The organism is Pseudomonas sp. TWP3-2 (genome assembly GCF_049897765.1).
In the GTDB taxonomy this organism is placed as follows: Bacteria; Pseudomonadota; Gammaproteobacteria; order Pseudomonadales; family Pseudomonadaceae; genus Aquipseudomonas.
In genome coordinates this window covers 569909-685251 of the sequence record NZ_JAFCWW010000001.1, presented here as the reverse complement: position 1 = coordinate 685251, position 115343 = coordinate 569909, and the positions used below count along the sequence as shown (strand labels likewise).

Annotated in this window: 99 protein-coding genes (2 of these 99 running past the window's edge); 61 read left to right on the top strand and 38 right to left on the bottom strand. The window is 60.7% G+C overall.

Translation table 11 applies throughout. The features are described from left to right. On the bottom strand, nucleotides 1–111 hold the 5' end (the start) of the coding sequence (locus ACP7EE_RS03035; RefSeq protein ID WP_426233376.1) for a LysR family transcriptional regulator. Its footprint begins 819 nt before the window's first position; the window shows 111 of its 930 coding nt (coding positions 1–111); the start codon lies at nucleotides 109–111; the stop codon falls past the left edge of the window. A 117-nt stretch (nucleotides 112–228) separates the two neighbouring features. Between ACP7EE_RS03035 and ACP7EE_RS03030 the strand changes: the two genes are divergently transcribed. The 3 genes from ACP7EE_RS03030 to ACP7EE_RS03020 all read left to right on the top strand — a co-directional run bounded on the left by ACP7EE_RS03030 (nucleotide 229) and on the right by ACP7EE_RS03020 (nucleotide 1907). After that, entirely contained in the window at nucleotides 229–522 is a 294-nt protein-coding gene (locus ACP7EE_RS03030; RefSeq protein ID WP_426233374.1) for a putative quinol monooxygenase, read from the top strand. A gap of 32 nt (nucleotides 523–554) precedes the next feature. After that, a complete protein-coding gene (locus ACP7EE_RS03025; RefSeq protein ID WP_426233372.1) occupies nucleotides 555–1568 on the top strand; it encodes a zinc-binding alcohol dehydrogenase family protein in 1014 nt (337 codons plus the stop codon). A 165-nt stretch (nucleotides 1569–1733) separates the two neighbouring features. Next, nucleotides 1734–1907, top strand: a complete 174-nt coding sequence (locus ACP7EE_RS03020; protein ID WP_426206033.1) for a hypothetical protein — start codon at nucleotides 1734–1736, stop codon at nucleotides 1905–1907. 23 nt (nucleotides 1908–1930) lie between these two features. Here the strand turns inward: ACP7EE_RS03020 and ACP7EE_RS03015 are convergent, their stop codons facing one another. Together ACP7EE_RS03015 and ACP7EE_RS03010 are read right to left on the bottom strand one after the other, a co-directional pair. Continuing rightward, nucleotides 1931–3133, bottom strand: a complete 1203-nt coding sequence (locus tag ACP7EE_RS03015; protein WP_420647140.1) for a multidrug effflux MFS transporter — start codon at nucleotides 3131–3133, stop codon at nucleotides 1931–1933. Nucleotides 3134–3232: 99 nt separating this feature from the next. Next, entirely contained in the window at nucleotides 3233–3430 is a 198-nt protein-coding gene (locus ACP7EE_RS03010; RefSeq protein ID WP_426206035.1) for a heavy-metal-associated domain-containing protein, read from the bottom strand. 146 nt (nucleotides 3431–3576) lie between these two features. Here ACP7EE_RS03010 and ACP7EE_RS03005 point away from each other — a divergent pair, with 146 nt between their 5' ends. The 3 genes from ACP7EE_RS03005 (at nucleotide 3577) to cueR (ending at nucleotide 6637) form a co-directional block, all read left to right on the top strand. Further along, nucleotides 3577–3960 carry a hypothetical protein gene (locus ACP7EE_RS03005; RefSeq protein WP_420647138.1) on the top strand — a complete coding sequence of 128 codons (384 nt, stop codon included), beginning with the start codon at nucleotides 3577–3579 and terminating at the stop codon, nucleotides 3958–3960. Between the two features lie 71 nt (nucleotides 3961–4031). Next, nucleotides 4032–6227, top strand: a complete 2196-nt coding sequence (locus ACP7EE_RS03000) for a heavy metal translocating P-type ATPase (protein WP_426233370.1) — start codon at nucleotides 4032–4034, stop codon at nucleotides 6225–6227. Further along, nucleotides 6224–6637 carry a Cu(I)-responsive transcriptional regulator gene (gene cueR / locus ACP7EE_RS02995; protein ID WP_420647136.1) on the top strand — a complete coding sequence of 138 codons (414 nt, stop codon included), beginning with the start codon at nucleotides 6224–6226 and terminating at the stop codon, nucleotides 6635–6637. Before ACP7EE_RS03000 ends, cueR begins: the two co-directional genes overlap by 4 nt. On the opposite strand, the gene ACP7EE_RS02990 is transcribed toward cueR, so the two are convergent. From ACP7EE_RS02990 to ACP7EE_RS02975, 4 genes are all read right to left on the bottom strand, one after another. Continuing rightward, complete coding sequence (locus ACP7EE_RS02990; RefSeq protein WP_426206039.1) at nucleotides 6591–7805, bottom strand: MFS transporter; 1215 nt, start codon at nucleotides 7803–7805, stop codon at nucleotides 6591–6593. The genes cueR and ACP7EE_RS02990 overlap by 47 nt on opposite strands. A 384-nt stretch (nucleotides 7806–8189) precedes the next feature. After that, nucleotides 8190–9086, bottom strand: a complete 897-nt coding sequence (locus tag ACP7EE_RS02985) for a PA4780 family RIO1-like protein kinase (protein WP_426233367.1) — start codon at nucleotides 9084–9086, stop codon at nucleotides 8190–8192. A gap of 433 nt (nucleotides 9087–9519) precedes the next feature. Then, nucleotides 9520–9819 carry a hypothetical protein gene (locus tag ACP7EE_RS02980; protein WP_426233365.1) on the bottom strand — a complete coding sequence of 100 codons (300 nt, stop codon included), beginning with the start codon at nucleotides 9817–9819 and terminating at the stop codon, nucleotides 9520–9522. A gap of 292 nt (nucleotides 9820–10111) precedes the next feature. Then, nucleotides 10112–11389 carry an acetyl-CoA C-acetyltransferase gene (locus tag ACP7EE_RS02975; protein ID WP_426233363.1) on the bottom strand — a complete coding sequence of 426 codons (1278 nt, stop codon included), beginning with the start codon at nucleotides 11387–11389 and terminating at the stop codon, nucleotides 10112–10114. A gap of 315 nt (nucleotides 11390–11704) precedes the next feature. Here ACP7EE_RS02975 and ACP7EE_RS02970 point away from each other — a divergent pair, with 315 nt between their 5' ends. The 4 genes from ACP7EE_RS02970 to ACP7EE_RS02955 all read left to right on the top strand — a co-directional run bounded on the left by ACP7EE_RS02970 (nucleotide 11705) and on the right by ACP7EE_RS02955 (nucleotide 17655). Next, nucleotides 11705–13057, top strand: coding sequence for a 3-oxoacyl-ACP reductase (locus tag ACP7EE_RS02970; RefSeq protein ID WP_426233361.1), 1353 nt, complete (start codon nucleotides 11705–11707; stop codon nucleotides 13055–13057). Between the two features lie 2 nt (nucleotides 13058–13059). Then, nucleotides 13060–13914 carry a MaoC family dehydratase gene (locus ACP7EE_RS02965; protein ID WP_426233359.1) on the top strand — a complete coding sequence of 285 codons (855 nt, stop codon included), beginning with the start codon at nucleotides 13060–13062 and terminating at the stop codon, nucleotides 13912–13914. A 305-nt stretch (nucleotides 13915–14219) separates the two neighbouring features. Beyond that, on the top strand, nucleotides 14220–15854 hold the full coding sequence (locus ACP7EE_RS02960; RefSeq protein WP_426233357.1) for a collagen-like triple helix repeat-containing protein: 1635 nt from the start codon (nucleotides 14220–14222) through the stop codon (nucleotides 15852–15854). A 133-nt stretch (nucleotides 15855–15987) separates the two neighbouring features. Then, nucleotides 15988–17655, top strand: coding sequence for a ShlB/FhaC/HecB family hemolysin secretion/activation protein (locus tag ACP7EE_RS02955; RefSeq protein WP_420647130.1), 1668 nt, complete (start codon nucleotides 15988–15990; stop codon nucleotides 17653–17655). A 119-nt stretch (nucleotides 17656–17774) separates the two neighbouring features. Here ACP7EE_RS02955 and ACP7EE_RS02950 read toward each other — a convergent pair whose 3' ends face one another. The 3 genes from ACP7EE_RS02950 to ACP7EE_RS02940 form a co-directional block, all read right to left on the bottom strand. Then, nucleotides 17775–18137, bottom strand: coding sequence for a DUF6124 family protein (locus ACP7EE_RS02950; RefSeq protein ID WP_426233355.1), 363 nt, complete (start codon nucleotides 18135–18137; stop codon nucleotides 17775–17777). A gap of 822 nt (nucleotides 18138–18959) precedes the next feature. Next, nucleotides 18960–19352: a response regulator gene (locus ACP7EE_RS02945; RefSeq protein WP_420647128.1), complete on the bottom strand. Its 393-nt coding sequence runs from the start codon at nucleotides 19350–19352 to the stop codon at nucleotides 18960–18962. An 84-nt stretch (nucleotides 19353–19436) separates the two neighbouring features. Continuing rightward, nucleotides 19437–19637 carry a Flp family type IVb pilin gene (locus tag ACP7EE_RS02940; RefSeq protein WP_420647127.1) on the bottom strand — a complete coding sequence of 67 codons (201 nt, stop codon included), beginning with the start codon at nucleotides 19635–19637 and terminating at the stop codon, nucleotides 19437–19439. A 337-nt stretch (nucleotides 19638–19974) separates the two neighbouring features. On the opposite strand from ACP7EE_RS02940, the gene cpaB reads away from it, so the two are divergent. The 8 genes from cpaB to ACP7EE_RS02900 are packed head-to-tail and all read left to right on the top strand — an operon-like array spanning nucleotide 19975 to nucleotide 27442. Next, complete coding sequence (cpaB, locus tag ACP7EE_RS02935; protein WP_426233353.1) at nucleotides 19975–20925, top strand: Flp pilus assembly protein CpaB; 951 nt, start codon at nucleotides 19975–19977, stop codon at nucleotides 20923–20925. 21 nt (nucleotides 20926–20946) lie between these two features. Then, nucleotides 20947–22221, top strand: a complete 1275-nt coding sequence (locus ACP7EE_RS02930) for a type II and III secretion system protein family protein (protein ID WP_426233351.1) — start codon at nucleotides 20947–20949, stop codon at nucleotides 22219–22221. Next, entirely contained in the window at nucleotides 22218–23408 is a 1191-nt protein-coding gene (locus tag ACP7EE_RS02925) for a pilus assembly protein (protein ID WP_426233349.1), read from the top strand. The genes ACP7EE_RS02930 and ACP7EE_RS02925 overlap by 4 nt, the downstream gene beginning before the upstream one ends. After that, nucleotides 23405–24676 carry a CpaF family protein gene (locus ACP7EE_RS02920; RefSeq protein ID WP_420647123.1) on the top strand — a complete coding sequence of 424 codons (1272 nt, stop codon included), beginning with the start codon at nucleotides 23405–23407 and terminating at the stop codon, nucleotides 24674–24676. The genes ACP7EE_RS02925 and ACP7EE_RS02920 overlap by 4 nt, the downstream gene beginning before the upstream one ends. 10 nt (nucleotides 24677–24686) lie before the next feature. Beyond that, nucleotides 24687–25571, top strand: a complete 885-nt coding sequence (locus tag ACP7EE_RS02915) for a type II secretion system F family protein (protein WP_420647122.1) — start codon at nucleotides 24687–24689, stop codon at nucleotides 25569–25571. After that, nucleotides 25568–26458 (top strand): type II secretion system F family protein, encoded by an 891-nt coding sequence (locus tag ACP7EE_RS02910; RefSeq protein ID WP_426233347.1) that lies wholly within the window; start codon nucleotides 25568–25570, stop codon nucleotides 26456–26458. The genes ACP7EE_RS02915 and ACP7EE_RS02910 overlap by 4 nt, the downstream gene beginning before the upstream one ends. 10 nt (nucleotides 26459–26468) lie before the next feature. Continuing rightward, nucleotides 26469–27158: a hypothetical protein gene (locus ACP7EE_RS02905; protein ID WP_426233345.1), complete on the top strand. Its 690-nt coding sequence runs from the start codon at nucleotides 26469–26471 to the stop codon at nucleotides 27156–27158. 11 nt (nucleotides 27159–27169) lie between these two features. Continuing rightward, complete coding sequence (locus ACP7EE_RS02900; protein ID WP_426206051.1) at nucleotides 27170–27442, top strand: DUF3613 domain-containing protein; 273 nt, start codon at nucleotides 27170–27172, stop codon at nucleotides 27440–27442. A gap of 496 nt (nucleotides 27443–27938) precedes the next feature. Here ACP7EE_RS02900 and ACP7EE_RS02895 read toward each other — a convergent pair whose 3' ends face one another. Both ACP7EE_RS02895 and ACP7EE_RS02890 read right to left on the bottom strand, forming a co-directional pair. Further along, nucleotides 27939–28733 (bottom strand): response regulator transcription factor, encoded by a 795-nt coding sequence (locus tag ACP7EE_RS02895; RefSeq protein WP_426233343.1) that lies wholly within the window; start codon nucleotides 28731–28733, stop codon nucleotides 27939–27941. A 91-nt stretch (nucleotides 28734–28824) separates the two neighbouring features. Beyond that, nucleotides 28825–29295 (bottom strand): A24 family peptidase, encoded by a 471-nt coding sequence (locus ACP7EE_RS02890; RefSeq protein ID WP_426206053.1) that lies wholly within the window; start codon nucleotides 29293–29295, stop codon nucleotides 28825–28827. Nucleotides 29296–29370: 75 nt separating this feature from the next. Between ACP7EE_RS02890 and ACP7EE_RS02885 the strand changes: the two genes are divergently transcribed. Together ACP7EE_RS02885 and ACP7EE_RS02880 are read left to right on the top strand one after the other, a co-directional pair. Beyond that, nucleotides 29371–29811: a TadE/TadG family type IV pilus assembly protein gene (locus ACP7EE_RS02885; protein ID WP_426233341.1), complete on the top strand. Its 441-nt coding sequence runs from the start codon at nucleotides 29371–29373 to the stop codon at nucleotides 29809–29811. After that, complete coding sequence (locus tag ACP7EE_RS02880) at nucleotides 29808–32573, top strand: PAS domain-containing protein (protein WP_426233339.1); 2766 nt, start codon at nucleotides 29808–29810, stop codon at nucleotides 32571–32573. The genes ACP7EE_RS02885 and ACP7EE_RS02880 overlap by 4 nt, the downstream gene beginning before the upstream one ends. Here the strand turns inward: ACP7EE_RS02880 and ACP7EE_RS02875 are convergent. The 5 genes from ACP7EE_RS02875 to ACP7EE_RS02855 all read right to left on the bottom strand — a co-directional run bounded on the left by ACP7EE_RS02875 (nucleotide 32543) and on the right by ACP7EE_RS02855 (nucleotide 36874). Beyond that, a complete protein-coding gene (locus tag ACP7EE_RS02875) occupies nucleotides 32543–34525 on the bottom strand; it encodes a pilus assembly protein TadG-related protein (protein ID WP_426233337.1) in 1983 nt (660 codons plus the stop codon). The two genes, ACP7EE_RS02880 and ACP7EE_RS02875, sit on opposite strands and share 31 nt — an antisense overlap. 73 nt (nucleotides 34526–34598) lie before the next feature. Further along, nucleotides 34599–35156 carry a DUF4136 domain-containing protein gene (locus tag ACP7EE_RS02870; protein WP_426233335.1) on the bottom strand — a complete coding sequence of 186 codons (558 nt, stop codon included), beginning with the start codon at nucleotides 35154–35156 and terminating at the stop codon, nucleotides 34599–34601. Nucleotides 35157–35183: 27 nt separating this feature from the next. Continuing rightward, nucleotides 35184–35810, bottom strand: a complete 627-nt coding sequence (locus tag ACP7EE_RS02865; RefSeq protein WP_426233333.1) for a DUF4136 domain-containing protein — start codon at nucleotides 35808–35810, stop codon at nucleotides 35184–35186. A gap of 12 nt (nucleotides 35811–35822) precedes the next feature. Continuing rightward, nucleotides 35823–36572, bottom strand: coding sequence for a methyltransferase (locus tag ACP7EE_RS02860; RefSeq protein WP_426233331.1), 750 nt, complete (start codon nucleotides 36570–36572; stop codon nucleotides 35823–35825). Then, complete coding sequence (locus tag ACP7EE_RS02855) at nucleotides 36572–36874, bottom strand: MazG-like family protein (RefSeq protein WP_007951009.1); 303 nt, start codon at nucleotides 36872–36874, stop codon at nucleotides 36572–36574. Before ACP7EE_RS02855 ends, ACP7EE_RS02860 begins: the two co-directional genes overlap by 1 nt. 179 nt (nucleotides 36875–37053) lie before the next feature. Here ACP7EE_RS02855 and ACP7EE_RS02850 point away from each other — a divergent pair, with 179 nt between their 5' ends. After that, the gene (locus ACP7EE_RS02850; protein ID WP_420647110.1) at nucleotides 37054–37347 is read left to right on the top strand and encodes a hypothetical protein; all 294 of its coding nucleotides are present in this window, start codon (nucleotides 37054–37056) and stop codon (nucleotides 37345–37347) included. Between the two features lie 240 nt (nucleotides 37348–37587). Continuing rightward, nucleotides 37588–38937 carry an MATE family efflux transporter gene (locus tag ACP7EE_RS02845; protein ID WP_426233329.1) on the top strand — a complete coding sequence of 450 codons (1350 nt, stop codon included), beginning with the start codon at nucleotides 37588–37590 and terminating at the stop codon, nucleotides 38935–38937. Here the strand turns inward: ACP7EE_RS02845 and ACP7EE_RS02840 are convergent. From ACP7EE_RS02840 to ACP7EE_RS02810, 7 genes are all read right to left on the bottom strand, one after another. Next, on the bottom strand, nucleotides 38931–39806 hold the full coding sequence (locus ACP7EE_RS02840; protein WP_426233327.1) for an alpha/beta hydrolase: 876 nt from the start codon (nucleotides 39804–39806) through the stop codon (nucleotides 38931–38933). The genes ACP7EE_RS02845 and ACP7EE_RS02840 overlap by 7 nt on opposite strands. 12 nt (nucleotides 39807–39818) lie before the next feature. Next, nucleotides 39819–40613 (bottom strand): DUF4123 domain-containing protein, encoded by a 795-nt coding sequence (locus tag ACP7EE_RS02835; RefSeq protein ID WP_426206061.1) that lies wholly within the window; start codon nucleotides 40611–40613, stop codon nucleotides 39819–39821. Continuing rightward, a complete protein-coding gene (locus ACP7EE_RS02830) occupies nucleotides 40610–41947 on the bottom strand; it encodes a type VI secretion system Vgr family protein (protein ID WP_426233325.1) in 1338 nt (445 codons plus the stop codon). The genes ACP7EE_RS02835 and ACP7EE_RS02830 overlap by 4 nt, the downstream gene beginning before the upstream one ends. 233 nt (nucleotides 41948–42180) lie before the next feature. After that, a complete protein-coding gene (gene speA, locus ACP7EE_RS02825; RefSeq protein ID WP_420647105.1) occupies nucleotides 42181–44094 on the bottom strand; it encodes an arginine decarboxylase in 1914 nt (637 codons plus the stop codon). Between the two features lie 219 nt (nucleotides 44095–44313). Next, nucleotides 44314–44685, bottom strand: coding sequence for a translation initiation factor Sui1 (locus tag ACP7EE_RS02820; protein ID WP_420647104.1), 372 nt, complete (start codon nucleotides 44683–44685; stop codon nucleotides 44314–44316). Nucleotides 44686–44859: 174 nt separating this feature from the next. After that, nucleotides 44860–45417 (bottom strand): NUDIX hydrolase, encoded by a 558-nt coding sequence (locus ACP7EE_RS02815; protein ID WP_426206063.1) that lies wholly within the window; start codon nucleotides 45415–45417, stop codon nucleotides 44860–44862. Between the two features lie 3 nt (nucleotides 45418–45420). Then, nucleotides 45421–46488, bottom strand: coding sequence for a DUF2333 family protein (locus ACP7EE_RS02810; protein WP_420647102.1), 1068 nt, complete (start codon nucleotides 46486–46488; stop codon nucleotides 45421–45423). 238 nt (nucleotides 46489–46726) lie between these two features. Between ACP7EE_RS02810 and gcbA the strand changes: the two genes are divergently transcribed. The 13 genes from gcbA (at nucleotide 46727) to ACP7EE_RS02745 (ending at nucleotide 63407) form a co-directional block, all read left to right on the top strand. Further along, the gene (gcbA, locus tag ACP7EE_RS02805; RefSeq protein ID WP_420647101.1) at nucleotides 46727–48397 is read left to right on the top strand and encodes a diguanylate cyclase GcbA; all 1671 of its coding nucleotides are present in this window, start codon (nucleotides 46727–46729) and stop codon (nucleotides 48395–48397) included. A 50-nt stretch (nucleotides 48398–48447) separates the two neighbouring features. Then, a complete protein-coding gene (locus ACP7EE_RS02800) occupies nucleotides 48448–50394 on the top strand; it encodes a methyl-accepting chemotaxis protein (protein ID WP_426233322.1) in 1947 nt (648 codons plus the stop codon). A 162-nt stretch (nucleotides 50395–50556) separates the two neighbouring features. Then, nucleotides 50557–51012, top strand: coding sequence for a type II 3-dehydroquinate dehydratase (gene aroQ / locus ACP7EE_RS02795; RefSeq protein WP_420647099.1), 456 nt, complete (start codon nucleotides 50557–50559; stop codon nucleotides 51010–51012). A gap of 24 nt (nucleotides 51013–51036) precedes the next feature. Beyond that, on the top strand, nucleotides 51037–51495 hold the full coding sequence (accB, locus tag ACP7EE_RS02790; RefSeq protein WP_420647098.1) for an acetyl-CoA carboxylase biotin carboxyl carrier protein: 459 nt from the start codon (nucleotides 51037–51039) through the stop codon (nucleotides 51493–51495). Between the two features lie 17 nt (nucleotides 51496–51512). Continuing rightward, nucleotides 51513–52871: an acetyl-CoA carboxylase biotin carboxylase subunit gene (gene accC / locus ACP7EE_RS02785; protein ID WP_420647097.1), complete on the top strand. Its 1359-nt coding sequence runs from the start codon at nucleotides 51513–51515 to the stop codon at nucleotides 52869–52871. Nucleotides 52872–53105: 234 nt separating this feature from the next. Next, nucleotides 53106–53984, top strand: coding sequence for a 50S ribosomal protein L11 methyltransferase (prmA, locus tag ACP7EE_RS02780; protein ID WP_426233320.1), 879 nt, complete (start codon nucleotides 53106–53108; stop codon nucleotides 53982–53984). A 30-nt stretch (nucleotides 53985–54014) separates the two neighbouring features. Beyond that, the gene (locus ACP7EE_RS02775) at nucleotides 54015–55274 is read left to right on the top strand and encodes a DUF3426 domain-containing protein (RefSeq protein ID WP_426233318.1); all 1260 of its coding nucleotides are present in this window, start codon (nucleotides 54015–54017) and stop codon (nucleotides 55272–55274) included. Nucleotides 55275–55459: 185 nt separating this feature from the next. Then, nucleotides 55460–56470, top strand: a complete 1011-nt coding sequence (dusB, locus tag ACP7EE_RS02770; protein WP_426206067.1) for a tRNA dihydrouridine synthase DusB — start codon at nucleotides 55460–55462, stop codon at nucleotides 56468–56470. After that, complete coding sequence (gene fis / locus ACP7EE_RS02765) at nucleotides 56467–56787, top strand: DNA-binding transcriptional regulator Fis (protein WP_007921650.1); 321 nt, start codon at nucleotides 56467–56469, stop codon at nucleotides 56785–56787. Before dusB ends, fis begins: the two co-directional genes overlap by 4 nt. An 82-nt stretch (nucleotides 56788–56869) precedes the next feature. Beyond that, a complete protein-coding gene (purH, locus tag ACP7EE_RS02760) occupies nucleotides 56870–58477 on the top strand; it encodes a bifunctional phosphoribosylaminoimidazolecarboxamide formyltransferase/IMP cyclohydrolase (RefSeq protein ID WP_426206068.1) in 1608 nt (535 codons plus the stop codon). Between the two features lie 97 nt (nucleotides 58478–58574). After that, nucleotides 58575–59870, top strand: a complete 1296-nt coding sequence (gene purD, locus ACP7EE_RS02755; RefSeq protein WP_426233316.1) for a phosphoribosylamine--glycine ligase — start codon at nucleotides 58575–58577, stop codon at nucleotides 59868–59870. A gap of 99 nt (nucleotides 59871–59969) precedes the next feature. After that, the gene (locus tag ACP7EE_RS02750; protein ID WP_426233314.1) at nucleotides 59970–62747 is read left to right on the top strand and encodes a response regulator; all 2778 of its coding nucleotides are present in this window, start codon (nucleotides 59970–59972) and stop codon (nucleotides 62745–62747) included. A gap of 63 nt (nucleotides 62748–62810) precedes the next feature. Next, the gene (locus ACP7EE_RS02745) at nucleotides 62811–63407 is read left to right on the top strand and encodes a MarC family protein (protein ID WP_420647088.1); all 597 of its coding nucleotides are present in this window, start codon (nucleotides 62811–62813) and stop codon (nucleotides 63405–63407) included. Between the two features lie 61 nt (nucleotides 63408–63468). Here the strand turns inward: ACP7EE_RS02745 and ACP7EE_RS02740 are convergent, their stop codons facing one another. The 3 genes from ACP7EE_RS02740 to ACP7EE_RS02730 form a co-directional block, all read right to left on the bottom strand. Further along, entirely contained in the window at nucleotides 63469–70593 is a 7125-nt protein-coding gene (locus ACP7EE_RS02740; RefSeq protein WP_426233312.1) for a TcdA/TcdB pore-forming domain-containing protein, read from the bottom strand. Nucleotides 70594–70769: 176 nt separating this feature from the next. Further along, complete coding sequence (locus ACP7EE_RS02735; protein ID WP_426233310.1) at nucleotides 70770–71426, bottom strand: hypothetical protein; 657 nt, start codon at nucleotides 71424–71426, stop codon at nucleotides 70770–70772. Between the two features lie 51 nt (nucleotides 71427–71477). After that, entirely contained in the window at nucleotides 71478–72290 is an 813-nt protein-coding gene (locus tag ACP7EE_RS02730) for a hypothetical protein (RefSeq protein WP_426233308.1), read from the bottom strand. A 214-nt stretch (nucleotides 72291–72504) separates the two neighbouring features. Between ACP7EE_RS02730 and ACP7EE_RS02725 the strand changes: the two genes are divergently transcribed. Further along, on the top strand, nucleotides 72505–73155 hold the full coding sequence (locus tag ACP7EE_RS02725; protein WP_426233306.1) for a hypothetical protein: 651 nt from the start codon (nucleotides 72505–72507) through the stop codon (nucleotides 73153–73155). A 137-nt stretch (nucleotides 73156–73292) separates the two neighbouring features. On the opposite strand, the gene cobJ is transcribed toward ACP7EE_RS02725, so the two are convergent. Genes cobJ through cobG form a run of 4 tightly spaced genes read right to left on the bottom strand, consistent with a single transcriptional unit; the run spans nucleotide 73293 to nucleotide 77734 of the window. Then, nucleotides 73293–74996 carry a precorrin-3B C(17)-methyltransferase gene (cobJ, locus tag ACP7EE_RS02720; RefSeq protein ID WP_426233304.1) on the bottom strand — a complete coding sequence of 568 codons (1704 nt, stop codon included), beginning with the start codon at nucleotides 74994–74996 and terminating at the stop codon, nucleotides 73293–73295. Further along, nucleotides 74996–75730, bottom strand: coding sequence for a precorrin-2 C(20)-methyltransferase (locus ACP7EE_RS02715; RefSeq protein WP_420647085.1), 735 nt, complete (start codon nucleotides 75728–75730; stop codon nucleotides 74996–74998). The genes cobJ and ACP7EE_RS02715 overlap by 1 nt, the downstream gene beginning before the upstream one ends. Further along, nucleotides 75727–76353, bottom strand: coding sequence for a precorrin-8X methylmutase (locus tag ACP7EE_RS02710; RefSeq protein ID WP_426206077.1), 627 nt, complete (start codon nucleotides 76351–76353; stop codon nucleotides 75727–75729). Before ACP7EE_RS02710 ends, ACP7EE_RS02715 begins: the two co-directional genes overlap by 4 nt. Then, on the bottom strand, nucleotides 76346–77734 hold the full coding sequence (gene cobG / locus ACP7EE_RS02705; RefSeq protein ID WP_426233301.1) for a precorrin-3B synthase: 1389 nt from the start codon (nucleotides 77732–77734) through the stop codon (nucleotides 76346–76348). Before cobG ends, ACP7EE_RS02710 begins: the two co-directional genes overlap by 8 nt. A 56-nt stretch (nucleotides 77735–77790) precedes the next feature. Between cobG and cbiE the strand changes: the two genes are divergently transcribed. The 22 genes from cbiE (at nucleotide 77791) to ureC (ending at nucleotide 99689) form a co-directional block, all read left to right on the top strand. Beyond that, complete coding sequence (gene cbiE / locus ACP7EE_RS02700; RefSeq protein ID WP_426233299.1) at nucleotides 77791–79002, top strand: precorrin-6y C5,15-methyltransferase (decarboxylating) subunit CbiE; 1212 nt, start codon at nucleotides 77791–77793, stop codon at nucleotides 79000–79002. Then, complete coding sequence (locus ACP7EE_RS02695) at nucleotides 78995–80092, top strand: cobalt-precorrin-5B (C(1))-methyltransferase (protein WP_426233297.1); 1098 nt, start codon at nucleotides 78995–78997, stop codon at nucleotides 80090–80092. Before cbiE ends, ACP7EE_RS02695 begins: the two co-directional genes overlap by 8 nt. Then, a complete protein-coding gene (locus tag ACP7EE_RS02690; RefSeq protein ID WP_426233295.1) occupies nucleotides 80089–80817 on the top strand; it encodes a cobalt-precorrin-6A reductase in 729 nt (242 codons plus the stop codon). Before ACP7EE_RS02695 ends, ACP7EE_RS02690 begins: the two co-directional genes overlap by 4 nt. 188 nt (nucleotides 80818–81005) lie before the next feature. Further along, nucleotides 81006–81308 (top strand): type II toxin-antitoxin system RelE/ParE family toxin, encoded by a 303-nt coding sequence (locus tag ACP7EE_RS02685; RefSeq protein WP_426206082.1) that lies wholly within the window; start codon nucleotides 81006–81008, stop codon nucleotides 81306–81308. Nucleotides 81309–81311: 3 nt separating this feature from the next. Then, nucleotides 81312–81602, top strand: coding sequence for an addiction module antidote protein (locus ACP7EE_RS02680; RefSeq protein ID WP_085609233.1), 291 nt, complete (start codon nucleotides 81312–81314; stop codon nucleotides 81600–81602). Between the two features lie 98 nt (nucleotides 81603–81700). After that, nucleotides 81701–82102, top strand: a complete 402-nt coding sequence (locus tag ACP7EE_RS02675; protein WP_426233293.1) for a DUF2946 domain-containing protein — start codon at nucleotides 81701–81703, stop codon at nucleotides 82100–82102. A 47-nt stretch (nucleotides 82103–82149) separates the two neighbouring features. After that, nucleotides 82150–82629, top strand: a complete 480-nt coding sequence (locus tag ACP7EE_RS02670; RefSeq protein WP_426233291.1) for a copper chaperone PCu(A)C — start codon at nucleotides 82150–82152, stop codon at nucleotides 82627–82629. A gap of 21 nt (nucleotides 82630–82650) precedes the next feature. After that, nucleotides 82651–83082: a DUF2946 domain-containing protein gene (locus ACP7EE_RS02665; protein WP_426233289.1), complete on the top strand. Its 432-nt coding sequence runs from the start codon at nucleotides 82651–82653 to the stop codon at nucleotides 83080–83082. 84 nt (nucleotides 83083–83166) lie between these two features. After that, entirely contained in the window at nucleotides 83167–85284 is a 2118-nt protein-coding gene (locus tag ACP7EE_RS02660) for a TonB-dependent copper receptor (RefSeq protein WP_426233287.1), read from the top strand. A gap of 129 nt (nucleotides 85285–85413) precedes the next feature. After that, nucleotides 85414–86793 (top strand): PepSY-associated TM helix domain-containing protein, encoded by a 1380-nt coding sequence (locus ACP7EE_RS02655; RefSeq protein ID WP_426233285.1) that lies wholly within the window; start codon nucleotides 85414–85416, stop codon nucleotides 86791–86793. Between the two features lie 151 nt (nucleotides 86794–86944). After that, a complete protein-coding gene (locus ACP7EE_RS02650) occupies nucleotides 86945–89068 on the top strand; it encodes a TonB-dependent receptor (protein WP_426233283.1) in 2124 nt (707 codons plus the stop codon). A gap of 428 nt (nucleotides 89069–89496) precedes the next feature. Then, nucleotides 89497–90762, top strand: a complete 1266-nt coding sequence (gene urtA / locus ACP7EE_RS02645; RefSeq protein ID WP_426233281.1) for an urea ABC transporter substrate-binding protein — start codon at nucleotides 89497–89499, stop codon at nucleotides 90760–90762. Nucleotides 90763–90923: 161 nt separating this feature from the next. Beyond that, nucleotides 90924–92426 carry an urea ABC transporter permease subunit UrtB gene (gene urtB / locus ACP7EE_RS02640; protein WP_426233279.1) on the top strand — a complete coding sequence of 501 codons (1503 nt, stop codon included), beginning with the start codon at nucleotides 90924–90926 and terminating at the stop codon, nucleotides 92424–92426. Next, a complete protein-coding gene (gene urtC, locus ACP7EE_RS02635) occupies nucleotides 92426–93505 on the top strand; it encodes an urea ABC transporter permease subunit UrtC (protein ID WP_420647070.1) in 1080 nt (359 codons plus the stop codon). The genes urtB and urtC overlap by 1 nt, the downstream gene beginning before the upstream one ends. Next, nucleotides 93502–94371, top strand: a complete 870-nt coding sequence (urtD, locus tag ACP7EE_RS02630; RefSeq protein ID WP_426233277.1) for an urea ABC transporter ATP-binding protein UrtD — start codon at nucleotides 93502–93504, stop codon at nucleotides 94369–94371. Before urtC ends, urtD begins: the two co-directional genes overlap by 4 nt. Before the next feature lie 155 nt (nucleotides 94372–94526). Next, on the top strand, nucleotides 94527–95225 hold the full coding sequence (gene urtE, locus ACP7EE_RS02625) for an urea ABC transporter ATP-binding subunit UrtE (protein ID WP_420647068.1): 699 nt from the start codon (nucleotides 94527–94529) through the stop codon (nucleotides 95223–95225). Between the two features lie 30 nt (nucleotides 95226–95255). Next, nucleotides 95256–96095, top strand: coding sequence for an urease accessory protein UreD (locus ACP7EE_RS02620; RefSeq protein ID WP_426233275.1), 840 nt, complete (start codon nucleotides 95256–95258; stop codon nucleotides 96093–96095). A 33-nt stretch (nucleotides 96096–96128) separates the two neighbouring features. Further along, the gene (gene ureA, locus ACP7EE_RS02615; RefSeq protein WP_008085431.1) at nucleotides 96129–96431 is read left to right on the top strand and encodes an urease subunit gamma; all 303 of its coding nucleotides are present in this window, start codon (nucleotides 96129–96131) and stop codon (nucleotides 96429–96431) included. 9 nt (nucleotides 96432–96440) lie between these two features. Beyond that, nucleotides 96441–96974 (top strand): GNAT family N-acetyltransferase, encoded by a 534-nt coding sequence (locus ACP7EE_RS02610; RefSeq protein ID WP_426206097.1) that lies wholly within the window; start codon nucleotides 96441–96443, stop codon nucleotides 96972–96974. Nucleotides 96975–96979: 5 nt separating this feature from the next. After that, entirely contained in the window at nucleotides 96980–97513 is a 534-nt protein-coding gene (locus tag ACP7EE_RS02605) for a GNAT family N-acetyltransferase (RefSeq protein ID WP_420647065.1), read from the top strand. Next, entirely contained in the window at nucleotides 97513–97818 is a 306-nt protein-coding gene (locus ACP7EE_RS02600; protein WP_277760404.1) for an urease subunit beta, read from the top strand. Before ACP7EE_RS02605 ends, ACP7EE_RS02600 begins: the two co-directional genes overlap by 1 nt. A 170-nt stretch (nucleotides 97819–97988) precedes the next feature. Then, entirely contained in the window at nucleotides 97989–99689 is a 1701-nt protein-coding gene (ureC, locus tag ACP7EE_RS02595) for an urease subunit alpha (RefSeq protein ID WP_426206099.1), read from the top strand. Between the two features lie 75 nt (nucleotides 99690–99764). Here the strand turns inward: ureC and ACP7EE_RS02590 are convergent, their stop codons facing one another. Beyond that, nucleotides 99765–106745, bottom strand: a complete 6981-nt coding sequence (locus ACP7EE_RS02590) for an NEL-type E3 ubiquitin ligase domain-containing protein (protein WP_426233272.1) — start codon at nucleotides 106743–106745, stop codon at nucleotides 99765–99767. A 177-nt stretch (nucleotides 106746–106922) separates the two neighbouring features. On the opposite strand from ACP7EE_RS02590, the gene ACP7EE_RS02585 reads away from it, so the two are divergent. Then, nucleotides 106923–108050: a sensor histidine kinase gene (locus tag ACP7EE_RS02585; RefSeq protein WP_426233270.1), complete on the top strand. Its 1128-nt coding sequence runs from the start codon at nucleotides 106923–106925 to the stop codon at nucleotides 108048–108050. Here ACP7EE_RS02585 and ACP7EE_RS02580 read toward each other — a convergent pair whose 3' ends face one another. Next, the gene (locus tag ACP7EE_RS02580; RefSeq protein WP_420647060.1) at nucleotides 108051–108356 is read right to left on the bottom strand and encodes a chaperone modulator CbpM; all 306 of its coding nucleotides are present in this window, start codon (nucleotides 108354–108356) and stop codon (nucleotides 108051–108053) included. It lies immediately after the preceding gene. Nucleotides 108357–108379: 23 nt separating this feature from the next. Next, entirely contained in the window at nucleotides 108380–109330 is a 951-nt protein-coding gene (locus ACP7EE_RS02575) for a DnaJ C-terminal domain-containing protein (protein ID WP_420647059.1), read from the bottom strand. A gap of 288 nt (nucleotides 109331–109618) precedes the next feature. On the opposite strand from ACP7EE_RS02575, the gene ACP7EE_RS02570 reads away from it, so the two are divergent. Beyond that, complete coding sequence (locus ACP7EE_RS02570; protein WP_426233266.1) at nucleotides 109619–110893, top strand: Hsp70 family protein; 1275 nt, start codon at nucleotides 109619–109621, stop codon at nucleotides 110891–110893. Nucleotides 110894–111027: 134 nt separating this feature from the next. Here the strand turns inward: ACP7EE_RS02570 and ACP7EE_RS02565 are convergent, their stop codons facing one another. The 3 genes from ACP7EE_RS02565 to ACP7EE_RS02555 all read right to left on the bottom strand — a co-directional run bounded on the left by ACP7EE_RS02565 (nucleotide 111028) and on the right by ACP7EE_RS02555 (nucleotide 113421). Continuing rightward, nucleotides 111028–112041: an AI-2E family transporter gene (locus tag ACP7EE_RS02565; protein WP_420647057.1), complete on the bottom strand. Its 1014-nt coding sequence runs from the start codon at nucleotides 112039–112041 to the stop codon at nucleotides 111028–111030. Between the two features lie 216 nt (nucleotides 112042–112257). Continuing rightward, complete coding sequence (locus ACP7EE_RS02560) at nucleotides 112258–112563, bottom strand: PsiF family protein (protein WP_426206105.1); 306 nt, start codon at nucleotides 112561–112563, stop codon at nucleotides 112258–112260. Nucleotides 112564–112626: 63 nt separating this feature from the next. Then, entirely contained in the window at nucleotides 112627–113421 is a 795-nt protein-coding gene (locus ACP7EE_RS02555) for an AraC family transcriptional regulator (protein ID WP_426233264.1), read from the bottom strand. A 96-nt stretch (nucleotides 113422–113517) separates the two neighbouring features. Between ACP7EE_RS02555 and ACP7EE_RS02550 the strand changes: the two genes are divergently transcribed. Further along, complete coding sequence (locus ACP7EE_RS02550) at nucleotides 113518–114405, top strand: DMT family transporter (RefSeq protein WP_426233262.1); 888 nt, start codon at nucleotides 113518–113520, stop codon at nucleotides 114403–114405. Between the two features lie 123 nt (nucleotides 114406–114528). Here ACP7EE_RS02550 and ACP7EE_RS02545 read toward each other — a convergent pair whose 3' ends face one another. After that, nucleotides 114529–115343 carry the 3' portion of an alpha/beta fold hydrolase gene (locus ACP7EE_RS02545; RefSeq protein WP_426233260.1) on the bottom strand. 76 nt of this gene lie beyond the right edge of the window, so the window shows 815 of its 891 coding nt (coding positions 77–891); the start codon falls outside the window, past its right edge; the stop codon is at nucleotides 114529–114531.

Here is a 115343-nt window from a genome sequence, read left to right as displayed (position 1 = left end):
GAGCGCTGCGCTGGCCACTGCGGCGGACATGTCCATCACCCGCGCCGCCGCCGACAGGCTGCCCAGATCAGCCGCCCGGACAAACAACTGCAAATCGTCAAAGCGCAGCATCTCAGCCTCGATTATCAAAATAATATTGAAAGAGACTGCTCTTTTAGCCGGTTTTATCTTGCAGAGAAATAGCCAATCATCCGTCCCAACGTCATCAACCCGTATTTGGAGCCGAGCATGTCCCAGCCATTCACCGCCATCGCCACCCTGATCGCCAAACCCGGCCAGCAGGATGCGCTCCAGCAGCACTTGCAGGCGCTGATCGAGCCGACTCGCGTCGAGGCCGGTTGCGGTCAATACGATTTGCATCAGGACCTGGCCAACCCGCTGGCGTTCTACATGATCGAACACTGGGCCAGCGACGAAGCCTTGCAAGCCCACGACGCCAGCGCGCATGTGCAGAACTTCCGCGCCAAGGCCGGCGACTTCCTTGAGCACTTCGAACTCAAGCGCCTGCGCACTATCGCCTGAATCCTTCTTCTATCAATTTTTCGGAGTCATCCATGAAAGCCATCGCCTATTTCGCCTCATTGCCGATCAGCGACGCCAAATCCCTGCAGGACATCGAACTGCCGGAGCCGGTCGCCGGCCCGCGCGACCTGTTGGTGGAAGTCAAAGCCATTTCGGTGAATCCGGTCGACACCAAGGTTCGGCAGAACGTCGCGCCTGAAGCCGGCGCGGCGAAAGTGCTGGGCTGGGACGTGGCCGGTGTGGTCAAGGCTGTCGGCAGCGAAGTGACGTTGTTCAAGGCTGGCGACAAGGTGTTCTACGCCGGCTCCATCGCCCGGGCTGGCGGCAACAGCGAACTGCACGTGGTGGATGAGCGGATCGTCGGGCATATGCCCAAGTCGCTGGGTTTCGCCGAAGCTGCCGCCCTGCCGCTGACCGCCATCACCGCGTGGGAGTTGCTGTTCGAGCGCTTGCAAATCAGCGAGGGTAAAAAGGACGAAGGCCAGAGCCTGCTGATCGTTGGCGCGGCCGGTGGGGTTGGTTCGATTCTGACCCAACTCGCCAGCCAACTGACCAGTCTGAAAGTCATCGGCACTGCATCCCGTGCGCAAACCCGCGACTGGGTCAGCGAACTCGGCGCTGACCTGGTGATCGATCACAGCCAGCCGCTGAGCGAAGAGCTGAAACGCGCCGGCATTGAGCACGTAACTCACGTCGCCAGCCTGACCCAGACCGATCAGCATCTGGATCAACTGGTCGAAGCGTTGGCCCCGCAAGGCAAACTGGCGTTGATCGACGATCCGAAGGCGCTCGACGTGAGCAAGCTCAAGCGCAAGAGCCTGTCGCTTCACTGGGAGTTCATGTACACCCGCTCACTGTTCGAAACGGCGGACATGATCCAGCAGCACAAACTGCTCAACCGAGTGGCCGAGCTGATTGACGACGGGACATTGAAAACCACGGTCGGCGAGCACTTTGGCACGATCAACGCGGCCAACCTGCGTCGCGCGCATGCGCTGCTGGAAAGCGGCACGGCCAAGGGCAAAATTGTATTAGAAGGTTTCTGACGAGTTGAAAATCGCAGCCTGCGCCCGTCACCAAAGAGTCTGGCGCGGGGCCTGCGAGATGATTGTGCCGTCAGTCCGAGAGTTGATCCTTGTCACAATTGCGATCGTATTCAGGACTACAATCCAGACCTCTGCGGTGCATCTTTTACGTTTGGGAGGTCAGCAATGAAGATCCTGATAAAAGAAATGGCAAAGTCCCAATGGCAAGTTCGCCTTGACCAGCACGCCGTGACATTCCGCAGTGAAGCCGAAGCCTTGGCCTTCACTCGCACCCTCGAAGCGCGTCTGCACGCGCCCCATCAGATTCCCGATCCCAACCAGCAGCGCGCTGCCGGCTGAGGCCAGCGGCTGAGACCAGTAGATCAGGCCTCGGCCTGCGCTTTGGCCAACGCACGCGCATTCTGCAAACGTCGGGTGAGCATCGCGACGCTCACCACCAACACGCCGCACAGGCTGATGACCATTGCCATCGGCATGGCCGTGCCGTCGTGCAACACCCCGACCAACGCCGCCGCGCCGGCCGCCACGCTGAATTGCAGGCAACCGAGCAGCGCCGAAGCGCTGCCTGCCCGAGCGCCCTGACCGTTCATCGCACAGGCCGAGGCGTTGGGCAGGATGCAGCCGAGGCTGGCGATGCAGATAAACAGCGGAATCAGCAGCGGCCACAATGCCTCGGTGTGCATCGCGCTGACTGCCAACAACGCCAGGCCTGCCGCCAGATACACCCACACCGCACGCGACAGCAGATACGCCGGGCCACGCTTGGCCAGCAGCCGCGCGTTGACCTGCGCCACCAGAATGAAACCCGCCGCGTTGGTGCCGAATAGCCAGCCAAAGTGTTCTGCAGGTACGCCGTAGAGTTTGATAAAGACGAACGGCGAGCCGGCGATGTAGGAAAACATCCCGGCAACTGCGATGCCGCCAGTCAGGGCGTGGCCCATAAAAATCGGATCCTTGATCAACCGCCCATATTGGCGCAGCGCACCGGACAATGGTTGGCGCGGCACATGCGCCGGCAGACTTTCCGGCAGGCCCAACGCCACGGCCAGTCCGGCCAGCGCGCTGAAACCGGTGAGCACGAGGAAGATCGACTGCCAGCCCGTGGTGTTGACCAGCAGACCGCCGAGCATCGGCGCGAGAATCGGCGCCAGGCCCATCACCAGCATCAACTGCGAGAAAACCTTCGCCGAACCCACTGCATCGCACTTGTCACTGACCACCGCCCGCGCAATCACCATGCCCGCGCAGCCGCCCAAGGCCTGGACGAAGCGCGCGCCGATCAGCCATTCGAGGTCCGGCGCATACGCGCAGGCCAGCGACGCGACGGTGAACAGGCCGACGCCCGTCAGCAGCGGAATGCGTCGACCAAAGCGGTCAGCCACCGGGCCGTACAACAGTTGGCCGATGGACAGGCCCAAAAAGTAAGCCGCCAGCGTCAGCTGAACGTGCTTTTCATCGGTGCCGAAGGCCAGTGCCATCGATGGAAATGCCGGCAGATAGAAGTCAATCGCCAGCGGGCCGAAGGCGCTCAAGGCACCGAGAATCAAAATCGTACGGAAGTTCATCAGGCGTCCAGGTTGGGCAGACAGTTGGGCCACAGGCCGACAGTCTAGCCGCGCGAGGACGCCTTGAACATTCCGATAGCTCGCTAACAATCAAATCAATCAGGCGAGTTTGACGTTGTAGCCTTCTTCGCTGATCGCGGCGATTACCTGCTCGGCGCTCAATGCGCTTTCGACGCCGACCTCTTTTGCCGCCAGATCGACTCGCACACTGGCGGCAGGATCGAGGCTCTGCACGGCTTGAGTGACGGCTTTGACGCAGTGACCGCAGGACATGCCTTCAACGTTGAACACTTGCATGGAATGACTCCTTGAGTGAGGTTGCCGGCAGTTTCGAGCTTGCCACGATGGCAAGGTCAAGTTCTGCAAAAAACTGCCGGGCTGGCAATCGGCGCCGCGCTCGGCCAAGCTGCGTGCATCAATGACCTAAACTCAGGAGATTCAGCATGCGCTGGTCAGCTTTCAGCCTGTTTGGCTTCCTCAGCCTGTTTGCCGCTATTCCTTCGGTGCATGCCGCCGGGGAAGATTACGGCGTGCTGATCATTTCCCGCGAACGCCTCGAAGTGGCGACCAACTGCGAGATCGGCGTGTATATCCAGGATCAACTCTCGGCGCGGCTGTTTCAGGAACAGAGCACTTCATTCAATCTGCCGCCGGGCACTGTCTCGCTGCGCCTGAAATTGCTGCCGGGACAAGTCGCCGGTTGCAATCCGGGATTGCTGGCGCCGGGCTCGCAGGAAATCAAACTGCAAGCGGGTGATGTGCAGAAGTACCGGATCGCCATGACGCAGGAAGGCATGTACCTCAAGCGTGCTGATCTCGGCTACTGAGCGTTTGATGCTTGACCTTGCCTGCATGGCAAGGTTGATCCTGTGGACATCTTCTACAGGGAGTAAGACCGATGTCCGATTCCAGCACCTTCGATCTGTCGATTGCCGGCATGACCTGCGCCTCCTGCGCCGGTCGGGTCGAACGGGCCTTGAGCAAAGTGCCGGGGGTGAAAAGTGTCAGCGTCAACCTCGCCAATGAACGGGCGCACGTTGAATTGCTCAATGAGGTCGCACCGCAGATTCTGATCGGCGCCGTGACCAAGGCTGGCTACTCGGCCAGCGAATTTGCCCTTGAACAGCCGCAAACCGGTGACCAGCAACAGCGTCTGCACCATGAACGCTGGGCGGTGATCTGCGCCATCGTCCTCGCCTTGCCGCTGGTGCTGCCGATGTTGCTCGCGCCGTTCGGCATTCACTGGATGCTCCCGGCCTGGGCGCAATTCGCCCTCGCCACTCCGGTGCAATTCATCCTCGGCGCACGGTTTTACGTGGCCGCATGGAAAGCCGTGCGCGCCGGCGCCGGCAACATGGACTTGCTGGTCGCCCTCGGCACCAGCGCCGGTTATGGCTTGAGCATTTACGAATGGGCCACCGCCGCCGGGCGCATGCCGCATCTGTATTTCGAAGCTTCGGCGGTGGTCATCGCGCTGGTGCTGCTCGGCAAATACCTCGAAAGCCGCGCCAAACGCCAGACCGCCAGCGCCATTCGCGCACTTGAAGCCTTACGGCCGGAACGAGCGATTCAAGTCATCGATGGCCGCGAGCAGGATGTCGCAATCACTGCCCTGCGTCTTGACGATCTGGTGCTGGTCAAACCCGGCGAACGCTTCCCGGTGGACGGCGAAGTTGTCGAAGGCCAGAGCCATGCCGACGAGGCGTTGATCAGCGGCGAGAGCCTGCCAGTGCCGAAACAACCCGGCGACAAAGTGACCGGTGGCGCGATCAATGGCGAAGGTCGCTTGCTGGTGCGCACGACCGCGCTCGGCGCGGAAAGCGTGCTGGCGCGGATCATCCGCCTGGTGGAAGACGCCCAAGCGGCGAAAGCACCGATCCAGAAACTGGTGGATAAAGTCAGTCAGGTCTTCGTGCCGACCGTGCTGGTGATCGCCCTCGCGACACTGATCGGCTGGTGGCTGTACGGCGCGCCCATCGAAGTGGCATTGATCAACGCCGTCGCGGTGCTGGTGATCGCTTGCCCATGCGCCCTCGGTCTGGCGACACCGACCGCGATCATGGCCGGCACTGGCGTGGCCGCGCGTTACGGGATTCTGATCAAGGATGCCGAAGCACTGGAACGCGCGCATGAAGTCAGCACGGTGGTGTTCGACAAGACCGGCACCCTGACCTCCGGCACTCCGCGCATCGCGCACTTCAGCGCTGTCGACGGTGATGAGAACACCTTGCTGCAACTGGCCGGCGCACTGCAACGCGGCAGCGAACATCCACTGGCCAAAGCCGTGCTCGATGCGTGCAGCGAACGTGAACTGCATGTGCCAGATGTCAGCGACAGCCAATCGCTGACCGGTCGCGGCATCGCCGGCACGCTCGACGGTCGGCGTCTGGCGCTGGGCAATCGGCGGATGCTCGACGAGAACGGTCTGAGCGCCGGTGCCTTGGCCGAGTCCGCCAAAGACTGGGAAACCGAGGGCCGCACACTCTCGTGGCTGATCGAACAAAGCCCCTCATCACGCGTACTCGGTTTGTTCGCCTTCGGCGACACGCTCAAACCCGGCGCCCTGCATGCTGTGCAGCAACTGGCCAAGCGCAATATCCACAGCCACCTGCTGACCGGCGATAACCGTGGCAGCGCCCGCGTCGTCGCCGAAGCACTGGGCATCACCAGCGTGCACGCCGAAGTCCTGCCGGCCGACAAAGCCGCGACCGTCGCCGAGCTGAAAAAAACCGGCGTGGTGGCGATGGTCGGCGACGGCATCAACGACGCCCCGGCACTCGCCGCTGCTGACACCGGCATCGCCATGGGCGGCGGCACTGACGTCGCCATGCACGCGGCCGGGATCACCCTGATGCGCGGCGATCCACGGCTGGTGCCGGCGGCGCTGGAGATCAGCCGCAAGACCTACGCGAAGATCCGTCAGAACCTGTTTTGGGCCTTCGTCTACAACTTGATCGGCATTCCACTGGCGGCGTTCGGCTTTCTCAACCCGGTGCTGGCCGGCGCGGCGATGGCGCTGTCGAGCGTCAGCGTGGTGAGCAATGCGCTACTGTTGAAAACCTGGAAGCCCGAGGATCTGGAGGACAAGCAATGAACATCGGCCAAGCGGCCCGCCACAGTGGCCTCAGCGCGAAGATGATTCGCTATTACGAGTCGATCGGCCTGCTCAAAGCGGCACATCGCAGCGACAGCGGCTACCGGATCTACGGCGATGACGACCTGCACACGCTGGCGTTCATCAAGCGCTCGCGTGATCTGGGCTTTTCGCTGGAGGAAGTCGGCAAGCTGCTGACCCTGTGGCAGGATCGCCAGCGCGCCAGCGCGGATGTGAAGGCACTGGCGCGCCAGCATATCGATGAGTTGAATCAGAAGATTCGCGAGCTCGGCGAACTGCGCGACACCTTGCAGGACCTGGTCGAGCACTGCCAGGGCGACCATCGCCCCGACTGCCCGATCCTCAAGGAATTGGCGTCGGGCTGCTGCGCGCAACCTGCCCGCGCCTGATTGCCAGCAGCTTCATCAGTAGCAACGTGCCGAGGGGAATGCCGTGGAACAGCGCGACCACGGCACCCGGCGCCCACCAAGCATAGAACGGTGCAGCGATCAGCATGCCGACGCCGAACCCGGTCATTTGCAAAAGCGTCAGGAAGCTGAAAATCGGCAGGCGCAGTTGCTCAGGTTCACGTTGCAGGCGCGACATCAGGCCGACTTCGGAAAAACCATCACCCAATCCCGCCGGCAGCGAAAACAGCAGCAAACCGTAAAGGCTCTGTTGCTGGAACATCAGGATGAACCCGCAGGACATCAGCAGCACACCGCAGAAAAACCGCCGCTCCAGATTGATGTTTTCCGAGCCTTTGAGGCGACTGGCAATTCGCGCGCCGAGCAGTTTTCCCAACGCCCAGACTGCCAGCATCAGGCCCAGCGTGGTGCTGGCTGAATCCGGCGTGAGCAGTTTCGAGATGATCGGGAAACCGACGTTATGCGCCGCGCTGCCTAGGGTGTCGGCCATCGTCACGGCGAGCATTGCGGCAATCACTGGCGCACTGCGCAGGCCTTGCATCAGCGCTGACCATTCGCCGCGTTCAGATTTTTCCTCGGCAACCGGCTCAGGTTTGCTGAAACGCAGCGGCACAATCAGCAACGCCGCCAGCAGATAAGTCAGCGCGTTCAGCGCGAACACCGTTTCAAAACCGAAGCCTGCGACCAGCAAACCCGAGACCAGACTGCCGCCAACCATCGCCAGCGACGACGCCGAAGTGATCCAGGCGTTGGTCTTGAGCAACTGTGCCGGTTCGATCAGTCGCGGCAACTGGCTGTTGAGGCCGATGGCGAACATCGAATTGCCGAAACCCAAGCCGAATGCGATCACCGGCAACCACAGCGCCTGCTGGCTGACCGGCAGAATCAGCAACAAGCCGAGCACCGCCGCGCGCAGCAGATCAAACGCAATCAGCGGAATGCGTCCGCTCCAACGGCGGTAGAACGCGGTGCCGATCAGGCTGGCGAAAATACCGCCGCCGACCCGGCTGGCAAGGAAGATCCCGACGCTCATGGCGCTGTTGCTCAGCAGATAGACGTAGGTGGCCAGCGCGACCATGTTGAGGAACGCGCCGAAGTCGGAGATCAAGCGGGCGGTGATGATCAGGTGGGCGTTGCGGGGTGGGAGCACATTCAGTCCTTGAGTGTGGGTTTTGGGGGCGGTGGACAGTAGACGCTAATTTGTATGGATCCGGAAGCCGTGCCCTCACCCTAGCCCTCTCCCAGGGGTAGAGGGGACTGAATGATGTGTTCTTACGGGGTACATCGACCTGAAATTTTCCGGGTGAACTCCAGAATGAGTGACGTGTGAGCCTTGGCAGTAAAACAAACTCAAGTTCAACGCGTACTTTCAGGTCGATGTACCCGGAAAGAACAACTCGATCGGCCCCCTCTCCCTCCGGGCGGTCCGACGTTTCGGGAGGGCTGGGGTGAGGGTAAAAATCCCACTGACACCACCACCAAATCAACCACCCACAAAAAACCCGGCCGAAGCCGGGTCTCTCATTTCACACAATCACTGCATCCACGGTGGCGGCGGCGGTTCGTCCGACTTGCCCTTGGGCTCGTCATCTGCCGCACGGATCGCCTGCTTGCGCTCTTCATCGAGTCGCGCCGCTTCGATCTCGCGCAGGATCCCGCCGACATCCGCCTGCTCTTCCGGATCGTCGAACTCGCCGGTCAGTACGCTGCCCGGGTGCAAGGTGCCGGCTTCGTACAGCGCCCACATTTCCTTGGCGTACTTGGTCGTCTTCAACTCCGGTGCAAAGCGACCGAAATACGAAGCCATGTTGCCAACGTCACGTTCGAGCATGGTGAACGCGTGGTTGTTGCCCGCCGCGTCCACTGCCTGCGGCAGGTCAATGATGACCGGGCCGGTTGGCGTCAGCAGCACGTTGAACTCCGAGAGGTCACCGTGTACCAGACCAGTACACAACATCAGCACGATCTGCGAAATCAGGAACGCGTGATATTCGCGCGCCTGATCCGGTTCCAGCACCACGTCGTTCAGACGCGGCGCGGCATCGCCGTACTCGTCGGCTACCAGTTCCATCAACAGCACGCCTTCAAGGAAGTCGTACGGTTGCGGAACCCGGACACCAGCGCCGGCCAGCCGGAACAGCGCCGCGACTTCGGCGTTCTGCCACGCGTCCTCGGTTTCTTTCTTGCCGAACTTCGAGCCCTTGGCCATGGCCCGAGCCTGTCGGCTGTTACGTACCTTGCGCCCTTCCTGATACTCGGACGCCTGGCGGAAACTGCGTTTGTTCGCCTCCTTGTAGACCTTTGCGCAACGTAACTGATTACCGCAGCGCACCACATAAACAGCTGCTTCTTTACCACTCATGAGTGGGCGCAGCACTTCGTCGACCAGACCGTCCTCGATCAGGGGTTCAATGCGTTTTGGAGTCTTCATCAGCTTTTATTGTGGGTCCTGTATTGCCAAACACGCGAATGTCACTCGTTATACGGCAATCCTCGCGTCTCGGGGAGGGGTTGCCGACCTGTGAACCTGTGGATGCACACACTGTGCCGGAAAAATCGACCGCTGCGAATCATAGCTGAGCCGGCGCAAAATGTTGGCAACCGGCGTTGAGGGCATTTGCGACAGAATCTGACACGCAGTACAGAGGGCTCACGACTCATCGACAACCGAAAATGGTTTTGGTCTCCGTTTTACCGGGAAGGGAGCGCCATCGAGAGTGGTTAGAGCGATTGTCGGACAAATCCCTCTCTACACAAAGGAATTCGGCTGCTGGGGAGGGAAATTGAGAGCGAATGAGCTGGATGCAACTGTGCAGCAGTTCAAGACTGATCGAAGCGCGCCACGGGTGACGCGCTTCTAGTGTTTATTTCGTGCAGGTCAGGCGCGAGTATTTAGGGGGTTCCAACAGAATGCCTGGCGTCATGTAAGTCGAGCAGTTGAACTTGCGGCCCTTGGCCGTGGTGGCTTCGAAGGTCAACTGCGTGCCACCGAGGAAGTCTGGTGTGCCTTTGGTCACTGGTCCCATGGTCAGTTCGTCGGTGGACGCCAGCCCCAGGGTTTCGGCCGTGACTTTATGCATCTGCAATACGTTGGGATTGGTCGCGCAACCGCTCAACGTCGCGGTCAACATCAACAGTAAAAAAGCGAAGCGAGTATTGGTCATCAGTAGCGTTCCTTTTCGTGACGGGCAGAAAGCCGCTTCTCGGTCCACACGGGCCAATGGCGCGCGCAGACGATTCCTTGTGAATCAGGAGTTTATGAGGCCGAACCGGTGGCTACAATTGCCCGGAGGATTTCAGGAAGTGGCTTACAGGATTGGTCGTACTGCCTGACGGGCGCGTCCTACAGCGCGCCCACCAACAGACAAAAACTGACAGCCCACTGCATTGGCAGTGGGCTGAGGTTGATCGAGGTCAGACCAACGGGATTATTTCGGGTGTGCAAGAGGGCCGTGTTCAGCGTTCGATAATCGCAGTAACACCCTGGCCGCCAGCCGCACAGATCGAAATCAACCCGCGCCCGCGCCCCGCCGCATCCAGCAACTTCGCCAGATTCGCCACAATCCGCCCGCCCGTCGCGGCGAACGGATGCCCGGCCGCCAGCGAACTGCCCTTCACGTTCAGCCGGCTGCGATCAATCGAGCCTAGAGGCGCATCCAGCCCCAGACGAGTCTTGCAGTACTCCGCGTCTTCCCAGGCCTTCAACGTGCACAACACTTGCGCGGCAAATGCTTCGTGAATCTCGTAGTAGTCGAAATCCTGCAGGGTCAGACCGTTGCGCGCCAGCAAGCGTGGGACGGCATACACCGGGGCCATCAGCAGGCCTTCCGCGCCGTTGACGAAATCCACCGCCGCCGCTTCGCCGTCGCGCAAATAGGCGAGGATCGGCAAGCCGCGCTCCTTGGCCCATTCCTCGCTGCCCAGCAGCACCACTGCCGCGCCATCAGTCAGCGGTGTCGAGTTGCCGGCGGTCAGCGTGCCCTTGTCACTTTTCTCGAAGGCCGGTTTCAGCGTGGCGAGTTTTTCCAGGGTCAAGTCCGGGCGTAGATTATTGTCGCGGGTCAGGCCGAGAAACGGGGTCATCAGATCGTTGTGCCAACCCTCGCTGTAAGACTCGGCGAGTTTGTGGTGGCTTTCGAAGGTCAGTTGATCCTGTGCTTCGCGGGGGATATTCCAGGTCTGCGCCATCAGTTCGCAGTGTTCGCCCATCGACAGGCCGGTGCGCGCTTCGCCAATGCGCGGCAAGTCGGGGATCAGGTGTTTGGGGCGCAGTTGCAGAAAGGCCTTGAGCTTGTCGCCGGTGGTTTTCGCGCGGTTGGCTTGCAGGAGAATTCTGCGCAGGCCTTCACTCACACTGATCGGTGCGTCCGAGGTGGTGTCGACGCCACCGGCGATGCCGCATTCGATCTGGCCGAGGGCAATTTTGTTTGCCACCAGCAGCGCAGCTTCCAGACCGGTGCCGCAGGCTTGCTGAATGTCATACGCCGGTGTCGATGGAGACAGACGCGAGCCAAGCACGCACTCGCGGGTCAGATTCATATCCCGTGACAATTTCAGTACCGCGCCTGCGACCACTTCGCCGATGCGCTGGCCGTGCAGGTTGTAGCGTTCGATCAGGCCTTCCAGTGCGGCGGTGAGCATCGCCTGATTACTGGCAGTGGCGTACGGCCCGTTGGAGCGGGCGAAAGGGATACGGTTACCGCCGATGATCGCGACGCGGCGCAGCTGACTCATGAAAAGCTCCTTAATTGTGATCTGAAACCCAATACGCGGTCCTTGTGGCGAGGGGATTTATCCCCGTTCGGCTGCGCAGCAGTCGTGAAATCTGTGCATGCGTTTTGCCAGATTCACTGCGATTGCGGATTTGGGGCGGCTTCGCCACCCAACGGGGATAAATCCCCTCGCCACAGGTTCGCACCCACAGTTTCCGCATTTATCTGCAAGACCTGCTAAACCTCAGTGTTCTAGCGTAGGCCTTATTGCGCGGATCGAACGATTGATTGCCCCACGCAGTCCACACTTTGAACCCCATCTTCTGGAGAGCGTTCCATGTCTGACCGGTATATCGACTTCGCCAACTCGTCCATCGGCCACCGTCTGGTCGGTGCCTTGGGCCTGCCGTCGCCGGTGCGGCTGGAACGCTGGGAGGCTGGGCGCCTGCGGCCAGTGGACGGCGCGCTGCTGATCGGGGGCGGACCGCTGGCCGCGCACGTCAGCACTTTCGCTAATCGCCTGACCGACGGGATTTATCGCTACGGCGACGAGCCTGCGAGCGCCACGCAATGGATTCCCGGCCTCGGCCCCAAGCTCAAAGCCGTGGTGTTCGACGCCAGCGATTTGCAGCACACCGATCAACTCAAACAGCTGCGCGAGTTTTTTCAGCCACTGATGAAGAACCTCGACAGCAGCGCGCATCTGGTGATTCTCGGGCGTGCGCCGGAAACCCTCAGCGAGCCGTTTGCCGCCAGTGCTCAACGGGCGCTGGAAGGTTTTTCGCGTTCGTTGGCCAAAGAACTGCGCAGCGGCGGCACGCTGCAATTGATCTATGTCGGCGAAGGTGTCGAGGAGCAACTGGAAGGCCCGTTGCGGTTTTTCCTGTCGCCGAAAAGCGCGTTTGTCTCCGGACAAGTGATTCGTCTGACGGCTTGCGCCACACCTGTGACTGACTGGACGCGCCCCCTGGCCGGCCGCAAAGCGCTGGTCACCGGCGCCGCACGCGGCATCGGCGCCTCGATCGCGGAAACCCTGGCCCGCGATGGCGCCGAGGTCATTCTGCTCGACGTGCCACCGGCCAAAACCGATCTCGACGCCCTCGCCGCGCGACTTGGCGGGCGCAGCATCACCCTCGATATCTGCGCCGAAGACGCCGCCGCGCAATTGATCGAACAACTGCCGGAAGGTCTCGACATTCTGGTGCACAACGCCGGGATCACCCGCGATAAAACCCTGGCCAACATGACCCCGGAATTCTGGGATGCGGTGCTGGCGGTCAATCTCAACGCGCCGCAAGTGCTGACCAAAGCCCTGCTCGACAGCGGCACCCTGCGCGACAACGCGCGAGTGGTGCTGCTGGCTTCGATCAGCGGCATCGCCGGCAATCGCGGGCAGACCAACTATGCGGCGAGCAAGGCCGGGTTGATTGGCCTAGCGCAAGCCTGGGCGCCAACCCTGCTGGAACGCGGTATCAGCATCAATGCCGTGGCGCCGGGCTTCATCGAAACCCAGATGACCGCACGCGTTCCGTTCGGCCTGCGTGAAGCCGGACGACGCATGAGTTCGCTCGGTCAGGGTGGCCTGCCGCAGGACGTCGCCGAAGCTGTGGCGTGGCTGGCGCAACCGGGCACCGGCGCGTTTACCGGGCAGGCGTTGCGTGTGTGCGGCCAAAGCGTTCTGGGGGCCTGACCATGAGCATCGAATGGCAAACATTAGCGCGTGAACCGAGCTTGCCCGGCTTGTATGTCCGGGCCGCGTCCCGGCGCAAAATCACCGGGACCACGTTGCCCGACAGCGCACTGCGCTGCCTGGTGAATGTCGATGGCAAACGTCTGGCGGACTATCGAAAGGTCTGCGGCTTTGCCGACGATGGCCTGCTGCCGCCAACTTATCCACACATCCTCGCGTTCGCCTTGCAGATGCAATTGCTCACAGCCAAAGAGTTTCCTTTTCCGCTGCTCGGCTTGATTCATTTGAGCAACCGCATTCGTGTATTGCGGCCGATGGGCGGGATCAGCCGCGCGCAAGTCAGTGTGCGCGTGAGCAATCTGCAAGCGCATCCGAAAGGCGCGACCTTCGATTTGCTGACCACTCTCGATGATCAGCTCGGGCCATTGTGGGAAGCCGAAAGCCAGATGCTCTGTCGCGGCGTGAAACTTGAAGGCGAGCCGGTCGAGCAGACCTGGGAGCCGACCTTGCCACTGCTGCAAGTGGCGCAATGGCAAGCTCCGGCCGACATCGGCCGGCAATACGCCAAGGTCTCCGGCGACTACAACCCGATACACCTGAGCGCCGCCAGCGCCAAGCTGTTCGGTTTCCCCAGCGCGATTGCCCACGGCCTGTGGAACAAGGCGCGGACACTCGCCGCGCTGAGTGATCACCTGCCCAAAGCCAACCTGGAAATCGCCGTGCATTTTCGTAAACCGGTGCGCCTGCCGAGCGAGGTTTCACTGTTCGCCAGCGCGGCCGGATCGAGCGGTGAATTGCGCTTGATCGGCGCTGGTGAGCTGGAGCACATGGTCGGCAAATGGCAGCCGATTGCCTGATGGCTACACAATAAACGCCTGTTAATTGTGTATATATCACTTAAGTTTTTTCGCGCATCGCAAATTACTGAAACCAACTCCAAGCCTTGATTCTCAAGGCTTTTTTTTGCGTGTTTATATCCTCGGTATTAGTCCTTAGGCAGCAATTTCCCATCCCTATATAAAGGCGTTAATACCAACTTGAGAATGGTCTGGATCCAGCCTTGCGAATGAGATGAGCACAACGGACGAAGGCATTGCCGCCAACAGAATCGGCGAGCCATCGAATACAACGAACGTTGTGACAAGGTGCAGGAATCTCAATCATGAAAACTCAAGTGTGGTGCAAATCGGCAATCGCTCTGGCATTGATCCTCTCCCTCGGCCTCACCGGTTGCAGCAGCGGCGGTGGCGGCCATAAAAGCAGCTCAGGCAGCTCTTCTCCGAGCGATTCGACGGCTGGCACTGGCGGTACAGATGGTACGACCGGGACTGGCGGCACCGGCGGAACGGGTAGTACCGGTGGCACCGACGGTACGGCAGGCACTGGCGGAACCGGAGGCACGGGTGGCACCGGCGGAACCGACGGTACTGCAGGTACTGGCGGAACCGGAGGCACCGGTGGGACTACCAATCCCACCACTCCCACCAACCCTACCAATCCGACCAACCCCACCAACCCTACGGATCCGACCAACCCGACCAATCCGACTACACCTTCGCTGGTTACCACGACACTCGTACAGGATGTCGGCAATACCGTCAGCGGCGTCGGCGACGGTGTCGGGCAGATCGGTGACTCGCTCAGCATGGTTCCAGTGGTTGGCGGCGTTGTGCAAAGCGCCGCCAACACCGCTGGCAATGTCGTCAGCACGCTGGGGGACGGCGTAGCCAACGGTATTGGCAAACTGGCTAGCACCCCCAATGGAGTGGGCGTCACGGCATCAGCAGTCGGCGGCGTGGTACAGGATGTCGGCAACGGCGTGTCGGACGTCAGCGGCAAGCTGGCAACCGCCACTAACAGCATCCCGGTGGTCGGCGGCGTAGTGACAAAAGTGGCACCGGTCCTCAACGGCGTAGGCGAAAAAGTCACGATGCTCGGCGACACCCTCAGCACTGCCACTACCACCGGGCCGCTCGGCTCGTTGACCACCCAGGTCAGCGGCAAACTGGTGCCGGTGATCGCCATGGTGGAGAGCACCACCGACAAACTCGGCAGTGCCACGGGTCTCGGCGCGCCCCTCAATGGTCTGATCCAGAAAGTCGGCGTGACCGTCGACGGCGTGGGCGACAAAGTCACCGGTGCCGGCAACGGCAACGCGCTGACCAACACCGTCGGCGGCGCGCTGAGCAATGTCGGCACGGCAGTCGGCAAGGCTGGCGGTCTGGTGGCCAACGGCACAGGTTCAGGCACCGGAGGCGGTATTGGCGGTGGCCTTGGCGGTACGGGTCTGCTGCAAACCGTGGGTGGCGCGGCAGTCAATGTCGGCGCTGGCCTGAGCGCCGGCAACAGCACCCTCGCAGCGCCCGGCAACGTCCTGGCCTCGGCCGGCAACGTAGTGTCTTCGCTCAACACCGCACTTGGCGGCTCAGGCACGCCGATTACCACCACCACGGCCCCGCTGGCATCACTCACCACTAACGTTGGCGGCGCGCTGGCCCCGGTCACCACCACCGTCACCAACCTGACCCAGAGCGTCGGCGCGGTTACCGGCGTCGGCAGTCCGGTCGCAAGCCTGACCGGCCAGGTCGGCGGCGCTGTCGGCAACCTCGGTGGTGCCATCGCCGGGACCAACGCCAATCCGGTAGTGACCGCCGTCGGCAACACGGTCACCACAGTCGGTAACACCGTCACCGCTGTCGGCGGGCTGGTCAACGGCGGTACTGCTGGCGGCACCGGTGGCGGACTGGGCGGCGTACTCGGCGGCCTGACTGGCGCCCTGGGCGGCAACAAACGCTGAATTGCACCTGGCCGATTCGACGGCCTCACCTACAGCGCCTACGCTTGGTTGAGGGCGGAAGATTCCTACGAGTCTTCCGCTTTTTTCTTTGGAGAAACCCGCCAATTCCTGCGGCCTGAACATGGAGTGTCCTATGCGCGTTATGGCGTCCCTGCTGTTCCTCAGTCTCAGTTCCGCTGCCCTCGCCGACACCCTCCCGAGCTTTCTCAACAGCAACGAAACCATCCGCAACCTGCCAGTGCCGAACCTGCCTGCCGACGCCTATCGCCCGACCGCCGCACCGCTGCAAGTGCCGGAACCGGGTGCCGCCGCAGAGCCGTTGATGATGGGCACCAAAATCAATTTGAAAACCGTGCAGATCGAAGGCGGCACGATCTATCCGCTCAACGAGCTGGCGGCGATCTACCAACCCTTGATCGGTCGCGAAACCAGCCTCGCCGACCTGATCGAAGCGACGCGCAATATCACCCGGCGTTACCAGCAAGACGGCTACCTGCTGTCCTACGCATTTTTGCCGCAACAAACCTTCGATGACGGCGTGGCGCGGGTAGTGTTGGTCGAGGGGTACGTCAAGGATTACCAGTTGCAGGGCGACGTCGGCCGGGTGAAAAGTCTGCTGGATAAACTGGTGGCGAAAATGCAGGCCGAACGGCCGCTGACGCGCAAGACGTTCGAGCGCTACACCACGCTGATGACACGCATTCCCGGCGTTACCGTGCAGGCCCAGGTGCCGCCACCCGGCACCACCGATGGCGCCACGACGTTGATCGCCCAGGCCAGCCGCAAACCATTTACCACCAGCATGAGCACCACAGAAGACAACCGCAACGGCACCCAGGCCCTGCTCGGTGTCAGCAGCAATTCACAGACTTCGATGGGCGAACAACTGTCACTCAGCGGCCTGTTTCCGCCGGGTGATGATGACGAGCATTACTACCGGGCGGACTACAACCAGTTCATCGACGCCGAAGGCACACAGCTGAGTCTGTCGGCCTCGCGCTACCGCGCCGACCCCGGCACCAACGTGCGGCTCGCCAATGGCCTGGAGCTAAAACCGCACCGCGAGAATGATCGCTACTCAATCGGTTTCAGCCTGCCGCTGATTGCCGCCTCGAATGAACTGCTGACTGCCGGATCACGCCTGTACGCCGTCAACGACAAGACCCGCTACAAAGTTGTTGGCTACCCGTTGAGCGTCGAAGAGCGCACCGACGTCCGTGCCCTCGCCTTCGAGAGCGACTGGCGCAAGGCTGACGCGCGGCAACTGCGCATCCTCAGCGGCGGCGTCTATCAAGGCCTCGACAGCATGGGCGCGAAAACCAACAACAGCGCACTCGACCTGGACTTCTTCCGCGTACGTGTCTCGGGGGTACAAAGCGACAAGTTCTTCGACAACTGGCAAGGCGTGCTCTCGGCTGCGCTGTACTGGAGCAACGACAGCCTGCCCGACAGCGAACGCGCCGTGTTCGGCGGACAGAATTTCGGCCGTGGCTATCCCGATGATCAAGCGTCCGGCGACAAGGGTTGGGGCGTGGCATACGAGATCAACTACAGCTTCAACCGCGACGGCAACTGGGTGCGCATCCTGCAACCGTACGTCGTGCTCGACCGCTCGAAATCCTGGTTCAACAAACTTGCCGTGCAAGACAACGACCTGTCCTCGGCAGCTATTGGATTACGGTTTGGTGATGCGAAGTATTACAACGTGGCGCTGGAAGCGGCCAAGCCGATGTCGGATGAGGCGCTGGACACGTTTAACCGGCGGCCGCGTTACAGCATCAGTTTCAGCTATCAACTTTAAACCGCTATCGCTGGCAAGCCAGCTCCCACAGAAATCGCGCGTATTTCAAAATGGCGCATGACCTTGTGGGAGCTGGCTTGCCAGCGATGAACGATAACGCGGTACGACTTAATGAACGCTTAAGTCTGCGGATCAACCCGATCCAGCGCCCGATTCACCGCCAACTCCGCCAGCATGATGATCTGCTGAATCGCCAGTGCCGAATGCCGCTGCTCGCCGCTCAACTGATTGGCAAAGTTACTCGCCAGCGTGCTGGCAGAGGCCAGGGATTCACAGGCGTGGGCCAGCAGGCTTTCGGTATCGATATTCGGCGTGACCATGAACATGGTGCTCGGCTTCCGGGGTTTGGAAAGGCTTGGGCAGAGGTAGAAATCGATGGCGCGCTTGATGGCTTCGCGGTTGCGGGCGAGGTCTTCGATGCGCAGGGCTTCTTCGAGGGGGGTGGTGGGGTCTTCGGGTGGATCGGGAACTGGTTTGGTCATGCGCTTCACCTATGAGGTCAGGCCATCTCCTGCCGTTTCTCACACGGCGAAGAGGTGGCAGCTTTGTGCGGGGTGAGAAAACCGGACATAGGCACCCGGCCAGACCGAAGTCTGCCCGCACAGAGCCGCCATAACACATACACAAGCAGCGGATCACTGCCGGCGATTATGCGGGTACGGACACTGGATGACTATGAGTTACCGGGTTCTCACGCCCGATCGCTGAGTTCAGCGACAGCCAAAGACTAGAGAGCGCACGTCCGACGGACAACCTGAAAACTTTGTGGGAAGGTTCGGCAAATTCAAAACATTTTTAAACGCAAGCGGATGGAATGCAGAGCGGATTGCGTGTTTCGAGGGATCTTGATCAGCCCTGAGGACCGGCCCTCACCCTAGCCCTCTCCCAGAGGTAGAGGGGACCGACCGAAGTGGCCACAAGAAATACGTCGACGTGAAATACCGAGGTGAATGCAGATTTTAGAACCGCCCAGCTCCAGCTTTTGCCCCACCACCACTCAACAGGATGAGCGTTAGCTCGGCTGCAGCTCTTGATCTTGATCTCGAACGCCCATCGGCAGGCTAAGTGGAGGGATTTATCCGGGGGTGGGAGCGCAGCGACCGTTCGACGAAGTCGAACACATCGAGAGGAGGTGCAGCGCAGCAAACCGGAGGCGATGCCCCCGGATGAAACCCGGAGCGAAGGAACCCCGAGCCCCAGCGAGCGGGCCGAACGCCAGGGTAAAGACCTTTGGTTACTTTGGGGCTTTTGCCAAAGTGACCCGACCGTCAGGGCGGAACCACCATCAGCAACACCCCAAACCCTCACCCCTTGGGAAACAAATTATCAAGCGTCTCCAACAACCGAACGTGATAAATCGGCTTGCGAAAAAGATCCAGCACCTGCAACCGCAACATATCGCTCACATCTTCCATATCCGCATGCCCCGACGTCACGATCACCGGCAAATGCGCACGCGAAGTATGCTCACGCAGCCGCTTGATCAACGACATGCCACTCTCCTCCGGCATGCGCAAATCAGTAATCACCAGCGCAATATCCGGATGCTGAGTCAGATGCCGCAACGCCAGTTTCACCGACGTCGCGGTATGACAGACGAAGTCTTCCCCCTCCAGCAACTCCGCCAGTTCCAGCAGTGCATCTTCCTCATCATCGACAAGAAGCAACTGCTGGCGGAGCGGACGTGAGGAAGACATGGGCAAACCCTGCGATGGACTTAGCGCTGACGTTAGAACCCCTTGGGCGCATTCGCAAGTTGCCGGCCGATGATCAGCATCCGGTCAGAGTGCGTTTTGAATGGTGGTGAACATCGTGGTGATGGCAGCCGAAATCGGCGTCACGAACACCGCCAGCGCCACCGCCACCATACCGGCAATGATTGCGTATTCGATACCCGAGGCGCCCTCGGTGTCCTTGACCAGACCTTTGTAAAAAGCGACTTGGGATTTGATTGTCTGCACGACTTTTTTCGAAAGGGACATAGCGACTTCTCCTTGAAAGACACCGGGTGTTGCGTGCTCGCAACATGATTCCCCTGTGCCAGCATCAGCATTGTCGGCAATGCCCGGACCGACAACTGTAAGAACGGATTAACACCAAAGTAGTAGCGCGCCAAACATCCGCAAAAAACCATGTTTGGCGCTTTAGCCCCCTACTTTCGGAGGATATTTCACTGTTGCTAATGGCGTTTTGTTCGGGCTGGGCTACCTTCAAATAGCAAAATAGTTACTGATTCATAGCTGTCTGATTGCGAAATCATCTCGTTGGTAGTCACGGTTTTTACATGAGCATCAGTGCAGCGGGAAAGGGAGAGCCATCATGAACAGTCGCGTCACGCTGGGCCTGGCTGGTGCCTTGCTGCTCGGTGCCATCATTGCCGGTTACTGGGGCCTGACACTGAGTCGCCAGACTCCGCCTGCCGAACCTGTCGTCACCGTCGCCGCTGAACCCGCAGCCCCCCCCATCACTGCCGCGTTACCGGTGGAGGATCCGACCCGTCAACCGGTCGTGGTGCTGCTCCGCGACATCGCCCCGTTCGTAAAAATCAGCGCCGCCGACGTCACCGTAGAAAAGTTGCGCGCCGCGCCTGCCGGCAGTCTGGGCAGTGTCGAGCAAGTGATCGGCCGCACACCGTGGCGCGCCCTCAGCGCCGGCACCTGGTTGACCGATGAAAGCTTTGCAGCCGGCAGCCCGCTGTCACGGATGATCCGCCCAGGCGAACGCGCGCTCGCGGTTTCCGTAGATGAAGTGATCAACGCTGGCGGCCAACTGGCGCCGGGGGACTACGTCGATGTGCTGCTGTTTCTGCGCAAGGACGAGAGCAATCCGCAGCCGTCCGCGCAGTTGGTGGTACCGGCGGTTCGTGTATTGAGCGTGGGCAATCAGATGGGCCTGACCAACAACGGCCAACCCGCCACCCCCGCCCACAGCGAAGAAGAAAAACTCAAACAGGAACAACTGCGCAACGCCGCACGCAGCGTGGTGCTGGCGGTGCCCGAAGCGTTGCTCAATCGTTTGATGCTGGCGTCCAGCGCCGGGGTGTTGCGCCTGGCGGTGCGCAGCGCCGATGAACAGCAACTGGCGAAATACTGGGCCGGCGACGACAACGTCGCCGCAGGCCTCGATACACCGCGCCGCGCACTGATCGAATTCAATCAACTGTCACTCACATCGCCGCCCAAACCACTCACCGTGGCCAGTCAACCGGCGCCGCGCAAACCCGCCGTGGAAGTGATACGCGGCACTGAATCCGTTGCCCCCACTCCCTGAATCGAGCAAGGACGCACATTCATGCGCAAATGCTTCACGCCCCTGATCCTCGGCTTGCTCCGGGTCTCGCTGTTGAGCGTTGCTTCAACCGGCAGCGTCCTCGCGGCCGCCAGTAACTGTGCCGCGCTCGCGCCGTTGCCGGCGGTGCTGCAAGTCGGAGAAGGCCTGCAACAGGCAGTGCAATCACCCGTGGCGATCACCCGCGTGGCGGTCGGTGATCCGAAGATTGCCGATGTGCGCGTGACCGGCGATCAAGGGGTGTTACTCACGGGCGTCGGCCCCGGCGCCACCACATTGATGATCTGGAGCGCCTGCTCCAGTACGCCACGCCAGAGCATGGTGTTCGTGCAAGGCAAGGCCACCGCGGCGATGACGGCCGTGGCCACCCCGGCCAGCGTAGAGGACATCCTGCCGTCGCAGGTGCAGACCGACATTCGCTTCGTCGAAGTCAGCCGCACCAAACTCAAAGAGGCCGGCACCTCGATTTACGGTAAAGGCTCGAACAACTTTCTGTTCGGCGGGCCGGGCACCGTCCCGAATACGGCTGTCACCCCCGGGTTTGTGCCGTTGCGCAACCTGCCCGATCCGCGCATCGCGGTACCGAGCATTCCCTTGGCCAACGACATGTTCAACATTGTCTGGGGCGGCGGCAGCAGCAAATTCCTCGGCATCGTCAACGCACTGGAGGGCAGCGGTTTCGCCTACACCCTGGCGCGACCGAGCCTGGTAGCAATCAGTGGCCAGAGCGCGAGTTTCCTCGCCGGCGGCGAAGTGCCGATCCCGGTGCCGAGTGCCAACAGCAACAGCTATTCGATCGAATACAAAGAGTTCGGCATTCGCCTGACGCTGACGCCAACGGTGGTCAGCCAAAACCGCATCGCGCTCAAGGTTGCTCCGGAAGTCAGCGAACTGGACTACAACAACGGTGTGACCATCGGCGGGACCACGGTGCCGGCCTTCACCATCCGCCGCACTGACACCAGCATCTCCCTGGCCGATGGCGAGAGCTTCGTCATCAGCGGGTTGATCAGCACGCGCAACGCATCAGAGGTGAACAAGTTTCCGGGGCTGGGCGACATCCCGATCCTCGGCGCATTTTTCCGCAACTCGTCGATCAACCGCGAGGAGCGCGAACTGCTGATGATCGTCACCCCGCACCTGGTGCAACCGCTGGCCGCCAACGCGCCGCTGCCATCGCTGCCTGGGGAAAAACTGCGCAATTACGACCCGAACTGGTATCGCCTGTACTTCCTGGAAAACGGCAACTTCGATAAACGCAGCGGGTTATCGCAATGAGCCAGAGCCTGAGTCAGACCTTCCTCGCCATCACTCGCAACAACACTGACCTTGAGTGGTTGCAAGGCGCCCTCGCGCCGCTCGGCCAAGTGGTCAACGCCGACAGTGGCAGCCTCGACGAGTTGCTCGCACTGGTTGATGTGACCTTCGCCAGCCTGGTGTTTGTCGGTCTGGATCGTGAGCATCTGGTGGCGCAAAGTGCACTGATTGAAGGCGTGCTCGAAGCCAAGCCGATGCTGGCGATCGTCGCCCTCGGTGACGGCATGGACAACCAGTTGGTACTCAACGCAATGCGTGCCGGGGCGCGGGATTTTGTCGCTTATGGATCGCGCTCCAGTGAAGTCGCCGGACTGGTGCGACGGCTGAGCAAACGCCTGCCAGCGGTGGCGCAGAATGCCCAACTGGGTGGTCTGACCGTGCTGTATGGCATCCAGAGCAATGCCGATGGCGCGCTGCTCGCCAATCACATGGCGCTGGTGGTGCAGAAGAGCGGCCAGCAGACGTTGCTGCTCGACCTTGGCCTGCCGCGCGGCGACAGTCTCGCGTTGCTGGGGCTGGAGAGTTCGTTTTTCTTCGGCGACGCGCTGCGCCACTTGCGTCGCCTCGACTCGACGCTGATCGACAGCGCCTTCACCAGTGCCGAGGCCGGCCTGCGCATTCTCGCCTATGCGCCCGGCGACGAACCGCTGGAGCGCACCAGCGCAGCCGAGCTGTACATGTTGCTCAGTGCCTTGCGGCAGCATTTTCAGCACATCGTGGTGAACCTCACCGGGCAACCCGACAGCGATGCATTGCGCACCTTCGTCAGCCATTGCGACAAGTTGCTGTGGTACACCGATCAAAGCGTGCTCGACTGCCGGCGCAATCTGGCGGTGCTCAATCTGTGGCGCGAAAAAGGCATGAAACTCGACCATGGCCGATTGCTGGTGGATCGTTATCTGCGCAACGTTGCGCCGGACTCCGACACCCTCGGCAAAACCTTTGGCCTGGAAGTCATCGCAGTCCTTGCCTACAGCCCGGAGATTCGCCTCAACGCCAAGAACCAAGGCGTAAGTCTGTTCGAACTGGCGCCGCGTGAAGCACTCAGCCAAAGCCTGCGCACCCTTGGCGAACGGCTGGCGAAACGCTCCGAAGGGCTGGCCAAACCCAAGGTCAACTGGTTCAACCGCTTGCGAGGCACATCATGAGCGGCGAGCAACTGTTCGGCGGCCCACAGCGCCCCGTGACTGGCAATACCGATCACGATGGCCTGAAACTGGTGCTGCATCGCTACATCATCGACGCCATCGAAGAGTCGGGAAAAAACCTGCTGGAAGGTTCGCGACAGGTGCTGGCGCAATTTGTCATCGACAAGGTCGCCGAATACATCGCGCGTCTGCACCTGGCGATTTCGCGTTACGAAATGGAGCGCCTCGCCGAAGAGATCGTCGATGAGTTGACCGGGTTCGGCCCGCTCGAAGTGCTGCTGCGCGACACGGCCGTGACCGAGATTCTGGTCAACGGCCCGCACCGGGTGTTCATCGAACGTGACGGCGTGCTGCACCTGAGCGACCTGCGTTTCATCGATGCGCATCACGTCGAGCGCGTCATGCAACGCATCCTCGCCCCGCTCGGCCGGCGCCTCGACGAGTCGTCGCCGATGGTCGATGCACGCCTGCCGGATGGCAGTCGCGTCAACGCGATCATCCCGCCGATTGCCCTCGACGGGCCATGCCTGTCGATCCGTAAATTTCGCAAGGACATGCTCAAAAGTACCGACCTGATGGCGATGCAGACCATCGATCAGGCGATCTTCGACTTTATCGAAGAAGCGGTCGGCAAACGCTGCAATATTTTGATCAGCGGCGGCACCGGCACCGGCAAGACGACGTTGCTGAACATTCTCAGCCAGTTGATCAATCCGCATGAACGGCTGGTGACCATCGAAGACGTCGCCGAATTGCAGCTCGGTCATCCGCACGTCGTGCGCCTGGAAACCCGCCCGCCGAATGCCGAGGGCCACGGTGAAGTGAAGTCCAGCGACCTGATCCGCAACGCCCTGCGCATGCGCCCTGACCGGATCATCCTCGGTGAGATTCGCGGGGTTGAAGTGGTCGATGTGCTGACCGCGATGAACACCGGCCACGACGGTTCGATGAGCACCGTGCACGCCAACAATGCGCAAGATGCCTTGCTGCGCCTGGAGACGCTGGTGGGCCTGACCGGGCGCACTATCGCCGAACGCACCCTGCGCCAGATGATCTGCGCCGCGCTCGACGTGATCATTCAACTGACGCGCATGCCCGATGGCCGGCGCTGCGTCAGCGAAGTGGTGGAAGTGGTCGGTGTGCGCGACGACGTGTACGTCACCAACACCTTGTTCCGGCTCGACCGGCGCAGCGGGTTCGGCTTCCTGCGCGAGGCGATCAACCCGGCCGGCGACAAACTGCGTCGCGAACCGACGCTGCCGCATTGAGGGCCGACGCATGCTCAAACCGCTGCTGCTGATCCTGATCTGCCTCGCGCTGCTGGGCCTGTCACTGCGCCTGTTCTACAACGGCTGGCGCCAGAACGGCACCGAGCGCGTACTCGATCGTTTGAATCAGGGGCAACCGCAACTCACTACACAAAGCCAGCGCTGGGCCGGTCTGGAACGAGCCTTCCTGCGCGCCGGCCTCGGCCGTCCGACAGAGCGCCTGGGGCTGTGGTTGCTACTGTGGGGGCTGGGTATTTTGCTCGGGCTGATCCTCGGTGGCTGGATCGGTTTGCTGCTGTTGTTGGTGATTCCGCCGTTGGGGTTGCGGCTGTACATCAGCTGGCGTTACCAGCGGCGGCTGCGGCGGATGATCGAACAACTGCCGCAACTGCTCGACCACACGGTGCGTAGCCTGAAGTCCGGACGCACCCTGGCCGACGCAGTGCTGGGCGCCATCGACGCCAGCGAAGATCCGCTGAAAAACGCCATGGGCCGGGTGCAGCGCAACGTGCAGTTGGGCGTGAGTCTGCCGGAGGCGGTGGCCGATCTGGCGGAGCTGTACGAGAAGGATGAACTGCGCCTGTTCGCGGTCGGCCTGAAGGTCAATCACCGCTACGGCGGCAACGCCAGCGAACTGCTGGAGAACCTGATCAAGATGATCCGCGAACGCGATCAGGCCTCGCGGCAACTGCGCGCCATGACCGGCGAAACCCGGATCACCGCGTGGGTTCTGGGGCTGCTGCCAGTCGGGCTGGCCGGGTATTTTCTACTGTCCAATCCGCGCTATCTGATCGCGATGTGGAACGACCATTCCGGACAGATGATGCTCGCTACTGCGTTCGGCTTGCAGGTGTTCGGCAGCCTGATGCTCTGGCGGATGTTGCGCAGCCTATGACCATGCCCTTGATGATCAGCGCCCTGTTGATGCTCGGTGCAGCGCTGCTGCTGATCAGCGGCCTGCTCGATCAACGCCGCCGCACAAGACAGGTCAACCGGCGCCTGGAAGGCGACCTGCTGCGCGACAACCGTTTCGGCAACTTGCTGCGAGTGCTCGGCGACAGCACTCTCGGCCAGCGTGCAGTGAAGCTCGACACCGAAACCCAGACGCTGCTCAACCGCCTCGGCTGGCGCAGCGCCCGCCAGCGCTCGCTGTTCGCCGCCTGCCAGATCGGCTCGCCGCTGTTGTTGCTGACCGTGGCGGTGCTCGTGCAAGGGGTGCTGTTTGCAAACGCCGAACGCCAGTGGATCGCGCCGCTGTTCGCGGTCGGCATTGGCTACTTGCTGCCCAAACGCCTGCTGGCGTGGGCCGCCAATCGCCGCCAGCAACAACTGGCCACGGAGATTTCGACCTTCATTCCATTACTGCGCATCCTGTTCGAATCAGGCATGGCGGTGGAACAGGCACTGCGCGTACTCAGCCATGAAGCGCGGTCGCTGCTGCCGGTGCTGACCGAAGAGTTGCGCCTGGTGCTGGCCCGCGTCGATTCAGGGCTAGAGCTGGGCGAAGAACTGAACAAGGCCACGCGCCTGCTCGCGGTGGATGAATTCACCGACACCTGCGTGATCCTCCAGCAACTGCTGCAGCAGGGCGGCGGCGCAATGAAATCGCTGCTCGCGCTCAAGCAACTGCTCGATGACCGGCGCCTGACACGGCTGCAGGAATACATCTCGAAAATGTCCGCCAAAATGTCCGTCGTGATGATGATATTTCTCTTCCCGGCACTGTTGATCGTCCTCGCCGGCCCGGGCTTCAGTGCCCTGGCGCGCGCGTTGGGCTCCTAGAGGGATCGTGATGAAAGCAATGATTGCCGGTGTGACCCTGCTGCTGCTCGGTGGCTGCGCCACCAACGGACAAGCGCCTTGGCAAGCCCTGACGCAAAACGTCAGTTGCGGCCAACTGAGCCAGGAGCAACAACTGTCGCTGACCCTTGCCGACGACATGGCCAAGGACGGCAAACTGCACGCCAGCCTGGCCAACCTGCAAAGCCTTCCGGACAACCTCGCCGACGTGCGCCTGCGCAAAGCCAAGGTCTACCGCTTGCTCGGACGCAGCGAAGCCGAACCTTTGTATCGCAGCCTGCTCGGCAGTTGCCTGGCCGCCGAAGCCGAACACGGCCTCGGCCAACTCGCCGCCGCCCGATCCGACTACGGTCTGGCTCAGGCCCACCTGCAACGCGCCGCACGCCTGGCACCGACCGACGAAAAAATCCGCAACGACCTCGGCGTGGTCTACCTGAACCAACTGCGCCTCGAAGACGCACGCTTCGAATTCCTCACCGCGATGGAACTCAAGCAAGGCGATCAACTGGCCGCACTGAACCTGGTGACGTTGCTGCTGTACCAGGACGACTGGACCCGCGCCGCCGAACTGGTCAGCCGCCTGAACCTCAGCCCCGAACAATTCAGCGAAGCCCAGACCCGCGCCGAAAAACTCAAAACCCCAAGCCCAACCACCGCAGCCGCCACCGCGATGCTCCAATAACGAGGCCCGCCATGAAAGCCGCCGCGCTCTGTCTCACCCTGCTCACCCTGCCCCTGACCGCCCACGCCATCGACCCCGGCCCCGCCTCCGCGCAACAACAGGAAACCGAAGGTTGGCTACTGCTGCAAAGCCGCAACAAAGTCGCCTCACCCAAACCGCAGACCAGCACCCCGACCGAGCGCGAGCTGAGCATGCAGCGCTGGTTGAAGAGCTATACGCATGAGATTCCGGAGTTTTTTGATCAGGATCAGGGTGGGGAAGTGGATAGCGGCTCGGGGGGTTAACGAAGATTACGCCACAGTCAAAAGCCCCTCACCCTAACCCTCTCCCGGAGGGAGAGGGGACTGACCGAGGTGTTTGGAAGAGGTACGCCGACGTGAAATACCGATGTGAATTCGAATTTCAAAAGCCACCCAATCCGCTCCAGATCTTGCCCCACCACCACTCAACACGATGAGCGTTAGCTCAAGTACCGCTTTTGATCTCAAGCGCCCATCGGCAGGCTGAGTGGAGGGATTTATCCGGGGGTGGGCGCGCAGCGCCGTTCGACGAAGTCGAACACATCGAGAGGAGGTGCAGCGCAGCAAACCGGAGGCGATGCCCCCGGATGAATACCGGAGCGAAGGAACCCCGAGCCTAAGCGAGCGGGCCGAACGTCAGGGTAAAGACCTTTGCTTCCTTTGGGGCGTCTGCCAAAGGGAGTCGACCGTCAGGGCGAAACCGTCAGCCGCAACACCCGCAGCAACGGATATACACCCAAAACCCCAAAAGCCACCGAGTCTAATGCGCCGTAACCCGCTGCCGAGCCGAAGAAGGCGACAAAGCCAAAGCCAACTGCGTCCGATTATGCATATGCGTCAAACGCAAAACCTGCGACACATACAACTTCACCGTGTTCTCGGTAATCCCCAACTCACAGGCAATCTGGTAATTGGTCTGCCCCTTGCCCACCAACCGCGCCACATCCAGCTGACGCGGCGACAACTGCGCAAAGATCGCCGGCATCTCACCACCTTCACCCTGCATTTGTTCGGAAGGCGCAGGCCCGCGCCGAACCTTGTCCAGATCCTGATACAAATCATCGATCGACGACGAAAGATCCTGCAGCTTCTGATTCAAGTGTCCCAATTGCAAAGTCTTGTGCCGCTCCTGCAACACCACTTCCTGACGCTGCAAGCCTTCGAGCAATTCATCCAGATTGACCGGCTTCTGGTAATAGTCGGAAATCCCCGCACGCAACGCCTTGATCACGTCCTGCTTGTCAGCGCGACCAGTGAGCATGATCGCCTCGAACACCCGCTGTTTACCGGCCAGGCGCTGCAACGCCTGCACCAGTTCGATGCCGTCCATGTCCGGCATATGCAGATCGCACAGCACCAGACCAATCGTTGCGTCTTCGCTGAAACGCTCGATCGCCTGCTTGCTGGATTCGCAAGGGACGCAGCGATAACCGCTGCTTTCCAGAAATTCACACAGTTCCTCGACGATCAACGGTTGATCGTCGACCACCAAGACTTTTACTGCCGACGTAAACTTGTTCACGTGCCACTCCATGCCCAGGCCAAAGCTGACCATTCCTGTACTGCCAGTCGATAGCTGTATAACTGCTCATTTGAAAGTAGACGTACTTTCCGACTATGTACATAGCAGTAGTGGCGACTGGCGACTAATGGATCCACAACACAGTCAGGAGCGTGCCAATCAGCACGAACGGCGCAAATGGCAGCTTTTTTGACAGTTCAGGGCTGAAATTTCGTAAATGTTCTCTAAGCCGTTGACTTGCATGCAGCCAGAGTTTTGGCACAAGCAGCATCCACACTGCACTCGCCAGCGCGGCGCCGATAAAGGCGCCGAGCAGGTGTTGACCGTCCGTCGCGAGAGCCAGTGCTGTCATTAATTTCACATCGCCGCCGCCCAATCGGCGCAACGCGTAACCGGGTAATGTCAATGCCAACGCCAACAGCACGGCCCAGGCAGCCTGTCCAGCGTTGGCGCCCAGCCAGGTGCTGCCGGTGACCAGCAGATAAATCAACGCCAACCCGCCAATGCCCAGCGTCAGGCTGTTGCCGATATGGCGTTCGCGGGCGTCCTGTGCCGCGCAAAGCGTCAGCCAGAGCAAGAGGACCAAGCTGTGCATCCGGTAAAAAACGTCCGTTTTGGCTGAATGATTCTATGCTGACATTACGTAGTGATAGTCAGGGTAGACGCACTCATGAAAAACGCCCTCCCGCGCAAACAAAAAGGTGCCGTCGCGATCGAGTTCGCGTTGGTATTCGTGATCTTCTTCGCGGTGTTCTACGGAATCGTCAGCTACAGCCTGCCGATGCTGCTGATGCAGGCGTTCACCCAATCGACCTCGGAAGCCGTGCGTCGCAGTGTGGCGCTGGATCCATCGACCGCCAACTACGCGACCGCCGTCCAGACAGTCGCCAGAACCGAGCTGGCCCGTCGCCTGGCGTGGCTGCCTGCGTCGTTGAATTTCAATGCGACTACCGACGCCACCGTGACGTACGTCGGCGGCTTGCTGACGGTGCGCATCAATTACCCGACCAGCAAGCTCAATCAGGCGCTGCCATTTCTGGTGCTGCCTGGCATCGGCGCAGTGCCGCGTCTGCCGGCCAATCTCACCGCCAGTTCGAGCCTGCAATTTTGAGTGCCGGTGACAAGCTGTTCGACCGTTTGCTCAACCGTCAACCGTCCACACCCGCCGAGCTTGTGGACGTCCCCGGCGTGCAGAGTGTCGGTTTGCAGCTGCATCTGAATGACGGCGGCGAGGTCATGCACTTGACCGGGCCATTGCGCCATCTGCTGGCGCAACCGTTGTCGGCTGCCGGCAACGCGCATCTGCTGGATTATCTGCTGCCGCACAGCAATCTTGCGGTCGAAGGCCGGCCCGCTGAGTGGCAGGGGCAGTCGCTCGATCTGGATTTTTTCAGCCTTGCCGGCCCGCCCCTGCACCTGCGTGGCTGGGTGCAACCGCAGGCGCGCGGCTGGCTTCTGCAACTGCTGGACATCGGCGACCTGCTGGACGAACGGCGACAGGCGCGCAGTCGCGAACAATGCCAATGGCTGGCCGGGCAGATCCGCGATCAACTGCGTCTGTGCAGCTTCGCACGTTTGCCGGAGGTACTCGGCGAGCAGTTGCAGCGCCTGAGTCAGCAACTGCACATTCCCTGCATGGCGGTAGCGTTGCTCGATGAGCAGTCCCTGAGCTGGCAGATTCATCAGCATTACCATGCGCCTGAGGCGCCGCAGTTGTGGCGCCCGGCGCAACGTCTGGGCAGCGGACTCGATAGCTTGAACGGCGCGGCAGCACAACGCGTGCTGCCGGGCGAGCATCACCTGCTGAGCGGCGTATTCGGCCTCAGCGAAGGCTTGGCCACGCCCTACCGCGATGCTCACGGCGTGGCCGCGTGGTTGCTCTGCGGATGCTTCGATGCGCAGCAACATGCGGCAGATCTGAGCGACCAGGACTGGCTGCAACTGGCAGCTGCCGTGGCCGCGCCGCTGCTGGAGCGGCTGCGCGAACATCAACATCATCTGCAGCAACAACGTCTGGAGATTCTGCAAAGCCTGCTCGGCACCGGTTGGTGGGAATTGTTCCGCGACAGCGGCGAAGTTTTGCTCGCCCCCGCCCTCGCCGAGAATCTTGGCCTGAGCACCGCTCGACTGCCGGTTCAGGACTGGTTCACCCACGTGCATCCGGCCGACCGCGAGGAGTTGCGCAGCCGTCTGCAAGCCTTGCAGGACGAAGGGCTGGCGCTGGAATTGTGTGTGCGCCTGCAACGCAGCGAGCAGCCGCAAGCATTGTGGTATCGCGTGCAGGGCCAGTCGCTGGGGATTGGCGCCGAGCGGCGCCTGGTCGGTTTCATGCTGGATATCAGCGACATCAAGAACCAGCAACAGCAAGCCGCCGCCGCCCATGCGCGGCTGGACAACCTGATCGCCAGTTCACCGGCGGTCATCTATGTGCAGCGCTATGTCGAAGGTGCACTGCAACCGAGTTTTTTCAGCGCCAGCCTGCAACCGCTGCTGGGCTGGAGTCTTGCCGATTGCGTGGATGGTGCGCTGGTCGAGCACGTGCACCCGGATGATCGTGCGCGCTACTTCGAGCGCACGCGGCAACTGCTGCGCGAAGGTTCAGTGAGCGCGCGCTATCGCGTGCTCGATGCTCAGGGCCAGGCGCACTGGCTGCTGGATGAGGCCAAGCTGCTGCGTGACGACCTCGGGCTGCCAGTGGAAGCCGTCGGGCTGTGGCTGGACGTTACCGAAGCCACCCTCGCCGCCGAGCAAATCAAGACCAGTGAGGAACGCTACCGGATTCTGGTAGAGGACTCACCGGCGATGATCTGTCGCTACTACCCGGATCTGACTCTGACCTTCGGCAACCGGCCGTTGGCAGCGTATCTGGAGTGCGCGCCGGAACAACTGCCGGGGGTCAATCTGGGCAGCTGGATGTCGGACGAGCAGCGCGAAGCATTCGTCCAGCGCCTTGCGCAACTCACGCCGGAAGTGCCGGTGAGCAGCGCCGAAATCAGTCTGCGGCTGCCGGGTCGCGAACATGCTTGGTGGATCTGGTCGGATCGCGGGATATTCGACAAACAGGGCCGCTTGCTTGAAATACAGGCGGTGGGCCGCGACAACACGGAGGTGCGGCGCTCGCAACAGCAACTGACCCAGAGCGCGAAAATGGCCACCCTCGGCGAGATGGCCACCGGGCTGGCCCACGAAATCAATCAGCCGCTGAACGTGATGCGCATGGCCATCGTCAACGTGCTCAAACGCCTGGGCAGAGGCGAGGTGGAGATCGACTACCTGACCGACAAGCTCAACCGCATCGACGCTCAAGTGCAAAGAGCGGCGCGGGTGGTCGATCACATGCGCGTGTTTGGCCGGCGTTCGGAAATCGAACAGCAGCCGTTCAATCCCCTTGATGCGATTGAAGGCACCCTGTCGCTGCTGTCCGAGGGACTGCGTGGCAAAGGTGTCGAGCTGCGCGTCAGCGAAGCGAATTTTCAGGTGCAGGTTCGCGGTTACGTCGATCAACTCGAGCAAGTGCTGATCAACCTGATGGTCAATGCGCGCGACGCGCTGCTGAGCAAACGCGAGGCGAATCGCGACTTCCAGCCATGGATCGGTGTGCTCGCCGAACATGACGAGCACGTCGTACGCCTGTGGGTCGAGGACAATGGCGGCGGCATCGATCCGCGCTTGCTGGAGCGGATTTTCGAGCCGTTCTTCACCACCAAACCGGTGGGCGTCGGCACCGGTCTTGGCTTGTCGGTGAGTTACGGCATCGTCGAAAACATGGGCGGACGTCTGAGCGTGCGCAACGGCGACGACGGTGCGCGGTTCTGTATCGAGTTGCCGATGGCCGTCGATGATCAAATCACCAGCGTCGCCCGACCCGACTGACAACTGAGGTTGGCGCCGACCTCAACCTTGTTCAGGTCGATACCCAGGCTGACCAGCAAGGTGTTGATCAAGGTATCCAGCAACGGCCCGAGCACGGTGTTGATCGCGGTCACCAACAGGTTTTTCACCGTGGTCAGAATCGCCCCCAGCCCACCGACCAGACTGCCGTTCGGCCCGTGCATGTTGAGATTGATATTGCCCAAGGTGTCACCCAGGCTGCTGACCACATTAGTGGTGCTGAACGAGTAGTAGAACGGCGCTTGATTGATTTCCGGCAGGCTGGCGGCAGGCGGCGCGGAGTACACGTGCGGCGTATTGGCGTTCTGGCCGATGGTGGTGTCGGCGGAAATATCCAGCCCTCCGCCCACGCTGGGGATGCGCGGATCGCAACTGACCGGCAGGATCAGAAAGCGTCGGCAAGTCTTCACTCCGATGTCGATGATCTTCAACGGCTGCACCACGATATTCGGCGGAGTGGTGTTGTTGCCGAACGCGGTGGCGGGATCGATATTGCCGATGCGCAGATTGGCCACGGCGGTTGTGGTGTTGGTGGTCAGGGTTTTGTTGGTCGGGGTCAGGCAACTGAACGCCGTGACATAACTATTGGCCGCCGCCACATCCAGCGCCACGTCGAGGCGTATCGGCCCCGGCAGCAGGACAATCGAGGGCGTCTCGCACGGCGCGCCAAGAGCGCAGCCCAGAGAATCGATCACGCCGACCAGATTCAGATGCAACAGAGCATTGAGGGTGTTGGTCAACGGTGCCGCCAGATCCGTGACCGCATTGACCAGGTTCAGGATCGAATCGAGGATCGGCAGATTGATCGACAGCAGCGTGCGCACCTGCGCGGTTTTCACATAGATCCGGTTGGGTCCCAAGGGGTTTTGCGCGGCCAGCCGTGGATCACCGATCGCCGACAGTTGTGGCGGTTCCAGCACCTGCACCCGCGCGGTGATCTGCGCCAGCCCGGCGAGATTGATCGGCAGGTTGGCCACCAGGCCGTTCTGCTTGTTGGCCAGTTGCACGAAGCCTTCGATCAGGTCGAACACTTTCAGGTCCACCGCCAGCGCCGAGGCCTGAGTGCCGGCCTGCACATTCAGCAGTTTGCCCAGCACCACTTGCGTCGCACCGGCCGCGGCTTTGATCGCCTGCAAGCCGATGATGGTCGCCGTGGCGCCGAGCGTGCCGTTGGGGTCGAGGATGTTGATCGCAGTCTGGATCAACTGGCTGACGGCGATGGTGTTGCCGAGCACTTGATCGTAGCCGCCGGCACTCAGGCCGATATCGACCTTCAACCGGTCCAGATAGCCCAGCAGATTGATGTTGGTGTTGACCATGCCGTTCCAGCTCACGGCGCTGAGATTGAGGTTGCCGCCGAGCAATCCACCGAACAACGCATTCAGCGCGGCGGACTTGGCGGTGTCGACACTCAGTGCGGTGCTGCGGATGGTCAATGAGGCCAGCGGCGGCGGCAACGCGGCGACCGCAGTGGCGCTGAGGGTGACGGTAGCACTGCGCCCTGCCCCGCCGAACAGCGCGCCAATCCCGCCGGCAACGCTTTGTGTCACGGCGTGCGTGACGATCACGCGGATCGCTTGCGTGCTGGCGGCGTTGGCGGTGAACACACGAAAATTGCTCGCATCAAGTGTCAGTGCGCCGCAAGCCACGGCCAACGTACGGCCAGCGCTGGGGATCGCAAAGCCGTTGCGGATGACGCTGGCGAGGGCGTAAGCATTGGCCGTGGCGCCAGCGCTGCAATTGCCGCCACGGGTCGCGGCTTCAAGGGCGGCCACGTCGGCGACCCGTTGCAGGTTGCGTTTTTCCAGATACAAACGGCCGCTGTCGACTACCACGAGGATGAACATCAGGGCCATGCCGAGGGTCAACGCGGCGGTCAAGCCGATCGCCCCACGTTGCCGAGCCGGGCCGCAAATTCGAGAACGAGGCGACATCGCGCACTCCTTTGCCGGCGCACAGCCGAGCGCTACCTCCATTGGTGAAGTTGAGTGTAGACACGGTTGCGAATTAACGCGGTGGATAGTTCGCGAGAATCCGCCCCACCGTTTCGCGAACGGCATTGCTGCGATCCGCAGGGTTCGGCGTGCTGCTCATGATCTGTTCATCGCTGCCGCGCCATACCAGTTTGCCGTCCTTGCCGTCGAGCAGGTCGACCTGAATGGTCGCGACTTTGTAGGTGATGTTGCGGGTTTCGTTGTACATCGGCGCGCCGTAGTAGCCGTTCCATGGACCGCCCCAGCCGCCGCCGTAGTTGGTGGTGACCTGTTGCTGGCGATCCTCGACGATCAGGTAGGTCTGCACATTCAGATCAGCCTTGGCGCCGTTGGTTGCCGGGCGCAAACCGCGCTGGTCGAGTTGATCGGCCACGGCCTGGCGGATGCGTTGTTCGGTCAGATCACTCTTGATCCGCGGATCGTCGGGGCGATATTGCAGGGCGGGGTCTTTCCAGCTCCAGCTGCGATACGCAGCAAAGTCGCGGCTGGCGTCGAAGTCGTGATTGACCTGGTTGGAGGCGCAAGCGCTTAGCAGCGCGGCCATTACCAGTAGAGCGAGACGGCGGAACATGGTTTTTCTCCACTCACAGGCGGGAAGCTAACTCGGAGGATACGCCGACATAGCCTTTTCCACAGCCTCTCGAATCGCATCGGTACGATCAGTCTGGCTGCCCTTGTTGGCGGTTTCAGCGCTCGAACTCCAGACCGGCTGGCCGGTGCCGGCATCGAACAGATCGACCTGCACCACCACGACCTGCTCTTGGTAAGTGCGCACGATCGGCACCGAGTTGTACACGCCGTAACCGCGGCCATAACGATCATAGCCGCCATAACCGCCGCCGTAGTACCCGCCGCCGTAACCGTAATCGTCCTGCACCTGACGCATACGGGTTTCCAGCCGCAGGTTGGCGCTGACGAACAGGTCGGCCGGACGATTGTCATGCAGCGGGCGCAAGCCGCGTTGATCGAGGGCACTGCTGACCGCCTCGGCGACTTGCGCCGAATCCGCCCACGCCGTGCCCGGCGGCATGCGTCCGTTGAGCCACGCCCAGCTGCGGTAGCGCCCGTAATCGCGGGGCGGTGCCGGGTAGGCGCTGCGGTCGAAGGTGTTGGCGGCTTGCGGCGGTGCCGGCGGCAATGGCCGGGACTGCGCGACATAGGGGTTGCTGCCCTGGCAGGCAGCCAACCCCAGACAGATCAGCAACAATCCAGCATGAGCTTTCATTTCGCGCTCCGATCAGATCGGCCGGCAGATCCAGTGCAAGTAACGCCCAAGCCCGGCGAAGCTTGGGTGGCGACGGTGAGCGAGCTCCATCTCCAGCAAATCCGCCAGTTCGACGCGGTTCTGGAACTCCACCGGCATGTAATCGTGGAAAACCCGCACCCCGCTTTGGCTTTCGACCTGCCACAACCCTGCGAGTTGCGTTGCCAATTCACGCGGATCGAGTGGCTGCTGCGGCGTCAGGCTTTGCTTCTCGCCGGCCATGTCGTTCTTGCGCATTTTCTTGAAATGGCCTTTGAGCAGATTGCGGTAAATCAGCGCATCGCGGTTGTAGAACGCCAGCGACAGCCAGCCGCCGGGCTTGGTCAGTTGGTGCAGCACCGGCAGAATCGCGTGCGGTTCGGACAGCCATTCGAGCACCGCGTGGCAGATCACCAGGTCATAGGGTTCGGTGAGTTGGCCGAGCAGTTCCTGCCACGGCGCCTGAATGAACGTTGCGGTTTGCCCGGCCTCGGCGAAACGCTGGCGCGCGCCTTCAAGCATCGGTTCGGCAGGCTCGGTGAAGGTGACGTCGTGCCCACGCTCGGCCAGCCAAAGCGACATGTGACCGAGACCGCCGCCGATATCCAGCACGCGTAACGGGCGATCCGGCAAGGCTTCGGCGAGGTCGGCCTGCAACACGGCGAGGCGGATTGCGCCTTTGGCACCGCCGTAGATTTTTTCAGCGAAACGGGTCGCCAACTGATCGAAATGACGGTCGCTCATCAGCTGAACCGCCGTTCGCTGTCGGCGAGTTTGCTGCGCACCACTTCATTCATGTCCAGGCCCAATTCGCTACACAGCAGTAACAGATACAAAACGATGTCGCCGACTTCCTGCCCGGCGTGGGCGAGTTTGTCTGCCGGCAACTGGCGCGACTGGTCTTCAGTCAGCCACTGGAAGATTTCCACCAGCTCGGACATTTCCACACTGGCGGCCATGGCGAGGTTTTTCGGGCTGTGAAATTGCCGCCAGTCATTACGGTCGCGAATGGCGTGCAGGCGTTCGGTCAGTTCAACAAGGTTCATCGGGTTCTCCTGAAGGCGTATAGCTTCGGGGGGATGCGGGGGGAAGGCAAGGGGTTGTAGGAGCTCGCGTAGACTGCGATGCTTCAAAATCAAAAGATCAAAAGATCGCAGCCTTCGGCAGCTCCTACAGCCGCCGCCGCTGCGGCCCAAGGCTCATTGCCCAATTTCAGGATGCTCACATGCAGGTAGAAAGCTTTTTCGAATGGCTCGGCCAGGCACTTGGTTCGGTTATCCGCTTTATTGTTGATGGCCTCAGCGGGCTGTTCAATCTGCTGAGTAATGCCGGCAGCAACTTTGTCGACGGATTGTCGAAGACGCTGGGGATGGACACATCGATCATCAGCATCATCGCGTTGATCGTCGGGCTGATGCTGTTGTGGTCGGCAATTCGGGCGTTCATGAATGCTTCGATTATTGCGGGGATTATCTGGTTGTTGCTGGGGTTGTGGTTGTTGAGCTGGATTATTCATTAGTCGCTTTGAAGAGCCCCTCACCCTAGCCCTCTCCCGGTGGGAGAGGGGACTGACCGAAGTGTCTCTCGGGTTACATCGACCTGAAATTTTCCGGTTGAATATAAATCGCCACCCTGATCGAGATCGGCCCCCTTTCCCCCTCGCCCCCTTGGGGGAGAGGGCTGGGGTGAGGGGGTTGGATTTCACAGCCAAAGCATTTCCCAAGTGAATCGCTACAATGCTCGCTCCCAAGGAGCCCGCATGCCCAACCTGATCACCGACTGGCGCGACCGCCCGACCCATCGCCGGGTCTGGGCGCTCGCCGCGCCCATGATCCTTTCCAACATTTCCGTACCGCTGGTGGCGCTGGTCGACAGCACCGTCATCGGCCACTTGCCCCACGCCCATCAATTGGGCGCGGTGGCGGTGGGCGCCAGCCTGTATACCTTTCTGGCCTGGGCCATGGGTTTTCTGCGCATGGGCACCACCGGTTTTGCTGCGCAAGCCGCCGGGCGCAGTGATGGCGCGGCGTTGCGGCAGATTCTGTTGCAAGGCTTGGTGCTGGCGTTGGGACTGTCGTTGCTGCTCGGCACCCTGGGCGTACCCCTGAGCGGCGTGGCGCTGCACTTCATGCAGCCTTCGGCAGAGCTCGATCAACTGACCCGCGACTTCTTCCACACGCGCCTGTTCGGCTTGCCCGCAGCACTCGCCAGTTATGCGTTGGTCGGATGGTTCCTCGGCACCCAGAACGCACGGGCGCCGCTGGCGATTCTGCTCAGTACCAATCTGATCAATATCGTCCTCAATCTGTGGTTCGTCATGGGTCTGGACTGGGGCGTGGTTGGCTCGGCCCGCGCTTCGGTGATTGCTGAATGGAGCGGCGCGCTGGTCGGTTTGCTACTGACCCGCAAAGCCTTGCGCGCCTATCCCGGGCACATCGCCTGGGCCGCGCTGAAGGTGTGGCAGAGCTGGCGCCCGCTGCTGGCGGTCAATCGCGATATCTTCATTCGCAGCCTGGCGCTGCAATCGGTGTTTTTTCTGATCACCGTACAAGGCGCGCGACTCGGTGATGCGACGGTTGCGGCCAATGCGCTGCTGCTCAACGGCCTGCTGCTGACCGCGCATGCGCTGGACGGACTGGCGCATGCGGTCGAAGCCTTGTGCGGCCATGCCATCGGCGCGCGTGATCGGCTGGCGCTGCGGCGTTCACTGGTGGTGGCGGGAGGCTGGTCGTTGCTGGCGAGTCTGGGTTTTGCCGCGCTGTTCCTGTGCGCCGGGCATTTGTTCATCGAGATGCAGACCGACATCCAGAGCGTGCGCGATACCGCGTTCATCTATTTGCCGTATCTCGCGGTGCTGCCGTTGATCGCGGTCTGGAGCTACCTGCTCGATGGTCTGTTCATCGGCGCCACTCGTGCGCGGGAAATGCGCAATGGGATGCTTCTGACTGTCGTGTTGTTGCTGCCGATCGGCTGGGCGCTCAAGGATCTGGGCAACCACGGACTGTGGATTACCTTCCTGCTGTTCATGGTCCTGCGCAGCCTGACCCTCGGTGCTCTGGCGCTATGGCTGCGGCGTGACGACGGCTGGTTCAGCGGCACCGCTCACTGAGTCGGCGTGTGCTTGATGAACGAAACCACTTGATCGAACACCGGCGCCAACTGGCGTAACGGTCGCGACAGAGTCGCCACCAGCGTTATGTGGCTGGGCCGCGAGTAATACAACTCGCGCACCGGCACCCGGGCCTCGCGCAGCTTGCGCGCCATGCCGCCGGTGTTGCGCATCGGGTCGACCAACTCGTCCTCGCTCGCGGCGATCAGCAACGCTGGCGGTGCCGCGCGGCTGACGTGATTGATCGGTTGCGACTGCGGCGGTGAATCCGGCCAGAAGAACACCGGGCGCACATCGGGATTCTTGATCGGCAGAAAATCGTAGGGCCCGGCCAGACCGATCCAGCCTCGCAGCTCCTTCGGAGACATTCCGACTTTGCCCAACAACTGCGGATCAAGCGCCAGCATCGCTGCGTTGTAGGCGCCGGAGCTATGGCCCATCAGGTATACGCGCTGCGGGTCGCCGGAAAATCCCTGAATGTGCGCTTTGGTCCAGGCCACGGCTTTGGCCCCGTCCTCAAGAAACAGCGGATAGCGCACCTGTGGATACAAGCGATAATCCGCAATCACCGCGACGATGCTGCGCGACGCCAGCGCTTCACCAACAAAGCTGTAGTCCTCGCGGTCGCCGCTGTTCCAGCTGCCGCCGTAGAAAAACACCAGCACTGGCGCATCTTTGGCCGCGTGATGCGGCACGTAGACATCGAGTTTCTGCCGCGGGTCATTGCCATAAGCAATGCCCGCGGTCTTGCTGAAAGTGTCCTGCGGTGTCAGGCCATTGAGGATTTTCAGCGGCGAGCAGGCACTGAGCAGCATCAGTAACAACGCGCCGCCAATCACGCCAAACCACTGCCGTAAAGAATGTGCCATGCGCGCCTCGCCTCAGGGTTGATGGTTTTGCCAGTGTTGCCGCAGATACTCGAGCCGCTGCGCCTGACTCAGCCCCGACGGTGGTTGCACCAGCAGTGCACGCGGATGTTGCAAGCGTAGCCACAACCAGTCGTCGAGCACGGCGCGTTCGCTGAAACCCAGCGCCTGGCCCTGCTGTAAATGGGAGGACAGCGATGTGTAGTCGGTTCCAACTGATCGACTCCAGCGCCAGAGGTGCTGATCCAACAGGCAACTTTGCAGGCGCTCACGCTGACGACGCGTGAGGCTTTCTTCGATACCCAGCGATTCGACCTGCAACTGCGGGTTGCGCAGTTGCTGCCAACCCTGACTGCCGTTTGCCCGGTCAGCCCACGTGCCGCCAAACCAGCGAACCCAGCCGAGCGGTCCGAGCCAGCGGCTGAGTTGCCGGGCATCGCAGGCATCGAAAAAATAGCTGGCAACCTGGCGATTGTAATAATTGAGCAGCGCGCGGTGATTCAGGCCGACCGACACGGTGAGCATGCGCTGCAGATGGCTGCGCAATTGTTCCGCTGGTGCTGCGCTGCCCAGCAGCAGTCCATGCCAGGTCTGCGGGTCGGAGTGACACAAGGCTGACAGCGCCGGGCAAGCGCGCAAATCGATCAACAGCGGCCCCCGCTCACCCAAGGGTTCAAACTCGGTGCCGTCGAACAACCGCAGGCGCGGTACGTGATTGAATCCGCGTTGCAGCATCGGCAAGGCTCGCGGTGAATCTGCGACATCCAGCATCAACCATTGCGCATTCTGCCCGGGCGCTGCGCCGCTCATCTCCCGTCGCCCGGATTCAGCCCGGCAACCAGCCGACAGCTGCATAACGCCTGCGGGCAATGACTGAAACTGCCACCACCGGGTATCAGACACAACAACAGCAATGGTTCGGCAGCGGCCAGCCATTGCGCCATGCCTTCGGTCGCGAGCTTTTCAGGCGCGGACAGCGGTTCTTCCTCCTGGAGGTCGGACTGCAGCGCACACGGCTGGAGCACCCCACTGATGATCGGCTGATCGGGATCGCCTTCAAGAAAACTCACCACCACTTCGGCGCCTTCACGCAACAGCGCCGGCGGCGTATCAGCCAATGCCGGCGCAAGTGGCAACCAGCAATGGCTGGGCGTGGCCCCTTCGCCCTGATAGAGCCAGTCGAACTGCACGGCGACCGGCCGCAGGCAATCAGGTTGCGGCTCGTCAACTGTCACCACCCATGCGCGTTGCAGCCCCTGCATGTGCAACCTCGAACATGCAGCGCTCGAGACCCCGTGCCAGCGGTCGGTAGCCCGAATCAGGTTGCTGTAGGGCGGTTCGAGCGCCTGATCGGCGCGATGCTCGATACGCGTCAGCAGCCAGTTGGCGGGGCATCCATTGAACGGGTCGCCAGACATGCTCAACCAGCGGCCGCTGCGCAGCGTCGGCTGATCGGAAAATCCCTGGGCCGACTTTACTTTCGACCAGCGCTGACTGACGTCCTCGCGCATTTGCCAGCGGCGCACGGCCGGCGCACCACTGTTGCCCTCGTCGTCGACCGCTGCTACGTCAACCCGCGGCATGCGTTGCGGATCATCGCCAAACACCAGGCAGTGCGCGTCTTGAGCATGTTCGAAGTGATAGTGAATCTGCGCTTGTGTGCACAAGCGTTGTACCAGTTGCAGATCAGACTCACGGTATTGCGTGCAAAAACTGCGCGGTGGGTAATCAGCATGCAGGTCAAAGCGACGCTGCGCGCCCGTGATGCCGTGCTCCTTGAGCACCTGGTCGAGGATCTGCGGCACCGATTGGCCACTGAAAATACGTCGACTGAAACGCAGATCGAGGCAACTGAGTTTCGGTGCCAGCCGCGCCCGACATAGTCGCGCACCGTGACCGTGCTCGTGTTGAACGAGGCTGTGCAACTGCCCATGTACGCGGTTGCCCTTCGGCCCGAAAAACAGTTGTGCCGAGCGATACAGCAACCCAGCGAGATCCAGATGCGGATCATCGATCAACAGATCGATTTCAAACGCAAAGGGTTCGCTGATGGCTTCGCAACCGGTGAAAGCGAGGACTTCGAACGGGGCGGACAGACCCGCTACATCGAGGCGAAACGACGGCTCGTCGGCTGGATCGAACATGGGCGATTCTCTACAGGAGGGGCGGGCGGGGATTCTCGCCGAGAGCCATGGCCGAGTAGAGAGGCGAAGTACAACTTAGGAAATGACCTACGCGAAAAGCAGACGACATCACTTCCCCTGTCAGGAAGCAGGCCGTTTCACGCGGGAAAAACAGAGAAATCCCACCAGATCGTCCGAAACTTCCGCTGCGCGCGGGACAATTTCAGACAACCTGGTGCGATTGAAACCTGGTCTCAGGAAGACAGGTAGGAGGAGCGGGTCAGGCCCAGACGCAAGGCATCGAGGAACTGCGTGCGCTCGGTCGGGCTGATGCGCGCACTGGCGCACTTGTCGCGGTAGTGGGTCATCAGTTCTTCCGGCGACAAGTGCACATAACGCAGCATGTCTTCGATGGTGTCGTGGGTCTCGATCCCGGCGTGGTACACGCTGCCGTCGGCATTCTGGTAGATGTTCACCGAGTCGGTGTCACCGAACAGGTTGTGCATGTCGCCGAGAATTTCCTGATACGCGCCGACCAGGAAGATACCCAGCAGGTAGTCCTCGCCCTCGTTCAAACCGTGCACCGGCAGGCTGGTCTCGATGCTCTGCTCGTCGACGTATTGCTTGATCTTGCCGTCGGAGTCGCAGGTCAGATCCTGCAATACCGCGCGACGCAGCGGCTCTTCATCGAGACGGTGCAGCGGCAGGATCGGTAGAACCTGGCCGATGGCCCAGGTGTCCGGCAGGCTCTGGAATACCGAGAAGTTGCAGATGTACTTGTCGGCGAGCTTGTCGTTGAGTTCATCGAGCACCTGACGATGCGAACGCTGACGCGCTTTCAACGAGTTGTGCAGGCGACGGCATACAGCGAAGTAGCACTGCTCGGCGAGGGCTTTTTGGGCCAAGGTCAGTTTGCCGTCGGCGTACTGCGCGGCCACGTCGCTCATGTAGTGCGTAGCGCGCCAGTAGGTTTCGGTGACCATTTCGATGTCGGTAGGGCCGAGCAGGTCAACCAGCCACTGCACGGTTTCCGGCAGCTCTTCCTTGTTGTCGATCTGCGGCACGTCGTCGTTGTGTTTCTCGACGTCGGTCACCTGCACCACCAGCATGGCGTGGTGCGCAGTCAGCGAACGGCCGCTCTCGGAGAAGATGTTCGGGTGCGGCAGGTTCTGCGCATCGCAGAATTCCTTGAGCATGCCTACCACGACACCGGCGTAATCGTCCATGTCGTAGTTGATCGAACTGGCGTTACGCGAGTGCGTGCCGTCGTAATCGACGCCCAGACCGCCGCCAACGTCGATGTGATCGACCGGCAGACCAAGGTTGCGCAGCTCGCCGTAGTAACGGATCGCTTCCTTGAAGCCGTGCTGATAGTCAGCCAGGTTGGCAATCTGCGAACCCATGTGGAAGTGCAGCAGGCGAATGCCCTGATCCAGACCCGCTGCGCGGAAACGCTCGACCACCGACAGCAATTGCGCCGCCGACAAACCGAACTTGGATTTCTCGCCACCGGTATCAGCCCACTTCGACGAAGCCAGCGATGACAGGCGCACGCGCAAACCAACCTGCGGCTTGACCTTGAGCGAAGCAGCTTCTTCGATCACCAGCGCGACTTCGGATTCTTTCTCGATCACGATGAACACGTTGTGGCCAAGCTTCTGGCCGATCAGCGCCAGACGGATGAACTCGCGATCCTTGTAACCGTTGCAGACGATGGTGCCGCCCTTTGGCGCCAGTGCCAGCACGGCCAGTAGCTCAGGCTTGGAGCCGGCTTCCAGACCGATCGACACGTCCTGGGTAGCGATGATGTTTTCGATCACTGCTTCCTGCTGGTTAACCTTGATCGGGTACAGCGCGGTGTACTTGCTCTGGTATTCCAGGCGCTCGATGTTCGCATCGAAGGCACCGGTCAACTGGCGGACACGGTCTTGCAGGATGTCGGGAAAGCGCACCAGCAACGGCAAGGACAAACCGCTTTTGCGCAGTTGGTCGACTTGCTCGAACAGGTCGATAGGCGAGCTGCTCGGTCCGTTCGGACGAACTTCGACGCGACCGGCTTCATTGATCGCGAAATATCCGGCCCCCCAATGGCGAATCCCGTAAACACTGCGGCTGTCCGCAACTGTCCATTGGCTGCCATCGTCTTTGCGTGTGCGTCGTACGGACATCGAAGTCCCCTATAAAGAAGTCATTGTGCGTCGCCTGAGTTCAGGCCGGCGCAGTCTAAAGAATGAAAATGACGGTTCGTCAGCGCGGTGGTAGACCACGCTGACAGCGTTGAGTTTAGAAACCGGTCATGAACAGGCTCTGTGAAAACCATGGAAACGGCGTCAGCCCCGAACACACTGGGGACTGAAGCAAGCCGTGGGTGGTTTTCACAGAGGCTGCTAGCCGCCGGACTTCTTGGCCTTGAAACCGAGCTTGATCAACTCGGCCAAGAGTAGCTCGACATGATCGCCCTGGATTTCGATGATCCCGTCTTTGAGCGCGCCGCCGGTGCCGCAACGTTTCTTCAACGTTGTGGCCAGATCCTTGAGCGCCTCTTCGGCCAATGGCACGCCGGTGATGGTGGTCACCGTCTTGCCGCCACGGCCCTTGCTCTCGCGGCGTACGCGGGCAATGCCGTCGCCGGCCGGGATCAGGGTTTGTTTGCAGATACAGGCGTCCACCGGTTGACTGCAATCCGGGCAATGACGACCTGCGTCGGTGGAAAATACCAGACCGCCAAGGGCGGCGAAGGATGCGGCTTTTTTGGCCACCGGCAATCCTCTTGGGAGGACAAAGACTGATCGCAGCCTTGGGCAAGGCTATCGACCGCGAAGCCCCACTCAGGCAGGGGCAGCGCTACTGCATCGGCATTGCCGCTGCAGTTTGAAAAGGTCGCGCAGTGTAACGGCAAAAAGCCGACTTGCTAAGAGCCAATCGGCGCCAATTTATGTGTTGTTTGCGACGTCGTGCCCCTGAGCCTTGAGATAGCGCTTCAACGCGGCCAGAGAGTCCGGGCAGTAAGGCTTTTGCCGGATTTCCTGCATGACTTGTTCGATGGGAATGAAGCGCGCTTCGAGCACTTCCTCGGGTTGCAGAATCAACGGGCCGTCCCACACCGCGGAAAACGCCGAACACCACAGGCGATTGCCGGTGTCTTCGAAGTAGAAACGGTCGTGGGCGGTCAGCTCTACCCCGCTCACGCCAAGTTCTTCTTCGAGCTCACGGGCTGCCGATTCGGCGTAGGTTTCGTTGGCTTGCACCATGCCGCCAGCCGCGACGTCCCAGTACCCCGGATAAATCGCCTTGCTCAAGGTACGCCGGTGAACACACAACTCGCCGACAGAGTTGAACAACATGATGTAAGTGCCGCGCCCGATCAGCCCGCGTTCGCGCAAATCGGCGCGCACCAGAGAACCGAGCAGGTTGTCCTGCTCGTCGACCCACGCGATCTGTTCGGCATCCGAGGCGGCGCGATGCGCCGCCTCTTTGGCGCTTTCGTCCATGACTCAGCCCTGATTGAGCAGTTGACGCAAATCGATCACAGCAGCATTGGCCCGGGAGATGTAGTTGGCCATGACCAGCGAGTGGTTAGCCAGTACACCGAAGCCGCTGCCGTTGAGGATCATCGGACTCCACACCGGCTCTTGCGATGCTTCCAGCTCACGAATGATCTGGCGCACGCTGACGGTGGCGTTCTTCTTCGCCAGTACGTCGGCAAAGTCGACTTCAATTGCGCGCAGCAGATGGGACAAGGCCCATGCCTGACCGCGCGCTTCATAGAACACGTTGTCGATCTGCATCCACGGGGTTTCAACGACTTCTTCGTCAACCTGCGGCACCTGGCCTACGGCCGGCACTTCGGTTTTCAGCGAGGTGTTGAGCTTGACCCGGCCGACGCTGGCCGACAGACGTTGCGACAGCGAACCCAAACGGGTGCCGACATCGCCCAGCCAGTTGTTCAGGTTGTCGGCGCGCGCATAGAACAGCGCGTTTTTCTGAGTCGGGTCGGACAGGCGTGCCTGATAGCGGCTCAAGGAATTGATGCCTTCCTGATACTCCGACTCACTGGAAGGAAGAATCCAGCTCTTGTTGTCGAAGTTGAAACGCGGCTCGGCTTTGGCCAGGTCAGCGTCTTCGGCCGACTGCGACTGCGAGCGGGCGAAGTCTTTGCGCAATGCGCGGCTCAGGTCACGCACCTGAACCAGCACGCCATATTCCCAGCTCGGCATGTTGTCCATCCACAGGCCCGGCGGGAAACGGTCGTTGGAAATGTAGCCGCCCGGCTTGCTCAACAACGTGCCGGCAACAGTCTTGAGGGTTTCGACCGTGGTGTAGCCGACCACCATTTGCTTGCCTTCTTTCTCGGCGGCAACCTGCGCATTCTGTGCGACCGGAAACAGCGCCGGCTCCTGACTCCAGTACCAGCCCAGGCCAATGGTCACCAGCAGGTAAATTCCGACCAGCGTGGCCAGCGCGCGGCTGAACAGCAAGCCGCCGACGTAACTGCGGGTGGCCGACTTGGGCGCAGCGGCACGTTCAGGCGCACTGCCCGCGCGGTTCTTCCAGTCCAGCATGGCGATATCCTTTCAAACTTGGGGTTCAACGGTTCGACCACAACCATACAACAACGTGCCAAGGGCTGGCACCCGTCATATTTGACAGTAGGTGTTTCGCCAAGCGAAACCCGCGGGTCAGAAACTGAATTGTGCTGCACAGCAGATTATTGACGCACGACACTCATGTAACCGGAAAGAGGTGCTAGCATAGAGCCACCAGTCGATCTCAGCATGCACCCTAACTAGTAGTCAGGATATGACCGAGCCAGAAGACCCCAGCCGTGAGCGCCTCAAGCACCATTTTGCCCAGCGGGTAATTCATCAGGCACGTCAGATTCTTGAGATATGGCAGCGCCTGCAACGCAGCGAATGGTCCACCGCCGACCTCGCCGAACTGAGCGAGGCCAATCTGCGCCTGCTGCGTTTCGCCGAGCGCTTCGAACAGCCCGAGCACACCCATTTGGCGCACCACATCAGCCAGTCGCTGGAAGCCGTGGACGCCAATCGCGGGCGCCTGAGCAGCGGCCTGATCACCGATCTCAACCGCTTGATGCAGCGCCTGTCGCGCACCGGCTTGCGCCATGGCGATCAACTCGATCAGACCTTCCTGCCACCCCTGCGCAAACCGATCTATGTGATGTTGCAGGACCACGACCGCGCCGAGCGCCTGGCCAAGCAGCTGGAGTTTTTCGGTCTGAGCGCTCAGGCGCTGGACAGCGTGGCGGCATTTCGCTCATCGATGGTCGAGCGCCTGCCCGCCGCCATCGTCATGGACGTGGATTTCAGTGGCGCCGGCGTCGGTCTGAAACTGGCCGCCGAAGCTCAGGTTGGCCTGGATGAACCCCTGCCGCTGCTGTTTTTCAGCCTGCACGAAACCGACACCCCGACCCGTCTCGCCGCCGTACGTGCCGGTGGCCAGGAATTCCTCACCGGCACCCTCGAAGCCTCGAGCCTGCTGGAGAAGATCGAAGTTCTGACCTGCGTCGCCCAATACGAACCTTATAAAGTGCTGATCATCGACGACTCGCGCGCTCAGGCGATGCACACCGAGCGCCTGCTTAACAGCGCCGGGATCGTCACCCGCACCTTGATTGAACCGATTCAGGCGATGGCCGAACTGGCGGATTTCCAGCCGGATCTGATCATCCTCGACATGTACATGCCGGCCTGCACCGGTACCGAACTGGCCAAGGTCATCCGGCATAACGATCGTTACGTCAGCGTGCCGATCATTTACCTGTCGGCCGAAGACGATCTGGACAAGCAGCTCGACGCCATGAGCGAGGGCGGCGACGACTTCCTGACCAAGCCGATCAAGCCGCGCCACCTGATCACCACGGTGCGCAACCGCGCCGCGCGCGCGCGCAATCTGAAAGCGCGGATGGTCCGCGACAGCCTCACCGGTCTGTACAACCACACGCACATTCTGCAATTGCTCGAAGATTGCTCGTTCCGCGCCCGCCGCGAAAACAAGCCGCTGAGCTTTGCCATGCTCGACATCGACCATTTCAAACGGGTCAACGACAGCCACGGCCATCCGATGGGCGACCGCGTGATCAAGAGCCTGGCGCTGTTCCTCAAGCAACGTCTGCGCAAGACCGATTTCATCGGCCGTTATGGCGGCGAAGAGTTCGCCATCGTCATGCCCGATACTGATATTGAATCTGCGCACAAAGTGCTCGACGAGATTCGGCAGCGCTTCGCCGAAATCCACTACCCGGCCCAGCCACACGATCTGTGGTGCACCTTCAGCGCAGGCGTGGTGGAGATGCGCGATGACTCCGACAGTCTGATGATGGCCAGCCAGGCCGACGAGGCGCTGTACCGGGCCAAGGATGGCGGACGCAATCGGGTGCAGGCCGCGCGCGACTCAAAGCAAAGTGCCACTTTTTCATCGGAATCGACCCATTCGGTCATAACCCTGTAACAGAACCGCAATAAATTCAGGCGCTTACCATTCTGCCGTTGGTAGCTGTCATGCGCCTGAAGTTGCTCACCAATCTCAATACCCTGCTGCTGGTCGCCGTGTGCGTGGCCCTCGGCGCCACGCTGTGGTGGTCGCAAAAAGCCTTGGAACGCCCATATCTTCTGATGGAGCGATACCTGGGGTTGTCCCAGCAATTTCAGAATGAGGTGGTGCGCAATGTCGAGGACTACCTCGCCAGCGGCGACGCCCTGCGCCTGAGCAGTGCCAGCCAGGCTTTAGCGGCGCTGCACAAAGAACTTGGCGAACTACCGCCTGCCCTCGCCGACACCTTGCGCCCAAGCCTTTCCAGCCTCGACGAATTCAGCAAGAGCGATCTGCTGGCCGCTGGCAAACTCGCGGGCGATCCGCAAGCGTTGTTGTTGCAAGCCGAGCGCGAGTTGAGCGCCAGTCTCGACCAACTCAGCACCTACGCCACTGGCAACGCGAGCTATCTGGCTCCGCTGCTCGCCGCTTCCCAGCACCTCGGCAAGCTGTCGCTTGCGCGCAACAAACTGGTCAGCAGCGGGCGCAGTGAACTGGCTGCCGATGTCGAACGTGAAGTGAGCAATATTCGCACACAGGCGCAGGCGATTGATGCCCTGCCGCTGCTTGGCGTGGTCACCAGCAGCGAGTCCGGCACCGACGATTTCGCCGCGATGATGGGCATCGAGAACACTGAAAAAGCCGTCGCCGAAGATGCCGGCGTCGGCCTCAAACGTGAACTCAACAGTTTGCTCGGCCGCTACCCGGCGGAACTGTCACGCACTCGCGATCAAATACAGAAACGCAGCGAACTCAGCGCGGCCACCCACTTGAAAATCGCCGCTGTGCAGCAAGCCATCGCCGGACTGGAACCGGTGGTGCGCGCCCAGCATGGGCAGATCCAGGGCGAAGTCCGTCTGATGCAAGGCGTGATGATCGGCCTGATTTTGTTGATTGCGCTGCTGATCGATACCTTGCAGCGGCGCTTGGCCCGCACCCTGACCAACCTCGCTCCGGCGCTTTCAACCTGGGCCGAGGGTGATTTCAGCGGCGATATTCATCTGGGCAAAACCAACCGTGAACTGCACGACATCGAAGCCTCGCTCAACCGCTTGCGTGCGTATCTGGTGGACTTGGTCGGGACTATTCGCGGCAATGCCGAACAAGTCGCCGGCAGCAGTCGCACCCTCGCCGACCTGAGCAATGACTTGCACAGCGGCGCCGAACATCAGGCTGGCGATACCGCTCTGATCCGCGATTCACTCAGCGAACTGGAAGCGACCATCCAGCAAGTGGCCGGTGATGCGCGTCAGGCAGCGGACGCCAGTCGGCATGCCGGGCGGGCGGTCGAACACGGCCAGCAAGTCATCGGCCAAAGCCTCACCGGCCTGCATGCACTGGTGGGCGAGGTGCAAGGCAACGCGCAGATGATCGAGCATCTGGCCGAAGAGTCGGCGACCATCGGCGGCGTACTCACGGTAATCCGCTCGATTGCCGATCAGACCAATTTGCTTGCACTCAACGCGGCAATTGAAGCGGCGCGTGCCGGGGAAATGGGCCGCGGGTTTGCCGTGGTTGCCGAGGAAGTCCGCTCACTGGCGCAACGTACCGCCGGGGCCACCGCAGAAATCCAGACACTCATCGCCGGCCTGCAAACCGCTGCCCGGCAATCGGTCGAAGGCATGCGCGCACAAGTCGAACACGCTGAAGCCACAGCCAATCAGGCACAAGCGGCGGACGGCGCACTGGACAAGATTGTCGGCGCGATCCAGACCATTTCCGACACGGCGATCCGCATTGCCGACATCACCGCTCAACAGAGCGGCGCGGTCAGCGAGATCCGCGATCACAGCGAACGCATTCACCAGTTGGGTGGGGATAATTTGCTGCGCATCGGCCAAGGCCGCGAGCAAGGTGAGAATCTGCTGGCATTGGGCGGACAACTGCACACCGCCGTGCAGGCCTTCCGCGTCTGACGCCGTACTTGTCGCGAATGACCGGATTTAATCGCGCGGTCACATACTTTGCGCAAACATCGGTCATCGTGCTGGCTATTGCAGAGAACTGGACAGTCATAAAGTCTTTGCGGCATAGTCGCCGGGTTCTGACGAGGCTCACCCATAACAAGGAACACGCAGATGGCAACGCTACTGGTGCTGCATGGCCCCAACCTGAACCTGCTCGGCACCCGCGAACCGGGGACTTACGGGTCTACGACGCTGGCGCAGATCAATCAGGATCTGGAACGCCGCGCCCGCGAAGCCGGCCATCATCTGCTGTACCTGCAAAGCAACGCCGAATATGAATTGATCGACCGCATCCACGCCGCGCGCGGCGAAGGTGTGGACTTCATTCTGATCAACCCAGCAGCTTTTACACACACAAGTGTCGCTTTACGTGACGCGCTGCTGGCGGTGAGCATCCCATTCATCGAAGTGCATTTGTCCAACGTGCACAAACGCGAACCTTTCCGCCATCACTCTTACTTCTCCGACGTAGCGGTGGGAGTGATCTGCGGCCTTGGCGCCAGCGGTTATCGACTGGCCCTGGAGGCTGCACTAGAGCAGCTTGAACACCAAGCTATACGCCCCTGACCGACCCTTGGGAGTTGATGATTCATGGATATCCGTAAAGTTAAGAAACTGATCGAATTGCTGGAAGAGTCCGGCATCGACGAGCTCGAGATCAAGGAAGGCGAAGAGTCCGTACGCATCAGCCGCCACAGCAAGACTCCGGCGCAGCAGTACTACGCTCCGGCTCCGATGCAAGCTCCGGTTGCTGCACCTGCCGCAGCTCCAGTGGCTGCGGCCGCTCCGGTTGCCGCTGCTGCTCCAGCGCTGAACGGCACCGTTGCCCGTTCGCCGATGGTTGGCACTTTCTATCGCAAATCCTCGCCGTCCTCGCCGTCCTTCGTCGAAGTTGGCCAGACCGTGAAGAAAGGCGACACCCTGTGCATCGTTGAAGCCATGAAGATGATGAACCACATCGAAGCTGAAACCAGCGGTGTGATCGAGTCCATCCTCGTTGAAGACGGCCAGCCGGTTGAGTACGACCAACCGCTGTTCACCATCGTTTGAACCGCGGAGAAACTTTGATGACTGCGAAGTTGGAAAAAGTTCTGATCGCCAACCGCGGTGAGATCGCTCTGCGGATTCTGCGTGCCTGCAAAGAGATGGGCATCAAGACCGTCGCCGTTTACTCCAAGGCCGACAAAGAGCTGATGCACCTGGGCCTGGCAGACGAATCCGTTTGCATCGGTCCGGCGTCTGCCACTCACTCCTACCTGCATATCCCGGCAATCATCGCGGCCGCTGAAGTGACTGGCGCTACCGCCATTCACCCAGGCTACGGTTTCCTCGCGGAAAACGCCGATTTTGCCGAGCAGGTCGAGAATTCCGGCTTCGCGTTCATCGGTCCGAAAGCCGACACCATTCGCCTGATGGGCGACAAGGTATCAGCCAAGCACGCGATGATCGAAGCAGGCGTGCCAACCGTTCCAGGCTCCGACGGCCCACTGCCGGAAGACGAAGAAACGGCACTGCGCATTGGTCGTGAAGTCGGCTACCCGGTGATCATCAAAGCCGCTGGCGGCGGTGGTGGTCGCGGCATGCGCGTGGTGCATAAAGAAGAAGACCTGATCTCCTTCGCCAAGCTGACCCGCACCGAAGCCGGTGCAGCGTTCGGCAACCCGATGGTCTATCTGGAAAAATTCCTGACCAATCCACGTCACGTGGAAGTTCAGGTGCTTTCCGACGGCCAGGGCCACGCCATCCATCTGGGTGACCGCGATTGCTCGCTGCAACGTCGCCACCAGAAAGTTCTCGAAGAAGCGCCGGCACCGGGCATCGACGAGAAGGCTCGCCAGGAAGTCTTCGCCCGCTGCGTCAAGGCGTGCATCGACATCGGCTACCGTGGCGCCGGCACTTTCGAGTTCCTGTACGAGAACGGTCGTTTCTACTTCATCGAAATGAACACTCGTGTTCAGGTGGAGCACCCGGTTTCGGAAATGGTCACCGGGATCGACATCGTCAAGGAGATGCTCAGCATCGCCGCTGGCAACAAGTTGTCGTTCACCCAGGAAGACGTGGTTATCCGCGGTCACTCGCTGGAATGCCGGATCAACGCTGAAGACCCGAAAACCTTCATGCCGAGCCCGGGTACGGTCAAGCATTTCCACGCCCCAGGCGGCAACGGCGTTCGCGTCGATTCGCACCTGTACAGCGGTTATGCCGTTCCGCCGAACTACGACTCGCTGATCGGCAAGCTGATCACTTACGGCGCCACCCGCGACGAAGCCATGGCACGCATGCGCAATGCCCTGGACGAAATCGTGGTCGACGGGATCAAGACCAACATCCCGCTGCACCGCGATCTGGTTCGTGACGAAGGCTTCTGCAAAGGGGGCGTGAACATTCACTACCTCGAGCACAAGCTGGCTGCCGAGAAGCACTAAGCTTCGCTGCAGATCAACAAGGCCGCCTTCGGGCGGCTTTGTTGTTTCTGCAGATTACAAAAAACCTGTGGGAGCGAGCTTGCTCGCGAAGGCGGCGCATCAGTCAGCATCAAAGTGACTGGCAATCCGCTTTCGCGAGCAAGCTCGCTCCCACAAAAGCTTTGCGCTCGCGTAAACTTGCGCGCTTCTCGCAGGCCGCTAGGCTGCAATCAATATTTTTCAAAGGTGCCCGCCATGCCTTGGCTGCAAGTCCGTCTCGCCATCAGCCCAGAACAAGCCGAAACCTACGAAGACGCTTTCCTTGAAGTGGGCGCCGTTTCGGTGACCTTCATGGACGCCGAAGATCAGCCGATCTTCGAGCCGGAACTCAACACCACGCCGCTATGGGCGCACACGCATCTGTTGGCGCTGTTCGAAGGCGGCACTGAACCGGCACCGGTTCTGGCCCATCTGGAACTGCTGACCGGCAGCCCGCTGCCCGAGCACCACAGCGAAGTGATCGAAGATCAGGACTGGGAACGCAGCTGGATGGACGGTTTCGAGCCAATGCAGTTCGGCCAGCGCCTGTGGATCGTGCCGAGCTGGCACGCCGCGCCGCAACCTGATGCAGTGAATCTGCTGCTCGATCCGGGCCTGGCGTTCGGCACCGGTACGCATCCAACCACCGCTTTGTGCCTGGAATGGCTCGACGGTCAGGACCTGAAAGACTGCAACGTGCTGGATTTCGGCTGCGGCTCGGGGATTCTGGCGATTGCCGCCCTGCTGCTCGGCGCCAAGGAAGCGGTCGGCACCGATATCGACGTGCAGGCGCTGGAAGCATCGCGTGATAACGCCGGGCGCAACGGCATTGCCGACGAGTTGTTCCCGCTGTACCTGCCGCAAGATCTGCCACAAGTTCAGGCTGACGTGCTGGTTGCCAACATCCTCGCCGGGCCACTGGTATCGCTGGCCCCGCAACTGTCCAGCCTGGTCAAGACCGGCGGGCGTCTGGCGCTGTCGGGCATCCTCGCCGAGCAAGGCGAAGAAGTCGCCCTGGCCTATGCGCAGGACTTCGATCTCGATCCGATCGCCAATCGTGATGGCTGGGTACGCATCACCGGCCGTCGGCGCTAGAATGGCCGCCTGCCTAATCCGGATCGTCGCATGACCGACAGCTTCGTCACTCAGTGCCCGCATTGCTCAACCAGTTTCCGCGTCAGCCATGCTCAATTGAGCGTGGCGCGCGGAGTGGTTCGCTGTGGCTCTTGCCTGCAAGTGTTCAACGCGGCCAAGCAGCTGCTAGAACAAAGTGCTGGCAAGGAAGCGCTTGCGCCGGTTGCACGGCCTGTCGCCGAGCCGCCGGTGATTGCCGAGCTGCCGAGCGTCGTCGAACCATCCGAGCCACGCGCCATCAGCCAAAAGCAATGGAACGCCGCCGATCTGGATCTGGACAGCCTCGATCTGGACGAAGAACTCGCTCGCCTCGAACAGCGCGAAATCCAGCCGACCACCGAGTTTGGCCGCGCCCGCGAAGATTCGCTGAGCGCCCGTCGCGACAGTCATGAGTCGGAAGAAGCGCCGTGGTCCGACAGCCTGTTCAGCGAACCGGCCGATGAGCGCAGCCTCAAGCTGGACGACGAACCCGAAGCCGTCGACTACGAACCCGGCAAACCGGCGCGCACCGAACCTTCGCTGTCGCTGGAACCGGTGGATCTGGATGAAGAACCGCCGATCCCGCAACTGCGCCTGCATGACCCCATCGACCCGAATGCCCGTCGTGAACGCTTTTTCGCCAAGCCTGAAGTTGAAGCCGATGACGACCTGCCGCTGATCGAGGCGCCGCGTCAAAAACGCGAACGCCCGGAAACCAGCGTGCGCGCCGAAGCGCTGCATGACCTGACCGATGATCCGCTGCAACTCGACTGGCAGAAACGCCGCTCGCCATGGGGCCGACGCATTCTCTGGCTGTTGCTGATCACTCTGGCCGCCGCCGGCCTCGCTGGGCAATACATCGCCTATCACTTCGATGAGCTGGCGCGTCAGGATCAATACCGCCCGTGGTTTCAGCAGGTGTGCCCGCAAATCGGCTGCAGCGTGCCCTCGAAAGTCGACATCGCCAGGATCAAGAGCAGCAATCTGGTGGTGCGCAGCCACCCGGAATTCAGCGGTGCGCTGGTGGTGGACGCGATCATTTACAACCGCGCAACCTTCTCGCAACCGTTCCCGTTACTCGAACTGCGTTTCGCCGACCTCAACGGCCATCTGATTGCCAGCCGCCGCTTCAAACCCGGCGAATACCTCAACGGCGACCTCGAAGGCATGGCGGAAATGCCGCCGCAGACGCCGATCCACATTGCCCTGGACATCCTCGATCCGGGACCCAAAGCGGTGAACTACAGCCTGAGTTTCCACTCGCCCGAGTGAAACGCTTCACCGCTGCGCGCTTGACGGCAGTTTTCTGACTTCGCCCCGGCCAACCAAACCGCTGGCAATAACGGAATAACTGTTCAGATTTTGTTCAATTCAGCCTTTCTCCAGTCATCGAGAGCGGGTATCATGCCAACCCTTTTTCGAACTCTCATGATCCGGCCCCACTTCAGGGAAGTCCTATGTCGGCGGTACGCATCGGCCCATACACATTAAGCAACGGCTTGATTCTCGCCCCTATGGCGGGCGTCACCGACCAGCCCTTTCGTCAGTTGTGCAAACGCATGGGCGCAGGGCTTGTCGTTTCGGAAATGGTCACCAGCGACATGAGCCTGTGGAACACCCGCAAGTCGCGCATGCGCATGATCCACGAAGGCGATCCCGAGCCACGCTCGGTACAGATTGCCGGTGGCGACGCGCAGATGCTCGCGGATGCAGCCCGGGCCAACGTCGAGCTGGGCGCACAGATTATTGACATCAACATGGGTTGCCCGGCGAAGAAGGTCTGCAACAAGGCTGCCGGTTCCGCGTTGTTGAAGGATGAAGCACTGGTTACCGAGATCCTGCACGCCGTCGTGTCTGCTGTGGATGTGCCGGTAACCCTGAAGATCCGCACGGGCTGGGATCGCGACAACAAGAACGGCCTGACCGTGGCGAAGATCGCCGAGCAGGCCGGGATCACCGCGCTGGCAGTGCATGGCCGCACGCGCGCCGATCTGTACACCGGTGAAGCCGAGTACGACACGATTGCCGCGATCAAGCAGGCGGTGTCGATCCCGGTGTTTGCCAATGGCGACATCGATTCGCCGCAAAAGGCCCGTTACGTGCTCGACGCGACCGGTGCCGATGGCCTGTTGATAGGCCGCGCCGCCCAAGGGCGGCCATGGATTTTTCGCGAGATCGAACACTTCCTGCGTACCGGCGAAATCATGCCGGCGCCGGAGCTGGTCGAGGTGGAACGCATTCTGCTGGAGCATCTGGCCGCACTTCACGCCTTCTATGGGGACGTGATGGGCGTGCGAATTGCTCGGAAGCATGTGGGCTGGTATCTCGCAACCTTGCCGGGCGCCAGGGAGTTTCGCGCCCACTTCAATCGTTTGGATGGTACGGAAACACAATGCGCCAACGTTCGGGAGTTCTTCGCCGAGCGTTACAAGAGCCTGACAGGGGACGAAGAAGGGGTGGCCGCATGACGATGATGACCGAGACTTTAGTGAGTGGAACAGCACCCGTGAGCGACAACGTGAATTTGAAACAGCACCTCAATACGCCGAGCGAAGAAGGCCAGACCCTTCGCGGGAGTGTCGAGAAGGCGCTGCACAATTATTTCGCCCACCTTGAGGGCGCTGCCGTCACGGATGTGTACAACCTGGTGCTCTCCGAAGTCGAGGCTCCCCTGCTCGAAAGCGTGATGAACTACGTCAAGGGCAACCAGACCAAGGCCAGCGAGCTGCTCGGACTCAACCGCGGCACGCTGCGCAAGAAACTCAAGCAGTACGATTTGCTGTAAGCATTCAATCAAACCAGAAAGGCGCCCGCGTAAAACCGGTCGCCTTTTTTGCTGACTTCCTTTGCTTTTGATGGAAATTGAGATGACCGACCAGACTACCCGCCTGCCGATCCGCCGCGCCTTGATCAGCGTTTCCGACAAGACCGGGATCCTCGAATTCGCCAGGGAGCTGGAAGCCCTGGGCGTGGAGATTCTTTCCACCGGCGGGACCTTCAAACTGCTGCAGGACAACGGCGTGGCCGCAGTGGAAGTCGCGGATTACACCGGTTTCGCGGAGATGATGGACGGTCGGGTGAAAACCCTGCACCCGAAAATCCACGGCGGCATCCTCGGTCGTCGCGGTATCGACGACGCGATCATGAACGAGCACGGCATCAAGCCGATCGATCTGGTGGCAGTCAATCTGTACCCGTTCGAAGCCACCATCAACAAGCCAGGCTGCGACCTGCCGACCGCTATCGAGAACATCGACATCGGCGGCCCGACCATGGTCCGTTCGGCAGCAAAAAACCATAAAGACGTAGCAATCGTGGTGAATGCCAGCGATTACGCCGACGTCCTGCAAAACCTGAAAAGCGGTGGCCTGACCTACGCGCAGCGTTTTGACCTGATGCTCAAGGCATTCGAGCACACCGCCGCCTACGACGGCATGATCGCCAACTACATGGGCACCGTGAACCAGGCCGCTGAGACCCTCAGCACGGAAGGTCGCAGCGAATTCCCGCGCACCTTCAACAGCCAGTTCATCAAGGCTCAGGAAATGCGCTACGGCGAGAACCCGCACCAGAGCGCGGCGTTCTACGTGGAAGCCAAGCCGGCCGAAGTCGGCATCGCTACCGCCACCCAGCTGCAAGGCAAAGAGCTGTCGTACAACAACGTGGCTGACACCGACGCAGCGCTGGAATGCGTGAAGAGCTTCGTCAAACCGGCCTGCGTGATCGTCAAGCACGCCAACCCGTGCGGCGTGGCCGTGAGCCCGGACGCTGAAGGTGGCATTCGTCAAGCTTACGAACTGGCTTACGCCACCGACACCGAGTCGGCGTTCGGCGGCATCATCGCTTTCAACCGTGAACTGGATGCTGAAACCGCCAAGGCGATCGTCGAGCGTCAGTTCGTTGAAGTGATCATCGCCCCAAGCGTCAGCGAAGAGGCCCGTGCCATCGTTGCCGCCAAAGCCAACGTGCGCCTGCTGGCCTGTGGCGAGTGGTCGGCTGACCGCGCCGCTGCCTGGGACTACAAGCGCGTCAACGGCGGCCTGCTCGTCCAGAGCCGTGACATCGGCATGATTGGCAGCGAAGACCTGAAAGTCGTGACCAAACGCGCCCCGACCGAACAGGAAATCAACGACCTGATCTTCGCCTGGAAAGTTGCCAAGTACGTTAAATCCAACGCCATCGTCTACGCCAAGAACCGTCAGACCATCGGTGTCGGCGCTGGCCAGATGAGCCGTGTGAATTCCGCGCGTATCGCCGCGATCAAGGCAGAGCACGCAGGTTTGCAGGTGGCCGGTTCGGTCATGGCTTCCGACGCATTCTTCCCGTTCCGCGACGGCCTGGACAACGCGGCCAAGGTTGGCATCACTGCGGTGATTCAGCCGGGCGGCTCGATGCGCGATGCGGAAGTGATTGCTGCTGCTGATGAAGCCGGCATCGCCATGGTGTTCACCGGCATGCGCCACTTCCGTCACTGATACAGCTTGATCCAAATGTGGGAGCTGGCCTGCCAGCTCCCACAGAAAAGCAGCTTCAGTGCTGCCCACAGAATTAGCGTCATCCGAGGTTTTTGAAATGAATGTTTTGATCATTGGCAGCGGTGGCCGTGAACACGCTCTGGCCTGGAAAGTGGCTCAGGATCCGCGCGTGCAGAAGGTTTTCGTTGCTCCGGGCAACGCCGGCACCGCGATTGAAGCCAAGTGCGAAAACGTCGCCATCGACGTGCTGGCCCTTGAGCAGCTCGCCGATTTCGCCGAGAAAAACGTTTCGCTGACCATCGTCGGTCCAGAAGTGCCGCTGGTGGCTGGCGTGGTCGATCTGTTCCGCGCCCGTGGCCTCGATTGCTTCGGCCCGACCGCCGGTGCTGCGCAACTGGAAGGCTCGAAAGCCTTCACCAAGGATTTCCTCGCGCGTCACAAGATCCCGACTGCCGATTACCAGAACTTCACCGAGATCGAGCCGGCCCTGGCTTATCTGCGTGAAAAAGGCGCACCGATCGTGATCAAGGCTGACGGCCTCGCTGCTGGTAAAGGCGTGATCGTCGCCATGACCCTGCAAGAAGCCGAAGACGCCGTGCGCGACATGCTCGCCGGCAACGCTTTCGGTGAAGCCGGTTCGCGTGTGGTCATCGAAGAATTCCTCGATGGCGAAGAAGCCAGCTTCATCGTCATGGTCGACGGCAAGAACGTTCTGCCGATGGCTACCAGCCAGGATCACAAACGCGTCGGCGACGGCGACAGCGGCCCGAACACCGGCGGCATGGGTGCCTACTCCCCTGCCCCGGTTGTGACTGCCGAAGTGCACAAGCGCGTGATGGATCTGGTGATCTGGCCGACCGTGCGCGGCATGGCCGAGGAAGGCAACGTCTACACAGGTTTCCTGTATGCCGGTCTAATGATCGACAAGGCCGGCAATCCGAAAGTCATCGAGTTCAACTGCCGCTTCGGCGATCCTGAGACCCAACCGGTCATGCTGCGTTTGCAGTCGAGCCTGGTGTTGCTGGTCGAAGCCGCACTGGCGCAGGCGCTGGACAAGGTCGAAGCACAGTGGGATCCGCGTCCGAGCATCGGCATCGTACTCGCCGCTGGCGGTTACCCGGGCGACTACGCCAAGGGCACGCCGATCAACGGTCTGGACGCGGCAGCAGCGCTGGAAGGCAAAGTTTTCCACGCCGGTACTGCGTTGAAAGACGGCCAGGTGGTGACTGCCGGTGGCCGCGTACTGTGCGCCACCGCGATGGGCGCCAGCGTCGGTGCTGCGCAAGAGCAGGCCTACAAACTGGCCAAGGCGATCGACTGGGAAGGCTGCTTCTACCGTAACGACATTGGCTACCGCGCCATTGCCCGTGAGCGCGGCGAAACCCAGCAATAAGCTACGCTGTGTATCCGGTAAGGGCTCAAGGCTCTTGCCGGACTGTTGCGACGCGGCGCATCGTTATAATCTGGCATCAACCTACGAAGGGATTTCGCCGTGCGCTGGCTCAGGATTGCCATAGGCTTCACCGTCACTTTGCTGACAACGCTCTGCATGCTCCCGGCCCTGGCCGCGCAAGGCAGTGGCTGGTCGGTATTGCTCGACGATCAGGGCAACCTGCAACTGAGTGACATCCGCTCCACCCGCTACACCAATCAATTCAGCCCCATCGACCTTGAGCGCCTCACCGCGGCCGAGCCCGATGGCGCATTGTGGCTGCGTTTCAAACTGGCGCCCGGCAAGCATGAGCAAGTGCTGCGAATCTTCGCCCCAGACCTGTCACACCTCAATCTCTACGTGCTCGACGGCGACAAGTTGATCGAGCAGCGCGAAACCGGCACCACCCAACCGCAGGCCGAGCGGCCACTGCCGAGCAGCGACTTCATGCTGCCGCTGCCGCAAACCGACAAGACCCTCGACGTTTACCTGCGACTGGTCTCCGATCACCAATTGCGCCCGTACATCACTTTGCAATCGGCGGTGATGAGCGCCGCCAGCCAGAATCAGACGCTGATCTACGGCCTGTTGTTCGGCTGCCTGATCATGCTGATCCTGCACAACCTGATCCGCTACGCGTACACCCGTTCGCGCAGCAGCCTGTGGCTGGCAGTGTGTGAATGCCTGCTGGGGCTGAGCCTGCTTCTGCTGCTCAATCTGGCCGGCCCGTGGTTGCCGAACTGGCACGCAATCCAGACGCCCGGCGCCTATCTGGCGCTGCTGCTGACCGCCCCGGCAGGCCTGATGTTTGCCCTGCGTTTTTTCGCCCCGCTCGGCGCGCATCCGCTGAACAAGCTGTTGCTCGGCGACATTCTGTTCATCGTGATCTGCAGCTTGCTGCTGTTGTTCGTCAACACGCTGCCGCTGAACATCATCACCTACGCCTTGGTAGCACTGGCCGGTCTGAGCATGTTGCTGGTCGGCTTCTATCACTGGCAGAAAGGCTATCGCCCGGCGCGGCTGTTCGTGGCGGCGATGGTGGTGTTCAACATTGGCACGCTGATCATTCTTCCAGCCTTGCTCGGGCTGACACTGGTCGCGCCGCAAGGCCTGATCATGGTGCTGATGGGCTTCATCTGCATCAGCGGCCTGCTGATGAGCATCGCCCTGGGCGAGCGCCAGCGCAGCATCACCGAGACAGATTTCAGCATCAGCCGTGATCTCGCCGCGAGTAACGCCGAGATCAACGCCAAAGCCGAATTCCTCGCCAAGATCAGCCACGAGATCCGCACCCCGATGAACGGCGTGCTGGGCATGACCGAACTGCTGCTGGGCACGCCGCTGTCGGTCAAGCAACGTGACTACGTGCAAACCATTCACAGCGCCGGCAACGAGCTGCTGACCTTGATCAACGAGATCCTCGACATCTCGCGGCTCGAATCCGGGCAGATCGAGCTGGACGATGTGCAGTTCGACCTCAACGCGCTGATCGACGATTGCCTGAGCATCTACCGGGCCAAGGCCGAACAGCAGAACGTCGAGTTGATCAGCTTCATCCAGCCGCAAGTGCCGCGAGTGATCAGCGGCGATCCAACGCGACTGCGCCAGACCCTGCTCAGTCTGCTGGAAAACGCCCTGAAGAAAACCGACGAAGGCGAGGTGCTGGTAGTGGTTGCCCTCGACGAACGCAGCACCCAGCCGCGCCTGCGCATCGCAGTGCAGGACAGCGGCGAGCCGATGCCGCAGGAAGAACGCGACGCGTTGATGCACGCCGAACTGCATAGCAAACACTTCCTGTCGGCCAATCGCCTGGGCGGCAATCTCGGGCTGGTCATCGCGCGGCAGTTGATTCGTCTGATGCAGGGCGAATTCGGTATCAAGAGCGGTGCGACTCAGGGCAGCACCTTGTGGCTGACCTTGCCGCTGGATCCGGATCGCCTGGAACACCCGACGTCTGATCTGGACAGTCCGCTGCAAGGTGCGCGGGTGTTGGTGGTTGATGACAACGACACCTGCCGCAAAGTCCTGGTGCAGCAATGCAGCGCCTGGGGGCTGAACGTCAGCGCCGTGCCATCGGGCAAGGAAGCGCTGGCGCTGCTGCGCACCAAGGCGCATCTGCGCGACTACTTCGATGTGGTGTTGCTCGATCAGAACATGCCCGGCATGACCGGCATGCAACTGGCGGCCAAGATCAAGGAAGACCCGAGCCTGAACCACGACATTCTGCTGATCATGCTCACCGGCATCAGCAACGCGCCGAGCAAGATCATCGCGCGCAATTCGGGGATCAAACGCATCCTCGCCAAACCGGTGGCCGGCTACACGCTGAAAACCACGCTGGCCGACGAACTCAATCAGCGCAATCGCGGCCAGGTAGTATTCCAGCCGCAAGTCGTCGGCCCGGCAACCGCAGTCAAAGTGCCGAGCGACTTCCGCATTCTGGTGGCCGAGGACAACACGATTTCCACCAAAGTGATTCGCGGCATGCTCGGCAAGCTCAACCTGCAGCCGGACACCGCGAGCAATGGCGAAGAAGCCTTGCAGGCGATGAAAGCCCAACGTTATGACCTGGTGCTGATGGATTGCGAGATGCCGGTGCTTGACGGTTTCTCCGCCACTCAGCAGTTGCGCGCGTGGGAAGTCAGCAACCAGCGCATTCGCACGCCGATTGTCGCGTTGACTGCGCACATTCTCGCCGAGCACAAGGAGCGCGCGCGCCAGGCCGGGATGGACGGGCACATGGCCAAACCGGTGGAGCTGTCGCAACTGCGCGAGCTGATCGAACACTGGGTGGCCCAGCGCGATCAGCAAAACCGTGCGACGACCCTGCCGTCGTGAGCCGACAGACCCGATAGCGCCTGATAGACTCCCCCCGACTTCTCCCGCCAGCGAGCCCGCGCCATGCTCCATGTGTTGTTCAGCGTTTACCTGAAGATGCTGGTGCTCTACAGCCCGTTCTTCGTGTTGTCCTGCTTTATCAGCCTGACCCGAGGTTATTCGCGCAAGGAACAGCGGCGTCTGGCCTGGAAAGTGGCTACCGCCACATTGGTCTCGAGCGTATTGCTGTATCTGTTCGGGCGAGTGATTTTCGACGTGTTCGGCATCACGGTGGATGCGTTCCGCATCGGCGCCGGCAGCGTATTGTTCATTTCGGCGCTGGGCATGGCCCAAGGCAAGTCGGTAGTGCAGACCGATAACGTGCAGCAGGACGTGACCATCGTGCCCCTGACCATTCCGCTGACGGTCGGCCCTGGCACCATCGGTGCGTTGCTGGTGATGGGCATCAGTCAGCCCCACTGGGATGACAAACTCACGGCGATCATGAGCATTGCGCTGGCCAGTTTCACGGTCGGGGTGGTGTTGTATCTGTCGAACCGCATCGAGCGGATTCTCGGCGATCAGGGTTTGCAGATTGTCAGCCGCTTGATGGGGCTGTTCGTGTGCGCGCTGGCAGCGCAGATCATCTTTACCGGGGTCAAGGGTTACCTCGTGCCCTGAACCCGCACACTAAAAGACCGCCGACCTTGCAGTCGGCGGTCTTTTGCTGCGCCGAGTGTCCTCAGCCAGACGCGTCTGCGGTATTGCGTGCCTTCAATTCATCCAGCAGCGCTTTCAGCGTCACACTGTTCGTGCCCTTGCGCGCTTTCATCCCGCGCGCCAGAGCCGACACCAGAACAGGCCGCAGCCCCTGCACTTCGAGCATCGCATCGCCACGCAACTGAGTGTCGAGCGCATAGGCATTGCGAAAAAGCACACAGTGCTCGGCGTCAGGATCGACCACCACCAAGTGTTCCTCGACCATGCCCACTTCCAGCTTTTGCGGTACATCTGGTGACCAGATCAGCCTGCTCATTACCACGGGCTTGCCAGCCAGCGGATGCCGGCAATCGACAACCACAGCATCCAGCCTGCGCGACAACGCCTGAGTCAAATGGCACTTCATGAAGCCGCCCCCCATGCGCACCACCAATGTGCGTACATCATCAGGTATCAGTGGTCGCAGATCGTGCGCATCCACCCGTCCTTCAATTACCAGCACCTCGGCGTTGCGCTCGACGTAATCCAGCGGACCGATCTGACGCTTGCTCGGATAACCCTGGACCAGAAGCTCCTGCGGTTCATGCAACAACACATCGGTGTGGCGCCGGGTACCCAGCAGCTCGAAGTCCGCAGGCAAGTCGGCGCTCGCGACCCGGATCAGCCGCGCACTGTCGACGATATACCAGCGCACGCTGGCGTCCTGTGCGGCGACGGAAATGAACGGTCGATGGGACTGCATCTCCAGCAGCGCCTGCAGATCGTGGGTCAGTTGCTCACTGTGCGCCGCCACCCAATCGCGCCCCACACCGGCAATGGTCGGTGGCTCGCCGAATTGCAACTCCAGCACCACGTCATCAAGGGTCGTCCCCAACAGGCCGGCACCGTCAATCCGCACATCGGCAAAGTGCCATGGCGCCCACTGTCGCTCAGGTTTGGGCAGCACATCCGCCTGCAATAGCTGTGTACCGGTGCCGAACGCTTGATCGAGTTGCTGCGAATCGATAAACGCCTGGCGCCAGATTTCTCCGCTCGAGGCCTCGAACAGCCACGCCGACTGGTTATCCGGCGTTACGCCGAGCAGGCGCACATCCGCCTGTTGTGCCGCGCATAACAGCAAACGATTGTCGACGTACCAGCCGTGCAAGCGTGCATCATTGGCGGCATTGGCCACGCCGACAATGGCGAACGGTTCAACGCCATGTTTGTTGGCCACTGCCTCCAGTTCGAGCCACCACTTGGTACGTCCCTTGAGCCACTGTTCTCCCAGCCCGGCGAAACGCACTTCACCGTCGGCGCCGATTGCAAATGACAGTCCGTCCCTGGTATTTGCCAGATAACCATCGTCCTGTACTGCAATCTGTGTCAGTCCGTCGGGCTGCACCCAACGCTGCGACCATTGACCTGTTCCCTCAACCACCGTGTGCTGCACCCGACACAGGCGCTGCAATTTACGATCGTAGATAACGAATACATCGTTATCATGGGCCACCGTCAGCAACATCAGATCGTTGAGGTTCTGGATCGAATCCGCCCAGCCACGGGCACGATGAAGTACCGGCACCGGGCGAATGATCAGATCGTCACGGGTGCGGATCCAGGCCATGTCCCGAGCGTTATCTTCAATCTTCCAGCAGACCGAAACGTATGCCGCCAGCTGCCAGTCGACCGTGGCGTATTTTTTCTCATGCGGCGCCTTGAACACGGTGTGTTCACCCAGCACCGGGGCCCAGTCTGCCAGCGGTGCAGTGTCATCAAGCAGCGCGTCGAATGTCGGCTCAGCGCCACGGGTGATCGAACTGAGCCACAACACGCCATCGTGAATCAGGTAATTGATTCGCTCCACAGAGCCATCGACATGGGCATACTCCTGCATCACATGGACCACGCCGTGGCTGTCCGCTTCGACACTGCGAATGGTGCTTTCGCTCTCCTGTCTGACTAGCAATCGATAGCGATGGCTGAGTAACCCGGTGTTCGCATCGACCTGCCAGATGTCATAACTGCTCGGGTCATGGAAAAACGCCGACTCGCCGACCACCACCGACAACAGAATGTCCTCACCCGACACTTCGTCATCGCGCACGTACAGGATTCGGTCCTCGACCGCGTCATACCACCCGGTGATATATCGCGGCGCGTCGGGTTTCTCGAACGGAATCAGGTAATCATGGATGGGCGTATAGCGCAGGGTAAGCCGATGGGCGCGGGCCAGCGCTTGCAGGTGATCCTGCAATACCTGCGCGTCCACGCCTTTGGGCGGCTCATCCTGCAACAGGTTCAGCACGCCGCCGGCAATCCTGAACAGCTTGCCGTTTTCCACCAGCACAAACAGCTCGGGCGCGACGGTCCCGGTGACCTCGAACTGGCAATCCTTGACCCGGAATTGCCCATTCTTGCCGGACACGATGTCACTTTCGCGCGCCCACGGCGCGACGATGATCCAGCGATCCTTTTGCGCAGCGCTGGCTTCCAGCGCCACGTTGACACCGGGATTGAGCACCAGCGTGCAAGTGCCTGCGCCGCCCTGTAACCGATAGGAAATCTTGCCATGCCAAGGCGCCGGTATCACCGGCACGACCAGTTTTCGCTCAAGAGCATCGAGCTTGACGCTGATCTCGACCGGTCGGTAATCGGGGTAGATCTGATAGACGATGTAGTGACTTGGAAAGGAATAGAACGAGAACAGAAACAGCCACTGGCCATCCGGCTTTTTCTTCTCCAGGCGGCGGGCGATGTCGAAACCCTGATCGTGACGCTGCGAAGCGAACGGCAAAGTCTGGTACACGTAGCGGTAACAGTTCAAAGGGGTGCAAGGCAAGACGATCGGCTGTCCGGCGGGCGGTGCGAAATTCATCTCGTCGGGGTAGCCCAATTCAGCACTGAGATTGATCGCGCGGGAGTAATCGCCCTCAAATTCCGGCACGCCGAAATGATTGCGCAGCGGGTACAGTCGGGTGCTGTCGAGTTGCAATTTGCCGGCGCGCAAATCAAGTTGCCTGATGATCAGCGATGGTCGCGGCAGCCAGGCGCCCTGTGTGCCGTTGTAGGAATAGCCGTCGGCGTGATGCGCCTGTTCCAGCTCGGCGAAAAACAGACCGACCGCTTTCGCTTCCTCAGCGATCATCGCGTAGTTCTGCGCCAGTGCGGCCACGCCGACGGCCAGCCCACCGAGGATCACCCCGGCACCGCCGAGCACCGCAGCCGCTGTACCCGCACCCAGTAATGCCGCGCCCAGGCCAGCGCCGGTCAGGACCAGACTCGCCGCGTCAAAACCCAGCTGGGTGCCGTAGGTCGCAGTCTCGACATCATTCTGCGCATTCACCAACTGATAGATATCAAAGCCGACATTGGCCAGCCCGAGTACCGCGCCGAGACCTTCATTGGCCACATGCCCCGCAGCGCCGACGGCTTTGCCAGCCAAGGGACCCAGTGCCTCACCGACCACCTGCGCACTGGTGCGGGCGATGATTTTTTCATCACGCAACGCCGTTTGCACCAGCCCGATCAGCCCCGCCACATCCACCACATTGCCATGCACCAATTGCGCGTAATTGACGTAGGCATGCCACTGCACGGCGGTGGTCAACGTGCGGTCAGCGCCTTCACGGGTGCGCAAGGCATTCATCAGTGCCTGAACGGCGAATCCGGCATTCAGGGTGTGAATCGCAGCAGCTTCGGTCGGGTCTACCGGTGCGTTAGTGCGCGCAGGTTTTTGCGCCAGCGTCGAGAACAGCTCGGACAAATAGCCCTTGATGCGCAGGAGGCGACCGTCGCGGCTGATGACCGTAGCAACATGCTCGCCGCTTTTCGGGTCGACCATGCTCACGCGATAACTGCCCTCTGGGGTCACCTCCAGCGAATCGAACAGTGGCACCAGCGGCGTCACCGATTCATGCCCCTCTTGCAAGCGCGACGTCACGTCGGCGATCTGCTCGGCCCACCAGTGGTTATCGAGTTTCAACAGAGAGTTGCCCAGGCGCGGGTTTGCAATCAACGATCGTCCGTGAGCACTGTTGACCCGCTGACGCACAGAGCGCGCCGGCATACCCGGCAATGTGCCCTCTTCAAGCAGATGCGCTACCTTGACCTCGGGCGACAGTTCCAGCTCGGCAACCTGTTCTGCGTGCACATCAATCAGATCGAACTGCGGCAGGCCAGGCTGACCGAAAACGGCATAGTGTTCCGCCAGGCCCGGCACCTTGAAAAATTGCGTGACGGTGGCCTTGAAAGTGTCTGCCGAGTTGAACTCGAACAGACCGAAATTGGGATCATAAAAGTGATAAGTGGCCGCCGTGCCTTGCACTGTTTTGGCCACCAGCATCGAGTGATTGTCCGAGTTGAGCATCAACGTCCGGGTGCCAGCAGACTCCTCGACAGTCGCGACCACCTTGTCCAGATCGACCCGCCCCAGCACCGAGCCGACCTCGCTGATTTGCACACTTCGCAATTCCTCCAGAGCAGTCAGGAAGGTGACCGAATCGGAGGCCGCCGGCTCGTCGACCGCAAGGTAAAAACGCCCAAACAATTCTCGCGTTGACATCTCACCCCGTGCGAGCGCGGCACTCATCGCCAACGCAAGCGGGAAGCAGCGGCCGGCCGGTGTGCCATCCTTTTGGGCAAGCAGCATATCTTGCGGCACCATCCTGCCAGTCTTCGCGATAGCCTGATCGAGCACCTGCTCCAAGCGCTCCTTGACCTGTTCGCGATACTCCCGAGTTGCGACTTCACGGATTTTCGCCACTTGGCGTCCCCATTCGAACAGGGTCACGGCCGAAGACAGCGCCGTTTTTTTCAGGCTCAGCGAACTCGGCGAACGCGTCGGGTGTTGCTCGAGCGGACTGTCCAGCCCGGCCTTGAACGATGGCGTCATCCGTGCGGCGAGCTGCTTTTCAATCACGGCATAGCGTTCCGCCGTGCCGCGCTCGCGGACGCTGTTGATGAGGTTGTCCTGCGCAACGCTCAGCGCCGCAAAACTCCGGTCATCCAGCGTTGGCGCCCCGAGTAATCCACCCAGCGTGAGGCGCTGCAAGGGACTCAGTTGCTCGAGGTGAAACTTGTTCTTGCCCAGACGGATCAGCACCTCGTCCAGTGCCAGGCCTTGAGTCTCTTTGGTGCTCAAGGACGCTGGCGGCCGCAGCCGCAAGTCCTGGCCGCGGATGGTTTGTCGATCATCGAAACCCAGCGGCAACCGCTCGGTAAACACCACGGGGCCATCGTGGCTGCTCATCATGGCCTTGGTGAAAGGTTCGCCAAGTTTGTCGGCCATGCGTTGCAGCAGTTCAGTGTTCAAAACATGCCGGCCTTCGATGATCGGCCAGCCGAGTTCGAATTCGACAGTCGAGTGCTTGAGCAGCTCAGTGATATCACCGGTGTAGCGGGTTTTGAATTGCCCGTCGCGCCATTGCTGCTTTTGGGTTTCCACCCACTTGGCGGCATCGGTTTCGTTTTCTTTCCACGAGTGATCCTGCTCCTCCTCCGTGGAGCGATTGACCGTACCCAGTGGCTCGATGCCCAACTCGGCATGCGATGCTTCGGCCGCCCTGGGCGTGAGATTTTCCTGCGCATAATCTTCCATGCCCAGGCGCATCCCACCCGGACCGGTCAGATGGATCGTCCCTTCTCGCGCAGGAAGGATCCCGTCGCTGAAGTATTCGGCAATTGCCATCTCCAGCCGCTGCATCGCCACCGCTCTGGTGCCGGGCAATTCCTCCAAAGGCCCGAGCCGACGCACGATCTCGGCATCCGCCAGCTCAAAGTTGGCCTGGGCGTCATCTGGCGCAATACCTTTAGCCATAGCGGCATTGGCGACTGCGTTGATGACATCAAAATTGAAGCGCAAGCGATCCAGCACCGACTGCACCATCGGTGCGTTGGGATGAGCCATCAGCCAGGCGTTGCTCAGAGACCCCTCTTCGGCCACTGCGCGCAACATATAGGGACGTGCCAGCAGGTCGCTCGGCGCCTGGAAAACCTGATCCAGGGCGGGCGCACTTTTGGCAAACGCTTCAAGCGCTGTGCGGTGTTCCTGAGGAATAAACTGGTCAACGTTCTGGTAACGATCACGTATTGCCTGCCGTCCCGGCATCCAGTGCGGATTGTGATCCAGCAGCAATTGCGTGATGGCCCGTTTGCTCGCGGGTTTGAACTTACTGATATCCACACCGCCCAGCACCTTCAACAATGGTGGGAGATTATCGACGTCAGAGTACATGCCGCCCTCTGGCAGCATTGCCTCCAGCCGCACCACATCGGAACCGCCAGCAAGATTGCCACGCAACCCCATTTCCTGATCGTAAATGTCCTGCAGTTGCATGGGAGTCGCCGCACCGGCCAGATCACGCAGTTCCAAGTCACCACCGCCCACTTCCTGCAAACTCTTCAGGTTGCGCGCTTTGAGTGAATGTAGATCCTTGGCCTGCTGGCCATACGCCCGGCTCAACAACTGCACCCGGGCTTCATCGGCGGATAACCCGCCTGCACGTGCTGCATTGATGTGCGCGAACATCTGCTGTTTCAGAACAATGGCGCGCGCCACATACAGCGCTTCAAGTTGCTCTTGCGTAGCGCTATCGACTCCACCGCTTTGCATGCTGTGCACTTTGGCAGCGTCAACCAGCAGTTTCGTGGTCTGATAAGCCAGCAGCGCATCGCTGTCATACCAAAGGTTGATTTTATAGCCTTGCCCGGCCAGTACTTTTTTCCACAAATTGATGTAATCACGCTGAATATCGCCAAGCCCGCCACCAAGCCAGACGAAGTGCAAAATTTTCGGTACTGGCGTCGCGGCTGTTTTCATCAGCTCGAGGCTGTAATTCAGGCGCGATGCAAATCCGTCGACCCTGTCACTGATTTCCGCAAGATCGGGCGCCGTTTCGGTCTCCGGGCTCGGCGCAGGTACATTCTCCGCATCGCGGCGCTTACGTTGCGCACCAAACTCTGCAAGCGCCTGTTTGAACAGGGCCAGCGGTTGCACCAATCGTGGTGAGTCAAGCAACCCGATACAGGCGAAGTAATAGCGGATTACGGCGTCATATTGCCGGGTGCCTTTATGTGGCAACAACGCCTGTTCAAGGTCACTGAGTTTGAATAGATTAACGAATTTCACATAACCGCCGTCGCCGCCAGACTCTTTTGCACCCTGCATGAATACAATCCTTTTGTATAAAAAATGATTTTTATAAATAAGCCAACAGACCGATGAAAGCCTCGCGACAGAAACAACGAACCTGATGACGAGGCTTGATCGATATATAAAAACAAAGAACAACCAGACAAACATGCTCAACGTAACGGCCAATCAAAGCGCCAGAGAAGTTACTTCTACGCGAGAAGAGCGACACTTGCCTGACGCTGTATATCCAACCATTGCACTATATCCTCGCGAGACTCCGAATAAATATCCGGATTAAAGCGTGCAGCAATGAACTCAACTCTCATACCACTTTCTGCGGGTGCCGCCCCGAACAGATTATTTAGTGAAGCGTGCCCGTTACCTTCAGTGCTTATGAAAGAAACCGATACCATTTCAAGAAAACCATTGACGTCGACGATAAAAAACTGCATCCGCACCGTGTCATGATCCGCCGCGATGTACTCTTGAAATTTCTCCACCAGCGGCGACGACTCCGGTAGTACGAAGAGCATCTTCATAGCGCTTGAAAGTCTGTCGCACTGGTTTACAGACAGTCGCTTTTCCAGAACATCGACCAGCGCCTCTTCGACTGTAAATCCGTCGCGCTCGGCAAGGTATGGCTTACTATCTTGTTGCCGGTGGTCATATATGCTCCAGCCGCAGGCTACCAGGGTTTCCTGGAACACCTTATCCCATCCAGCGTCCCCCATATCTTCAGTGATGTCGTTGCAAGCACACAGTTGTGAAAACAGAATGCTATCCAGAACATCGTGCTTCAAGCCGCTCGCCAGCACCCGCGAGAGCAAAACCAATCCGCCCGCGCAAACATAAGCCGAGTAATCCATAAACCCCTCCCGTGAGTCGCAGGAGGACAGCCTCCTGCGACTCATCATTGATTAAGCCTTACGACGACTGAAACGTTTGCTCAGAACTTCTTTGCGATGCTGTCCGAGATAGTTTTCAATATCATCCTTGTATTCAGCATATTTCGCCGGATTGAATGTAATAAATGCCTTACCGTGAAAAAGTTTTCGCGCAGAGGTTTTCCAGTCAACAAAGAGCACACCGCCATTATTTTCCTTGCCATCTTCACTCAACGTGGTGGCTGCGGCGATCAGAAGCCCGTTGGCTTGTTGCTCGCACGGAATGAAGGACATACGCATGCCTTTAGGCGTTTTCACCTGACGGTTAAACAAATTCAAACTGTCGCCGTCGCTTTTCAGGCCATCAATTGTTGTGCCCACTACCGTGCCGAGGATCGTGGCTGCCGGTGTGCTGGCTACCACGCCATCCAGGATGCCCTTGACGATATCCTTGATGACCAGTTCGGCTTCCACGCGGATGGTTTTTTCAGAGTACTGGGTATAACCGGAATCCGCGATAAAGCAGCCGAGGCTCCTCAGGCAGTCAACAAATTCCGCATACCAGTCCAGCGTATTTGCCGCATCAGGTACTAGATGGTTCGCCTCCATGATCGACATATTCATTATATTTTCAATGATCGCAATATTGTTCAGCGACATATTCCCCCCGTAACCTACCAGTGCGTTGCCCAGCATCACGGCATCCAACTCCTTGGTTGGACCAGTGTCTTGCACCGCCGCAATCCCGCGCGAACGCAGAATGCTACCTGTTTGCAGCAGACGTCGGGCAACACGCGCCTTTACATCTTCCAGTTGAACAACACCGACCGCGTCGACTTCTTTCATGTTTTATTTATCCTTGAGTGATTGAAATTCGCGTCTTGCGAACTGTCGCCAATCTAATATGAATAACAAAACACCAACAACAGGTAACTGGTTGCCATATATTGGCAACACCCAATTACACCTGAAAACATTCCGACTTAATCCAGCGAAGAATGCGATTCAATTATCTCTCAGGGCTTGCAATCATAACCCTTCATTTTCTTGAGGAATAAACATGAATAACCAAGCCCCAACTGGAGAGATTACAGGCTCCAATCTTATTTCGGTCATTGGTTCAATCTCCCTCGAGGACCATGACGAAATGACCAATTGCACCAGGCTGGCAACTACATCGGCAAACTTGATCGCCACTCGTTTCGGCCAACCGAAAGAATGGTTCGATGAGTATATGAAGACGCTGCACTACTTAGGCTGGAGAGCGATCGACGACAGTTACACCATAACTACCCATCATGACGTATCGGGCAGTATCGGCGACTTCCTCGTTGCGAGTTCGGATACTGGGAGAGACCCGCAACAAGCGAATGCGATGATCGACACACTCGACTCTTTGCAGAAGAACACTGCAGCGACGCTGTATCTGGACACCGAAACAGGCCTTGGTAAAAAGTTTCAGGTAATACCCTCGCGCTATGACGCCAGAGGAAACTTACATATCGCTGTCAATTCGCTGGAGCTGATTAGCGAAGTGAGAAAAGGCGGGTTCCTCTTCTGGAATTGGCAACAACAATCCGCAAAGCTTGTGCAAAAACGCGCTTACTTAAAATTAAACAGGCAAGTGTTTGAGACCATGAGAGAACAAATGGAAAGCGAACTTCGCAAGATCACGATGCAACGCTTCGCCTTGAGAAAGTCTCGCTCTTGATGCCATGAAATGGCTGCGCCCCCGCAGGACAGCAGAAAATCGCGCCCCTCGAGACTAACGGTGTTCGGGGAGCGCGACGTAATCATCGAAGGCCTGCTTTGTGCGACTGACTAGAGGCGGAAAGTGTGGCGCTGCAGTTAGCCCACAGGCTTTTCACCATACCAACGCGGCGTATACACCCACTGTCTGCCGTCAGCGCGCGCAAAGGTGCAGGTGGTGGATGAACCGATCAGCACCATGGTGCGCATGTCCACCTGATCCGGGGTCAACTCGCCCAGTGTGATGGTTCGCAACGTCTGGCCCGGCCGGCCGATGTCACGGCCCAACACCACCGGCGTTTCTGGCGTACGGTGCTGCGCGATGATTTCCAGTGCACGGCCCAACTGCCATGGGCGGGCGCGGGAGATCGGGTTGTAGAAGGCCAGCGCCAGATCCGCTTCAGCTGCCAGATCAAGACGTTTTTCGATGATCGACCACGGTTTGAGGTTGTCCGACAGCGACATCACGCAGAAGTCATGACCCAGCGGCGCACCGGCCTGAGCAGCGGTGGCCAGCGATGCGGACACCCCCGGCAGAATCTCCAGATCAACGCTGTGCCAGGCCGGATCGGCTGACTCGTGCAACGCTTCGAGCACCGCAGCGGCCATGGCGAACACGCCCGGATCGCCGGACGAAACCACAATCACCGAACGGCCCTCGGCCGCGAGTCTGAAGGCATGGCGGGCACGCTGCATTTCTTCGCGGTTGTCGGTGCAGTGCTGCACCTGATCGTCGCGGAACGGCCCGGCCATGCGCACGTAGGTTTCATAGCCCAGTACATCGGTAGCGCGGACCAGTTCGGCTTTGACGGCGGGCACCATCAATTCGGCGGCTCCGGGGCCGAGACCGATCACGGCGAGACGACCGCGCGGGCGGCCGATTTGCGCTACGTCCAGCGGCTGGTCACTGACCGCGATGGCGATCTCGTCAGAGCTGGCGATGATTGAAGCTTGCGGCGACACACTGCGCGCCAATTGCGCTACGTCACTCGCCGCAGAGACGAAGCGCAGCGGCACGCCTAGTTCGATGGCTGCTTCACGCAAACTCGACGAGGCCATCGCGGTATCAGCCGCGACCAGACAGGCCAGCGCCGGCAGCGCAAGGTTCGCCTGCTGCAATGCAGAGCGCACAACGCTCGGCAGATCCGCCATATCGCCGCTCACCGCCACCGCAACACTACGTGGGTAGATCAGCAATTCATTGGCGCTCAACGCGCGTGCAGCGCTGCCAACATGAATCGAGCGCTGCGCCTGCGGATTTTCCGGCAGCTGCGCCTGATCCAGCCACGGAGCAGCACCGTCGATGCGCACACTGTGCCCGGCCAGCAGATCGGAAACGAAGCGCTTGCCCTGCTCCAGATCACCGAGGGCGTACCCGCTGGGCGGGTTGAGCAGGCAAGTGCCGAAGCGCAATTCGCCGCTGGTGGTGATCGCCGCAGCCACATCAAATGCCGAGGCAATCGTGCGCGCCATGACATTTACCCCGCCCAGACCACCAAGCAGCGGCACCACGGCGCTGCCATCTTCGGCGACGGCCAGCACGGGCGGCTCGACGCCTTTTTCCAGCAGCACCGGCGCCAACGTACGGATGACAATACCCGCCGCGCACAGCGCAATAATTGGTGTGTCCTGTTGGTACAGATCGCGCAGGGTACCGCCGAAATCCTCGTACGTTCGATCAGCGCCTTCGACCCGACCGCTCAGGCCGTGGATCTGCGCGCCCGGATAAATTTGCTGAAGACGTCGGGCCGTGGCCAGCGCCCCTTGGCCGAGAATGACGATGGCCGGCGTGGAATGAGTCATCAGCCTTGCCACCGTTCGCCCGGGACAATGATCAGCGAGAAGTACGGCGAGGACATGGGCTCGACCTGATCCAGCGCAACGATCTTCTGGTTGGCCATGGTCGCGCGCTCGACGTACAGCGCACGCTCGGCCAGACCGAGTTCTTCGAGCACGGCGCGGACTTTCGGGAAATTGCGCCCGAGCTTCATGATCACTGCCGCATCAGCATCGGCCAGTCGGCGTTTCAGCTCTTCATGCGGCAACACGCCGGAAAGCACCGAAAGGCTCTGATTGCGATACACCAGCGGCGCACCGAGCACCGACGCTCCACCGAGCATCGAGCACACACCCGGCACCACTTCGGCTGGATAGCGATTGGCGAGGCGGTCGTGCAGATACATGTAAGAACCGTAGAAGAACGGGTCGCCTTCGCAGATCACCGCCACATCGCGACCGGCATCCAGATGCGCAGCCAATTGCTCGGCGGCGGCATCGTAGAAGTCGCTGATCACTTGTTCGTAAGACAACGGCGCCGGCAACGTTTCGGTGGTCACCGGGTACACCAGCGGCAGCAGATTCTGTGCGTCTTGCAGGTGCGCTTCGATGATGCCGAACGCGTTGCCCTTCTTGCCCTTGGCCACAAAGTACGCGACCACCGGCGATTCGCGCAGCAGGCGCAGGGCTTTGACGGTGATCAGTTCCGGATCACCGGGGCCGACGCCCAGGCCAATCAAACGTCCTTGGGCTTGCATCATTCGATCTCCGTGGCGAGGGCATTGACGGCGGCGGCGGCCATGGCGCTGCCGCCAAGGCGACCCTGCATGATCACGAACGGCACGCCACGGCTGTCAGCGGCCAGTGCGGCTTTCGACTCGGCGGCGCCAACGAAGCCGACCGGGAAGCCGAGAATCAGTGCCGGTTTCGGCGCGCCGGCGTCGAGCATTTCCAGCAGATAGAACAGCGCAGTCGGCGCGTTGCCGATCACCACCACACTGCCTTCCAGATGCGGACGCCACAGTTCCAGCGCAGCGGCGGAACGGGTGTTGCCCAGTTCGCGCGCAAGCTCCGGTACGCTTTCATCGCGCAGGGTGCAGATCACCTGATTGTTCGCTGACAGGCGCGTACGGGTCACGCCTTCGGAAACCATCCGCGCATCGCACAGAATCGGCGCACCAGCGGCCAGCGCATCGCGCCCGGCCTTGCCCGCGCCTGCGGAAAATTGCAGACCGTCGACGGCCTCGACCATGCCGCAGGCGTGGATCACCCGCACCGCGAGTTTTTCCAGATCGGCCGGGATGCGCGCCAGATTGGCCTCGCTGCGAATGATCGCGAAGGAGTTGCGATAGATCTCCTGACCGTCGCGGATGTAATCAAGCATCAAGTGGGCTCCGTGAGTGGCCGGCGAACAGAGTCGCGGCCGCTTCAATAGTAAGGTTGCGTGCGTGCAGCGCGCCGAATCCCGGCTGTGCTGCATCGCGAAAATAGAGGTCGTAATGACCGTTGCTGATCGCCAGCAAGGTCGCCGGGGCGCGGTGCGCCGCCGCGCAGGAACGCGAGCAGCCGGACAGATGCACGTCACGGGCTTGCGGCAGTAATGTCGCCAGCAGGCGGGCGTCGTGCTTGGTGTCGGCCAGGCCTTTGCCGCAGCCGGCGGAACCTGTGCAGGCGATCAGGCGCGACAGTGGCTCGGTGGCGTTGGTCAGCAGATTGTTTTGCTCAAGGCTGTGCAGGACTTCAGCCGCATCGGCCGCTTTTACATTAGGTAGCAGCAGGCTTTGCCAAGGGGTGAAGCGCAGGCTGCCATCGCCGAATCGGCGGGAGATTTCTGCAGCACCGCGCAGCATCGCCGGGTCGAGGCGCCCCAGCGGCGGCACCGCGCCAACGTAGACCAGCCCTGCCGCAGCCTGTGGACAAGCGCCGATATGCAGAGCGTCCGGTGCAGGCGAACGATGCCAATCGTCGACAGTTAGCAGAGCAACACGTTGGCCGATTTTTTCGAGCAACTGCACTGCGCTGAATTCGCCGAGCAAATGGCGCATCCGCGTCTGCTCCGGTCGCGCCAGCTCGAGAAACAACTCCAGCACCGCGACCACCAGCGCATGGCCGTCTGCAAGTTTGACGGCGGCCAACGGTTGATCCGTCGGGCAACCGGCCAGACCAAACGCCAGCAACGTTTCACCGCTGCGCTCAAAAGCCGACAACCACAGATCATGCGGATGTTCGAGCATCGCCAGCGCTTCAGCACCATCCAGTTGCACGGCGAACTTGGCGCTCAGCTCATGAAAACGTAGATTGCGCTGCAACGTCTCGAGGATTTGCCCAGCCAGCGGACGCGTGTCGAAAACCATCTGCCGATCAATCCCGGCAGCCGGGCTGAGCATCAGATTGCGCACATCATCGCCAGCCACGGTGCGCGGCCCCAGACCCGCGGCCAGCAGGCGATCAATCAGCGCACCGGACTGCGCGCCGATCCCGCGAATCTGCAGATTGGCGCGGTTGGTCGCCTCGATCACCCCGCCAGCGAACTGCTCAGCGGCATCCGCCACCGCATTTGCCTGATCGGCGGTGATCGAGCCACCATCGAGTTTGATCCGACAGATCCCGCCATCCAGCGCCTGGACGATACGCAGCAACCCCGGACAGGCCGAGGGGCGTTTGGCAGTGGACAGCGGGCGTTCGTTCAAGGGACTGGCCGGTTGTGTTGGGGAAGCGCTTCGCGGACGAAGGCGCGGTATTATGCCTGCTTTGTCCGGCGGCATGAAAAGCCTGCCCGTCGGAACGGCGCGTTTGCCGACACTTTTTTGCGAGGCAATAGATGTCACCCTGGCTGACGGTAGTAGGAATTGGTGAAGACGGCTTCAAGGGCCTGGGCAAACATGCCCGGCGCGCCTTGCTGGGCGCCTCGCGAATTGTCGGCGGCCAGCGTCAGCTGGATCTGCTGCCGGCGTGCATTCGGGGCGAACGCGAGTTGTGGCCGAGTCCGTTTTCTCTGGCGCCGTTACTGGAACGGCGCGGCGAAGCGGTGTGTGTGCTGGCCAGCGGCGATCCAATGTTCTACGGCGTCGGCGCCAGCCTCACACGTCAGCTCGCGCCCGGCGAGATGCTGATCCTGCCTGCCCCCTCGTCCTGCTCACTGGCGGCGGCGCGTCTTGGCTGGCCGTTGCAGGATGTGGTGACGTTATCGCTGGTCGCCCGGCCATTGGCTGCATTGAACGCTCAACTGTTCAGCGGCGTGCGTCTGTTGTTGCTGAGCAATGACGGTGAGAGTCCGGCGGCCGTCGCAGCGCTGCTGCGCGAACGCGGATTCGGCTCGAGTCGCTTGAGTGTTCTTGAGCATCTGGGTGGCGACGCGGAGCGGCGTGTCGATGGGATTGCCAACGACTGGAACGATCCGGTGATTGCCGACCTCAATCTGATCGCCATCGAATGCCTGGCTGACCTTGATGCTCCGCGCCTGTCGCGCCTCGCCGGCCTGCCGGATTCGGCGTTCAAGCATGACGGCCAACTGACCAAACGCGACGTACGCGCGATCACCCTCGCCCGCCTCGCCCCGACTCCCGGCGAATTGCTGTGGGACGTCGGCGCCGGCAGCGGCTCGATCGGCATCGAGTGGATGCGCGCCCACCCGAGCTGCCGCACGCTGGCCATCGAAGCCGATGACGGCCGTCAGCAACTGATCGAGCACAACCGCGACGCCTTGGGCGTGCCCGGTCTGCAACTGATTCGTGGCAGTGCGCCCCAAGCACTTGAAGGGCTGGAGCGTCCGGACGCGATTTTCATCGGCGGCGGCGTGACCCGCGACGGCGTGCTTGACACTTGCTGGGCGCAACTCAAACCCGGCGGACGTTTGGTAGCCAACGCCGTGACCCTGCAAAGCGAAGTGACCCTGATGGCCTGGCGCGAACGCCACGGCGGCGAACTGACGCGCATCCACGTCGCGCAGGCGCAGCCATTGGGCGAGTTCGATACCTGGCGCCAGGCGCTGCCGATCACGTTGCTGGATCTGGTCAAACCCTTCGATGCGTGACGAAACCGCTGAACAACCCGCCCCTCTGCGCAGCGGCCTGACCACCGGCAGTTGCGCCACTGCCACCAGCCTCGCCGCCGCACGCCTGTTGCTCGGCGGCGGAGCGGCTGACGCGGTGCAGATCGTGTTGCCCAAGGGCAAGCAAGTGCAGATGCGTCTGGAGTTCTGCCGGTTGACCGATGACGGCGCTGAAGCGGGAACCATCAAGGATGCCGGCGACGACCCGGACGTGACTCACGGCGCCCTGCTCTATTCACGCGTGCGCTTGAATACCGAGCCGGGGATTCGCTTTCATGCAGGCAGTGGCGTCGGGACAGTCACTCGTCCCGGGCTGGTACTGGCCGTGGGCGAGCCGGCGATCAACCCGGTGCCGCGCAAAATGATCAGCGATCACCTGACTCTGCTGGCTGAGGAAACCGGCTATATCGGCGGTTTCGAGGTCACGGTCAACGTGGAGAACGGCGAAGCCCTGGCACTGAAAACCATGAACCCGCGCCTGGGGATTCTCGGTGGTTTGTCGATCCTCGGCACCAGCGGCATCGTCCGGCCGTTTTCCTGCGCGGCGTACATCGCCTCGATTCATCAGGGCATCGACGTGGCGAAAACCAACGGCTATTTGCACATCGCAGCATGCACCGGCAACGCCAGCGAAGACACCATGCGCCGGGTCTACGATTTGCCGGAAATCGCTCTGATCGAAATGGGCGACTTCGTCGGCGCCGTGCTCAAGCACCTGCGCAAAGTGCCTGTGGATAAACTCAGCCTGTGTGGCGGCTTCGGCAAGATCAGCAAACTCGCGGCCGGGCACATGGATCTGCACTCGCGGCATTCGAGTATCGATCTGCCGCAACTGGCCGAATGGGCAGCGGCGATTGGTGCCGATGCAGACTTGCAGCAGAACATTCGCGAGGCGAACACCAGTCAGCAAGCGCTGGCCATGGCCAGTGCGGCGGGGATCGCGCTCGGCGATGAAGTCTGTCGGCATGCCCTGGAATTCGCCCGTAGCGTGGTGCCGGAGCAGGTGCAGGTCGAGGTGTTTGCGATTGATCGCCAGGGCGGCGTCGTTGGGCATGCGGGGGCTTTTGTATGAAACGGATTTTGTTGCTGGGTGGCGTGACTGAAGCGCTAGCGATTGCCCGCACGCTGGGGCCGCAGCATATTTACAGCCTGGCCGGCGTTGGCCGGGTGCCGAGCGATCTGACCTGTCAGGTGCGCGTTGGCGGCTATGGCGGTGCGGAAGGCTTGGCGCAGTTTATTCGCGATCAGGGCGTCAGTCTTTTGCTCGATGCCACCCATCCTTACGCAGCACAAATCAGCCAGAACGCTGCCACCGCTGCGCAACTGACCGGCATTCACTGCTGGGCCTTGCGCCGTCCGGCGTGGCAACCGCAGCCGGGGGATGACTGGCGTGAAGTTGGCCATTGGGCCGAACTGATCGCAGCACTGAAACCCTTCCGCCGACCGCTGTTCACCTTGGGCCGCGAACCTCTGCAACACCTCGACGAAATCCCTGCGAACCAGTTCTGGACCCTGCGCGCCCTCGACGTTTATCCCGGCAACGAACGCTGCGAAGTCATCGGCGCACGCGGCCCGTTCCTGCTGGATGACGAACGCGCGCTGTTCGAGCGCCGGCAGATCGACGTACTGATCAGCAAGAACAGCGGCAGCACCGCGACGGAGCCGAAACTCGAAATCGCGCGCGAGCGGGGGGTGCCGGTGATTGTGTTGAAGCGGCCGGTGTTGGCGCAGGTTGATCGGGAGTTTGCTAGTACGTCTGAAGTCCTTGGCGCCCTGTCAGCGTCAGACAATTCCTGATTTCATGTTTACCCGTGAATTAGCCCGCAAGTTTTTCAGAAGCAGCCGACTGTCCCTTCTCTCAGCCCCGTTCCAATATCTCGATTCCTTTAATCCTCGCAGGTTTACAGGCAGCAATTCTCGGAAAAATAGATGACGCCGGGAAAAAGCAGCTTGTCAGCCTGTATCCCAAGGAATACGATCCCGACATGATCGACTTTGAACGATCCCGCGCATTTGCCGATTGGCTGGACGGTTTGAAGGACACCATCGGCAAAGCACGCATCATTGCCAGACTCCGGGCGGCAGAACATGGAAACCTTGGTGATTGCGAATTCGTCGGTGACTCGGTTTACGAGATGCGTGTTCATCACGGACCTGGATACAGGCTGTATTTCACACGTCGAGGTGAAGTGACTTACCTGTTACTCATCGGCGGCGATAAGTCGACACAAAAACGAGATATCAAACGAGCCATTCAGATGGCAAAAAGTATCGGTAATGAGGAGTAAGTCATGACCGAAAAATTCACCCGCTTCGACGCGGCAGAGTTTCTTAAAACGCCCGAGGAAATGGCCGCTTACCTCGATGCATGTTTTGATGAGGACGCCGGAGACGGCGTTCTGATTCGTGCAGCGCTGAACGACATTGCCCGCGCCCAAGGCATGACTCAAGTAGCACGTGATGCAGGCCTGGGTCGCGAAAGCCTGTACAAAGCGCTCAGCAGCACTGGAAATCCGGAATTCGCGACTATCATGAAAGTCATGAAGGCACTGGGTTTGAGATTGCATGCGGTAGCGGGCTGATTGCGCTGCGACACCAAACCGCACGACGCATTTTTACTTATCGGCCCTGATCAGGCTAAATAGCCGCGCCTGATCGCCCACCCCGACGGATCTGTCCCATGAACCGACATCGGCTTGCCATTGCCTGGATCGCCTGCTTTGCAGTGCTGTTCAACATGCTCGCCATGCCGTTGACGGGAGCGATGGCACAAGCCGCGCAGTCACCCGCCGAGCAAGTGTTGTGGAGCAGTTTCTGCACCGGCAGCGGGACCAAAATGGTCGCGATCAATATCGGCAGCGTCGATCAGAACGCGCCGCAAAGCGGCGACAAGCATTCAACCATGCAGCATTGCTGGTGCTGTTCCGGATCGGCGCCAGTCGTGGCGCTGCCAGGGCATTCGCCGCAGTTGTTTTTCGCGCAATACGCCAGCAATCGCAGCGTTGCGCCCGCCACTCTGCAAAACCCCACACCGCGCCAGCAATGGCCCAGCCTCAACCCCCGCGCCTCGCCTCTGGTTTGATTTGTTCCCGCATTTGACTGCGTTTCGAATCGTCCCGGAGAACTGCCATGTTGAACAAACTCATCGTCATCGCTGCGCTGTTGCTGCCTGCGTGCTTCGCCAATGCTCATGAATACAAAGCCGGCGAGCTGGAAATCGCCCACCCGTGGTCGCAGGAGCTGCCGCCGAATGCGCCAACCGTCGCCGCGTATTTCGTGATCCACAACAACGGCAAGACTGCCGACCGCCTGCTCAGCGTCGACTCGCCGATTGCCCCCACCGCCGAACTGCACGAGCACGTAATGCAGGGCGACCTGATGAAGATGCAGAAAGTGCCGAGCGTGGTTATTGCTCCGGGCGAGAATGTAACCTTCGCGCCGATGGCCTATCACGTGATGCTGATGAACCCGACTGATCGCAGCCTGCTGACCAACGGCAAGCGCTTCCCGCTGACGCTGCATTTCGAGAAGGCCGGCGCCGTGACCGTCGAAGTCGCCGTGCAGAAAAAGCCACCGGAAACCACTCAGGCTCACGCCCACGCGCAGTAATTCCTGCGGCTGATCGCAACCATGCGCCCGCCTAGCGCCAGGTCTATCCACGAGCGCCACCAACACGGCAGCTGGATCGCCCTGTTCGCCATGTTGATGATCTTCATCGGCCCGCTGATTTCTCAGTCGATGCCGATGGATCAACACGCCTCGGCTTCCATGCCAGTCAGCATGGACATGTCGATGGACATGCCGGGCATGGATCACTCCGCGCATGCAGCCAAAGCCTCGGCCGAACACTGTCCGCCGCAATCTTCGCACCACGCAATGTGGGAAAAGTGCGGCTACTGCAGCCTGCTGTTCAACTGCCCGGCGCTGACCGGTGGCGGCAGTTTCGCCGCGTTCAGCATCGCGCCAGTCAACACCTTCAGCACGCCCTCCCCGCGCCTGGGTTACGCCCGGCAAACCGTCTTCCCCGGCGCCCGCAGCCGCGCACCGCCCGTCCCAGCGTAAACACCCACTTCTGATTGCACACGGTTGAGAAGACAGCTTCAGGCTGCCGACCGTGTCGTTTACGACTGTTTGATGGAAATTGTCATGTCCAGGTTTTCTGCTGTGCCACGTTCGGGTTCTGCCCCAACGTGTTTTGCCCTGAATCACTCGCGCCTGCGTTTCAGGCATGCGAGCGCCGTACTTTGCGGCGTATTGCTCTCCCCGCTGGTGCATGCCGATGAACACGCCGGCCATGCTGAGGAACTCAGCCCGACGGTGATTACCGCCATCGCCCCGAGCTCGCCGCTGACCATCGTCACCAACCCGAAAGACCCACGCCAACCGGTGCCAGCCAGTGACGGTGGTGACTATTTGAAGACCATTCCCGGCTTCGCGCTGGTGCGTAACGGCGGCACCAACGGCGATCCGGTGCTGCGCGGCATGTTCGGTTCGCGCCTGAACATTCTCACCAACGGCAGCATGATGCTCGGCGCCTGCCCCGGCCGAATGGACGCGCCGACCTCGTACATCTCGCCGGAAACCTACGACAAACTCACGGTGATCAAAGGTCCGCAAAGCGTGCTCTACGGCCCGGGCGCCTCGGCCGGCACCGTGCTGTTCGACCGTGAGCCGGAAAGCTTCGGCGAACTCGGTACCCGCGTGAATGCCAGCGTGCTCGCCGGCTCCCATGGGCGCTTCGACAAGGTCGTCGATGCCGCCGCTGGCGGGCCATTGGGCTACGTGCGGGTGATCGGCAACACCGCGCATTCCGACGACTACCGCGACGGCAACAACGACATCGTCGCCTCGCGCTACGACAAGTGGAACGGCGACGTTGCGGTCGGCTGGACACCGGACGCCGACACCCTGCTGGAGCTGACCGCTGGCAAGGGCGACGGTGAAGCGCGTTACGCCGGACGCGGCATGGACGGCTCGCAGTTCCTGCGCGAAAGCCTCGGCCTGCGCTTCGAGAAATCCAACATCAACGACGTGCTGGAGAAGCTCGAAACCCAGGTCTACTACAACTACGCCGACCACGTGATGGACAACTACAGCCTGCGCACGCCGTCCGGCACCGGGATGATGTCCGGGCCAATGGCCTCGAATGTTGACCGCCGCACTCTCGGCGCGCGGATCAAAGCCACTTGGCGCTGGGCCGATATTCAGCTGATCACCGGCCTCGATGCGCAGACCAACGAACATCGCCAGCGCAGCGCGATGGGCATCGACACTTACAAGAATGTGCCGCGCAACAAGGATGCGGATTTCCACAACTACGGCGTGTTCAGCGAAATGACCTGGTACGCCGCCGACCGCGACCGCTTGATCACTGGCGCACGCCTCGACCGCGCTTCGGCCAAGGATTATCGCCAGCGCACCGGCTCGGGAATGATGTCGCGCCCGAATCCGACCGCCGACGAAACACGCGCCGATACTCTGCCCAGCGGCTTCGTACGGTACGAGCATGATCTGGCCGACAGCCCGACCACGCTCTACGCCGGCCTCGGTCACGTGCAGCGCTTCCCGGATTACTGGGAGCTGTTTTCGCCCAAGTCCGGCCCGGCCGGTTCGGTGAATGCCTTCGACTCGATCAAACCGGAGAAAACCACCCAGTTCGATTTCGGCCTCAACTATAAAAGCGCCGAACTTGAAGCCTGGGCCTCGGCCTACATCGGCCAGGTGCGTGATTACATCCTGTTTGATTACACCCCGGGAATGATGGGCAGCACCTCGCGCGCCGAGAACATCGACGCGCGGATCATGGGCGGTGAACTGGGTGCCGCGTACAAACTCACCGACCACTGGAAAGCCGATGCGACTCTCGCGTATGCCTGGGGCAAGAACAGCAGCGACGGCAAGGCGCTGCCGCAGATGCCGCCGCTGGATGCGCGTTTCGGTCTGACCTACAGCGAAGACAACTGGAGCGCCGGCGCGCTGTGGAGGGTGGTTGCCGCGCAAAACCGTATCGATCAAAACAAGGGCAACGTGGTCGGCAAGGATTACGACAAGAGTTCGGGCTTCGGCGTGTTCTCGCTTAACGGTGCTTATCGGATCAACAAAAACTGGAAGGTCAGCAGCGGCGTCGACAACCTGTTCGGCAAGGCTTACGCCGAACACCTGAACCTGGCGGGCAACGCCGGATTCGGCTACCCGGCCAACGACCCGCAAGCGATCAACGAACCGGGGCGCACGCTCTGGACCAAGGTCGACATGAGTTTCTAAAAGCATCGCCAGCAGGCTGGCTCCCACACGGACCGAGTTAAACCTGTGGGAGCTAGCCCTGCTAGCGACAGGTTGCGCAGCAACCGCAAAAGACAACTAGAAGATCCAAGCCAAGCGGAGCACAAACCGATGAAACAGCCCAAACCGAATTTCTACAACCTGGCCTGGCGTTGGCATTTTTATGCCGGTTTATTCGTCGCGCCTTTCATGGTGATGCTGGCCCTGACCGGCATGATTTATCTGTTCAAACCGCAACTTGATTCGCTGATGTACAGCAGCCTGCTCAACGTCCCGGCCGGGCATCACACGGTGTCGGCTGATGACATGCTGCAAAAGGTCAAAAGTGCTTATCCACAAGGCCAGATCGCGCAATATCTGCCACCGGTCAACGCCGAACGCAGCGCGCAATTCGTTGTGAACAACGCCGGGCATGAGCTGAACGTGTTCGTCGATCCGTACCACGGCGACATCCTCGGCGAGCAGGATGCCAAGCAGAACCTGCAAGCCGTCGCCCGCGCGGTTCACGGCGAATTGATGATCGGCACGGTCGGTGATCGACTGATCGAAATGGCCGCTGGCTGGGGCGTGGTGCTGGTGGTGTCCGGGGTGTTTCTGTGGTGGCCGCGCGGTCAGGCCGCAGGGATTCTGTGGCCACGCCTGAACAGTCGCGGCCGCGTGTTGTGGCGTGATCTGCACGCCGTCACCGGGTTCTGGGGCGCGACATTGCTGCTGGTGATGCTGCTCAGCGGCATGACCTGGACCGGCTTCTGGGGCAAACAATACGCGCAGGTGTGGAACGTGTTCCCTGCGGCAATGTGGGACAACGTGCCGACCTCCGACGTCGAAGCGCGCAGCCTCAACAGCGCTACCCGTCAGACCGTGCCTTGGGCGATGGAAAACACACCGATGCCGATGTCCGGCGACCACGCCGAACACATGGCCCACGGCGACATGCAACACGGTCCCGCCGCACCGGGCATCAGCCTGCAAGATGTGCAGAACATCGCCACCCAAAGCAAAGTCGAGCCGGGCTACAGCATCACCCTGCCGACCACCGCGACCGGCGTATTCACCATCGCCGTGTTCGCCGATGACCCACGCAACGACGCCACCTTGCACGTCGATCAGTACACCGGCAAAGTGCTCGCCGACGTACGTTTCGAGCAATACGGAACAGTCGCGCGCGCCACCGAAATCGGCGTGATGCTGCACGAAGGCAAGATGTTCGGCACGCTGAATCAAATCATCGTGCTGCTGATCTGCCTGATGATTCTGCTCAGCGCGGTCAGCGGCGTGGTGATCTGGTGGAAGCGCCGGCCGCAAGGCAAATTCGGCGTGCCGCCGCTGCGTCACGATCTGCCGAAATGGAAAACCGGGGTGCTGATCATGCTTGCGCTGGCGGTGATTTTTCCGTTGGTCGGCGCTTCGCTGGTGGTGGTGTGGGTGCTGGATCGGTTTGTGCTGTCGCGTCTTGGCCGCGAAACTGAATCCGCCTCAACTTCATCATGAATCATCCGAGATGCGCGGTTTAGACGCTTCTGTACACTGCCTGGGCTTAAGCCTCGGCAGCGTTTGATGTCACCGCATCAAGCAAGTGTGCCGCCCGACCCGCAGCCCCACAGCTGCGGGTTTTCTTTTGCAGAAGCGATTTACCGCCCCGATGAACAAGTACCTCTTGTCCAGCCTGTGCCTGTTCGCGATGAACAGCGCGCAGGCCGACAGCGCCTCACTGACATTGCCCACCGGCACCATCACCGCCCTGGCCAATGACGACGAAGACGTCAGCCTGACCACGCCGACCACTGCCGGCTCCCGTCTGAATCTCACAGCGATGGAAACCCCGGCCAGCGTCGAAAGCCTCAGCGGCGAGCAGATCCGCGCCCGTGGCGAGCGCAGCGTGCAGGACGCCGTCTCGCGCAGCACCGGCATCAGCCGCACCGGTACGCCGGGCGATGGCGGCAGCTCATTGCAGGCGCGCGGCTTCACCGGGCAGAGTTCGGTGATGCAACTGTATGACGGCAACCGCCTGTACACCGGCATGGGCACCGGGACTTTCCCGGTCGATACCTGGTCAGTCGAACGTGTCGATGTTTTGCGCGGCCCGGCTTCGGTGTTGTACGGCGAAGGCGCGACCGGCGCGGTGGTCAACACGATCCCGAAGAAGCCGTTCACAGGTGAAATCGAAAACCATGTGCGCATCGGTTATGGCTCGTTCGACAGTCAGCAGCAGGCGCTCGACAGCGGCGGTTCGCTGAGCGACACCCTGAGCTATCGCCTCAACCTCAATCGTCTGCGCAGCAACGGCTGGATTGATCGCGGCGATTCTTCCAGCGACTTCATCAGCGCCGCGCTGCGCTGGCAGGCCACCGATGATCTGGCTTTCACCCTCGCCCACGATTACGGCGATCAGCGGCCGCAAAATTACTTCGGCACGCCGCTGATCAACGGCCATCTGCAAGACAGCCTGCGCAATAAAAACTACAACGTGCGCGACGACAAGCAGCACTACAACGATCAATGGACGCGCCTGAGCAGCGACTGGCAGATCAATGATTCGGTCAGCGCCAGCAACGAGTTGTATTACCTCAAGGCCCAGCGCCGCTGGCAGAACGCCGAGAACTACAACTTCGTTACGAGCAGCCAACAGTTGCACCGCAGCGGTAACTTCGGCATCGGCCATCAACAGGAGCAGCTCGGCGACCGCCAGACGTTCACCCTCAAGCACTCGCTGTTCGGCCTCGATAGCCAGACCGTGACCGGCGTCGATTACAACCGCATCCGCTTTCAGCTCAACAGCAATTCGCCGTTCAACGACGTGCTGGCGGATGGTCAACCGCTGGATCTGTATCACCCGCAGACGGGCTACTTCGACAGTGCCAATCAGTATCGCGAGCAGTTCGACAGCACCAGCAAACAGATGTCGATATTCGCGGAAAACCGTACGCAACTGAGTGAGCGCTGGTCGTTGGTGACCGGTGTGCGCCGCGATTACATGCACGTGGATCGCAACAATCTGCTGGACGGCAGTCAGAGCGACAAGAACCTGACCGGCAACAACTGGAAGACCGGTCTGGTGTTTGCACTGACGCCGCAGACTTCGTTCTACGGTCAGGTTGCGACCAGCACTGACGGCATCGGCGGGCTGATATCCCTGAGTTCGGGTCAGCAGCAATACGACCTGTCCACGGCACGGCAGACCGAGATCGGCATGAAGCAACTGTTCTGGGATCAGCGCGGCGAATTCACGCTGGCGGCTTATCGCATCGTGAAGAAGAAACTGCTGACGGATGATCCGGGCAATCCGACGCTCAAGCAGCAGGTCGGGCAGCAATCGTCCAACGGACTGGAGGCCAGCCTCGATGTGCAATTGCCGCACGCGTGGCAGTTGCAGGCCAACGCGGCCATGGTCAAAGCCAGGTACGACGACTTTGAAGAAGTGGTCGGTGGCGTGCCGGTTTCGCGTAACGGTAACCGCCCGGTGGATGTGCCACGGCGTACCGCCAATCTTTGGTTGAGCAAGGCGATTACTGATGACTTGAAGGCTGGCGCTGGCGTGCGGTATGTCGATGCGCGGTTTGCCGACATGGCTAACCGCAATGAGCTACCGAGTTACACCGTGCTGGATGCGACGTTGTCTTGGCAGGCGTTACGCAATACGACGTTGGGGTTGCAGGTGAATAATCTGTTTGACCGCCGGTATGCGCAGAGTCAGTACAACGAGGGGCAGCAGTGGATTTTGGGGAAAGCGCGGTCGTTCTTTGTGACGGCTGATTATGTGTTTTGATCCGGGATTTTTGCCCTCACCCTAACCCTCCCGAAACGTCGGACCGCCCAGAGGTAGAGGGGACCGACCGAAGTGTCTTTCGGAATACATCGACCTGAAATACGAAGGTGAATATAGATTTCCAAAACGACAAAGATCGGCCCCCTTTCCCCTTCGCCCCCTTGGGGGCGGTCCGACGTTTCGGGAGGGCTGGGGTGAGGGGGAGCGATCCAACTGACACACCGCAGACAGCGCGCCCCACTCTGGCGCACCCCAGCGCACCGCCGCATCCAACCCGTCCCTTCCTGGTGCACCGCCACTCCCGCGCAACCGCTCTAAACCGACATTTCCCGGCCAAACCCCGACCGGGCACAGCCCTTGCAAAACACACCTTCAGTCGTCCGCATCTGCCAACCATAAAAAACTTTAACGTTCATGGAGATCGCACAATGAAGCGTCGCAGTTTGATCAAGGCTTTCACACTCACGGCATCCATTGCCGCGATGGGCATGACCTGGACTGTGCAGGCCGCCGAGACCATCAAGGTCGGGATTCTGCATTCGTTGTCCGGCACCATGGCGATCTCCGAAACGTCGCTCAAAGACATGGCGCTGATGGCCATCGACGAGATCAACGCCAAGGGCGGCGTCAACGGCAAGATGCTCGAGCCGGTGGTGGTCGACCCGGCTTCGAACTGGCCGCTGTTCGCCGAAAAGGGCCGACAGTTGCTGACGCAGGACAAGGTCGCCGTGGTATTCGGATGCTGGACTTCGGTGTCGCGCAAATCGGTGTTGCCGGTGTTCGAAGAGCTCAACGGTCTGCTGTTCTACCCGGTGCAATACGAGGGCGAAGAGATGTCGCCCAACGTGTTCTACACCGGCGCAGCGCCGAACCAGCAAGCGATCCCGGCAGTTGAATACCTGATGAGCGAAGAAGGCGGCAGCGCCAAGCGCTACTTCCTGCTCGGCACCGACTACGTCTACCCGCGCACCACCAACAAGATCCTGCGCTCGTTCCTGCACTCCAAAGGCGTTGCGGACAAAGACATCGAAGAGGTCTACACCCCGTTCGGCCACAGCGACTATCAAACCATCGTCGCCAACATCAAAAAATTCTCCGCTGGCGGCAAGACTGCGGTGATCTCCACGGTCAATGGCGACTCCAACGTGCCGTTCTACAAAGAGCTGGCCAACCAGGGTCTGAAAGCCACCGATGTACCCGTTGTCGCGTTCTCGGTGGGTGAAGAAGAATTGCGCGGCATCGATACCAAACCATTGGTAGGTAACCTCGCTGCGTGGAATTACTTCGAGTCGGTGGATAACCCCGCGAACAAGAAATTTGTGGCCGACTGGAAAGCCTACGCGAAGAAACACAACTTGCCGGGCGCTGATAAAGCCGTGACCAACGACCCGATGGAAGCCACGTATGTCGGCATTCATATGTGGGCTCAGGCGGCGGAGAAAGCCAAGTCCACCGACGTCGATAAAGTCCGCGAAGCGCTGGCCGGCCAGACCTTCGCCGCGCCATCCGGTTACACGCTGACCATGGACAAGACCAATCACCACCTGCACAAACCGGTGATGATCGGCGAGATTCAGGCCGATGGTCAGTTCAACGTGGTGTGGCAGACCGAGGGGCCGATCCGCGCGCAGCCCTGGAGTCCGTTTATCTCGGGGAATGACAAGAAGCCGGATTATGCGGTGAAGAGTAACTAAAGCCATTGGGTGTCGGGGCTGAGCAAGGAGCTCGGGATCGACACAAATCCTGTGGGAGCTGGCTTGCCAGCGATGCAGGCAACTCGGTGCATCTGATGCACCGAGGTGATGCCATCGCTGGCAAGCCAGCTCCCACAATGTCCGCGTCAAGGCGACTGACTATGCCCACAGTTCTCTACCGTTTTATCTGTGCCATCGCTCTTCTGCTGCCATTGGCCACCCACGCCGGCGACGCCGAAGACTTCGTCGCCGCCAACCCCATGCAGCAGGCCAAACTGCTCGAAGCCTGGGCCGCACAGCCCGAGCCGGCGCGTATCGAACTGATCAACGCCCTGCAACAAGGCGAACTGACCGTCGACGGCCAAGCTAAAACCCTGCGCCTGAACAATCGCCTGCGGGGTCTGATCGACACCGCGCTGGCCAGCCATCAATTGCTCGCCGCCGACGGCAAAATCCGTCTGAGCGCCGCGCAGCAGTTGCAGAAAAGCGCCAAACCGGCGCAGCTGAAATTCCTCGACCAGCAACTGGCTGGTGAAAAAGATCAAAGCGTCCACGCCGCCCTGAGTCTCGCTTTGGCCAATCTACAACTGGTCGACAGCGACCCGGCCGTGCGCCTGGCCGCCGTGCGATTGCTCGGCGAAACCGGCGACCCGCTGGCCCGCACGCGTCTCGAAGGCCTGCTTGAACCCGGCGTCGAAGCCGATGCGGGTGTGCGCACCGCTGCCGAAACCAGCCTTGCCCAAGTCAAACGCAAACTGCTGATCGGCGAAGTGCTTGGCCAAGCGTTCAGCGGCATGTCGCTGGGTTCGATTCTGCTGCTCGCGGCATTGGGATTGGCGATCACGTTCGGTCTGCTCGGCGTGATCAACATGGCCCACGGCGAGATGTTGATGCTCGGCGCCTACTCGACCTACGTGGTGCAACTGATGTTCCAGCGCTACGCGCCGCAGGCCATCGAGTTCTATCCGCTGATCGCGCTGCCGGTAGCGTTTTTTGTCACCGCCGCCATCGGCATGGCGCTGGAGCGCACGGTGATTCGCCACCTGTACGGCCGACCGCTGGAAACCCTGCTCGCGACATGGGGCATCAGCCTGATGCTGATTCAACTGGTGCGTTTGTTGTTCGGTGCGCAGAACGTCGAAGTGGCCAACCCCGAGTGGCTGTCCGGCGGGATTCAGGTACTGCCGAATCTGGTGCTGCCGTACAACCGCATCGTCATCATTGCCTTCGCGCTGTTTGTGGTGGTGCTGACCTGGCTGCTGCTGAACAAGACTCGACTGGGTCTGAACGTGCGCGCCGTCACCCAGAACCGCAACATGGCGGCCTGCTGCGGCGTGCCCACCGGTCGTGTGGACATGCTCGCCTTCGGCCTGGGTTCAGGCATTGCCGGCCTCGGTGGTGTGGCGTTGAGTCAGATCGGCAACGTCGGCCCCGATCTGGGCCAGAGCTACATCATCGATTCGTTTCTGGTGGTGGTGCTCGGCGGCGTCGGCCAACTGGCGGGCAGTGTGCTCGCCGCATTCGGTCTGGGCATCGCCAACAAGATTCTTGAACCGCAGATCGGTGCGGTGCTCGGCAAGATTCTGATCCTCGCGCTGATCATTCTGTTTATCCAGAAACGTCCGCAAGGCCTCTTCGCATTGAAAGGACGGGTGATCGACTGATGAACCAGCCCCTGCTCGTTACGGCCACGCAAAAGGCTGGCCCGAAAATCACCATTGCGGTCGGTGCGCTGATTCTGGCACTGCTGATCGCCCTGCCGTTGCTCTCGCTGTTGCCCGCTGACAATGCGCTGCACATCTCGGCTTACACCCTGACGCTGGTCGGCAAAATCCTCTGCTACGCCATCGTCGCTTTGGCGCTGGATCTGGTCTGGGGTTACGCCGGTCTGCTGTCGCTGGGCCACGGTCTGTTCTTCGCGCTCGGTGGTTATGCGATGGGCATGTACCTGATGCGTCAGGCGGCCGGTGATGGTTTGCCAGCGTTCATGACCTTCCTGTCGTGGACGGAATTGCCGTGGTACTGGAGCGGCACCGGCAACTTCTTCTGGGCGATGTGTCTGGTGGTGTTGGCGCCGGGTTTGCTGGCGCTGGTGTTCGGTTTTTTCGCCTTCCGCTCGCGGATCAAGGGCGTGTATTTCTCGATCATGACTCAGGCATTGACCTTCGCCGGGATGCTGCTGTTCTTCCGCAACGAGACCGGATTTGGCGGCAATAACGGCTTCACCAATTTCCGCACGATTCTCGGTTTCGGCATCACCGAACCGGGCACCCGCGCGGTGCTGTTTCTGGCGACCGTGCTGTTGCTGGTGGCGAGCCTGTTTATCGGCTGGCGCCTGGCGCGCAGCAAGTTCGGTCGAGTGCTGACGGCGTTGCGCGATGCGGAAAACCGTCTGATGTTCTGCGGCTACGATCCGCGTGGTTTCAAGCTGTTTGTCTGGGTTTTGAGCGCGGTGTTGTGTGGTCTGGCAGGCGCGCTGTATGTGCCGCAAGTCGGGATCATCAACCCCAGCGAAATGTCGCCGACCAACTCGATTGAAGCGGCGGTTTGGGTGGCGCTCGGCGGTCGCGGCACCCTGATCGGGCCGTTGCTCGGCGCGGGCGTGGTCAACGGCATGAAGAGCTGGTTCACCGTGGCATTCCCCGAATACTGGCTGTTCTTCCTTGGCGCGCTGTTCATCATCGTGACCCTGTACCTGCCCAAAGGCGTGATCGGTCTGCTGAAGAAACGAGGTGAATCATGAGAGTCACGGCCAGTGCTGAATTCATGCTCGAACCGGCGTTCTTCCCGGTCGAACCGAACAAGGACGCCGGCACCAGCCGCGATTCGATCGGCTTCGGCCAGCGCGTCGAACCCGGCCTGGATACCCGTCACGGCACGATCCTGACCCTGGAAGACATCAGCGTCAGCTTCGATGGCTTCCGCGCGCTGAACAATCTGAATCTGTACATCGGCGTCGGCGAATTGCGCTGCATCATCGGCCCCAACGGCGCGGGCAAAACCACGCTGATGGACGTGATCACCGGCAAGACTCGCCCGAGTCATGGCAAAGCGTGGTTCGGCGAAACGCTGAATCTGACGCAGATGAGCGAAGTGCAAATTGCTCAAGCCGGGATTGGTCGCAAGTTCCAGAAACCCACAGTGTTTGAAGCGTTGAGCGTGTTTGAAAATCTCGAACTGGCGCAGAAAACCGACAAGTCAGTGTGGGCCAGTTTGCGTGCACGATTGAGCGGCGAGCAGAAAGACCGGATCAGTCAAGTGCTGGAGACCATTCGCCTGACCACCTCGGTCAACCGCCCGGCGGGGCTGCTGTCCCACGGGCAAAAGCAGTTTCTGGAAATCGGCATGTTGCTGATGCAAGACCCGCAACTGTTGCTGCTCGACGAACCCGTAGCGGGCATGACCGACGCCGAAACCGAGTTCACGGCCGAGCTGTTCAAGTCGCTGGCCGGCAAGCATTCGCTGATGGTGGTGGAACACGACATGGGCTTCGTCGGCTCGATTGCCGACCACGTCACGGTGTTGCATCAGGGCAGTGTGTTGGCCGAGGGATCGCTGGAGCAGGTGCAGGAAAACGAGCGCGTGATCGAGGTCTATCTCGGCCGCTGAGATTTGCCAATACAAACCCTGTGGGAGCTGCGGTGCGACGATTCGACTTGCCAGCGATGAGGCCGGCACATCCAACATTGATGCCGACTGATCCACCGCTATCGCTGGCAAGCCAGCTCCCACAGGGGTTTGTGTGGAACATAAGGAATGCATACATGCTGCAAGTCGACAAGCTGCACCAGTATTACGGCGGTAGCCACATCCTGCGTGGCCTGAGTTTTGAGGTGAAGGTCGGCGAAGTCACCTGCCTGCTCGGACGCAACGGTGTGGGTAAAACCACCTTGCTCAAGTGCCTGATGGGTTTGCTGCCGGCCAAGGAAGGCGCGGTGAACTGGGAAGGCAAACCGATCACCACGTTCAAACCGCATCAACGCGTGCACGCCGGAATCGCTTACGTGCCGCAGGGTCGGGAGATTTTTGGCCGGCTGACCGTGGAAGAAAATCTGCTGATGGGCCTGTCGCGCTTTCCTGGCAGCGAAGCCAAAGAAGTTCCGGCGTTCATCTATGAATTGTTCCCGGTGTTGCTGCAAATGAAACAGCGACGCGGCGGTGATTTGTCTGGCGGTCAGCAACAGCAACTCGCGATTGGCCGAGCGTTGGCCAGCCGTCCGCGCCTGCTGATCCTCGACGAACCCACCGAAGGCATTCAGCCGTCGGTGATCAAGGAAATCGGCGCGGTGATCAAGAAACTCGCGGCGCGCGGCGACATGGCGATTTTGCTGGTGGAGCAGTTCTACGATTTCGCCGCTGAGCTGGCCGATCAATACCTGGTGATGTCCCGGGGCGAGATCGTGCAGCAGGGACGCGGAGAAAATATGGAGGCTGAAGGTGTACGGGGATTGGTAACGATCTAGTCTGTAGCGTCCTGACGATAATCAGAAAATATGAATTTACCCATTCCCACTGCCCTGTTTACCCCGAGCTGGCACGCTGAGCTGGAACTGGCCTATGCGCGCTTCGGCGATTGCACGCGGCCGGTTCAGCGTCGGCATTTCGGCCCGCTGCGCGTGCAAAAACATCTGTACGCCGAAGGGCCGGAGGTTTGCCAACACATCATCATCCACCCGCCCGGCGGAATTGCTGGCGGTGACCGGCTCGAGATCAGCGCCCGCGTCGAACACAACGCCTGGGCACAGATCACCAGCCCCGGCGCTGCCAAGTGGTATCGCGCGGCGGGCCCCGCTTATCAGAAGCTCGACTTGCACGTGGCTGCCGGCGCGACTCTGGAATGGCTGCCGCAGGAAACCATCGTCTACAGCGCGGCGCAGGCTGAGCTCACGACTTCGATTGAGCTGGAAGGCGATGCACGGCTGCTCTATTGGGACGTGGTGGCGCTGGGGCGTCCGGCCAGTGGCGAGCGTTTTGATCTGGGGCATTTTCAGGCGCATCTGGATATTCGCCGCGATGGGCGATTGCTCTGGCATGAACGTCAGCGCATTGTCGGGGATGACGGGTTGCTCGACTCGCCAATCGGACTGGATGGGCAACCGGTGTTTGCCACGTTGCTGGTGACGGGGGAGATTGATGCCGAGTTGCTGGAGCGCTGTCGTTCGCTGGGGCATCAGGTGCGCGGAGATTTGACGCAGTTGCCGGGTTTGCTGGTCGCCCGCTGCCTGGCCAGTGAAGCGTTGCTGGCCAGAGCGTGGCTGATCGAGTTATGGCGACTGCTCAGGCCGGCATTGCTCGGCCGCGAAGCCATGCCACCCAGAATCTGGAATACCTGATCTTCTTTAACTGCCGACTATGGATTTCAAACGATGGACCTGACCCCACGCGAAAAAGACAAGCTGCTGATCTTCACCGCCGGCCTCGTTGCCGAACGCCGGCTGGCGCGCGGCGTGAAGCTGAATTACCCGGAAGCCATGGCCTACATCTCCGCCGCGCTGCTCGAAGGCGCGCGTGATGGTCGCACCGTGGCCGAGTTGATGCATTTCGGCACCACCCTGCTCAGCCGTGAACAAGTGATGGAAGGCATCCCGGAAATGATCCCGGAGATCCAGGTCGAAGCGACGTTCCCCGACGGCACCAAACTGGTCACCGTTCACCAACCGATCGTCTGAGGCGGCGCCATGACTTACACCATCCGCGATGCTGTACATGCCGATCTGCCGGCGATCCGTGACATCTACAACGACGCCGTGCTCAACACCACGGCGATCTGGAACGAACAAGCGGTCGACCTCGGCAACCGTCAGGCGTGGTTCAGCGCACGTCAGGCTCAGGCCTATCCGATCCTGGTGATCGTCGACGCCAACAACACCACCCTCGGCTACGCTTCGTTCGGTGACTGGCGGCCGTTCGACGGTTTCCGCCACACCGTCGAGCACTCGGTCTATGTGCGCAGCGACCAACGTGGCAACGGCCTCGGCCCGCAGTTGATGACCGCGCTGATCGAGCGCGCGAAAAGCTGCGACAAACACGTGATGGTCGCCGCCATCGAAAGTGGCAACGCGGCCTCGATTCGGCTGCATGAGCGTGCCGGTTTCAGCATCACCGGGCAGATGCCGCAGGTCGGCACCAAGTTCGGCCGCTGGCTCGATCTGACGTTCATGCAACTGACCCTCAATCCTGGCGCGGAGCCGCCATCTGCCAACAAGGAATGACATCGATGAACGCCGCCCAACTGCGCCGCGTCAATGCTGAGAGTTTTGCCCACTATCGTCAGGGTCTGATCGACTTGCTGCTGGATGCCGTGGGTTATGGCGCCAGTGTCGGTTTCATGGCCGACCTCGATGCCGTTCAGGCCCGCGCGTATTTCGATGACGTTCAGGACCATCTGAACAAAGGCAATGTATTGCTGTGGGTAGTGGTCAAGGACGAAGTGGTGCAGGCCAGCGTGCAGTTGACCTTGTGCCAGAAGGCCAACGGCCTGAACCGTGCCGAGGTGCAGAAACTGCTGGTGCGCGAACACGCTCGTCGTCGCGGTCTCGGTCAGCAGTTGATGCAGGCACTGGAGCTTGAAGCGTCCAAGTGCAAGCGCGGCATGCTCTACCTCGACACCGAAGCCGGCTCGCCTGCCGAAGATTTCTACAAGGCGCTGGGCTATACGCGCGCCGGTGAAATCCCCGATTACGCTTGCGATCCGCACGGCAATTACCGCGCGACCGCGCTGTATTACAAAGTCCTGCAAGGAGCCCATTGATGATTCCCGGCGAATACCAGATCCAGCCCGGCGACATCGAACTCAACGTCGGCCGTCGCACGGTCAGTCTGAAAGTGGCGAACAGCGGCGACCGGCCGATTCAGGTCGGCTCGCATTACCATTTTTTTGAAACCAATGACGCGCTGACCTTTGATCGCGCGGCCAGCCGGGGTATGCGTCTGAACATTCCGGCGGGCACGGCGGTGCGCTTTGAGCCGGGGCAAAGTCGCGAGGTGGAACTGGTGGATTACGCGGGGCAGCGGCGGGTGTTCGGGTTTGCCGGACGGGTTATGGGTGACCTGTAAGTCCGTGTGTACCGCAGCCCCTCACCCCAGCCCTCCCGAAACGTCGGACCGCCCGAGGGAGAGGGAGCTGATTACCGATAGCCGCCACACCGCGATCAGTCCCCTCTCCCTTTGGGAGAGGGCTAGGGTGAGGGTCGCAGGCTCACCGCTATTTTCCTGAAGGACGCTAGATGAAGATTTCCAGACAAGCCTACGCCGATATGTTCGGCCCTACCGTCGGCGACAAAGTGCGTCTGGCGGACACCGAGCTTTGGATCGAAGTCGAAAAAGACTTCACCACCTACGGCGAAGAAGTGAAGTTCGGCGGCGGTAAAGTCATCCGCGACGGCCAGGGCCAGAGCCAGTTACTGGCCGCCGAAGTGGTCGACACGGTGATCACCAACGCGTTGATCATCGACCACTGGGGCATCGTCAAGGCTGACGTCGGCCTCAAGGATGGGCGCATCGCCGCGATCGGCAAGGCCGGCAACCCCGACGTACAGCCCAACGTCAGCATCGCCATTGGCGCCAGTACCGAAGTCATCGCCGGCGAAGGCATGATCCTCACTGCGGGCGGTATCGACACGCATATCCATTTCATCTGCCCACAGCAGATCGAAGAAGCGCTGATGAGCGGCGTCACCACCATGATCGGCGGCGGCACCGGGCCTGCCACGGGCACCAACGCCACCACCTGCACCTCCGGGCCGTGGCATCTGGCGCGCATGCTGCAGGCGGCCGACGCATTTCCGATGAACATCGGCCTGACCGGCAAGGGCAACGCCAGCCTGCCCGAGCCGTTGATCGAGCAGGTCAAGGCCGGCGCCATCGGCCTCAAGTTGCACGAAGACTGGGGCACCACCCCGGCGAGCATCGACAACTGCCTCAACGTTGCCGATCAGTACGACGTACAAGTGGCGATCCACACCGACACGCTCAACGAATCGGGCTTCGTCGAAACCACCCTCGGCGCATTCAAGGGTCGCACCATCCACACCTATCACACCGAAGGTGCCGGTGGCGGGCATGCGCCGGACATCATCAAGGCCTGCGGTTTCGCCAACGTGCTGCCGAGTTCGACCAACCCGACCCGGCCGTTCACCCGCAACACCATCGACGAACACCTCGACATGCTGATGGTCTGCCACCACCTCGACCCGAGCATTGCCGAAGACGTGGCGTTCGCCGAAAGCCGCATCCGCCGCGAAACGATTGCCGCCGAAGACATCCTGCATGACCTCGGCGCGTTCTCGATGATCAGTTCCGATAGCCAGGCCATGGGCCGCGTTGGCGAAGTCATCACGCGCACCTGGCAGACCGCCGACAAGATGAAAAAACAGCGTGGCCCGCTGCCGCTGGACGGTGAAGGCAACGACAATTTCCGCGCCAAGCGCTACATCGCCAAGTACACGATCAACCCGGCAATCACCCACGGCATCAGCCATGAAGTGGGTTCGATCGAAGTCGGCAAATGGGCGGATCTGGTGCTGTGGCGGCCGGCGTTTTTCGGTGTGAAACCGACGCTGATTCTAAAGGGCGGCGCCATCGCCGCGAGCCTGATGGGAGATGCCAACGCTTCGATTCCAACTCCGCAGCCCGTGCACTACCGGCCGATGTTCGCTAGCTACGGCGGCTCGTTGCACGCCACCAGCCTGACCTTCATCAGCCAGGCGGCGCAGGAGGCAGGGCTGCCCCAGGCGTTGGGTCTGAAAAAGAAAATCGCTGTGGTCAAAGGTTGCCGCGAGGTGCAGAAAACCGATCTGATCCACAACGATTACCTGCCGCACATCGACGTCGACCCACAGACCTATCAGGTCAAGGCCGACGGCGTATTGCTCTGGTGTGAACCGGCGGACACCCTGCCGATGGCGCAGCGCTATTTTCTGTTCTGACGCGAGCTGGAAGCAGACCCCGGCTGCCGATTCCATCGACTTCCAGGGTCTGAAAGCATCTGTTTGCCTGCGGCTTCAGCCGGTCAGATCGCGTGACGTACCGGGGCGGTTGTCATCGCGTTCGACCGACATTGGCTCGCCCGTTTCCCGCCGGGACAGCTCGATCAGTTTCAGATTGCGCTCGGTGGTGCGTTCAATCTCGAGCACTTGCACGGCTTGTTGATAAGCGCTGCTGGTGAGGTCTTCGTGTTCATCCTCAAGGTGCGCCAGTTTTTCATCGGCGCGCTGTTTCAGCGGACTCAGTTCGGTGGGGTATTTCTCCTCGATGTATTGCACCCAATAGTCACGGGTAATGAGTTCTTCATAAAACTTCTGACTTCTTTCCGCTTTTTCCACCGCCTCCCGGGCGGTGTCCAGCGCCCTGCCGCTGATGGGTTTGCCAAATCGCATGTGACTCGGTTGCCCCGGCAATTGCAGCCCGTCCCGCCATCCGCTGGTCAGGCCGATTCGATATTCCAGGCGTACCTCCGCGGGGTCACCGCCACGCACTCTGGCCAGGGCTTCGACCTCGCCCAGGCGGAACAATTGTCGTGACAAGTCGAGCAAGGCGCGGCCCTTGGACGCCAGACCTGGCTGAATATTTTGCAAGGTGTTGTGCTCGAACACCTTGACCTCCATTTCACTGAAAGCCAGCGTTCGACCATCGACGCAGGTGGTGTGCGTGGCGGCCATGGGAAACAGCTCATCGCGAAGTGCCTGACTGCCATCGGCAGCCGCCATCACTTCCCACACCCGACGTGTCAGGTCAGCGCGAAAAATGCGGAATTCTTCGGTGTCCGGCATCACCGACAACAGATGGAAGAACGCGGCGTTGCCCGGTTCAGCCGCCACTCGCTGCCACATCGCCCGATAACGATCGGCGTCTTCCTGAGGGATGTTTTCGATCCACGGCGTCACCTGCTGGTCGAGGACACTTTCCTCAAGAATCGGCACCTGTTCATCCGGCTCAACATCACTGTCCGGGGTTTCCTCGTCGCTTTCCGTGGTGCTGTCCATGTCATCGATCATCCGGTCGATATCGGCGTAGGTCAGCCCCAGAACGTCGTTGCGCCCGTGCGTACCCGAATACTCACGCAGGCGCAAAAGGCTTTGCTGTGACAGTTCATAGTTTTCCGACAGATTGGTACCCGCGAGCAATGCGTCATGGCTACCGTCATAGATCGCCGGGGGAATCGCCACTACTTCGTTGTTGCTCAGATCTATCGCCTGTAAATGCGCAGATTGCAGCGCACCCTCGGGCCAGTCCGTCATCAAGTTGTCCCGCAGATCGAGGCGCTCCAGACGCTGCAGGCGCGTGACGCTGAACGTACGCAAGCTGTTATGGCTCAGATCCAGCCACTGCAACTGCGCAAGCCCGCTCAGCGACTGATTCAGCGCCTGGGGGTCGACGAGGCCGGTGAAGGACAGCTCCAGACGCTGCAGTTGGTGCATCTGGCTCACGGGTTCGGGCAGCGCGCGCAAATCATTGGCATTGAGATTCAACCGGCGTATCTGACTGAACGCCCGCAGGAAGCCGTTGGAGCCGTCGGAGGAGATCCGCGTGCCGGCCAGGTTCAGACTGTTCACCCGGGGAAATACCGCGGGCAGCTCAGGAAAATTGCCCACTTGCAGGCCATCGAAATTCAGTTCGCGGTCGGCAAAGCCATTCCAGTCAAGCAAACCGTCGTACCAGCATTGCATCACCCGGCGTGCGGCGAGCTCACGGGTTTGTGAGGACACGGTCCAGTTAGAACCGTGGCTTTCGTGGATGAACAGCCAATCGTTCAAGCGCCGCGTCAGCGATTCGAATGTCCGGGTCCACTCATCAATCCGGCCGCTGATCTGTACCTCGCTCAAGCCCTCAAGCTGCATGCGCTCGATCGCCAGCCGGGCGTGCTCCTCCTGGTAATTCGGGCGCAAGCGCTGCAAGCGTCTGGCCAACCAGCTGACACCTTCGCCCGCAGGTACCGATGGCGGCAGGGGCAGCAGACGTCGCGCGATCACCGAGCCGCTTTCCTTGGGCGGCGTGCGATGCCGCGGTTCCTCCAGGGCGAAGCGTTGCAGCGTCCCCGCAGACAAGCCCCTGGTCTGCTCAATGCGCTGCCGCGCAGCAGCCACGCCAGCCTCGCCCTGCGGCGTCAGCGGCGTGCCGTTCAGATTGGTGTCGAGCAACAGCTCATCGCGGGCCAGAACCGCCTCCGGCACAGAAGTGAGTTGGCTGTCGCCCAGATCAAGCCAGGTCAGCTGCGGCAGATCCTCGGCCCCGGTCGGCCATTGGCGGATTGCCGTGGCGCTCAGATCGAGAGCCTTGAGCCGATTCATTCCACGAACATCGACACTGGTGATGGGGTTGTTGTGCAGGTTCAGGTATTCCAGCGCCGGCAAGTCATCCGCTGCCAGCGGCAATTCGGACAAACGACAGTGACTCAGGTCCAGCGTGTCGATCTGTGTAAACGTGCGAATGAAATCACGCAGCTGTGCAACCGGAGCCTCGAGGCCGGCCAGGCGCAAGATTCTGACGTGGGCAAAAGCGTCCGACGGCAACGGTGGCAAGTTGTCCATCGGTGAGCCGAGAATATCCAGTACCGAGGCATCGCCTGACATGCCGATGTACAGATCGAAAAACGAATTCTCGGTTTTTGAGCCATAGCGCTGGAACAACCCGTTGCGCCAACTGGTCTTGAGCGCGTCGGCCACCGCCGCTCGGGCATGGCCACCGTTGCGCACGGTCGGCTCGGGGCCGACCCATTGTTCAAGCGCGTTGATCTCGCCGAACTGAGCGCTCAAGGCCTCAATCGCCTGAAACCTGGCATCGGCGCCCGGCCATTGCTGGGAGAATTTCAGCGACAGCACGTCAAACAGACTGGATTCCATGCCGACAAAGCGCTTGAGTTCACCACGGCAGTAGTCTCTGACCATCTCTTCGAGGTCGATCAGATGCTGCGGCTGCACTTTGATGAATTCGTAGATCGGCTTGAAGGTCCTGCGGCTGAATTTCGACCAGTCCAGCGACAGTCCGCTCAGCAGTCGCTCGTGCGCTTCATAAAGTTCCACCGGCAGGGTCTTGATCGACGTCCGACGCAGGTTCAAGCGCTCCAGCCGCGGCAGATCAAGCACCCCGAGTGGCCACTCGCCCATCTGCGGGCTGTCGATTTCCAACCTGCGCAGTTGACGCATTCCGCTGACATTCAGCACTGTCGGCACTACGGGGTTGGCGCCACTGGACGTGCAGTGCAGCTCCAGATCCTCGAGTCGGGTCAACTCGCGAATCCTCGAAGCCACCTGATCATTGATCGGTGTGCGCAACTTCAAGCGCGTCAGGTGGCGCATGGTTTTCACGCGTGCGAACACCGCGCCGAAGGTTTGCCCAGGGGCGAGCACGTCGAGTTGTTCCAGATTGGGAAACGCAGTCAGCGTGTCGGCGGCCGACGGTGCGCGCAGCGTCAGCTCGCGCACGTGAGCGAAGTCCGCCGTCAGCCTCGGCAACGCGGCCTGACTGGTCAATGTCAGCTGCGCCGCATGTGGCTCGTGCGCCGCCAGCGGCGAGTTGCGCCAACTGTTCCTGATGTTTTGCGCAACCCTGCGGAACTCGTCCTCGGCAATCTGCAGACGCATATCCTGGCTCGCCAGCCATTGGTTCAGCGCGGTCTCAAGCTCTGTCCACTCGCGCAGGCGCAGGTTGAGCAGATGGAAAATCTGTTGGTCGTTCTTGCCCGTGCGCCACTGTTCGAGAATGAAGCGCCTGGCCTGTGCGTCGTCCAGTGGGTAGACATCCTGGACCCTGCTGGTCAACGCCGGATCAACCCCCTCCCCGCGACCACTGGCCGGATAACCGCGCAGTGTGGCGCTGATGCGTCGGGGTGGGTTGAACCACGGTTTCGGCCCGGCTGCTGCCTGTAGTATCTGCGTCGACTGACGGCGGTGACTGAGCGCATGATCAATGATTGCTCGCCGCAGATCGGCGCTCTGATTAACTCGAGGAACGCCAAGCGCCTGACGCGTTTCATCGGGCAGCGCATGCATCAGCGAGCTGTAAAAGTTATCACCGTATCCCGGCACGCTGTTGAGTGCTTCGGCCCGCGAATTGAAGGCCTGATAAGACGTGCCGTTCTTGACCAGATACTTGCGAGTCAGCGCGGCATCGTTACCAATGCCATCGATCAGCGCACCGTTGATGCTGCCTGCGCGAATCTCCAGGCGTATGTCGCTCGACCAGCCAGCAAGTCGCTCCAGCGTATGCAGTGCCAGTCGCGCTGTATCCGTCGAGGCCATGGTCTCGCTGTACAGTCCGCTGATGGCTCGCATCATCCGCCCTTCTTGCGCATACCAACGACTCAATTCCTGCAAATGCAGCGGCACCCGCGCCGAGGTGTCCAGCCGCGCAAGCTCGTCGCTATCGGCTTGACGCAGCACGGTTTTCGCAGCCTGCTCAGTGAGCCCGGGGCAGACCCGTTGCAGTTTCGCCACGCGCGGCTCGACGGTGTGCGAACGCTTCGAAAGACTGTCGAACAGCGCGGGCCGTCGGGTCTGCAGGAGATCGGCGATCTGCCTGGCAAATTCCGGCGCCCTGGCGGCAGGCACTCGCGCCGGCTCGCCACCGAGCAGCCCGACAATTTCCGCCTCATCAAGCGTCGCGAGCATGCGCGTGGGCAATTCACCGCGCAAGACATCGGCGCGACTGATGCGGATCGGCGCCTTCGTCGTTGATTCGCTGCCGTAACGGGTGAATGAGCCCGTCAGATCGGTATTCTCGTAAACCTGCAAGACCCGCCCCGATGGCCAGCGGGGCATCTCGGGGAGCAGCGCCAGGATGTGCAAATAGTGCTCGTCGATGGGGCTGCGACCCAGTACCTGCTCGATCACCTCGCCAACGTCTCTGTCGACTTCAAACAGGCGCATGGCGTCTACAAGTTCCGGCGGTGGCAGTGCCTGATCCAGATGCATCTTGCGCAAGGCGTTGTCACTGACGCCGCTGACATCGGCAATCGCCAACAAGTGCGCGTCGCTGAAGCGCTCGGTGATATGGCCGGTGCGCCGTAGCAGCGTCAATCGATCCCAGCGCTGCGGGCGTTCCAGGGTATGCCGCCAGGCACCGGCGCCGTTGTGCGTCAGAATCGGCTGATAGGCGTGGGGATCGTTCGGGTACCTGATGCGCCATTTTTGCAGCGTCTGGTCGTATGTTTGTTCGTAAGGCCGGCCGTCCAGCCGAATGTAATTCTTTGAACCTGTTTCGTACTGCCCGAGCGCGTTGGGCGTCATGCTCTGGTCCAGCGCGACTGGACTTTCGTATCCGCGCAGGTCGGGTTTCCATAATCGCGCCGTTGCATCAGGCAATTCGACCTGATCCAGACCTTCGATGACCGGCACGGATTTCGCCACCGTCAGTCGGGCAAAACCTTTGCCGGCGCCAGCCATCACCGCCAGCAGCGCGAGGTTTTGCGCGACATCCACCAGATGCGCGGTGGCGGCCCGCCGATCGCCTTCACTCCACTCGATGGCACCTTCGAAGGTTTCCTCCAGCAGCTGGCCGGCCATCACCACCATCATGACTTCGCCCAGCACCGGCACGAACATCGAGACCCCGGTCAGCACCAACATGCCAATGTTCAACAGCGCGGCGAGTTTTTGTGAGCGTACTTTGGCATCGACGTCCGCCGTCGGCACCGCGTGGCTGCGGGCATCCGCTATCAGTCGGTCGCGATGCTGCCCGAACAGGTAATCCCAAAGATCAATATTGTCCGCCCAGATGCCGTGGCCTTTGCGCGAAAGATCAGTCGGTGCGAGATACGGGTCAGTGTTCGGCACCTGCTTGATGGCCGGCGCTGAAGGCAGTTGCCTGATCCCGGTGAACACCAGATTGAGTGGATTCAGCGCCTTGATGAACTCGTTGAGCAACGGTTCGTAGGGCGCCAGTCGCTCACCGAACGAGCGATCCGGCGTGTCTTCGGTGAACTGACTGAAGTAGCGTGGCCGGTCGGCATACGCGACAAACTGGCTGAAAAACCGCTGGTAGGCATTCGGTTCGGCCGCATCGGCCTGCGTGCTGTCGCGGGCAGTGAAGCGGCGCTTGAACATGGCCGCGATTTCCTGACCTCTGTAGCGCTTGAGCGGATGCTCCGGGTCGCCGGGAATATAGAGAATCGCGTCGTCGCTGTAGCGGTACTTCTCGCAGATCGTGAACAACACACACCCGACCATGCGTCGCCCCATCAGGCCCAGATCACGAAACCAGATTTGCCGGTTGCCTTGGCGCGGGTGCAATTCACCGGCGAGGATCGACAGTATCGACGCATAGTCCTCACGCCCGATGTCGCCTTTCAACACGGCGATCTCGGCCGCAGCGCGCAGGGCAGTTTTATGCGCAGCGGTGAATTTTTCGCGCAGCGCCTGATCGGCGACGCCATCTGCGGGGTGCAGATAGCGCTTGAGGTAATCCTGATACTTCGTCCCGATGTCCAACGAGCGACACAGGCTGGTGAACTGTTCGACCGTCAATTGCGTACTCAACGGTGCGAACGTGCCGGGGGTCGAGGTTTCAACGTGAAAGCCCGAGGATTCATGGAACGCGCCGTCGATGCATTCGACAAGTTCGAAGTTGTGCAGCGCCGCTTGCAGCAACGGCAGTTTCAACACTTCGAAGTGATCGATGTCGATGGCGAATATCCCCATCTCTACTGGCTTGTTGAGCTGCAACCAGGTCTTGTGGATATCCAGTTGCACGTTGAAGCGGTCCTTCAGCGCCGCGATCAGCAGGGGCGCGGCGAAAGTGTCGATGTCTTGCAACGTCACCATGGCCCGGTCGAGCCGGGTCTGGGCGCCGAGGCTTGCGGCAAGGCTGTCGTGCAATGCCTTGCGCTGCGCTCGGGAGGCGTTTGTGTACCAATCGGGGGGTGTCGGATCAGTATTTTTCAGGTCGATGCGACGCTGCGCGGGCGCGTCAACCAGCCAGTCGGGGCTGGCATCCTGCAGAAACGCGCCGTGCAGACTGCGGGTCACGGTGGCGGGGATTTCGGGCATGGTCTCTCTCCTTGAAATGGAGCGAAAGCAGACCATGCAGGTCCCGTGAGCTTGCGGTACATATGTATCGACGCGGGCTGGTGTGTCAGCGGACATTTCCGGCCCGTGGACGCTACATTCCCCGCACAAAGGGACTACTATTCGCCACGCCCCGCCAAAAAGTTCAGGAACCCGTACATGCGTTTATCCGATTTCATCAGGCACCACGCGGATCGCATCGTCGACGAGTGGGAACAATTCGCCAAGACCATCACACCCGCCGCAGACCATATGGACAGCATCGCGCTGCGCGATCATGCCCGGGAGATTCTTCTGGCCGCCGCGCGGGACATGGACACCGCGCAAACCGCCAGTGAGCAAAAGGCCAAAGCGCGGGGCGAAGGTCCGGAGAAAACCCCGAGCCTGGACGAGGCCGGGGCCAGTCACGGCGAACTGCGCCATACGGTAGGTTTCGATCTGGTGCAGATGACTTCGGAATTCCGTCACCTGCGTGCCTGCGTGATCCGCCGCTGGGTCGAGAGCATGGAGACTCCAGACCAGGCGTACCTTCAGGACATGATCCGGTTCAACGAAGCCATCGACGAAGCTTTGGCCGAATCGACAGCGGCTTATGCCGAACAGCTGAATCGCTCGCGGGATATCTTTCTCGCGATTCTCGGCCACGACCTGCGTGCGCCGCTGCAAGCGGTGAGCATGTCCACCGAACTGCTGATGCGCAAAACCACGCTTGAAGGCCCGGCGCTGACCTGCGCGCTGAACATCAAGCAAGGCGCGCGGCACATGGCGGCGATGGTCAACGATTTGCTGGAACTGGTGCGCAGTCGACTGGGCAAAAGCCTGCCGATCGAGCCGCGGCCGATGGATCTGGCAGACACGGTACGGGCCGCCATTGCCGAGGCCAGCGCCGGCAATCCGGAATGCGATCCGACGTTGAACATCGAAGGCGATACGCGCGGCGTCTGGGATTCCGGGCGCCTCGATCAACTGCTGCAGAACCTGATCGGTAATGCTTTGCAGCATGGATCAGATCCGCGTGCGGTGTTCATCAGACTGCGCGGTGAAATCGACAGCGTGCACCTGAGCGTGCACAACTACGGCCCGCCGATTCCCGAAGAAGCCATCGGCACGATTTTCGATCCGTTGGTGCGCAGCGCTGACGAAGAACTCGGCCAGCCGTCGACCAGCCTTGGCCTTGGGCTGTTCATCGTCAAGGAAGTCGTGAGCGCCCACGGCGGGACGATCGAGGTCAGTTCGAGTGCCGACGCAGGGACGTTGTTCAGCGTGGTATTACCCAGAAAAACCTGATCATTCCACCACCAACCGCGCCAGCCGCTGTTTGAGCATGCGGTTCTCGGCGCGCAGTTCCTGCACTTCTTCCAGCAGATCCAGCGCCAGCGCGACGCCTTCCCATTCCAGCTCCAGATCGCGGCGCAACTTGGCGGCGCGTTTGGCCAGCGCCAGTTCGTAATCGGTGAAACGCCAGTCCTTGGGCAGCGCGCCCTGAGGTTCGAGGATGCCGTGTTCGACGATTTCGATCACGTAGACGTCCGACAAATCGGTCGCCTCACAGAATTCTGCCATGTCCAGTTGAACGATCAGGGGGCTGCTCATTTCGGGCTACTCCATCGCTGGGTTCAGAAGTTCTCACGCGGGTTGAAAGCGGCTTTTTTCGCCAGCTCCTGCCACAGCGCCTTGACCTCGTCGTCGCTGGCTTTCGGCATGACAGCCTTGAGCTGGACGAACAGGAAGCCGCGCTCGCCGGCCTTGTTCTGCAAACCATGGCCCTTGGCGCGCATGCGCTGGCCATTCTGACTGCCGGCCGGCACCTTGAGGTTGATCTTGCCGGTCAGGGTCGGCACGGCCACTTCGGCGCCCAGCGCCAGCTCCCACGGTGCCAATGGCAAGGTGATGATCAGGTCATTGCCCTCGACATCGAATTTCGGGTGCGGCGCAAAACGAATGGTCAGGTACAGATCGCCATTCGCACCGCCACCGACGCCCGGTGCGCCCTGGCCTTTGAGGCGAATACGCTCGCCGTCGGCCACACCCGCCGGGATCTTCACGTTAAGGCTTTTGCTGGTGTTGCTGACGTGCTGACCCGCCGCGTTGTACTGAGGCACCTGGAAGGTGACCTTTTTCGACTCGTTCGAAAGGGTCTCTTCGAGAAAGACCGCCAATTCCATTTCCACGTCTTGTCCTCGGCGCCCGGCGCTATGAGATTGCCGGCCAGCGCCGCCACCGAAACCGGGGCCGCGATTGCCAAAGATCGAACTGAAGAAGTCCGAGAAGTCGCCCGTGTCCTGACCGCCGCCGCCAAAGCCGCCACGGCTCTGCCAGCCCGGTGGCCCCTGGAACGGCTGACCGTGCTGGCCGTAACGGCGCAGGTCGTCGTATTCGGCGCGCTTGTCGGCACTTTTCAGCGCTTCATAAGCTTCCGAGGCGTCCTTGAACTTGGCCTCGGCGTCTTTTTCCTTGCTGACATCGGGGTGGTATTTGCGCGCCAGCTTGCGATAGGCAGCCTTGATGGCCTTGTCGTCTGCTGTCGGCTCCACGCCGAGTATCTTGTAATAGTCTTTAAAGTCCATTGAAGGAGTCACCATCCGTTATCGGTTTCGCGCCGCCAGCATGCGCCGATTCGCGCGTGCCAGGTTGACCGATCTCAAATTTGTGACCGGGTGGCGCGACAGAAGTTTATCGGCAGTGGGCGGCGGTTCTTGCGACCGCCGGTATGTCTGCCGGCCCATGCCAGCAAGTTTGGGGCGAAACCTGCGCTTTCAAGCGAGTTTAGTAGCGAAATAGCAGATGACCGGCCTTCGAATCTGCCGCGCACTGACATACACTGCGCGGCCGTTTTTTGACCGGAACCGAAAGACATGAAAGACGCCTCTCCAGCCCGTGCCTGCGGTATCGACTTTGGCACGTCCAACTCCACCGTCGGCTGGCTGCGCCCCGGCATGGAAACGATGATCGCGCTGGAAGACGACAAGATCACTCTGCCGTCGGTGGTCTTCTTCAACATTGAGGAACGCCGTCCGGTCTACGGTCGTCTGGCGCTACACGAGTACCTGGAAGGCTACGAAGGCCGACTGATGCGCTCGCTGAAGAGCCTGCTCGGTTCCAAGCTGATCAAGCACGACACCAGCGTTCTCGGCACGGCGATGCCGTTCAAGGATTTGCTCGGCCTGTTCATCGGCCAGCTCAAGAATCGCGCCGAAGCAGCCGCCGGGCGCGAGTTCGAACAAGTGGTGCTGGGCCGTCCGGTGTTCTTCGTCGATGACGATCCGCTGGCCGACCAGGAAGCTGAAGACACCTTGGTCGAGGTCGCGCACAAGCTCGGTTTCAAGGAAGTGTCGTTCCAGTACGAACCCATCGCGGCGGCGTTCGACTACGAGTCGACCATCGAGAAAGAAGAGCTGGTACTGATCGTCGACATCGGCGGTGGTACCTCCGACTTCTCGCTGGTGCGCCTGTCACCCGAGCGGCGTAACTTCGATAACCGCCATGACGACATCCTCGCCACCGGCGGTGTGCACATCGGCGGGACCGACTTCGACAAACAGCTGAGCCTGCAAGGCCTGATGCCGCTGTTCGGCTACGGCAGCCGCATGAAAAGCGGCGCCTACATGCCGACCAGCCACCACATGAACCTGGCGACCTGGCACACCATCAACTCGGTGTACTCGCAGAAATCCAGCCTCGCGCTGGGCAGCATGCGCTACGACATCGAAGACACTGGCGGCATTGATCGTCTGTTCAAGTTGATCGAACAGCGCGCCGGGCACTGGCTGGCCATGGAAGTCGAAGAAACCAAGATCCAGCTGACCCACGCCGACAGCCGCCACGTGCCGCTGGACCGCATCGAACCGGGCCTGAGCGTGGACCTGACTCGCGTGTTGTTCGAATCGGCCATCGACGCTTTGCTGGAGCGAGTACGCGGCAGCGTCACGCAATTGCTGAGCGACGCCAATGTGGCGGTGGATCAGGTTGATACGGTGTTCTTCACCGGTGGTTCGAGCGGGATTCCGGCGCTGCGCAACAGCGTCTCGGCGATGCTGCCGAATGCACGGCATGTCGAAGGCAATATCTTTGGCAGCATTGGTAGCGGTTTGGCGATTGAAGCCATGAAGCGATATGGCGCCGTGAACTGATCTGAAATCGAGTTACGCCCATCGCTGGCAAGCCAGCTCCCACAGGATTGATGCCGACTTCGAAACCGGCGCATGACCTGTGGGAGCTGGCTTGCCAGCGATGACGTCGGTACCGGCGAAAAAAATCTTACGGGTTAAACCATCCCCGCCAGCTTCAACTCACTCTTCAGATACGCATAATAAATCGGCCCCGCCACCACCCCCGGCAGGCCGAATGCGGCTTCGAACACCAGCATCGCCAGCAGCAACTCCCACGACTTGGCACTGATCTGCCCGCCAACAATCCGCGCGTTGAGGAAGTACTCGAGCTTGTGGATAACGATCAGGTAGCCCAACGCGGCCAGCGCCACCCAGATCGACAATGACAGGCCGACGATGGTGATCAGCGTGTTCGACATCAGATTGCCGATCACCGGCAGCAGACCGAGCAGGAAGGTCAGGACGATAAGAGTCTTGGTCAGCGGCAGATGGATGCCAAACATCGGCAGGACCACCGCCAGGAAGATCCCGGTGAAAAAGGTGTTGAGCAGGGAAATCTTGATCTGTGCGAAGACGATGTTGCGAAAGGCTTGAACCAGCAGATGCAACCGATCGAACAATGCAGCGGCCAGCGGTTTGCGCTTGGTGAGATCGGGTACACGCTGCAACGCGATGATCGCGCCGAGCACCATGCCGATCAGCAACGTCACGAACATGTGCGCCGCATCCTTGCCCACCAGTTGCAGGTCGGCCAGATGCTTGCTCATCCATTCGCCAATGGCCACGCGAAACTCGGCGGCACTGGCCGGCAGATAGGCATCGATGAACGGCGGTAACTGCCCGCGCGCGCGATCAACCACCCCCATGAATTTATCCAGTGATGCGCCAGGATTCTCTGCTTCATGCAGCAGAAAACTGATGGCCCCGGCGAAGATCAGCGCCAGCACGCTGACCACCAATGTTCCCAGTAACGCTACCGCCAGCCAACGCGCGCGCCGACCTTCGATCAGCCGTTGCAGTTGCGGGGTGAGCATGTTGACCAGCTCGAACACCAGCAGCCCGGCCAGCAGGCTTGGCAGCAAACGCAATGGCAAAACCAGGAGCAAACCGCCGAAGATGATGATGCAACTGACCCAAAACAACACATGACGCTCAGAAAACGTTGGCATACAGCCTCAAAACGAACGGCGTAAAAGGATTGGCAGTCTGCCAGCGTTCCGAGAGGAGCACTAGGTATATGCAGGGGCGACCTTAAGGGCCTCATCGCGGGCAAGCCCGCTCCCACAGTAATTCTGTCGTACACAAATTATTCGAATCACCTCCAGACCTGTGGGAGCGGGCTTGCCTGCGATGGGGCCCGCACACTCACCACAAGTCTCTGGGGCTTATTTTTTCTTCAGGCACTCACTCATGAACGCCTTGCGCGCATCACCCGCCAACGCCTTGGTCTTCGCATCCGCATTACAAGTCTTCATCTTCTCCTGCTGCGGTGTCAGCACCTTCGCATCATTGGCTGCCGGTGCCGCTTTAAGGCAGGTGCTCATGAACGTTTTGCGCTCATCGCCCTTGAGGCTTTTGGCCGTGGCGTCAGCATTGCAGGTGGTCATTTTGTTCTGTTGCGCGGTGGCGGCAAAACCCTGGGAACACAGCAGCAGGCCAATCATCAGCAACGGGACACGCAACATCTTCATGGAGTTTTCTCCTTGTTACCGCACCGACGGATGCGGCCTCCCCCGCAGTGTAGTCAAAGCTTGTTACACCTTCCTAGTGGGCAAATGACTGCGACGATACTGCTCCGGCGTGCAACCGGCCTGGCGGGCGAACATGGCGATAAACGCCGAGCCGCTGCTGTAGCCGAGGTCAAAGGCAATTTCCTGCACGCTGCGCGATGTTTCCAACGCCTCGATGGCCGCCAGATAGCGCAGACGCTGGCGCCATTCACCGAAACTCATGCCCAACTCGCGCACAAACAGCCGCGCCAACGTGCGTTCGCTGACATGCACTTGTAGAGCCCAATGCGCCAATGGCTGGTTGTCGCCGGGTTCGGCCTGCAGCGCTTCAAGAATGCTCAGCAGCGCCGGGCTGCTGGCGTATGGCAAATAGCATTGATGAACCGGCGCCTGACGCAGTTGATCAACCAGCACCTGCGCCAGTCGCTGATCGGTATCCGACTCGGGAATCTTCACATCGCGACTGGCGAAGTCCTTGAGAATCGCCTTGAGGATTTCGCTGATCGCCAGCGTGCAGGCCTTGTCCGGCAGATCGGCGCACACCGCCGGTTCCAGACACACTGCTCGATAATTCACCGGTTGATGGCTGTAGAAACTGTGCTCGACCTGCGGCGGCACCCAAACGGCGTATTGCGGCGGCGACATGAAGCGGCTGCCGTCGACATCCATGTGCAACACGCCGTGCGCCGCATACTCCAGAGTCCCCCACGGATGGCGGTGCGGGGCGGCGTATTCGTGGGTGTTGAAGTCGGCATAACGGAAATACACCGCCGACGGCAATTCGCTGAAATCCAGCAGGTCAATGTGTTTGCTGTTCATGTTGTCCGTCACAAGGGGCACGCTGTCTGTTTCGCAGTATAGGGCTGCATCCAGACAATGGATAATTGCGCTTCATCAACGTACTGGTTTTCCTCCATGCAATACGCGTTTCCCCTGCTGGCAATTTTCATCTGGGCCGGCAACACCGTGATCAACAAACTGGCGGTCGGTGCGATCTTTCCGGCCGAAATCGGTTTTTACCGCTGGCTGTTCGCTGCTGTGCTGTTCACGCCGTTCATGCTGAAAAAGGTCATTGCTCACTGGCCGCAGATACGCCCGAATCTGGGCAAGATCTTCGTCCTTGGTGTGTTGGGCATGGCGGTCTATCAGAGCCTGGCCTACTTCGCCGCCACAATGACCACCGCGACCAACATGGGCATCATCCTGTCGTTGATGCCGCTGATGTCGCTGGCCATGGCGATCGTCAGCCTCGGCCAGCGCCTGACCGCTGGTACGCTGATCGGTGCAGTGCTGTCGTTCGCCGGGGTGCTGGTGGTGGTGTCGTCCGGCAGTCTCGGCGCACTGCTGCAACACGGGGTGAATCTGGGCGATGCGATGATGTTGATCGCGACACTGGCCTACGCGATTTACAGCACTCTTCTGAAAAAATGGCAGCTGCGCCTGCCGCCATTGGTGTTGCTGTATCTGCAGGTGCTGGTGGCGGTGGTGGTGTTGTTTCCACTGTTCGCGGTTTCACAGAAAACCGGGCTGACCTTGCAGAACATTCCGCTGGTGTTGTATGCGTGCCTGCTGGCTTCGATGGTCGCGCCGCTGGCGTGGATGCAGGCCGTGGTACGCCTGGGGCCGAGCCGGACCACGTTGTTCTTCAATCTGCTGCCGCTGATCACCGCACTGATTGCGGCGGTGGTGTTGAAGGAGCAATTGGCGCTGTACCACTTGGTGGGCGGGTTACTAACGCTGGGCGGAGTGATTTTGTCTGAGCGCTGGACCACCGTGCTTGGCCGCAAACTCAGCGTCGCCTGACCCGGTCACCTGTGGCGAGGGAGCTTGCTCCCGCTGGGCTGCGCAGCAGACCCCGCTTTTGAGTTGGAAAGCGGGGCCGCTTCGCGCCCCAGCGGGAGCAAGCTCCCTCGCCACAAGGGCTGGCTAAACCCCGGCGGCTTTCAGCCGGGCCGCATGCTCGACAAACAAGCGCACCGGGTCCGCGCCCTTGCCCACCAGCCCCAGCGACTGGTTGACGATGTCGAAGTGATCCAGCGGATAGTCATCGCCAATCACCGTGCCCAGGTGCGAGCTGTAGCGGCCGACCATGCCGTCGCACTGCCCCGGCTCGCGCACGAAGGTTTTGGCGAATAACCGGCAGCTGCGATTGGTACCGTCGAACAGATTGCCGCCACGGTCGGTCTTGCCCGGTTGCAACGTCCCTGACCACGAGTAATAGCGCACGCCGTTAACTTCCTCCGGCCCCTGCCCGCCCCAGGTTTCGGGCAAGCCCTGTGGATAACGCTGATTGAACAGCGCGACACCTTCAGTCGTCAGCGATTGGTGCGAGGCGTGAATATCCACCGGCAGTTTCGGCCCGCGATAACCGGTTTCCAGCAGGCTCATCAATGCGCCGATCAAACGCAGCAAAGCTTCAAGAACACGGCCCTTGGCACTGTCCGCCGGGTAGTGTTTTGCCAGATAGTCAGCCAGTTCCGAACCATGATTCGGCCCGGCCACGGATGTCACCGAAGCCACCAGATCCGGGCGTTTCGCCGCCGCATAACGCGCCGTCAGCGAACCCTGGCTGTGGCCGAACAGATTGACTTTCTGCGCGCCGGTCTCGCGCAGAATCTCCTCGATCCGCGCCAGCAACTGCTCGCCACGCACCTCACTGGAATTCAGCGGCGACACCTGAACGGCAATCACCGTGGCACCACCTCGGCGCAGCGCCGCGATGATCCCGTACCAGTACGGAT

Bases quoted from the DNA above. Each gene is read 5' to 3' on its own strand.
- ACP7EE_RS03030 (WP_426233374.1), top strand. From the start codon at position 229: ATGTCCCAGCCATTCACCGCCATCGCCACCCTGATCGCCAAACCCGGC.
- ACP7EE_RS03025 (WP_426233372.1), top strand. From the start codon at position 555: ATGAAAGCCATCGCCTATTTCGCCTCATTGCCGATCAGCGACGCCAAA.
- ACP7EE_RS03020 (WP_426206033.1), top strand. From the start codon at position 1,734: ATGAAGATCCTGATAAAAGAAATGGCAAAGTCCCAATGGCAAGTTCGC.
- ACP7EE_RS03015 (WP_420647140.1), bottom strand. From the start codon at position 3,133: ATGAACTTCCGTACGATTTTGATTCTCGGTGCCTTGAGCGCCTTCGGC.
- ACP7EE_RS03010 (WP_426206035.1), bottom strand. From the start codon at position 3,430: ATGCAAGTGTTCAACGTTGAAGGCATGTCCTGCGGTCACTGCGTCAAA.
- ACP7EE_RS03005 (WP_420647138.1), top strand. From the start codon at position 3,577: ATGCGCTGGTCAGCTTTCAGCCTGTTTGGCTTCCTCAGCCTGTTTGCC.
- ACP7EE_RS03000 (WP_426233370.1), top strand. From the start codon at position 4,032: ATGTCCGATTCCAGCACCTTCGATCTGTCGATTGCCGGCATGACCTGC.
- cueR (WP_420647136.1), top strand. From the start codon at position 6,224: ATGAACATCGGCCAAGCGGCCCGCCACAGTGGCCTCAGCGCGAAGATG.
- ACP7EE_RS02985 (WP_426233367.1), bottom strand. From the start codon at position 9,086: ATGAAGACTCCAAAACGCATTGAACCCCTGATCGAGGACGGTCTGGTC.
- ACP7EE_RS02980 (WP_426233365.1), bottom strand. From the start codon at position 9,819: ATGACCAATACTCGCTTCGCTTTTTTACTGTTGATGTTGACCGCGACG.
- ACP7EE_RS02975 (WP_426233363.1), bottom strand. From the start codon at position 11,389: ATGAGTCAGCTGCGCCGCGTCGCGATCATCGGCGGTAACCGTATCCCT.
- ACP7EE_RS02970 (WP_426233361.1), top strand. From the start codon at position 11,705: ATGTCTGACCGGTATATCGACTTCGCCAACTCGTCCATCGGCCACCGT.
- ACP7EE_RS02965 (WP_426233359.1), top strand. From the start codon at position 13,060: ATGAGCATCGAATGGCAAACATTAGCGCGTGAACCGAGCTTGCCCGGC.
- ACP7EE_RS02960 (WP_426233357.1), top strand. From the start codon at position 14,220: ATGAAAACTCAAGTGTGGTGCAAATCGGCAATCGCTCTGGCATTGATC.
- ACP7EE_RS02955 (WP_420647130.1), top strand. From the start codon at position 15,988: ATGCGCGTTATGGCGTCCCTGCTGTTCCTCAGTCTCAGTTCCGCTGCC.
- ACP7EE_RS02950 (WP_426233355.1), bottom strand. From the start codon at position 18,137: ATGACCAAACCAGTTCCCGATCCACCCGAAGACCCCACCACCCCCCTC.
- ACP7EE_RS02945 (WP_420647128.1), bottom strand. From the start codon at position 19,352: ATGTCTTCCTCACGTCCGCTCCGCCAGCAGTTGCTTCTTGTCGATGAT.
- ACP7EE_RS02940 (WP_420647127.1), bottom strand. From the start codon at position 19,637: ATGTCCCTTTCGAAAAAAGTCGTGCAGACAATCAAATCCCAAGTCGCT.
- cpaB (WP_426233353.1), top strand. From the start codon at position 19,975: ATGAACAGTCGCGTCACGCTGGGCCTGGCTGGTGCCTTGCTGCTCGGT.
- ACP7EE_RS02930 (WP_426233351.1), top strand. From the start codon at position 20,947: ATGCGCAAATGCTTCACGCCCCTGATCCTCGGCTTGCTCCGGGTCTCG.
- ACP7EE_RS02925 (WP_426233349.1), top strand. From the start codon at position 22,218: ATGAGCCAGAGCCTGAGTCAGACCTTCCTCGCCATCACTCGCAACAAC.
- ACP7EE_RS02920 (WP_420647123.1), top strand. From the start codon at position 23,405: ATGAGCGGCGAGCAACTGTTCGGCGGCCCACAGCGCCCCGTGACTGGC.
- ACP7EE_RS02915 (WP_420647122.1), top strand. From the start codon at position 24,687: ATGCTCAAACCGCTGCTGCTGATCCTGATCTGCCTCGCGCTGCTGGGC.
- ACP7EE_RS02910 (WP_426233347.1), top strand. From the start codon at position 25,568: ATGACCATGCCCTTGATGATCAGCGCCCTGTTGATGCTCGGTGCAGCG.
- ACP7EE_RS02905 (WP_426233345.1), top strand. From the start codon at position 26,469: ATGAAAGCAATGATTGCCGGTGTGACCCTGCTGCTGCTCGGTGGCTGC.
- ACP7EE_RS02900 (WP_426206051.1), top strand. From the start codon at position 27,170: ATGAAAGCCGCCGCGCTCTGTCTCACCCTGCTCACCCTGCCCCTGACC.
- ACP7EE_RS02895 (WP_426233343.1), bottom strand. From the start codon at position 28,733: ATGGTCAGCTTTGGCCTGGGCATGGAGTGGCACGTGAACAAGTTTACG.
- ACP7EE_RS02890 (WP_426206053.1), bottom strand. From the start codon at position 29,295: ATGCACAGCTTGGTCCTCTTGCTCTGGCTGACGCTTTGCGCGGCACAG.
- ACP7EE_RS02885 (WP_426233341.1), top strand. From the start codon at position 29,371: ATGAAAAACGCCCTCCCGCGCAAACAAAAAGGTGCCGTCGCGATCGAG.
- ACP7EE_RS02875 (WP_426233337.1), bottom strand. From the start codon at position 34,525: ATGTCGCCTCGTTCTCGAATTTGCGGCCCGGCTCGGCAACGTGGGGCG.
- ACP7EE_RS02870 (WP_426233335.1), bottom strand. From the start codon at position 35,156: ATGTTCCGCCGTCTCGCTCTACTGGTAATGGCCGCGCTGCTAAGCGCT.
- ACP7EE_RS02865 (WP_426233333.1), bottom strand. From the start codon at position 35,810: ATGAAAGCTCATGCTGGATTGTTGCTGATCTGTCTGGGGTTGGCTGCC.
- ACP7EE_RS02860 (WP_426233331.1), bottom strand. From the start codon at position 36,572: ATGAGCGACCGTCATTTCGATCAGTTGGCGACCCGTTTCGCTGAAAAA.
- ACP7EE_RS02855 (WP_007951009.1), bottom strand. From the start codon at position 36,874: ATGAACCTTGTTGAACTGACCGAACGCCTGCACGCCATTCGCGACCGT.
- ACP7EE_RS02850 (WP_420647110.1), top strand. From the start codon at position 37,054: ATGCAGGTAGAAAGCTTTTTCGAATGGCTCGGCCAGGCACTTGGTTCG.
- ACP7EE_RS02845 (WP_426233329.1), top strand. From the start codon at position 37,588: ATGCCCAACCTGATCACCGACTGGCGCGACCGCCCGACCCATCGCCGG.
- ACP7EE_RS02840 (WP_426233327.1), bottom strand. From the start codon at position 39,806: ATGGCACATTCTTTACGGCAGTGGTTTGGCGTGATTGGCGGCGCGTTG.
- ACP7EE_RS02835 (WP_426206061.1), bottom strand. From the start codon at position 40,613: ATGAGCGGCGCAGCGCCCGGGCAGAATGCGCAATGGTTGATGCTGGAT.
- ACP7EE_RS02830 (WP_426233325.1), bottom strand. From the start codon at position 41,947: ATGTTCGATCCAGCCGACGAGCCGTCGTTTCGCCTCGATGTAGCGGGT.
- speA (WP_420647105.1), bottom strand. From the start codon at position 44,094: ATGTCCGTACGACGCACACGCAAAGACGATGGCAGCCAATGGACAGTT.
- ACP7EE_RS02815 (WP_426206063.1), bottom strand. From the start codon at position 45,417: ATGGACGAAAGCGCCAAAGAGGCGGCGCATCGCGCCGCCTCGGATGCC.
- ACP7EE_RS02810 (WP_420647102.1), bottom strand. From the start codon at position 46,488: ATGCTGGACTGGAAGAACCGCGCGGGCAGTGCGCCTGAACGTGCCGCT.
- gcbA (WP_420647101.1), top strand. From the start codon at position 46,727: ATGACCGAGCCAGAAGACCCCAGCCGTGAGCGCCTCAAGCACCATTTT.
- ACP7EE_RS02800 (WP_426233322.1), top strand. From the start codon at position 48,448: ATGCGCCTGAAGTTGCTCACCAATCTCAATACCCTGCTGCTGGTCGCC.
- aroQ (WP_420647099.1), top strand. From the start codon at position 50,557: ATGGCAACGCTACTGGTGCTGCATGGCCCCAACCTGAACCTGCTCGGC.
- accB (WP_420647098.1), top strand. From the start codon at position 51,037: ATGGATATCCGTAAAGTTAAGAAACTGATCGAATTGCTGGAAGAGTCC.
- accC (WP_420647097.1), top strand. From the start codon at position 51,513: ATGACTGCGAAGTTGGAAAAAGTTCTGATCGCCAACCGCGGTGAGATC.
- prmA (WP_426233320.1), top strand. From the start codon at position 53,106: ATGCCTTGGCTGCAAGTCCGTCTCGCCATCAGCCCAGAACAAGCCGAA.
- ACP7EE_RS02775 (WP_426233318.1), top strand. From the start codon at position 54,015: ATGACCGACAGCTTCGTCACTCAGTGCCCGCATTGCTCAACCAGTTTC.
- dusB (WP_426206067.1), top strand. From the start codon at position 55,460: ATGTCGGCGGTACGCATCGGCCCATACACATTAAGCAACGGCTTGATT.
- fis (WP_007921650.1), top strand. From the start codon at position 56,467: ATGACGATGATGACCGAGACTTTAGTGAGTGGAACAGCACCCGTGAGC.
- purH (WP_426206068.1), top strand. From the start codon at position 56,870: ATGACCGACCAGACTACCCGCCTGCCGATCCGCCGCGCCTTGATCAGC.
- purD (WP_426233316.1), top strand. From the start codon at position 58,575: ATGAATGTTTTGATCATTGGCAGCGGTGGCCGTGAACACGCTCTGGCC.
- ACP7EE_RS02745 (WP_420647088.1), top strand. From the start codon at position 62,811: ATGCTCCATGTGTTGTTCAGCGTTTACCTGAAGATGCTGGTGCTCTAC.
- ACP7EE_RS02740 (WP_426233312.1), bottom strand. From the start codon at position 70,593: ATGCAGGGTGCAAAAGAGTCTGGCGGCGACGGCGGTTATGTGAAATTC.
- ACP7EE_RS02735 (WP_426233310.1), bottom strand. From the start codon at position 71,426: ATGGATTACTCGGCTTATGTTTGCGCGGGCGGATTGGTTTTGCTCTCG.
- ACP7EE_RS02730 (WP_426233308.1), bottom strand. From the start codon at position 72,290: ATGAAAGAAGTCGACGCGGTCGGTGTTGTTCAACTGGAAGATGTAAAG.
- ACP7EE_RS02725 (WP_426233306.1), top strand. From the start codon at position 72,505: ATGAATAACCAAGCCCCAACTGGAGAGATTACAGGCTCCAATCTTATT.
- cobJ (WP_426233304.1), bottom strand. From the start codon at position 74,996: ATGACTCATTCCACGCCGGCCATCGTCATTCTCGGCCAAGGGGCGCTG.
- ACP7EE_RS02715 (WP_420647085.1), bottom strand. From the start codon at position 75,730: ATGATGCAAGCCCAAGGACGTTTGATTGGCCTGGGCGTCGGCCCCGGT.
- ACP7EE_RS02710 (WP_426206077.1), bottom strand. From the start codon at position 76,353: ATGCTTGATTACATCCGCGACGGTCAGGAGATCTATCGCAACTCCTTC.
- cobG (WP_426233301.1), bottom strand. From the start codon at position 77,734: ATGCCGCCGGACAAAGCAGGCATAATACCGCGCCTTCGTCCGCGAAGC.
- cbiE (WP_426233299.1), top strand. From the start codon at position 77,791: ATGTCACCCTGGCTGACGGTAGTAGGAATTGGTGAAGACGGCTTCAAG.
- ACP7EE_RS02695 (WP_426233297.1), top strand. From the start codon at position 78,995: ATGCGTGACGAAACCGCTGAACAACCCGCCCCTCTGCGCAGCGGCCTG.
- ACP7EE_RS02690 (WP_426233295.1), top strand. From the start codon at position 80,089: ATGAAACGGATTTTGTTGCTGGGTGGCGTGACTGAAGCGCTAGCGATT.
- ACP7EE_RS02685 (WP_426206082.1), top strand. From the start codon at position 81,006: ATGATCGACTTTGAACGATCCCGCGCATTTGCCGATTGGCTGGACGGT.
- ACP7EE_RS02680 (WP_085609233.1), top strand. From the start codon at position 81,312: ATGACCGAAAAATTCACCCGCTTCGACGCGGCAGAGTTTCTTAAAACG.
- ACP7EE_RS02675 (WP_426233293.1), top strand. From the start codon at position 81,701: ATGAACCGACATCGGCTTGCCATTGCCTGGATCGCCTGCTTTGCAGTG.
- ACP7EE_RS02670 (WP_426233291.1), top strand. From the start codon at position 82,150: ATGTTGAACAAACTCATCGTCATCGCTGCGCTGTTGCTGCCTGCGTGC.
- ACP7EE_RS02665 (WP_426233289.1), top strand. From the start codon at position 82,651: ATGCGCCCGCCTAGCGCCAGGTCTATCCACGAGCGCCACCAACACGGC.
- ACP7EE_RS02660 (WP_426233287.1), top strand. From the start codon at position 83,167: ATGTCCAGGTTTTCTGCTGTGCCACGTTCGGGTTCTGCCCCAACGTGT.
- ACP7EE_RS02655 (WP_426233285.1), top strand. From the start codon at position 85,414: ATGAAACAGCCCAAACCGAATTTCTACAACCTGGCCTGGCGTTGGCAT.
- ACP7EE_RS02650 (WP_426233283.1), top strand. From the start codon at position 86,945: ATGAACAAGTACCTCTTGTCCAGCCTGTGCCTGTTCGCGATGAACAGC.
- urtA (WP_426233281.1), top strand. From the start codon at position 89,497: ATGAAGCGTCGCAGTTTGATCAAGGCTTTCACACTCACGGCATCCATT.
- urtB (WP_426233279.1), top strand. From the start codon at position 90,924: ATGCCCACAGTTCTCTACCGTTTTATCTGTGCCATCGCTCTTCTGCTG.
- urtC (WP_420647070.1), top strand. From the start codon at position 92,426: ATGAACCAGCCCCTGCTCGTTACGGCCACGCAAAAGGCTGGCCCGAAA.
- urtD (WP_426233277.1), top strand. From the start codon at position 93,502: ATGAGAGTCACGGCCAGTGCTGAATTCATGCTCGAACCGGCGTTCTTC.
- urtE (WP_420647068.1), top strand. From the start codon at position 94,527: ATGCTGCAAGTCGACAAGCTGCACCAGTATTACGGCGGTAGCCACATC.
- ACP7EE_RS02620 (WP_426233275.1), top strand. From the start codon at position 95,256: ATGAATTTACCCATTCCCACTGCCCTGTTTACCCCGAGCTGGCACGCT.
- ureA (WP_008085431.1), top strand. From the start codon at position 96,129: ATGGACCTGACCCCACGCGAAAAAGACAAGCTGCTGATCTTCACCGCC.
- ACP7EE_RS02610 (WP_426206097.1), top strand. From the start codon at position 96,441: ATGACTTACACCATCCGCGATGCTGTACATGCCGATCTGCCGGCGATC.
- ACP7EE_RS02605 (WP_420647065.1), top strand. From the start codon at position 96,980: ATGAACGCCGCCCAACTGCGCCGCGTCAATGCTGAGAGTTTTGCCCAC.
- ACP7EE_RS02600 (WP_277760404.1), top strand. From the start codon at position 97,513: ATGATTCCCGGCGAATACCAGATCCAGCCCGGCGACATCGAACTCAAC.
- ureC (WP_426206099.1), top strand. From the start codon at position 97,989: ATGAAGATTTCCAGACAAGCCTACGCCGATATGTTCGGCCCTACCGTC.
- ACP7EE_RS02590 (WP_426233272.1), bottom strand. From the start codon at position 106,745: ATGCCCGAAATCCCCGCCACCGTGACCCGCAGTCTGCACGGCGCGTTT.
- ACP7EE_RS02585 (WP_426233270.1), top strand. From the start codon at position 106,923: ATGCGTTTATCCGATTTCATCAGGCACCACGCGGATCGCATCGTCGAC.
- ACP7EE_RS02580 (WP_420647060.1), bottom strand. From the start codon at position 108,356: ATGAGCAGCCCCCTGATCGTTCAACTGGACATGGCAGAATTCTGTGAG.
- ACP7EE_RS02575 (WP_420647059.1), bottom strand. From the start codon at position 109,330: ATGGACTTTAAAGACTATTACAAGATACTCGGCGTGGAGCCGACAGCA.
- ACP7EE_RS02570 (WP_426233266.1), top strand. From the start codon at position 109,619: ATGAAAGACGCCTCTCCAGCCCGTGCCTGCGGTATCGACTTTGGCACG.
- ACP7EE_RS02565 (WP_420647057.1), bottom strand. From the start codon at position 112,041: ATGCCAACGTTTTCTGAGCGTCATGTGTTGTTTTGGGTCAGTTGCATC.
- ACP7EE_RS02560 (WP_426206105.1), bottom strand. From the start codon at position 112,563: ATGAAGATGTTGCGTGTCCCGTTGCTGATGATTGGCCTGCTGCTGTGT.
- ACP7EE_RS02555 (WP_426233264.1), bottom strand. From the start codon at position 113,421: ATGAACAGCAAACACATTGACCTGCTGGATTTCAGCGAATTGCCGTCG.
- ACP7EE_RS02550 (WP_426233262.1), top strand. From the start codon at position 113,518: ATGCAATACGCGTTTCCCCTGCTGGCAATTTTCATCTGGGCCGGCAAC.